Genomic DNA, 115343 nt, shown 5'->3' with positions numbered 1-115343 from the left:
GCCCGGGTGACCGGTATCGCCGGAGGTCTGTCATGAGCCATGTCGAGAGAGTCCGCGTGAAGCAGATGGCTCCGGCTCAGGTGCTGGCGGGCGGCGCGGTGTGCCTGCTGGCACTGGCGTTTTTGAGCTTGATGGTTGGGCCGATAGCGATTGCGCCATCGCAGGTGTTTGGGGCGTTGTGGCATCCGGACCCGCTGAACGTGAACCATATTCTGGTCACCTCGACGCGCCTGTCGCGCACGCTGATAGCTATCGTGGTGGGGGCCAGTCTGGCGGTGGCAGGGGCCTTGATGCAGGTGCTGACCCGTAATCCACTGGCATCGCCGGGGCTGTTTGGTATTAACGCCGGCGCGATGTTTTGCCTGATTGTCTGCGTGTCGCTGTTTCCCAAGGTGGCGATGTCGGTGTGGCTGTGGTCGGCGTTTGCTGGCGCGGCGCTGGCAGGTTGCCTGGTATGGCTGATTGGCACCATGGGCAAAGGCAGCCTGAACCCGCTGCGCATGGTGCTGGCGGGGGCGGCGATCACCGCCATGTTCGCGGCCTTTAGTCAGGGAATGCTGGTGGTCAATCAGGAAGGGCTGGATACGGTGCTGTTCTGGCTGGCCGGTTCGGTGGCCGATCGCGAGCTGGCGACGATATTGCCGTTGATGGGGTATTGTCTGGCGGCGCTGGTCGCCAGCCTGTTGCTGGCAGGGCAGGTTAACGTGCTGAACGCCGGTGAAGCTATCGCCCGAGGTCTGGGGCAACGCACCGGGCGCATCCGACTGTTGATGAGTCTGCTGGTGATTGTGCTGGCCGGTGGCGCGGTGGCGATGGCGGGCAGCATTGGCTTTATCGGTCTGATTGTGCCGCATATGGCCCGAAAACTGTTGCCTGCCGACCACCGTTGGCTGCTGCCCGGCTGCGCGCTATTAGGGGCAGCGTTATTGCTACTGGCGGATATTCTGGCGCGGGTGGTGATTGTGCCTCAGGAGGTGCCAGTCGGGGTGATGACGGCGCTGTTCGGTGCCCCGTTCTTTATTGTGCTGCTGCGGCGCGGAGGTCGGCATGGATAAGCGCGAAGGCAGAGATCCAGTGCTGGTGTGGCGACAAGGGCCGTTTTCCCGCCAGATTAACCTGACCAGCGTTGGACGCATCGCACTGGCGCTGATACTGGTGCTGGCGGTGATGGTGATATCACTTGGCATCGGCAAGCTGATGCTGTCACCGTGGGAGGTGTTGCGGGCGTTGGTCTCGTCACAGTCAGAGGGCGCGACGCTTATCGTACAGCAATTACGCTTGCCGCGGGTGCTGCTGGCGGCACTGGTTGGCGGCGCACTGGCGGTATCCGGGCTGATTTTACAGGCGATGATTCGAAACCCGCTGGCGTCACCGGATATTCTTGGCATTACCAGCGGTGCCAGCGCAGCGGCGGTGTTCTACCTGTCGTTTCTCACCGGTACGCTGGGGGCGCACTACCTGCCACTGGCGGCGATGACCGGGGCCGGCGTGGCCGCGCTGGCGGTGTATTGTCTGGCGTGGCAATCGGGTGTATCGCCGCAGCGGTTGGTGTTGACCGGTGTGGGGGTATCGGCACTGTTGGTGGCGGCGACCACCTTTATGCTGGTGTTCAGCCCGCTGACTACCACGCTCTCGGCGTATGTCTGGCTGACCGGCAGCGTCTACGGTGCCAATTGGCGTGAAACCCGTGAACTGGGTGTCTGGCTACTGCTGATGGTGCCGTGGCTGGTGTGGCTGGCGCGTCAGGTGCGGGTGCAGCAACTGGATGATGGGCTGGCGCAGGGCATCGGTGTGCGGGTGCAGGGGTTGCGCTTAGCGCTGTTGCTGCTCAGTGTGGCGCTGGCCGGTGCGGCGATCGCCTGGGGTGGGGCGATGGCGTTCGTCGGACTTATCGCTCCCCACATCGCTAAACGGTTGGTGGCACCGACCTTTGCCGGGCAGGCGACGATGGCGTTTCTGTGTGGCGCTGTACTGGTGATGGTAGCGGATCTGTGCGGGCGCACGTTGTTTTTGCCGCTGGATCTGCCCGCCGGGATTTTCGTTTCGGCGCTGGGCGCGCCGTTCTTTTTGTATTTACTGATCAAACAACGTCATTAAGGAAACGGATGATGACCGCCATTACCAGCCGGGAGCTGACCCTCGGCTATGCCAGCCAGACGATTATCGACAATCTGGATATACAGTTGCCGAAGGGCAAAGTGTCGGTACTGATAGGCAGCAACGGGTGCGGCAAAAGTACACTGCTTAAGTCTTTCGCCCGCTTGCTTAAGCCACTGAGTGGCTCGGTCATCCTCAATGGTGAGGATATTCACCGTCAGTCTACCGCCGAGGTGGCGCGTGCGTTGGCGATTTTGCCGCAGATGCCGGATGCGCCGGAAGGCATTACCGTGAAGCAGTTGGTCAGCCTGGGACGCTATCCCTACCAGAACTGGTTACAGCAGTGGTCACAGGAAGACGAGCGGATGGTAAACCGTGCGCTGGTGCAAACCGGCACCGACGGGCTGGCGGACCGACCGGTAGATGCGTTATCCGGCGGTCAACGCCAACGGGTGTGGATCGCCATGACACTGGCACAGGATACCGAGGTGGTGCTGCTGGATGAACCCACTACCTTTCTCGACCTGGCGCACCAGATTGAAGTGCTGGATTTGCTGCGTGAACTGAACCGTCAACACGGGAAAACTATCATCATGGTGCTGCACGATCTCAATCTGGCGTGCCGTTACGCCGACCATATGGTGGCGGTGCATAACCGTACCGCCTTCGCACAGGGGGCCCCGGCGGCGATTCTGGACGAAGCGCTGGTGAAAACCGTGTTTAATCTGGACTGCCGTATTATTGCTGATCCGTTTTTCCACACACCGTTATGCATTCCATTTGGCCGTGAAAAGCCACATGAAACAGTAGCGGGCAATGGCCCGTCGGATGACTGGCATGGGCAGGTGGCAGGATGAATTATCATATTCTTCCCCGCGTCTCGCCGCTTAGCGATGAACTGCTGGCAGGCTATCACCATGTCGGCACCTCCACACTGGGGCATTTGACAGAACAAGGGTATTTGCCGGGTATCCGGCCGCTCGTGGCGGATGTGCAGATGATCGGCAACGTGGTGACGGTAAAACTGTGCCCGCCGGATGGCGGTGTACTACGTGAGGCATTGTTACTGAGCCAGCCCGGCGATGTGCTGGTGATTGATGCCTCTGATGAAGAAGAACGCGCCTGCTGGGGTGAACTGCGCACGCTGGCGGCCAAAGTGAAAGGGCTGGCGGGGGTTGTCGTAGCCGGTGCCGTGACGGATTCACGTGCGCTACGCAAACTGGGCTTGCCGGTGTTCTGCAAAGGCGTCAGCGCCATTACCACCCGCACACTGGGATGTGCCGGTGCCGTCAATGTACCGGTTACGATCACTGGGGTGACGGTGCATCCCGGCGATATGGCGATAGGCGATGACGACGGTGTGTTTATCCTGAGCCCCTCCGCCGCCCGCGACTGGCTGGAGGCGGCACAGCACAAAGAACTCGCGGACGCAGAACGGCGGGAGGTGCTGTGGCAAAAATTACCGGGGGCTTTCTGATACCGATGTAAAACAAGAAACCTGCCGAAGCAGGTTTCTGAATAAAGGTCAGCGCAGGGATGACATCCGCTCTAATGCCGCCTGGGCAAGGAACCCCGATCGGCTTTTAAATTCTGGGTTACTTGCTACACAACGATCGATACGATCAATCAGTGATTTCGGCAGCGTGACGTTAATTTTTTCCACACCCCCCATCAGCCGGGTGACATCGATATCAACAACGGCCCAGGTGTAACCGATGTATTCCGGTGATTTCGCCAACGTGCCGACGGATGAAACAGCAGGAATATCCTGGCCCATTTCGATAAGCAGCTCAATGTGACCAGTGATCGCGTCTTTAGCGTTAGCGATGGCCTCATCAAGTGTATCACCTGCGGAGAAACAGCCCGGCAGATCTGGCACTGTCACGCCGTATGCATGAGCATCGTCGCCTGCTTCAATTGCAATTGGATAAAACATAATTCAGCCTCTTCGAGTAAGCAGGGATCATATCCCTGCCTGTTTCCTGATGCTTTTTACCGTGCCTATCGGTAAATCCTTCTTAGGATGCGGGATGGTCACTAACCCCGGTTTAGCTGGGTGGATGAAGTGGTGATGGCTGCCGTTAATCCTTACCAATTCCCATCCATCGGCCTTGATTTCTGCCATTAACGTCCTGCTGTCCATCCTTAAACCTCGTATCCCGGCCATCAGCCAATCATAACCCTGATAACCCTGAAAATCAATCTTATGGAGTTATTGGGGGGTTATAATAATCAGATGCAGAATATTTGAATTGTTGTTTAATTCTTCGTGTGTGGAGGGGGCTTACGTACTTGTATGCGGGAACTCCAGTTTTTGTGATGGTTTAAAGAACGCGCCAAAATTGGCGCGTAAACTTAATACAGTATAAATTTATTTTAAATGTTTTTATAAAGCTCATCAATTTTATTGGCGTTTGCAAAGAATCTTGCTGGATATGCATTTGCATACTTGCTACTCATATACTCCTCGGTGCTATCGATCAAATTAATTAACTTTGTTCCTAAATCATTTATATCTGGAGTGATATGGTCTGTTGATGACTTGAGGTTTTGAACTGAATTTAATAATACTGAGGCAAAGTATCTATTTGCGTGAGTGACAATCAAATGTCTTCTGCTATTTGAAAGCTTGTCAATGGTGGTTAGTTCCTTTCCAATTAGGTCATCAATGACTCTAAGGTGAATAACAGCATTTATTAATCTAATTCCGGGTACTTGTGGGTTAAATACCGTTTTGTATAAGCTACCATCGAAGTTGTCAAAAAATCGGCCTCTATATAACTTTAATGTCGCAACAATTGTATTGTTTTTGGTTAAGCAAGCTAAAGCATTTAGAGCTTCATCAAGATCTATTGTTTTGGCGTTTTTTTGAAATGAGTCTTCATCTGTTCTTAATAATTGGTACTGGTATCCTTCAAGAATTAATTCCTTTGCTAACCTGTGTTGCTCTGGCTGCTGAGATGCAAAATCTCGTCCGAGAACTCTATTCTGGAGGTTGTTAGCTCTGGTGATGCTATTGGCGATGGTATCACCTTTGTCATCATTTACTTTTATAAATCTTGCGGAAATTTTTATTTTTGAAAGATTTTCTCCTGCGGAATCGATCAATGATCCAATGCTGCTTACTGTCTGTGCTCCATTAATGACACTTACATCTGTAAAATTAAAAACGCCTCTTTCTGAACCTAATGCTGCATTCCTTCTATGAGGCTCTATTTCATTAACTAATAAAGTTATGCCATTATTATAGAACCAGAACATATCTGGCTTTGTTAATGCTGTTTTTTTAATTTCTTCATTGACATCTGTTTTTCCTAGCAAATTTCTAATATTTTTCGTGAATAATCTTTGTCCGTGAGATTTCCACCAGTCTGCAATCTGATCTCCACTAATTAAACCATAATAAGCTTTATGTGGATTGTCGATAAAACCATATCGTTCGATTTCAACATCTTTCAAGTCAATGCTATTCCTGGAGCCGGCCTGTAACCATTGAAGAATGTCTTCGGCAGAGATAAGATGAACTTGAAAGGCTAACTCTTCATTTGGAGTGTTTTCTGTCATTAACGCTGCTTCATTCAAATCCACTTGCCATGATTTCATGTCATCCAAAATTTGCTCTGCAGCGCCTCTTTTACCTGTATGAGTCATTGCAAAGATGAATTTATAGTCTAAAGAACTAAGTGCAATGCTGATATCTGTCTGCTTGTTTTGTAGTATCTCGTCAAATAAATTATATTGTTCGCTTTGGAGTTTTTCGCATGCATCTTTAAAAGATAAAAAATCATCTTTTATCCATGTTCCACTACCTGATTGATTAAATTTAGATTGAACGATAACTACAATTTTTTCATTGTGGTTAATACATACACCATCAATGCCGCCATCACGGCTACTATCACAAACACTTTCGCCTGCTTCCCGATCATCAACTCCACCTAATTGAAACATAGTAAAAGCAGCCAAGGCTCTACTGGCCATCTTTATATTATAGTCTGGTTGAGCAACAGAGCATTCACGTTTATGGATAAAATCCTGATATCTTTCTCTTAATGCGTGTCCAAGTCGGGTGGCTGTAACTTGTGCAGTTGCGGAGGCTGCAGTTGAATTATCTTCAAGTTTCAGATCGCTTACAAATGCCATAATTACCTCGATAATTATATATGTTGAAATTATATATTTTTATGGGTTCTTGGTTTATTGGGGGGAAAGGACTAATCATTGTCAATGAATGCATCTCATTATATTAAAAATATATCATCTGTTGTCTAGATTAGTGAAAAATAAAGTAGCTTGGCCGGTCTTTACTAAATATTTTCTCATCACGACGCTGTACTTGTGAGAAATAACATCCCGCCAGATTTGGAGCCTCGCAATGATAATCGGAGCATCAATGCGGAGGCTATTTAGTCCTTAATTTATTCTCTGGGTATATGCTTTTCATCCCCAAGATCAGCTATTCTGCATCCTGTACCGCGTTTCTGGCGATAGGTCGTGACGGTAGCGCATCAACGTCTTTCTCCCACCACATTGGTGTGGTTGTGGGTGTCCCCAGCGTGACCACTTCACCCAGCATCGGTGTCAGCATAGGTAGCTGTCGCGCTTGCGCTAACTGGCTGCTGTGTTGCACCGGGTCGGCCCAGTCGTGAAACGCCAGCGCGAACATGCCCCAATGGATGGGCATGAACTGGCGGGCTTGCACATCTTGTACCGCCTGTATGGTCTGCTCCGGGTGCATGTGTGAGTCTGGCCAGCGTTCGTTGTACTGTCCGTTTTCCATGAAGGCGAGATCAAACGGACCAAAGCGTTCACCAATCTCACGGAAATGTTCGCCGTACCCAGAGTCGCCACTAAAAAAGAGACGTTCCCGTTGGCCTTCGATCACCCAGGAAGCCCACAGCGTGGTGTTGCGATCAGACATACTGCGGCCAGAAAAATGGTGCGACGGTGTGGCGGTAAAGCGAATGCCGTTAAACGTATGAGAGTGATACCAATCCAGTTCCTGGATACGGCTGGCGTCGATCCCCCATTTTTGCAGGCGCTGACCCACTTTCAGTGGGGCGATAAACCGGGTTGTGGTGTCACGAAAGGCGCGGATGGTTTGCTCGTCGAGATGATCGTAGTGGTCGTGCGATAGCAAGATAAGGTCGATATTCGGCAGGGCTTCACGCGCCAGCACGGGGGGCTGAAAGCGGCGGAACATAAAACTGAATGGTGAGACACTGGCGGAAAAGACCGGGTCTATCAGGATGCGGGTATCATCCAGATTCAGCAGCAAGGTGGAATGCCCGAACCAGATAAATGTGAGGCGCTCATCAGCGGCGAGGAACGCCGTCAGATTGGGGGATACCGTCGGTAACCGTTTAGCCGGTACACGCCCTTTGCGCTGAAAACCCAGCCGCCACAGCAGTGACAGGCTTTGCCACAGACCCATCCTCGGGGCCACCGACGGGCGTGGATTGAAGAAATGCCCGGTTTGTCGGTTGTAGTGCGGGGTGTCGTGTGACGTGATGGTCTCTGGCATAGGTACTCCTGACGTGCTGCATAGAGGGGATGGGCCGACAATTATGGATGTGGCTATCCGTGCTGACATGACTACGGATAGCATGCCTTGCCATACCTGTCATCGCATATGGTGCGGTGCGTGAGTTGAACGGTACCACTCAGCGCGTGCCGCCCAGTCGGTGTTTACAGGTTGAATTTGCTTATCCAGGGGCTGTTTTTCTCGTTAGACCACAGATGCATCAACATATCTTTAAAGCGCTCCGCTGCTGGACTCAACGTGGAATCTTTGCGTTGCACCACCCCGAGCGTTCTGCGCACGACGGGTTCTATCAGCGGCTTACTCACTAACACATGGTGTTCGTCACGCGGCATCGCCAGACTGGGTACCGCCGCAATCCCTAAACCGGCTTCTACCATACCCAGCGAGGTGGAGAGGTGGCGTACTTCATAAAACCAGTTAGGTTTCCAGGCGCTGTTTTCCAGTGCCTGTTCAATCAATAACCGGTTGCCGCTGGAGCGTCTTACGCCAATCAGTGGGTAATCGGCCAGTTCTTCCCACATCACCAGTGACTTGTCTGCCAGCGGGTGGTCGCGTCGGCAGGCCAGTACAAAAGGCTCATTCACCAGCGGTATGAACTCCACATTAAAGTGTGTGACGTTGATCATATTAATACCAAAATCTGCGTCCCCGTTGAGCACGGCGTCCAGACAGTCGCTTGCGCTGTGTTCCAGTATACGAATGCGTATATTCGGGTAGTGTTCGTTGTAATTACGAATCACCGCGGGCAGGAAATAAAAGGCAGCGGTTGGAATACACGACAACGTGACAAAACCGGTTTGGTGTGAGGCCATCTCCTGAATATTCAGGATCGAGTTTTCATAAAAATCAATGAGGTTTCTTGCGTTAGGCAAAAAACTTTTGCCGACGGCGGTCAGGCTGACCCGGCGGGTCGAACGTTCAAACAGTGCGGTTCCAAGACTCTCTTCCAGCTTTTTTATCCGCCGCGTCAACGCCGGTTGAGAAATATGCAACAATTCTGAGGCTTTCGTAAAACAACCGGTATCCGCAATTTTTACAAATGCCTTAATGCCCTGAAGCTCATGCTGCATGGGGGTTCTCTCCTGTTGACGGGGGGGCTGACAAGATAATGTGTACCCGCCCCCTGATTAATGCAAGAAATGAATTAATCGGTATTTTTTTGACATTAGATTCATTGATAGTGCTATGGAATGCTTGTGCCATCAGAAGCAGTTACAGCGTGAGAGAACGTGATGGTAAAGATTCCCTGTGTATTAATGCGCGGTGGCACATCGAAAGGCCCGGTGATTCTGGCCAGTGATTTACCGCAAGATAACCAACAGCGTGACGAAGTGTTGCTGGCCTTGATGGGCTCCGGCCATGAGCTGGAGATCGATGGCATTGGCGGCGGTGCGCCACAAACCAGTAAAGTCGCGATTGTCAGCAAATCGACCCACCCAGAGGCGGATGTCGATTACCTGTTTGCACAGGTGATGGTCAAAGAGCGCCGGGTTGATACCACACCCAACTGCGGCAACATGCTGTGCGCGGTGGGGCCGTTTGCGATTGAGCATGGTCTGGTGACCGCACGGCATCCTACCACACGGGTACGCATTCGTAACCTGAATACCGGGACGATGGTGGATGCCGACATCCACACACCACAACAATGCGTAGAGTACGACGGCGAGACTGAAATCGACGGGGTACCCGGCAGCGCGGCACCGGTCGGCCTGACTTTTCTGAATTCCGCTGGCAGTAAAACCGGCAAACTGTTTCCCACCGGCAACGTACGCGATGTGTTTGATGGCGTCGCGGTGACCTGCATTGATATGGCGATGCCGATGGTGCTGATCGATGCCCGTTCATTAGATAAGACGGGGAGCGAATCACCGCAGGCGTTGGAAACGGATCAGGCGTTTATGCAACGACTGGAACATATCCGTTTGCAGGCCGGGCAGGCGATGGGGTTGGGTGATGTCAGTAATAAAGTGATCCCAAAACCCGTATTACTCAGCCCACCGAATGCCGGTGGCACTATTCAGGTGCGCTACTTTATGCCGCACAACTGCCATCGTTCGCTGGCGATTACCGGGTCTATTGGTATTTCCACCGCCTGTGTGGTGGAAGGCAGCGTGGCACAGGATGTGCTGTCAGAAAAAGACAGAACGACTTTCCTGGAAAACGTCAATATTGAACACCCTAGCGGAAAAATCGCCGTGTCGCTGATGAAAAATGGTGAGCGTCACGAAGATATCCGTGCTTCGGTTATTCGAACGGCAAGAAAGTTATTTGTCGGTAATGTTTATGTTCCTTCATACGCTCTGGAAACGGAAGATATTTAAGAATAATTAATGTAATAAATCGTTGTTTTATTTCCCCTGTATCCCTAAAACTATATTGTGAGGTTATTATGAGTGCAATTAAGGCGCCTACATCACAAAGTCAGGAAGCATCCGTGAATATTACGCAATATCTGCGTGTCATCTTCGCACTGGCCTTTTCCGGCCTGGCTGAACTGGCCTCTTTATTTTTTATTCAGCCATTACTCCCTGTATTGGCTAAAGATTATGACATTCCAGTCAGCCAGGTCAGTATTATTCTGTCAGCAGAAACCGCCATGCTGGCTATCGGGTTGTTGTTTACTGGTACATTGGCCGACCGTTACGGACGTAAACGTCTGATTGTGGTATCGCTGATGCTGGGCGGCCTGCTGACGCTGATTTGCCCGCTGGTTAAATCCTGGGCATTGCTGGTGATGGTCCGTGGTGTGATTGGTCTGTCATTAAGTGGTATCGCGGCAGCGGCGACGGCGTATATCAGTGAAGAAGTCGCTCCGGTAGTCGCCGGTGTGGTGACCGGGTATTTTGTGTTTGGTAACTCGATTGGCGGTATGTCTGGTCGCGTGGTTGCCAGCCAGTTGATTGGGCATGTGTCTATTGATGTCATTTTCTATGGTTTTGCCCTGACGCTGATGTTTGCCGCACTGCTGGTTGCTGTGATTTTACCTGCATCGAAAAACTTCAAAGCCAGCACCAGCCTGAATTTTTCTTACATCGTCAAAGGGGCACAGGCACATTTCAAAAATAAAAAGTTGTCACTGATGTATGTGGTGAGCTTCATTATTTTTGGTGTGTTTACCTCTCTGTACAATTATCTGGCCTTCTATCTGGCGCGTGAGCCTTTCAACGTTTCTCATGCCAATGCCGGGTTGATTTCCTTTAGTTTCATCATGAGCTTTTTTACTGCGCCGCAAGCAGGGCGTTTGTCACAAAAATACGGCGCACTGAAAGTGTTGTCCGCGTTATTCATGATTATGATCGGCGGTATGTTGCTGACGTTAACCGCTAATCTGCCTGCGTTTGTGATTGGTGCCATTCTGTTTACCGGTTGTTTCTTCGGTTGCCACTCTATCGGATTAAGCTGGGTCAGTAAAAATGCCACCCATGCGCGTGGTCAGGCAACGGCACTGTATCTGTTCTTCTATTATATGGGCGGATCCGTCGTCGGTTATTGCAATGGGCTTATCTTTTCGGCCGCAGGCTGGCTGGGTATGACCGCATTTATCATTACGTTGTTGATTGGCGGCATTTTGGTGGCGACCTACCTCAATGGTATTCAACGAGTGAATTTAGTCGCGGCGCAAAGCAATAAATAACCATCTGTAATGAATCATCGGGTAAGTCATTACCCGATAATCCACATACCAGAAAAGCCTGAGAAATAAAAAAGGGATACCGCTGCTGAAGAGTGTTTTCCAGCCGGTACAGAGTCGCTGTTGCACTAACACCAGGTGTAATTATGAAACTTGCAAGTTATCGCCATCAGGGCAAAAACAGTTACGGGATCCACACACCGGCGGGGCTGATCGATTTGGGCAGCCGCCTCGGTGACCGCTACGCCGACCTGAAAGCCCTGCTGGCCGGCCAGGCGCTCCACGAAGCCGCCGCCTTCCAGACCGACACGCCGGATGTCGCCGTCGCCGACGTCACCTTCCTGCCGGTCATCGTCGCGCCGTCCAAAATCCTCTGTGTCGGCATGAACTACGCCGACAAGCGCAAGGAGTTCAACGAGCTGAACCCCGCACCGACCCTGTTCGTGCGCTTCGCCGACTCCCAGACCGGCCACGGCACCCCGGTGCTCAAGCCCCACTACTCCAGCGAGTTCGACTATGAAGGCGAGCTGGCGGTCATCATCGGCAAAAACGGCCAGAACATCCACCGTGACGACGCGCTGTCCTTTGTCGCCGGGTACAGCTGCTACATGGACGGCTCTGCCCGCGACTGGCAGCACAGCTGGTTCACCGCCGGCAAGAACTGGCAGAAGACCGGCGCCTTCGGCCCCTATCTCACCACCCGGGATGAAATCCCCGACCCGCACGCCCTGGCCATCCGTACCTTCCTCAACGGCCGCATGGTGCAGGACGACAACACCGCCAGCATGATCCACAAGGTGGCGGACCTGATTGAATACATCAGCACCTTCACCGCGCTCAGCGCCGGTGACGTCATCATCACCGGCTCGCCGGGCGGTGTCGGCAAGAAACGCACCCCGCCGCTGTTCCTCAAGCCGGGCGACAGCATCGAGGTGGAAATCGAGAAGGTCGGCCACCTGCGCAACACCATCGGCGAGGCCGTCCGGCCGGTGACCGCCCCGCGTGCCGCGTCCGTGGCGGCCGGGCACTGAATCGTTCCCGCCGCCGGGTGACCGGCGGCGTCAGCCCCGCGGTGACGGGGCCTAGCAACAAGCAGGATAACCGTTATGTACGCCGATGACGACGAGAGTGTTACGTTTGCCACGCTGGATGCGCGCGTCCCGTCCCCTGAACTGGCGGAGATCACCGCGCTGCTGGCGCGCTGCCAGCTGGACCGGGACCAGGACGTCGAGTTTTTTGTGGCCGGCACGCATCACGGGCGGCTGGTGGCCTGTGCCGGGCTGTGCGCCAGCACCATCAAGTGCGTGGCGGTGGACCCCGACTTTCGCGAACTCAGCCTGGGGGCGAAGGTGGTGAACGAGGTGGTGCAGCTGGCGGCCGAGCGCGGCCTGTTCCACCTGTTTCTCTACACCCGTCCCTGCAACATCACGGCGTTTCGCGGCTGCGGCTTCTACCCGATTGCCTGCTATGACGACCAGGCGGTGCTGATGGAGAACACGCCGCTCGGCATCAGGCAGTACTGCCAGTCGCTGGCGGCCGAGGCCAGACCGGGGCGGGACATCGGCGCCATCGTGATGAACGCCAACCCGTTCACGCTGGGGCACCGCTACCTGGCCGAGCAGGCCGCGCAGGCCTGTGACTGGCTGCACATCTTCGTGGTGCGCGAGGACGTCTCCTTCTTCCCGTTCGCCGAGCGGCTGGAGATGGTGCGCCAGGGGGTGGCGGACATCCCCAACCTGACGGTGCACGCCGGGTCGGCATACCTGATTTCCAAGGCCACCTTTCCGGGCTATTTCCTGAAGGAAGACCAACTGATAAGTCAGGCGCACGCGGCGCTGGACCTGATTATCTTCCGCCAGTACATCGCCCCGGCGCTCGGCATCACCCGGCGCTTTGTCGGCACCGAGCCGTTCTGCCCGGTGACGCACCAGTACAACCAGGACATGCACCACTGGCTGGAGCAGGACGGGCGGGTGCCCGCCCCGGCCCTGACGGTGGTGGAAATCGAACGCACGCGCGAGCACGACGGTCAGGCGATATCCGCCTCGGCGGTCCGGCGGCTGCTGCGGCAGCGCCAGTTCGACGCCATCCGCCAGATTGTGCCGGCGACGACGTTTGCGCATTTACAACGCTATGGCGAACTCGCCTGCGCGTGACGTGTTTTTAATGTATCAGGCAGGAAAACCAACATGAAAATTATCAAGGAGGCCCTGGCGGGCACCTTTGAATCCAGCGACCTGCTGGTCAAGGTAGCGCCGGCGCAAGGCCAGCTGACCGTGGTGATAAACAGTGAAGTCATCAAACAGTTCGGCGACCAGATCACCCGGGTGGTGAACGACACGCTGAGCGCGCTGGGCGTCGAGTCCGGCACCATCGTGGTGGACGACAAGGGGGCGCTGGACTGCGTCATCCGGGCCCGGGTGCAGAGCGCCGTGCTGCGTGCCGCCGAGATTGATCAGATTGACTGGGAGACACTGTGATGAGCACCACGCAACCGAAAAAACTGCGCCGCAGCATGCTGTTCCTGCCGGGCGCCAATGCCGCCATGCTGTCCAACGCCTTCATCTACCAGCCGGACTCCATCATGTTCGACCTGGAGGATGCGGTGTCGCTGCGCGAGAAAGATACCGCGCGCCTGCTGGTCTACCATGCGCTGCAGCACCCGATGTACCGGGATATCGAGACGGTGGTGCGCATCAACCAGCTCAACACCCCGTTCGGGCTCAAGGACCTGGAAGCGGCGGTGCGTGGCGGGGTGGATGTCATCCGCCTGCCGAAGACCGACTCCACCGACGACGTCGACGAGCTGGAGCACCACCTGGCGCGCATCGAGAAGGCCTGCGGCCGTGCCGTCGGCTCCACCCGCATCATGGCGGCCATCGAGTCGGCGGTCGGGGTGATCAACGCGGTGTCCATCGCCCGCTCGTCCGAGCGCATGATTGGTATCGCGCTGGCGGCGTTCGACTACGTGATGGACATGCAGACCGAGCGCGGGGACGGCACCGAGCTGTTCTACGCCCGCTGTGCGGTGCTGCATGCCGCCCGTGCCGCCGGTATCGACGCGTTTGACGTGGTGTACTCCAACGTCAACGACGAGGACGGGTTCCTGAAGGAAGTGGAGCTGATCCGCAAACTGGGCTTCAACGGCAAGTCGCTGATCAACCCGCGCCAGATTGAACTGCTGCACAACGCCTACGCGCCGACCCAGGACGAGGTGGACTACGCCCACCTGGTGATCAGGGCGGCGGAAGAGGGCGAGCGCGCCGGGCTGGGGGTCATCTCGCTGAACGGAAAAATGATCGACGGCCCGATTATCAACCACGCCCGCCAGGTGGTGGAGCGTGCGCTGGCCTCCGGCGTGCGCCAGTAGGCCCGGACCGGTTAACCGACAGTTTCCGCACTGGCCGGCTGGCGGCGTGACAGCGCGCTGGCGGGCCTCGCAATGACAGGATTGGATCATGAGTAACTTTATTGAAGCACTGCAGAAGCAATACCCGGAAAACAGCCCGCTGCAACCGTTCGTCAGTGCCAACCACAGCACCCCCTGGCTGAATGACGTCACCGAAAAACACCAGCGCAAGCTGTGCGCCGACCTGGAGGAGGCCATTCGCAAGAGCGGGCTGCAGGACGGCATGACGATTTCGTTCCACCACGCGTTCCGTGAAGGGGACAAGGTGATCAACCACGTGGTGGACACGCTGGCCCGGCTGGGTTTTAAGGACCTGACGCTGGCGTCCAGTTCGCTGATGACCTGCAACGCGCCGCTGATCGAGCATATCCGCAACGGGGTGATCAGCCGTATCTACACCTCCGGCATGCGCGGCAAGCTGGCGGACGCGATTTCGCACGGGCTGATGAAAGAGCCGGTGCAAATCCACTCGCACGGCGGGCGGGTGCACCTGCTGCAGAGCGGCGAGCTGACGATAGACGTGGCGTTCCTCGGGGTGCCGAGCAGCGACGAATTCGGCAACGCCAACGGCACGTCGGGGAAATCGCGCTGCGGGTCGCTGGGCTACGCGATGGTGGACGCGCACTACGCGAAGACGGTGGTGCTGCTGACGGAAAGCCTGGTGCCGTTCCCGAACATGCCGGCCAGCATCGTGCAGGACCAGGTGGACTTCGTGGTGCCGGTGGAGGAAGTGGGCGACCCGGCGAAAATCAGTGTGGGGGCGGCGCGGGTGACCAGCAACCCGCGTGAACTGCTGATAGCCCGCCGGGCGGCGGACGTGATAGCCCATTCCGGCTACTTCAAACCGGGCTTTTCCATCCAGACCGGCTCCGGCGCGGCCTCGACCGCCTGTACCCGTTTTCTGGAAGACCGGATGCACAAGCAGGGGGTGACGGCGCGCTTTGCACTCGGGGGCATTACCGGCAGCATCGTCGACCTGCACGAGAAGGGGCTGATAGAGACGCTGCTGGACACCCAGTGCTTTGACGCCAATGCGGCGGCGTCGCTGGCGAAAAACCCGCAACACGTGGAAATCTCGACCAACGTGTACGCCAACCCGAGCGCCAAGGCGGCGTGCTGCGACCAGCTGGACGTGGTGATTTTGAGTGCGCTGGAAATCGACACCCAGTTCAACGTGAACGTGATAACCGGGTCGGACGGGGTGATGCGCGGGGCGTCGGGCGGGCACTGCGACGTGGCGACGGCGGCGAACCTGACCATCGTGGTGGCGCCGCTGATCCGCAGCCGTATCCCGACGGTGGTGCGTCAGGTGACCACCTGCGTGACGCCGGGCAGCGCGATAGACGTGCTGGTGACGGACCACGGTATCGCGGTGAACCCGTCGCGCCCGGACGTGGCGGAACGCCTGACCGAGGCCGGGCTGAGCGTGATGTCTATCGAAGACCTGTACCAGCGGGCGATAGCGCTGGTGGGCGAGCCGAAGGCGATTGAGTTTCACGACCGTATCGTGGGGGTGATCCGCTACCGTGACGGCAGCGTGATCGACGTGGTGCGTCAGGTGAAAGAGGACAAGGCGTGAGCGAGGCAGCGACAGGCGCCGCGGTCAGCGTTTCACTGGACAGCCTGCTGGCGGCGAAGGAGCGCCGCCATGCACGCCAGCAGCAGCTGCTGGCGTTGCACCGGTCGACGGTGGTGTCGCTGACGCTGGTGACGCCCGGTGCGGTGAAGGACTCGGCGCTGTACCGTCGGGCGATGACAGAAGCCGTGGCGGCGTTCAATGACCTGTGCCTGGCCCGGGGATGGGAGGTGCGGGAGCAGCAGCTGCACTGGCTGGAGACGGGGTCGGAGGCGTTCTGGGCGATAACCAAGGATGCGCTGAGCGTGAAGGCGGCGGCGATTGCGCTGGAAGAGCAGCATCCGCTGGGGCGGCTGTGGGATTTTGACGTGTTCTGCCCGAAGGCCGGGTCAGTCAGTCGAACGTTGCTGGCGCACGAGCCTCGTCGGTGTCTGCTGTGTGATGAACCGGCTCATCAGTGTTCCCGTAGCCAGCGCCATACGCTGACGGCGGTGGTAGGGCGCATCGACGACATGCTGCATGGCTGGTTTGACGCACGCTGATCAGAGGGTTCTTCACCGGCGGATGGTGTCGGCTTTGGTGGTAATGCTGACGCCAAAACGGTGTCTGGTTGGCTGGGTGAACCCGTAATTTGGCTGGGTGAACCCGTAATAAGGGAGCACCGCTATTTCGAGCCAGTATTGCGGCACTGACTTTCTCTGTTTGATCGTTATTTATTTTTCAGGCTTAGGGCGCATTCTCTGACTGAAAATGATATACCCGTCATACTTCAAGTTGCAGGTGTGTTGGCTGCGTTACTCGGCCCATCAATGGGCCTCGCCCTTCGGGCCGCTGCAAGCAGCGTTCAAATCGGCGCATGCCGATTTGTCGCTCACCCGAATCACTTACTTAAGTAAGCTCATCGGGATTCACTCACTTGCCGCGTTACAAGGCTCTAACGAGCCTTGCCCTAAAGGGCCAACGCGTAGCGTTGTTCAACACGCGAGCGTGTTGTCCTGCAACTCGAATTATTTGGGGTATTACCAAAAATAATTCGAATGACGGGTGTAAAAAATAATATCGCCAATTGTTATGTCAATACTCTGAACTCAAACCTGTTTTTATTTTGGCGTTAATTACGCATTAATTACCATTGCATGGTAAGAGGAGCTGTCATGTTAGAACATTATAATGCCCATATTGCAGAACGACGTGAAATGGGGATTCCGCCCAAGCCGTTAACTGCACAGCAGACGACAGAGCTGGTAGCTCAATTATCTGCCGCCGAAAATCAGTCATCTGGCGATATTCCGGCGTGGCTTGACCTGCTGACATACCATATTTCCCCCGGCGTTGATGATGCGGCACAAGTTAAAGCCGACTTTCTGGGGGAAATAGTGCGTGGCGAGCTAACTATTGCGGCAATTTCTTCGATTGCCGCTGTGCGTTTATTGGCGACGATGCAGGGTGGCTATAATATTCAGCCATTAATTGATGCGCTCGATAATAATGTGTTAGCCGAGGAAGCGGTAAAAGCGCTTAGCCATACGCTGCTGATATTTGATTATTTTGGTGAGATTGAAAAGAAAGCCGGGCAGGGGAATGCCGCTGCACGGCGGGTATTACAGTCCTGGGCCGATGCCGAATGGTTTAGCGCTCGTCCTGCACTGGCGGAAAAAATCACGCTGACGGTATTCAAAGTCGCGGGTGAAACCAATACCGATGACCTGTCTCCGGCACCGGAAGCCTGGTCACGTCCGGACATCCCGCTGCATGCTCTGTGCATGCTGAACGTGCCTCGTGATGGTGTCACTCCGGATAAACCGGGGTCTATCGGCCCGGTGGCGCAGATGCAAGCCCTGAAAGCGCAGGGGCATCCGCTGGTGTATGTCGGTGATGTAGTGGGCACCGGTTCGTCGCGTAAATCCGCCACTAACTCGATTCTGTGGCATATCGGTCAGGATATTCCGTTCGTGCCGAACAAGCGTGCTGGTGGGGTGGTACTGGCCGGGAAAATCGCGCCGATTTTCTTTAACACGCTGGAAGACTCCGGTGCGCTGCCAATCGAGATGGATGTGACCGCGCTGTCGACGGGTGATGTGATCGATGTGTATCCCTATCAGGGTGAAGTGCGTCGCCATGATGACAATACCCTGATCACCCGCTTTAGCCTGAAAACCGACGTGCTGCTGGATGAAGTGCACGCGGGCGGGCGTATTGCGCTGATCGTTGGCCGCAGCCTGACTGCACGTGCCCGTCAGTCGTTAGGGCTGGCCGCAAGCACTGCATTCCGTTTGCCTCAGGCACCAGCCGAGTCATCACGCGGCTATACGCTGGCGCAGAAAATCGTGGGTAAAGCGTGTGGCGTTGCCGGTGTTCGTCCGGGGCAGTACTGCGAGCCGCGAATGACCACGGTGGGCTCGCAGGATACCACTGGCGGCATGACACGTGATGAACTGAAAGATTTGGCCTGTCTGCAATTCTCTGCCGATCTGGTGATGCAGTCGTTCTGCCATACGTCGGCTTACCCGAAACCGGTTGACGTCAATCTGCATAAAACCCTGCCGGATTTCATCACCCAGCGTAATGGGGTGTCACTGCGTCCGGGTGATGGCATCATTCACTCCTGGCTCAACCGGATGCTGGTGCCGGATACCGTCGGTACCGGTGCTGATTCCCACACCCGCTTCCCGATTGGTCTGTCTTTCCCCGGCGGTTCCGGTCTGGTGGCGTTCGCGGCGGCAACCGGCATCATGCCGCTGGATATGCCAGAGTCAGTACTGGTGCGCTTTAAAGGGCAGATGCAGCCGGGTATTACGCTGCGTGACCTGGTCCATGCCATCCCTTATTTTGCTATCCAGCAAGGGCTGTTGACTGTGGCCAAGCAGGGTAAGAAAAACATTTTCTCTGGCCGTATTCTGGAAATTGAAGGTCTGGCCGGATTGAGCGTCGAGCAGGCGTTTGAACTGGCGGATGCCTCGGCCGAGCGCTCGGCGGCGGCCTGTACCATCAAGCTCGAACAGACGGAAGTGGAAACCTATTTGCGCTCGAACGTGGCGTTGCTGCGCACCATGATAGCAGAGGGATATCAGGATGCACAGACGCTGGCCCGGCGCGTTGAACGCATGGAACAGTGGCTGGATGACCCGCAGTTGCTGGAAGCAGATACCGATGCCGAATATGCCGCTGTCATCGAGATCGATCTGGCAACCATCAACGAGCCGATTCTGTGCGTCCCCAATGACCCGGATGATGTGAAAACCCTCTCCGACGTGGCAGGAAACCGCATTGATGAAGTGTTCATCGGTTCATGCATGACCAATATTGGGCATTTCCGTGCGGCAGGTAAACTGATGTCGCAACATCAAGGGGATATCGCCGCCCGGCTTTGGCTGGCACCGCCCACACGTATGGATGCCCACCAACTCAGCGATGAGGGCTATTTTAGCCAGTTCATTAAATCAGGCGTGCGTATTGAACCGGCTGGATGTTCGCTATGTATGGGGAATCAGGCCCGAGTGAAAGCCGGTAGCCATGTGGTTTCCACCTCGACGCGTAATTTCCCGCATCGTCTGGGGACGGACGCCAGTGTCTATCTGGCATCGGCTGAACTGAGTACGGTAGCGGCGATACTGGGTCGGTTGCCTACGGCGGCGGAGTATTTGCAGCAGGTGGCGGTTCTGTCCCAGTCTGCGTCAGATATTTACCGCTATTTGAACTTTGCTGCACCGGCAGACCCGGCGGCAGGAAAGCGTATTCCGGTACAGGCTGTTTGATCATGCTGGCCCGCATTGATGCGGGCCATTTTTAATGCTGGTGTGTCCGGCATGACCCCCCACTGTTACCTCCGCTTCCATTATCCGCCTTCATCACCTTGCTTTTATGGTGTTGCCGACATGTTGCAACACGACACCGCATCGATTTATTCGTCTGCTCGTTATTGTGTTGGGTTGTTAATGTCTCGGTAACGGCAGGTTGCCGGAATGAAATGAGGCTGACACGACGAAACCTGACAACCGGCGGATATCGCTATGTATTTACGTGCATAGCGAAAGTCTGAGCATAAATACCCATAAAGGGGGTGAATGTACTATTAAAACCGTAATTCTTGATTTTGCTCAAAATCTCCTCGTGGCGTGTTGTTAGATTCCTCGCAACAAAAAAGACACATAAAATGATAGGGAAAAACATGCAAGTTAATCGAAGGGGCTTTTTTAAAGTCTGCGCCGGGGGAATGGCAGGGACTACACTCGCTGTTTTAGGGTTTACACCCACGGAGGCGATGGCCTCGGTCCGTCAGTACAAACTGCTGCGGGCGAAAGAAACCCGCAATAACTGCACGTATTGCTCTGTGGGCTGCGGACTGCTGATGTACAGCCTGGGCGACGGGGCAAAAAACGCCAAACCCGCCATCTTTCACATCGAAGGGGACCCGGATCACCCGGTCAGCCGTGGCTCGTTGTGCCCGAAAGGCGCTGGTCTGGTGGATTACATTCACAGCGAAGGCCGCCTGAAATACCCGGAATACCGTGCGCCGGGTTCAGACAAATGGCAGCGTATCAGTTGGGATGAGGCGATCGACCGTATCGCACGGCTGATGAAAAAAGACCGTGACGCCAACTTTGAGCGTGTTAACGCTAAAGGCACACTGGTCAACCGCTGGCTGACTACCGGGATGCTGTGCTCGTCTGCCGCCAGTAATGAAACCGGTATTCTCGACCAGAAGTTTGCCCGTTCGCTGGGGATGGTGGCTATCGATTGTCAGGCGCGCCTGTGCCACGGCCCGACCGTTGCTGCGCTGGCACCGACTTTCGGCCGTGGGGCGATGACTAACAACTGGGTGGACATTAAAAACGCCAACGTGATCATCGTGATGGGTGGCAACGCGGCGGAAGCACATCCGGTTGGCTTCAAATGGGCGGTGGAAGCCAAAACCCACAATGACGCCAAACTGATTGTGGTTGACCCACGTTTTAACCGTTCTGCCGCCGTCGCCGACCTGTACGCACCGATCCGCGCCGGGTCGGATGCCGCTTTCCTGCTCGGTGTCGTCAACTACCTGATAACCCACGACAAGATTCACCATGAGTATGTGAAGTCTTACACCAACGCCAGCCTGATCGTGCGTGAGGATTTCAGCTTCGACGAGGGGCTGTTCAGTGGTTATAACAGCCAGACGCACCAGTACGACAAGAGCAGCTGGCAGTACGAGCTGGGGGCGGACGGTTTCGCCAAACGGGACATGACCTTAAGTCATCCGCGTTGCGTGTGGAACCTGCTGAAAAAACATGTTTCCCGCTATACGCCGGAGATGGTGACCTCGCTGTGCGGCACACCGGCGAAAGCCTATGAAGAGATTTGCCAGTCGCTGGCCAGCACCTGTGTGCCGAACAAAACCGCGACCTTCATGTACGCACTGGGCTGGACGCATCACACCAACGGCGCACAGATCATCCGCTCGGCGGCCATGATCCAGCTGTTGCTCGGTAACATCGGTATGGCGGGCGGCGGCATCAATGCGCTGCGTGGTCACTCCAACATTCAGGGGTATACCGACCTGGGGCTGCTGAGCCTCAACCTGCCGGGCTACATGCCGTTGCCGTCCGAAAAACAGGGTGACCTGAAAACCTACCTCAGCCAGATAACACCGGATGCGCTGTTGGCGGATCAGGTTAACTACTGGAAGAATACGCCGAAGTTTTTCATCAGCATGATGAAGAGCTTCTGGGGTGATAACGCGCAGGCCTCCAACAACTGGGGTTATGACTGGCTGCCGAAGTGGGACCGCAGCTATGACGTCATGGCCCAAACCGAACTGATGCTGGACGGCAAAATGAACGGCTACATCGTTCAGGGTTTCAACCCGCTGGCCGCGTTCTCCAACAAGAACAAGGCTACCGCCGCTTTATCGAAACTGAAATACATGGTGGTGATCGACCCGCTGGCGACCGAAACCTCCACCTTCTGGCAAAACCACGGCGAGTTTAATGACGTGAATTCGGCTGAGATTCAGACCGAAGTGTTCCGTCTGCCATCGAGCTGTTTTGCTGAAGAAAACGGTTCTATCGCCAACTCCGGGCGCTGGCTGCAATGGCATTGGGCGGCGGCCGAGCCACCGGCTGAAGCGCTGCACGACGCGAAGATCCTCGGTCGCCTGATGACGCGCCTGCGTGAACTGTACCGGGAAGAGGGCGGTGTGTGCCCGGAACCGGTGCTGAACATCAACTGGAACTATCAGGACCCGGAAGACCCGACGCCCGAAGAGATCGCCCGTGAATCCAACGGGATGGCGCTGGCGGATGTGTTCGACGATAAAGGCAATCTGCTGTTGAAAAAAGGCCAGCAACTGGCAGACTTCTCGCAACTGCGTGACGACGGCACTACCGCCAGCTTCTGCTGGATTTACGCCGGAAGCTGGACCGAAGCCGGTAACCAGATGGCGAACCGCGACAATACCGATGTGGGGCTGGGTTGTACGCCGGGCTGGGCCTGGTGTTGGCCGCAGAACCGCCGCATTTTGTATAACCGCGCCTCGGCGGATTTGCAGGGCAAACCCTGGGACAGCAAACGCAAACTGCTGGAATGGACCGGCCAGAAATGGAAAGGCATCGACGTGCCAGACTTTGCTGCCACGGTACCGCCGGGCAAAGACACCATGCCGTTCATCATGTTGCCGGAAGGCGTCGCACGGCTGTTCTCAATGGATAAGCTGGCGGATGGCCCGTTCCCGGAACACTACGAACCGATAGAAAGCCCGATCGGCACCAACCCGCTGCACCCGGCGGTGGTATCGAACCCGGCGACACGCCTGTTTGCGCGTGATGCGAAAACCATGGGCAAGGCGAGCGATTTCCCGTATGTCGCCACCACTTATTCCATTACCGAGCTGTTCCGTCACTGGACCAAGCATGCACGTATGAATGCGATCATCCAACCGGAGCAGTTTGTCGAAATCGGCGAGAACCTGGCGAAAAGCAAAGGGATTCAGGCGGGCGATATGGTGAAGGTCTCCTGCCAGCGTGGTTACATCAAAGCCAAGGCGGTGGTGACCAAGCGTATCAAAACATTGACCGTGGCCGGAAAAGCGATTGAAACCGTCGGCATTCCCTGCCACTGGGGATTCGAAGGGACGACACGCAAGGGATTCCTGGCGAATACCCTGACGCCCAGCGTCGGCGATGCCAACTCGCAAACGCCGGAATACAAAGCGTTCCTGGTCAATGTGGAAAAGGTGTAAGGGTAAAACGTTATGTCAATGCAATCTCAGGATATTATCCAGCGTTCGGCCACCAGTAGCCTGACGCCGCCGCCACAGGTTCGGGATGATAAAAGCGAAGTCGCCAAACTTATCGATGTCACCACCTGTATCGGCTGTAAAGCCTGTCAGGCGGCCTGTTCCGAGTGGAACGACATCCGTGATGACGTCGGTCACAACGTGGGGGTGTACGACAACCCTACCGATCTGAGCGCGAAATCCTGGACGGTGATGCGCTTTTCTGAAGTGGAGAGCGAAGACCGTTTGGAATGGTTGATCCGCAAGGACGGTTGTATGCACTGTGCCGAGCCGGGCTGCCTGAAAGCCTGCCCGTCAGCCGGTGCCATTATTCAGTACGCCAACGGTATCGTCGATTTTCAGTCTGAACACTGCATCGGCTGTGGGTATTGTATCGCCGGGTGTCCGTTCAATATTCCGCGCTTAAACAAGCAGGATAACCGCGTCTACAAATGTACGCTGTGTGTCGATCGCGTCAGTACCGGTCAGGAACCGGCTTGCGTGAAAACCTGCCCGACCGGTGCTATCCATTTCGGTACCAAAGAAGAAATGAAGAACGTCGCGGCCGAGCGTGTCGCACATCTGAAAAAACGCGGTTACGCCAATGCCGGCCTGTATGACCCCGAGGGTGTTGGCGGTACGCACGTGATGTATGTGTTGCATCATGCGGATAAACCGTCGCTGTACCACAACCTGCCGGATAATCCAAAAATCTCGACGCCAGTCAACCTGTGGAAAGGCATTCTCAAGCCGTTATCCACGCTGGGCTTTGTCGCCACCTTCGCCGGGTTGATGTTCCACTACATCGGCATTGGGCCGAACACGGAGGAGATAGCACATTCGGATGAATCACATTCGGATAAAGAACAGGCGCATGAAGGAGACGATAAGCATGAGTAACCCAAAAATGATTGTGCGCACTAAGTTCGCCGACCGTGTTTGCCACTGGATTGTGGTGATCAGTTTCTTTCTGGTGGCGCTGTCGGGGATCGCGCTGTTTTTCCCGACGCTGCAATGGCTGACGCAAACCTTCGGTACGCCGCAGATGGGGCGCATCATGCACCCGTTCTTCGGTATTTTGATTGTGGTGTGTCTGGTGCCGATGTTTATCCGTTTTGTCGGTCATAACATCCCGAAACGTCAGGATGTGCCGTGGTTCCTGAATATCATTGAGGTACTCAAGGGCAACGAGCATGAAGTGGCTGATGTGGGTAAATACAACCCCGGCCAGAAACTGATGTTCTGGAGCATTATGGGGTTAACGCTGGTGCTGCTGATTACCGGTGTCATCATGTGGCGGCCGTACTTCGCCCATTTGTTCCCGATAGACCTGGTGCGTTACGCCATTTTGTTGCACGCCACCGCCGCCATTGTGCTGATCCACGCCATTTTGATTCACCTGTACATGGCGTTCTGGGTGCGTGGTTCGATCAAAGGCATGATCGAAGGCAAGGTCTCGGAGAAGTGGGCGCTGAAACACCACCCGCGCTGGGCGCGCATGGTGATCGACAAAGCCAATAAAGACAAGAAATAAGGCTCTCTTCTCGTAGTGCCTTTCATGACAGGCGAAGGGTTTTCCGGCGTTAAAAACGGTGCTGAGGTGGACGACTTCGCCGGGTGAGCCGCATGGACGGGCGGCCCGAACAGCGAAGGCGAATGCCGAAGGAACCGCGAAGCGGCACAGTTTAGCCCTCAAGCCAGTGGTCAAGGAGAGGCGGCGTTTGAGCCTCTCCTTGTCGTGCGAGAGATAATGTTACAAAGGAAAGATTGGCTTTACCTCGCACGAAATCATCCACAACCCAGACAGAGATCACCGTTCACAAAACCACTTGGCTGTTTGTCAACCGCCTCTCGCATCCCCCCCTTGCCGTGATTTGTGGTAGTCTGGCCCGTAATAGAATTCAGGGTGAATGATGCGCCATGTCACTGAAACAGATTGCAAAAACGTTGGGATTATCGGTCACCACCGTTAGCCGCGCGCTCAATGGCTATGATGACGTGGCGGCTCAAACGCGCCTGCGGGTGGAAGAAGAAGCTCGGCGCTTAGGCTATCGCCCCAATACGTTTGCCCGCCGACTGAAAATGGGGCGTATTGACGCCGTGGGGCTGGTGTTTCCTATGCAGCCCGCACCGCTCAGTAACACCACTTTTATGGAGATGGTGGCGGAAATCAGCCACGAGCTGGCGAAGCAGGAGATTGATCTGCTGTTGATTGCCGACAAGGAGCAGGCCGATCACCATGCGTTTTTACGCATGATAGAAAGCCGCCGGGTGGATGCGTTGATCGTCGCGCATACGTTGCAACAAGACCCCCGACTGCAATACCTGCAATCGGTTGGCTTTCCGTTTTTGGCGCTCGGGCGCAGTGATCTGCCATTACCCTATGCCTGGTTTGATTTTGACAGTCAGGCCGGTGCGGCGCTCGCCACCCGGCATTTGATCTCGCTTGGTCACCGTCAAATCGCTTTTCTTGGCGAACATCATCCGCAATCCTTTATCGCCCAACGCCGTGCTGGCTATCTGGAGGCATTGGCGGCAGCCGGTATCGCCCCGCGTGATGCGCTGTTGCGACAGGTGGCACCATCACGCCGGGAGGGGTATCAGGCAACGTTGCAATGGCTGGCGTTGCCGCAGCCACCTACTGCTATCGTTATCGATGGCAGCACGCAAGGGGAAGGGGCAGCGCTGGCATTGCGCGACAGCGGCCGTCTGCAAGGGGAGCGTGCGGTATCGTTGATAGTCTATGATGGCCTGCCAGCCGACTCGTTGCTGGAAATACCGGTCACCGCCATCACGCAGGCGACCCGTTCGCAGGTGGGCCAGCAGATAGCCCATATGGTATCGCGTTTGTTGATGGGGGAAGACCCCTCCTCACTACAGGTGTTATGGCAACCACAGTTGCGCGCCGGACAGACGGATAACCCGCCGCCAGCAACAAAATAATCCGCTTGCGTCCGCCTGTTTCACCATTGTTTTCCACCACCGTTGCTGCGTTCGTTTTTTAACCCGATCACAAAACCGAAACGTTTCGGTTTTTATCCGAAACGTTTCGGAATACAACTAGTCTCATCAACCATTCAGGAGGATGAGGATGGAAACGACGCTAATTCGTTTGACCAGTTCGGTGACGGATGTGATTGTGCGCTGCCGACCGGCGGCAGAAATACTGTATTGGGGGCCGCATCTGGAGACGTTTTCGCCACAGGATGTGCAGAGTCTGTCACGGCCGGTGGCGAACGGCCGACTGGATGTGGACGTACCGGTGACACTGGCGGCGGAAACCGGGCGTGGTTTATTTGGCTCGCCGGGCGTTGAAGGGCATCGCAACGGTCTTGACGCCTTTGCAGTGTTGACTACCGTGGCGGTAGAACAGCCGAGTCCGCAACACCTGATCATTGAAGCAGAAGACCACGAGGCGGGCTTGCGCCTGACCAGCGAATTCAAGCTGCACGCTGACAGCGGGGTGCTGCAACTGCGTCATTGTCTGACCAACCTGCATCCGGGTGACTGGCAGGTGCAGCGGCTGGCGGTCACGCTGCCGCTGCCGGAATCGGCGGCGGAGGTGATGGCGTTTCACGGGCGCTGGGTACGGGAGTTTCAGCCGCACCGCACGCGGCTCGCGCACGGCAGTCTGGTTCAGGAAAACCGCCGTGGGCGTACCTCGCATGAGTATTTCCCGGCGATGGTGAGCGGCGAGCCGGGATTTTCCGAGCAGCAGGGACGGGTATGGGGTGCGCACCTCGGCTGGAGCGGCAACCATCGGTTGCGCGCTGAAGTGAAAACCGATGGGCGACGGCTGGTGCAGGCGGAGGCGCTGTATCTGCCCGGCGAAGTCGCGCTGGCGCAGGGTGAATCCCTGACCACGCCGTGGCTGTACGCCGCCTGCTCTGAGCAGGGGCTCAACGGTATGAGCCAACAGTTTCACCGCTTTTTGCGCCAGGAGATTATTCGATTCCCTCGTGCCTTGCCGCGCCCGGTACATCTCAATACTTGGGAAGGTATCTATTTTAAACACGACCCGGACTACATCATGCAGATGGCGACGCAGGCCGCTGCGCTGGGCGTTGAGCGTTTTATTATCGACGACGGCTGGTTTCGCGGGCGTGACCATGACCGTGCCGCCCTCGGCGACTGGTACGTGGATGCACAGAAATACCCACAAGGGCTGATGCCGGTAATAAACCATGTGCGGGCGCTGGGCATGGAGTTCGGTATCTGGGTGGAGCCGGAAATGGTCAACCCGAATTCCGATCTGTATCGCGCGCACCCGGATTGGTTGCTGGCAGTCTCTGGTTACGAGCAGCCGACCGGGCGTTATCAGTATGCGCTCGATCTGGCGAACCCTGAGGTATTCGATTATCTGTTGGCGCGCCTGAGCTGGCTGCTGGGTGAACACCCTATCGACTACGTGAAGTGGGACATGAACCGCGAGCTGGTGCAACCGGCCCACCAGGGGCGGGCGGCCGCCGATCGCCAGACGAAGGCGTTTTATCGCCTGCTCGATGTACTGGGCGAGCGTTTCCCGCAGGTGGAGTTTGAGTCCTGTGCCTCTGGCGGTGGGCGTATCGACTACGAGGTGTTGCGGCGTAGCCACCGCTTCTGGGCTTCCGACAATAACGACGCGCTGGAACGGCAGACGATTCAGCGTGGTATGAGTTACTTCTTCCCGCCTGAAGTGATGGGTGCACACATCGGTCATCACCGCTGTCACGCCACCGGGCGTCAGCACAGCATTGCCTTTCGTGGCTTGACGGCGCTGTTTGGTCACATGGGTATCGAGCTGGATCCGGTACGTGCTGACGCGCAGGAACAGGCTGGTTTTCGCCATTACGTGGCGTTGCACCGCCAGTACCGCATGCTATTACACACCGGCCGCCTGTGGCGAGTCGACATGCCGGATGCCACCACGCAGGTGCAGGGCGTCGTCAGCGAGGATAGGCGTCAGGCGCTGTTTCTGGTCGCGCAACTGGCCATGCCGGATTACGCGCTGGCCGGGGTGCTGCGTTTTCCCGGGCTGGATGCGCAGGCCCGTTATCGCTTAACCGTGGTGGACCACCCAGACCTGAAGCCGGTTATCGAAGGAGGCAGCACTATGCGCCAGTTACCGTCCTGGATGGCGGCACCGGCGCAATACAGCGGCGAATGGTTGATGAAAGCCGGGTTGCGTCTGCCTATTCTTAACCCGGAAACGGCGCTGTTACTGGAATTGGAACGTCTGTAATACAGCGGGAGAGGGCGACCTCTCCCCCGACTGGCCTTTTTTAAGGATAGATATATGGACATCAGTCAACCGACCCTACACACGACAACGCATAAACATAACCGTAATTTCTGGATTTTCGGCCTGTTCTTCTTTCTGTATTTTTTCATCATGGCAACCTGTTTCCCGTTTCTGCCGGTCTGGCTGGCGGAGGTGATCGGTCTGAACAAAACCCAGACTGGCGTGGTGTTCTCCGCCATTTCACTGTTCGCCATTCTGTTCCAGCCGTTGATAGGCGTACTGTCAGACCGGCTGGGATTGAAAAAACACCTGCTGTGGGTCATCGCCATCCTGCTGTTTTTGTTTGCGCCGTTCTTTCTGTATGTGTTTGCGCCGTTGTTAAAGGTAAATAGCCTGTTAGGGGCGGTCGCGGGCGGTGTTTACATCGGGCTGGTGTTTTCCGCAGGCTCTGCGGCGGTGGAAGCCTACATCGAGCGAGTCAGTCGCCAGAGCGGGTTTGAGTACGGTAAGGCGCGCATGTTTGGCTGCCTGGGATGGGGATTGTGTGCCTCCACCGCGGGTATCCTGTTTAACGTTAACCCGGCGCTGGTGTTTTGGATGGGGTCGGGCGCTGCGGTGCTGCTGCTCGTGTTGCTGCTGATAGCCCGACCAGAAGCTCACCCGACGGCGCAGGTGATGGACGCATTAGGTGCCAATCAGCCACAAGTCACGCTAAAAATGGCAGGCCGGGTGTTCGGCGATCGCAAACTGTGGATGTTCATCTTGTACGTGGTGGGGGTCGCCTGCGTGTACGATGTGTTTGACCAACAGTTCGCCAACTTCTTTAAATCGTTTTTCGCCACACCACAGAGGGGCAATGAAGTATTTGGTTTTGCCACCACGTTGGGCGAACTGGCAAATGCGGTCATCATGTTTTGTTCGCCGTGGATCATCAATCGCATCGGTGCTAAAAACACGCTGCTGGTGGCGGGGATTATTATGACGGTGCGTATCGTCGGGTCGGCATTTGCGACCAGCGTGGTGGAAGTGGTAACGCTGAAAATGCTGCATGCGCTGGAAGTCCCGTTCCTGCTGGTAGGGGCGTTCAAATATATCACCACCACCTTTGACACCCGGCTGTCTGCCACCATCTACCTGATTGGTTTTCAGTTCGCCAAACAATCAGCGGCGATTTTCCTGTCGGCGATGGCCGGAAATCTGTATGACCGTATTGGTTTTCAGAACACCTACCTGATTCTCGGGGCGATTGCGCTGACGGTGACGCTGATCTCTGCCTTCACGCTATCGGGTACGCGTAGCGCCCCGCAGGCGGCGTATCGAACCACGGTGTCTTAATGGCGTTCACTATCGGGTCGGCCGCCTCTGATGGCGGCCGACGTTGTCCGTACAGCTATTTGTGGCTTCGGGTAATACCGCACAGGCCGTATGGTTTATTTTTAAGAGCGCTAGCTGTTAACGGCACTAGCTTTTAACGGTATTAATAGCCCAGATATCTTGTGCCAGACGATGGTCGAGCAGATAGGCGTAGGGCATATAGAAATAGCCGTTCTCTCCCACGTTTTTCCCCCATGAATTGCGGAATTTAAAGAGCTGGGTGGCGTTGTCATACCCGACGCACAGAACGGCATGGCCGCCTTCCGGTTTATCTTTGCCGCAGGGTAGCGGTACCACCACCGGCAGGTTTTTCAGGTCCATCCAACTGGAATAGACCGTAAAACCGAACACAAATGGAAAGCCGCAGGCCAGGCAGCCTTGTAGGTGTGACAAATCCTGATGCAAGCGCTGGTAGTTGGTGATGGTGTATTTCAACGCGTCCTGATAACAGCGTTCCGGTGGCTTGGTTGCAGCCGGGGCGCCGGGAGGAAATTCACCGCCTTCTTCCTGTGCGGGGGTTGCCACATAGGGCCACTCTTCTTCCGGACAGACTCCCTGTTTATGCAGGGTTTTGATACCATCACGCAGCGTGGCACCCGCATCATACTTGACATCGCCTTCAATGGTGCGCTCGTTGTAGTAGATGAACAGCCGTGACGGTATAAAGTTAGGCCGCTCGCCAATCTTTAACCGTTCAAACTGTACCGCGCCTGCCAGCGCGTTGGCGGTACACGAGCCGATAGGACCCTGGTCGTAAACCTCAAAAGTTGGCGTCAGGTCCACTTTGGCGGGCAGCACTTTCAGCACGCTGGGGTCAGGGGTGTAGTGGTGGTCGCGAATGTCTGGGGTATCGGGAATGTAGCCCAGTCGGGATTTACGTCTTTTGCTTAACATAGTATCGCTCTCCTGATGGTAGGGTTCCTGTCCATTGTTGGCGATAGGGTTTATTCGGCTATCAGAATGGGTTGAGAGAAGATGACTGGCTGATGATCGTCTGTTGCAGGATGTGAGTGCGGCGTTATCGCGACTGGCAGCCAAGCCGCCGTCGGCGGCACAACAGGCGGTTTACGCCGGTAACGTGGTGGTGTATTTCGTTACATCCTGCCGAATGTGCATCGCCCGAGTGGACAAACCCGGTGAATACCATAACTCGCTAAATACCATAACTCGCTAAATACCATAACCCGCTAAATACCATAACCCGCTAAATACCATAACCCGGTGTTGAAGAAGTATCCGAGCAGGGGGAGGAGGGGGGATTGTGAGGCTGGCAGGCAGACAGTGACGCGGGTGCCGTTGCCGATTACGATAGGCTGCTATCAGATGTGCGATAATGTCATAAAGAAATCAGGCTATTGGTAAGCGCACTGGCGTTAGAAACACATTTCTATTCTTAGGCAATGACAGAGGAACAACATGCCTGCACCGATCAGATATGTTCAGGACAGTAGACAGTTGCCGGATCAGGCAGACGTGGTAGTGGTTGGCGCTGGTATCGCTGGCGCGGCGGCAGCCTATGAGCTGGCGAAAAAAGGCGTCAGCGTGTTGCTACTGGAAAAAGGGCTGGTGGGTGGCGAGCAATCCAGCCGCAACTGGGGATGGTGCCGACAGCAAAACCGCGATGAACGCGAATTACCACTGATCATCTACGCGTTGCGTCGCTGGGAAGAATTGCAACAGGAGACCGGTGAGGATCTGGGCTTTCACCGTTCCGGGCTGCTGTACACCACGTTGGATCAGGCGGAAATCGACGCCTGGGACAACTGGGGCAAGATGGCGAAAGCCTACGGTGTACGCAGCGATATTCTCAATGCCGAGCAGGCCAAAGCGATGACGCCAGGCAGTACCACCGCGTGGCTGGGGGGCGTGTCGTCGCCGACTGATGGTCATGCCGAACCCGCGCTGGCTTGCGCCGGGCTGGCTATCGCCGCACAACGCCTTGGCGCCAGCGTTATCCAGCAGTGCGCGGTGCGCGGGCTGGATATCAGCGGTGGACGGGTCAGCGGCGTGTGGACCGAGCGTGGCCGGGTAAAAACCTCCACAGTGATTTGTGCCGGCGGTGTCTGGAGCTCGCTGTTCTGCCGTCGTCATGGTATCGAGCTGCCGTTGGGCAACGTGATTGGTACGGCGTTTCGCACCGCACCGATCGAGCAGGTTATTAGCCTGCCGTTTTACACCGCGGGGTTTGCCTGTCGCCCGCAGTCAGACGGCAGCTATACCGTGTCGGTGTCCGGGCGCGGTCGACTGGAGCCGGGCTTCCAGAGCCTGCGTTACGCCCGACAGTTTTATCCGACTTTCCGGGCGCGGCGTAAAAATTTGTCGTTCCGTCCGGGTGTTAAACCTTTCCTGTGTGGGCCGGAATCACGGGCGGTCTGGTCATTCGACGGGGTGTCGCCGTTTGAGAAAACCCGTATTCTCGACCCGGCACCGGATATGGCGATAGTGAGCGACGGGCTGGCGGCGATGCGGCGTGAATACCCGGCGCTGGCTGCCATCCGCGCTGTACAGGCGTGGGGAGGGATGATCGACAGCACGCCGGACGCGATTCCGGTCATTTCACCGGTGGAGAGCTTGCCGGGGCTGGTGCTGTCTGCCGGGTACAGCGCGCATGGCTTCGGTATCGGGCCGGGGGCCGGTCGACTGGCGGCAGACTTGGTAACGGGAGATGCCCCGATCGTGGATCCAACCCCGTTCCGCTACGCCCGACTGGTAGACGGTTCCGGGTTAAAAGCGCCGGGCATGATGTGAGGAGCATGACATGACGATAACGTTACGCGCCATGACGGCAGCGGATGCTGACTTCGGCTGGTCGCTAACTCAGCAGACGAACTGGCCGCACCGGCTACAGGACTGGCAGGACGCGTTGCGGCTGGGGGACGGGCTGCTGGCGGAAGAAAACGGGCAACCACTGGGAACCGCAGTATGCTGGCGCTGGGGTGAGTGCTGGGCCACCATCGGCCTGGTGGTGGTGGATGAACAGCAGCAAGGGCGTGGCATCGGTCGGCGGCTGATGGAAGGGGTACTGGCTGGCCTTGAGGGATATCAGGTACGACTACACGCCACTGCGGCGGGGCAGGGGTTATATGCCCGGCTGGGATTTATGCCGGTGGGTGAAATCCATCAGTATCAATGCCCGCAGTTACCGACAATCGCTGCACCGAGTCTGGACAATGGACAGCGGCTACGAGCCGCTACACTGGCGGATGCCTCTCACCTCTCGATGCTGGATCAACAGGCTCATGGGTTGGCACGCCCGACGCTGATCACCTGGCTGTTGCGGCAGTCAACGTCGATGCAGGTGCTGGAACAGCTCGGCCGTATCGCTGGGTTTGCGGCGTTGCGACCTTTTGGCCGAGGGTATGTTATCGGCCCGGTGATTGCCGACAGCGCCGAACATGCCCGCTTGTTGATCAGTTCGTTGATGAGCGAGGTTGGCGGTGAGTTTGTTCGTATCGACACTGACGCTGCTCTCGGACTCGGGCACTGGCTGGCGGAGTGCGGGCTGCAACGGGTCGATGCGCCGGTCACTATGATCCGGGGCACACCGTGGCAGCCAGTAGCGGGTGGTATGCAGGCCTGGACACTGATGACGCAGGCGATGGCGTAATCAGGTAACGGTCCAGACACCGATGGCGCGCCACTGAGCACCCACTTTTGTACTTCCTGACGGAGCGGTTTATTTCCCCATCATGTCGGCCAGTTGCTTTTCATCGGGCAGGCCGACGACCTGTTGCAGGGCGTTGTCGGCGTTCATGTAGTAGATAGCCGGGGTAACGTTAGCACCCAGTTCTTCAAGCAACTGCTGGTTGTATTGCAGCTTTTTCACGACATCGGGCGGTGTTGCGTCCGGGAACGGTGGCACAGTTTTCCCGTTTGACAATTCAAAGTCGTGCCAGGCTTGTGCCGGGTTTTTCGCACTGAGGATGGCCGCGGCATACCGGCCGCTGTCCGGACGGATAATACCAACCAGCAATGTGCGTATCTGCACCTTGCCAGATTCTACCCAGGGTTGGGCCTTTTCCCAGAACTGCTTGCAGTAAGGGCAGAATGGGTCAGCGAATACCACGATGGTGCGTGGGGCATCGGCTTTACCTTCCGCAATCCACGGGGCGCGCTCCAGTTTTTTCCACATTTCCCGTCCGGCGGGCAGGTAGAGTTCCTTATCAATCAACTGCTCGCTCAGGTTGTTGCCTTGCGCGTCGTACATATAGCCGGAAATGGCGTGTTTACCATCTGGCGTCAGGTAAATGGTGACACCCATTTTTTGATACTCGCCCAGCCAGCCTTGTACGCCGCCGGGGGCAGAAAACGGTTTGATAATTTTAATGCCCTGCTTTTCAAGCTGTTTTACCGCGGGAGGGATGGCGGTGTCAGCCTGTGCCGATACCGCAGCGAGCAGGGCACAGAGTAGTAAATAACGGTATTTCATTGATATCTCGATGCGTTTTTTATTCGTTGAAAGCAATGTTTTGAAAACAATGTTTTGAAAGCAACCAATGCGTTGAGCGCCGTCAGGCCAAAGCGCGGCTACCGGGCGATGTCCTACCTGTGCCCTTCGGCGACGATTTTCTGGGCAGTACGGTTCTACTGGATAGTACTGTTTTACTGAATAGTACGGTTACGCCCTTCGCGTTTGGCGGTATAGAGGTTTTTATCTGCCAGCGGAAATAGCTCATGTACTGTATCCACCAGATGTTTACCCGCTACCTGCGCATGGGCAATGCCAATACTGACGGTGACCGGCACATGCTGTTGGTTGAACAGAAATACGGTGTGCTGGATGGTTTGACGCAGTTCGTCGGCCAGCCGATAAAACGCGGGTGGACTGTAGTTAAAGCACACGACGGCAAACTCTTCCCCGCCGATACGACTGACCAGCCCTTGTGCAGAAACCGTCCGTTGTATCACATTGGCGACCTGCCGCAGGATTTCATCGCCGCAGTCATGCCCGAAGCTGTCGTTGATGTTTTTGAAGTTATCGATGTCAATCAACATGATGTTGACCGCATCCTGTTGTGATTTGATGTTCTGATCGTGCGTGGACAGCGCTTCGGTAAACCCGTAGCGCGACAAGGTGTTGGTCAAAAAGTCATGGCTGGCTTGTCGCAGCAGGCGGGCGTTTAACTGGCGGATGGTTCGTGCGTTGGTTGCCATCATCAGCGGGCTGAAGATGGTGGCGGCGATGCCGATGCGCGCAATCACGACCTGATGCAGAAACATCGGGTCTTGCGGGCTATAGAGTGCGTAAACATGCTCGGCGGTCATGATTAACTCTGTCGCGCCGACGCACAAGGTGATAAGCCGAATCAACCATAGCGGGTAGACAATCGCGCACCAGGTTAATGCCGGCAAGGGAAACGCCAGGATCGCGACCGGGCCGAGCAGCGGAGCAACGCAGATAGACAGCAGCAGTAACAATAATGGCAGGGCGTCCGCCAGTTGCAGCGAAGCCGGGAGATGCAGCGGGATCCGGCTTTGCAGGGTTAACAGCAGTGGTAGAAACAGCACCGCTGTGTAGAACTGGTCGCTGAACCAATTGAGAAAATTACTGCGAAATACCGCAGCCGGAAAGGAGGGCCACGGCTGTTGCGCCAGGGCGCCGACAAAACCGCAGGCCAGTGCGGCAATCATGCAGGCGGCGAAGACATACAGTGAACTGACCATGTCGGTTTCCCGGCGTGTCAGGAACCCCGGCCAGTTGAGCAACTGGGTGAGAACGACGATAAACGCGATGTTAGCGGAGTTGATGGTCAACGCGCTCACACCCCAGCCATAGAATATCGTATCTTGCAGAATCATCGCAGCGTAGGCGACGAGGTAATACCAGGGGTTATTCAGGTATCGGCAGCGGTAAAACAAGGCCGCGATGATGATGTTAACCGGCCAGAATACCGATAAATCAATGTTGGATAACCGGGCATGTGCGCCGATATTGCAACCCACCAGCGTCACCATGAAGACATTCAAACTGTTCAGCCCAGTGCTGCCTTTTTTAAATAAAGCTACGTTCAGATGCATGCCGTCAGTCCACTTTCAGGTTTCAGAGCCTTCCCCTGGCGCTAATCGTTGTGATTCTGTCGCTATCTGGCTGCAACTGTTCACACGTAGAGCCGGTATCATACAGTGTTATTGATGATATGAAAAAAGCCCATTCAGCACTGTTTCTCTTTTATTCTATTTCTTTCAATTCGTTACGAACAAAGGTAGGCAATCAACATTGATCTGCCGTCATGGAGGTTGGCAGCTATCCAGTCGTCGCCGATTTCAGAGGGCTTAGGATAGCCTGAAACCGGCGCCAGAATAATCCATATCTGCTTATATGGCTGTCCCTTGAGTCAGCACGACGACACAAGGGACAAGCCTGATGGCGGGAAAAACGGGGTATCAGACGTAAGAATCGTCGTCGTCGTAGGAGTCGTCGGCAGAGAAATCGTCGTAGTCGTTACCCTGTGGTTCGCTGCTGACATTGCTCCACTGGTCGTTGTTGCCTGTACCGTTGAAGGTATCCAGGTTATCCGTGCTGAAATCGCGGAAATTATCGCTGGCATTGCCCAACGGATTATCGTTGATCATCGGTGTTTCATTGATGATATTGACGATCTCTTCTGGCTGTGAGCGATGGAACATGCCGGTCAGCATATCCGCCAGCACGACGCCGCCTGCCACGCCAGCCGCAGTTTGCAGCGCGCCACTCAGGAAACCACCTGCGCGGGAAGGGGCTGGCTGGGCATAACCCGGCGCTGGCTGGCCGTAACCTGCTGGCGGTGGTGTGTACCCCATCGGCTGGCCGTAACCGGCGGGTTGGCCATAGCCCGCAGGCTGCTGACCATAACCCGCCGGTTGCGAAGGCTGGGTCGGTTGCTGTGGCGCGCTGTTACGGCTGCCGCCGCCAAACAGACCGGCCAGAAAACCGCCGCTACTTTGTTGTGGGCGCGCAGCGGCTTCTTGTCTGAGCCGGCTAACCTCGGCTTCCAGTTCTTTTACGCGCTGATCCAGTTGTTTGAGCGCCGCTTCCTGAATAATCATTGCCTGCGCCATGTAGTAAGGTGCGGCAGGCTGCTGGCGAATATAGTCGTTGATTTGCTGTTCTGCCTTGAGATCCCGAGGGCCCGTGTTGGTCTCGGCTGTCTTCAGTCGGCTAAACAGACCATCAATAAGGCGTTGTTCTTCAGATTGCATAGGATTACCTCAAGAGATATTGGAGTGCAGACCGGCACACGGTGGGGCGGTTCTGCGGCTGTTTTATCACACCCTTCGCCGTCATCCTACTGTGTTCCCGCAGGCGAATACATGGATTGTCAGGTAAAGCTGCTTACAAATTTGTTACCAATTACAGCAAATCGGCGTTGATGGTTGTGCCGATTTTCGTCTTACCTTTGCCGTTATTGATATTTTACCTGCGTGGGAAAATCGGGATTAATACATTTCAGCCGTCATCTGCTATTACGGCGTGATGATGTCATGTTTGGGGTTCGTTTTACGAGCCGGTTTCCCGATTATTGACCATGAGGAATCACCATGTCCCCTTCGTCTTGTTGCGCTTGCTCCATGTTGAATGTCACGACATCTCTACATTTCATTACTGGAGTCAGCCATGAGTCACACCGAAACCTTGCCCGTACTCGATTTTTCTCTGCTTGAAGGCGATGCCCGGCAACGCGCCGATTTTCTGCAACGCCTGAATCACGCCGCACGTGAAACCGGCTTCTTTTATCTCACCCACCACGGCGTCGCGCCGGAATTGCAACAACGCGTTCAGCGCGTATCGCGTGCTTTTTTCTCTCTACCAGATGATGAAAAACAGCGTGTGGCGATGATTCGCTCTCCCCATTTTCGGGGTTACACCCTGGCTGGTGCCGAACGAACCCGCAGCGCGCCGGACTGGCGTGAGCAGTTTGATATTGGGGCAGAACGCCCGCCGCTGCGCCTGCTGTCGGGCGATCCGGCCTGGCGGCGACTGCAGGGGCCGAATCAGTGGCCTGAATCGTTACCGGCGCTGAGAAGTACACTGCTGGAATGGCAGCAAACCCTGACCCGAATTTCACTGCGGCTGTTGCGTGCTTTCGCTGAGCTTCTGGGGTTGCCGGTCACCGCGTTTGATGTGTTGTACGGCAATAAACCCAACGAGCATATCAAGTTGATTCGCTACCCCGGGCAACCGTTGGCAGATAGCCAGCAAGGGGTTGGCGCGCACAAAGACTCCGGCTTTCTGACGCTGTTGTTGCAGGATGAGCAGCCCGGTTTGCAGGTGGAACTTGAACCGGATAGTTGGGTCGACGCGCGTCCATTGCCGGGGTCGTTTGTGGTCAACATCGGCGAGTTGTTGGAACTGGCGACCGACGGCTATCTGCGCGCCACGGTGCACCGGGTAGTGTCGCCACCACCAGGTCAGGAGCGCTTATCCATCGCGTTCTTTCTTGGTGCGCAACTGGATGCGGTGGTGCCGGTATTTCCACTGTCGCCCGCGCTGGCAAAACTGGCGCGTGGACCCGCCAGCGACCCGAACAACCCGCTGCTGCGTGACGTCGGCTGGAATTACCTGAAAGGGCGCTTACGTTCCCACCCTGAGGTGGCGAAGCGCTATTACGGCGATGTATTGCAGGCACAACAGCAGGCAGAGACCGTCTGAGACGTAATAATTACCGTTAATAAGGAATAACAACATGAAAAATAATAAATTTTTTACTCTGACAGCAATGGCGTTGGCAATGGGGTTATCGGTATCGGCTCAGGCGGCTGATGCCTTGCGGGTGGCAGCGGACCCGGTGCCGCATGCAGAAATTTTGGCCCAGATTCAAAAGGCGGATCCGTCGCTGAAACTGAAGGTGGTGGAGCTCAGTGGTAACGTGAATGCCAATGAGTTACTGGCCAGCGGCGATGTTGACGCCAACTACTTCCAGCATGTGCCTTACCTGCGCGATCAGGAAAAAGCGTTGGGCAAAAAATTCGTGGTGGTAGCCACCGTGCATATCGAACCGCTGGGGATCTATTCCCGCAAATACAAATCACTTAACGAGGTGAAGGAGAATGCCACCGTGGCGGTGCCAAATAACGTCACGAACCTCAGTCGGGCACTGTACTTGCTGCAAGGGCAGGGGTTGATAAAACTTAAGGCGGGTTATAACGACCCGGCGAAAGATCAGGCGACACCGAAAGATATCGCCGACAACCCGAAAAAACTGAAGATTAAAGAGATCGAAGCGGCACAAATCCCCCGCTCGCTGGATGACGTCGACCTGGCGGTTATCAATGGTAACTACGCACTGGAAGCAGGGTTGGTTCCATCCCGTGATGCGTTGGGGTTGGAAAGCGCCAGCCATAACCCGTACGCCAACATTCTGGTGACGACACCTGCGCTGCAAGACGATCCGCGCATTAAACAACTGGCGAAGGATTTGGAGTCTAAAGCGACGGCGGATTTCATCAGCCAGCATTATAAAGGGTCGGTGATTGCGGTGGCGGGGCAATAACCCATGATTCGCATCGAACGGTTGGGAAAACGCTATCCGGGCTGTGCACAACCTGCGTTGGAGAATGTGTCGCTGACGATTCCCTCAGGGGCGGTGTACGGCATTCTCGGGCGTAGTGGTGCGGGCAAGAGTACGTTGATCCGTTGTCTCAATCTGCTGGAACGGCCCACCTCGGGCCGTATTCTGATAGATGAGTGTGATATCGCCAGTCTGTCGCCGCGTGAACTACGCCAGCAACGCCAGCGTACCGGAATGATTTTCCAGCATTTTAATTTACTGCATGCCCGCACTGTGCGGGATAACGTGGCAGTACCACTGGAAATTGCCGGGGTTGGCAAGCTCGAGCGTGAGGAACGGGTGACGGAATTGTTGGCGTTGGTGGGGTTAAGCGACAAGGCGCAGTCTTATCCATCGCAGTTGTCCGGTGGTCAGAAACAGCGGGTCGGTATTGCTCGCGCGCTGGCGGCGCGACCGCGTTATCTGCTGTGTGATGAAGCCACCAGTGCGCTTGACCCGGAGACGACCACGTCAATACTGGCATTGCTGGCGGAGATCAACCAACAACTGGGCCTGACGATAGTGCTGATTACCCATGAGTTGGAGGTGGTTAAAGCTATCTGCGACCATGCCGCGTTGCTGGAGCAAGGGCGTGTGGCGGAAAGTGGCGCGTTACGGACCTTGCTGGCGGATCCGACTTCCCGTTTGCGACATGCGCTGCTGCCGGATTTAGCCGCTGAGCGCGCGTTTCTACGGCGTCATGGCATTGAGGAGAACGGATTATGCAAAGTCGCCTGAGCTGGGACGAGTTTTTCCCGATCATGCTGAACGCGACGCTGGAAACGCTCTATATGGTAGGGTTGGCGGCGTTGTTTACCGTGCTGGTCGGTTTGCCGACCGGGGTGTTGCTGTTTATCAGTCGACGGTCCGGTGTTCTGCCGCTGCCGCGTGTCAACGCGGTGCTGGGAAGCGTAATCAACGTTGGACGCTCGCTGCCATTTGTCGTGTTGTTGATTGCCCTGATCCCGTTTACCCGCTGGGTGGTAGGCACCACGTTGGGCAGTACTGCGGCGGTAGTACCCATTGCCGTCGGCGCGTTTCCGTTCTTCGCCCGCATTGTGGAAAATGCGCTGGCCGAGGTGGATAGCGGCCGGATCGAGGCCATTGAATCGATGGGGGGCACCGTCTGGCATGTGATCACCAAAGCGCTATTGCCGGAAGCGCTGCCGTCGATTCTGGCAGGCGTAACGTTGACGGTAGTGATGCTCATCGGTTTTTCGTCAATGGCGGGGGTGATTGGCGGCGGCGGGCTGGGGGATCTGGCTATCCGCTACGGTTATCAGCGTTTTAATCAACAGGTGATGGCGGGTACGGTGATCGTACTGGTGTTGCTGGTGCAACTGGTGCAGTCGCTGGGCGACAGGCTGGTGCGTCGGCTGGCCTACCGGCGGTAATCTTTTTACCTTATCCACGATATTGTCGGCATCTAATCGATTGGCTATGAATAACCCTGAGTTCGGTAGCCGGTTTATCCACTGCGTGAGAGCAGGCATCGCATAAAACAAACAAAGCACACGGTATTTATTCTGGTGGGGAGGAGAATATAAAATAATCAGGTCGGATGAGTCAGGTAATTTCTAGGAGTATTCCATATTCTTTTTATTTCCAGCTTTGCTTTAATCACTCACGAGGCGGTTACCTGAACGCTTCGGTTATTAACCAGAATATAAAACGTTATGTCTGGTTAATCGCAAATGACTTGTTAAAGGAAATTCATAATGAATATGAAACCTCTGTTTTTAGGCGTTATCCTGGCTGCTTCTTACGCTCACGCTGCATCCACTGAAGTGAGCGCCAAACCGGTAACCGGAACGGCCACCAGCGCGGAAGTGAAAACCACACCCGTCGCAGACGCTACAGCGAGTCAGGAGGCGAACAACAAAACGCTAACGGCGCAGCAAACGGCTACGGATAAATCGCTCAATAAGCATAGCGATAAAAAAGTGATGCATAAAAAAGTCACGACAGAGGAAAAAGAAAAGACGGCGGCAGAAAAAGCGGAAAAAGAAAAAACAGCGGAACATAAAATAACCGCAGAGAAAAAGAAAAATACCACAGATGAGAAAAAAGAAACGACACCGACAATATCAAGCCCGGCTAAAACAGAATAGTTTTTATTAATTATATACCCAAAATAATTCGAGTTGCGGGAAGGCGGCAATCGAGCGAATCCCCAGGAGCTTACACAAGTAAGTGACTGGGGTGAGTGACAAATTGGCGAAGCCGATTTGAACGCTGCTGGCAGCGGCCCCGAAGGGGCGAGGCCCATAAAATGGGCCGAGTAACGCAGCCAACGCACCTGCAACTTGAAGTATGAGGGGTATAAAAGCATTATGCCAGCCACTGAAGGGAGTCAGTTATAGCTTAAACGGATAGCGTAAACGGTATTATCGGGCTGGCCCCCTTATTCCCCCGGCTGGTCATCGTCTGTTTTTTGCCTGATGCAGAGAACAGGTGCGATGCCCGGCCGGGATTTATTACTTCCACATTCAGGTCACGGATGCTTTTTTGCGCTTATCCCACCGCTCATCGTTCAATCCTCTAGCGGGATACTTCCCGGTATGACACCGGGAGGTGGGCGCGATTAGTGCAGGATGGCACCTAACCACTGTCGCAACGTGTCTGCGCTTTGCGCACCAGTGAGCCTGGCCTGTTCCTGACCGTCTTTCAGCCACAATAGTGTGGGCAGCGAGCGTACCTGTAGCTGTGAGACCTGTGTCAGGTGATGGTCGGCGTCCAGATAGTAGCTGGGTAACCCGCTGAACGCGGTGTCAGCGATGACCGTTTCCAACTGGCGATACAGGCTCTTACAGTGCACACAGCGTTCTGCGCCCACCAGCAGCAATTGGTCACCGGCGGGCAGCGACAGCGCGTCATCCTGCGCCAGCGATAAGGCAGTAAAGCGATGATGGTTGACGGAAAACAGCTTCGGGCTGCGTTTCAGGTCTTCACTGTCGGTGGCGACGCACAGCGCATCGCCGCCGCGTTTGTACGGACGGGTATCGTTAACGGCAATGACGCTGGCGAAACCGGCTGGCGCGGCGCCGGGCTGACGCAGACGGGTGTTGTCCGGTGCCTGTACCAGCGTTTCCTGTGGGCGCGGCAACTGCGGCACCCAGTCATACGGTACCCGGTAGGCGCGGTACAACATATTGGTGTTGACGCTTTTGCCCCAGAACGGCGAGATGTATTCCCAGACGATCTCGTGGTCCGCCGTCACTTCAAACAGGCGGCCGTTGGCGCCTTCGTTGATCAACGTGTTGCCGTTCGGCAGGCGTTGGATATTGCTGATATACGGGCTGTAGAACCGGAACGCGTCGGTTGGGTGCGGAATACCGGCTTCGTACGGGGAATAGCGCCAGACGATATCCAGCGTCACCGGGTTGATTTCCAGTACGCGCGAGTAGTCGCGCCAGGCGTTTTTCACCCCGTCGGCGGATGCCGGGTTGGGCGCGCCGTAACCGGCCCAGCCACCGTTGTCAAACACCAGAATATTGCCTGCACCCGGTAACCCGGCCGGGATCATGTGTGCGTGATGCTGACCGATTATCCAGCCCAGGTGTTTCAGCTCTGGTGTGCTGTAGTCCGGGCCGAGTCGCCACACAATTTCACCACTTTGTTTGTCGATGATGGCGATGATATTGGATTCGCGCGCATCCCAGATGATGTTGTCTGGATGGAAGCGGGCATCGCCCTGATCGAACCATTTGTTGGGACCAAGGGTGGACATGGAGTTGATGTGCATCCAGTCGCCCATGCCGCCGCCGCTACTGCGCATGTTGGGGTTGCGGTACAGCGCGGTTTTGGCGGCGTCGTCAAAACCCAGCTCGTCGAAATGGTCGCTGCAACGCCATTCCCACAAGATGTTGCCCTGCCAGTCCACTTCAATAATGGTGTCGTCGAGCAGCAACTTGTCGCTGATTTTCGGGTTGTGCAGGTTTTGGTGTGCCAGAATCAGCGTATTGCCGCCGAGTGCTTGCGGCTCCAGCCCCGGTGCGTAGTAGCCTACCGGGTTGCCGCTGCGTTGATAGTCGTGATGGGCACGCGCCATCCATTCCGGTGGTAGCGCCGGGTCGCTGATGTGTTCATAGCGGTTAAACTGCCAGACTCGGTTGCCGTCCCAATCCAGTTGCACCAGGTCCACCATATCCTGCATGCCATAGCGAGCATCGCGCTGGCCGCTGTGACCGAGGATATAACCACCCGGCAGAATCTTGTTGGGAAAGCCGTGCAAGCCTTCCCACAGACGCAGCGCCGCCCCGTTCATATCGATTAAGACTGCACCGGTCTCCAGCGCCTGAAAGACGGTATAACCACCCCAGGCTTTGTCTGGGTGATATATCGTGGTACCGGTCGGGTAAACGGAAGGGTGTCCCATGTGCTACTCCATATTAGTCAGTGATGAGGGTGGCGTCGGGCAAGGCCGACGCATCGCAGTGTGTCAGTAGCGCGAGCAGTTCGCTGCACTGCTGGTGAAAAGCCTGGCTGTCGCGTTGTCGCGGATGCGGCAATGTCACTGTGGCTATCTGTTTCAGGCGACCGGGGCGTGGTGCCAGCACCACCACCCGGTCAGCCAGATAGACGGCTTCTTCGACGTCATGAGTGACCAGCAGAGTCGTGGTGCCTTCCTGCTGATGAATCCGTCTTAGTTCCTGCTGCATCTGTTGCCGGGTTAGCGCGTCCAGCGCGCCGAACGGCTCGTCGAGCATCAGAATGCGCGGGTTACCCACCAGCCCGCGGGCGATCGCCACCCGCTGTGCCATGCCACCGGATAGCTGGGCAGGCAGGACGTCGGCAAAATCGTCCAAATGCACCAGCCGGATGAAATGGTCGACCCGACGGGTAAGTTCGGCCCGACCGATCTTTTCACTCGCCAGCCCCAATTCAATGTTCTGGCGTACCGTCAGCCATGGAAATAATCGCGCTTCCTGAAACACGATGCCACGTTCGCCTCCGATACCGTTAATCGGTGTGCCGTCCACCAGAATGCGGCCCTGATAGTCATCATCCAGCCCGACCAACAGCCGCAGGAGCGTGGATTTACCGCAGCCACTGCTGCCGACAATCGCCACCAATTCACCGGGATAAATTGCCAACGAGAAGTCATCGATGACCGTCAGCGGGCTGCCGCCGACGCGAAACTGTTTTTTCAGGTGGTCGAAGGCGACCACCGGTTGGGGGAACGATGATGTCATAGAGAGGCTCCTGGGGTGCGCCAGCGGGTCGTGCGCTGTTCCAACTGCTGACCGAGGTAGTCGATCAATACGCCGGTGACGCCAATCAGTAACATGCCACTGAGAATGATCGGCATGTCTAACAGTTGCTGGGCGTTGATCATCAGGCTGCCGATGCCAGCGCCGGACGACATGAAATATTCCGCGCCGATGGTGCCGAGCCAGGCGTAGATCATCGCCAGCCGTAGTCCCGTGAACAGCGCGGGTGCCGCGCCGGGTAGGATCAGGACACGCAGGCGATGGAGCCACGGCAAGCGCAGTACTTGTGCTACTTCCTGCAAGGCCAGAGAGCGCTGGCGCACGCCGCGATGAGTGGCAACCAACATTGGAAAGAATGCCACCAGCGCGATGAAGGTGACCTTGCCGCCGTCGTCGTTGCCGACCCAGGCGGTAATCAGTGGCAGCCAGGCGAACAGCGCCACCTGACGCAACCACGTCAACGTTGGGGTAAACAGCGCCTCGGCACGTTCACTCAGGCCTAGCGTCAGCCCGGCTAGCAGACCGGCGCTTATGCCGATGATACCGCCTGCGAGTGCCCGCCACAGGCTGTGGCGCATGGCATCGGGTAATGAGCCATCGCTCACCCCATGCCAGATAGCGCGCAGGACTTCGCCGGGCGGTGGCAGCAGTAGTGTGTCGACCCAGCCGTGATGACTGGCCAGTTGCCATAGTGCCAACAATAACAGCGGTACCACCAACCCAATGGCCTGACCGACAGGTGCGGCATGTAACCTACCGATCGGTGGATGTGGCCAGGTGATCAGCCGGTGGTCCAACTGGTTGATGCCCCATTCCATCAATAAGCCGGTTAGCCCGATGACAGCGATACACACTAAGACAATATCCAGTTGGAATAGCTGACGTCCCCAGACCATCAGATAGCCGATGCCTTGTGACGAGGCGAGCAACTCCACCACAATCAACGATACCCAGGCTTGTGACAACGCCAGCCGCAGACCGGTAAACCACACTGGCAACGCGGCGGGCAAAATCAGCCGGGTCAGACGGGTAAGGTGTGGCAGGCGCAGGGTGCAAGCCACGTCGAGTAATGCTGGCGGAACATCGCGCACGCCACGCTGGCTGTGCAGCGTGACCGGCACGATCACCGCTTTGATCAGCACGGCCAGCTTGAGGCCATCATCAATGCCGAATAGCACCATAAACAGTGGGATCCATCCGAGCGTGGGGATTTGGGCTAGCGCGTAGACAGTGGGATAAAGTAGCCGCTCTGCTCGGACTGATGCACCCATCAGCGCGCCCAGCACTGTGCCGGCCAGTACACCGACGGTGAGCCCGTTGATCAGGCGGTGCAGGCTGATCACTAACTGACTGAGCAGATCGCCCTGCAACAGGGTGACGGCAGTGGCCACGACCTGTGAGGGGGCGGGCAGGATTTGTAGCGGCATCCATCCCTGCTGGCTGCTGAGGGTCCACAGTAATAATACGCTCAGCGGTAGCAGCAACGGCGCGATGATGCGCTGAGTACGATACGCAACACGTGGGGGTGTTGGCTGTGGGCTTTTCACTATCCAGCGTTTATGCATGACCAAAGACTTATTCATTTTTCTTTGCAAACTTAGCCAAAATGAATCGATAGGGTATAAAAACCTGATTTTCTTACGGTACGCCAATGCAATAAACCGATAGCGCACGTGCAAGAAATGCATATGACCTGCTATCCGGCATCAGTGCTGATTTATGCTTTTTTTTGCTGAGAAATCATGGAAATGTTATTTACGGTGCAGTGGTCGCGTTCGCTAGTTTTTCGCCATTGAAAATGCCTGCAATGAGTGGAGAAAACATGCAACAACAACGAGATCGCCATCGTTATCGTGGCTGGGGTGGCCTGTTTAAAAGCGTGGGGCTGGCACTGTTGACGGTCGCGGCGCTAGGGAATTCAGCACGAGCGCAGGAGGACAAACCGGCGGAAATTCGCATCGGGTTGCCGGATCAGAGCGCAGGCAGCAAACCGTTTATTGGCGGGCCGCTGGGGCTGGCCTATATTCGCCACAGCCTGGAACAGGCGTTTGAGCCGCAAGGCATCAAAGTGCGCTGGTCGTTTTTTAAAGGCGCGGGGCCGGCAGTGAACGAAGCACTGGCAAACCAGCAGTTGGATGTGGCGTACCTCGGCGATCTGGCGGCGATCATCGGCCGCTCCGGCGGCCTTCCTACTCGGGTGCTCTTGGGGTCGCGTGGCTCCAGTTCGTATCTGGCGGCAACGCCGGAGTCTGGTATTGCACGTATTGAGGACCTGCGCGGCAAGCGGGTAGCGGTCTACAAAGGCACCGCCGACCAGTTATCGTTTGAACGGGCGTTGAAAAGTGCCGGGCTGAACGAGCGGGATATCCGGGTTATCAACCTTGACTGGACCGCGGGTAAAGCGGCACTGGCAGCCCGACGCGTCGATGCGGTATGGGGCGGTGTGTCGCTGCTGGCGTTGCGCCCACAGGGGATTCGCATCATTACTTCCAGCCGCGATCTGGGTTGGGCCAATACCACGCAGGCGGTGGTGTTGGCGACGCAGGATTTTATCCAGCGCTATCCGCATGTCACCCGGCAGTTGGTGGCGATTCTGGTGCAGGAAGCCCAGTGGGTCAGCGACCCGGCACATCTGGCGGACTATATCAAACTGATGGCGGAGCAAAGCCAGATTCCGGCGCCTTTATTTGAGGAACAGTTTCGCCCGGACTCGCTTAACCTGCAAAGCTCTCCACGTCTTGACCCATTCCTGCGCAGTAACCTGCAAGATAGCGTGCAGCGCGCCCACGCCGCCGGGTTAATTCGCTCCACTTTCTCGGTGGATGAATGGCTGGATAGCCGCATCGTCGATCAGGCATTGTCCGATCTTAAGCTGGAGCCGCAGTGGCCAGCGTATGATGCCAGCGGTAAACCGCAGTAGCGCATCATACGGTGGAGGGCGAGCGTAGCCGGTCCTGTTCCAGAATGGTGTCGAGCATCAGTTGCGCCAGGGGAGGCAGCGTTTTTTGCAGGCTGGAGATAATCCCGAACCGGGTCTGCATCTGCGCCCATTCTGGCGGTTGCTCTGCGAGGATGATCTCCACTAACTGATGACTGTCGCGGCCGAGCGCAAATCCGTCCTCGCTGGAAAAGCTGATCGCTTGCGTGTGGCGCAGCACGCTGAATACCGAATAGATATGGTCGCATTGAATCTGCGGCCGATAGTCTGGCTGGCCGGTGAGTGCGGCGAGTACCTTGCGCATGCCGACCGGTAAATACGGTGAAGCGAGAGGGAAGCGCAGCAGGTCGTCGGGGGTGACTCGTGTCTGTTGTGCCAGCGGATGGTCGCGATGGCAAATGAAAAAGCAGCGGCGCGGGTTGAGCGGCTGCACCCGTAACTGTGGGTCGAGCTCAGCTTGCCAGGTGTCGGCTACAAAAAATGGCCACTCTTCAGTTTGTAGCCGCTGGTGCAGTGCGTGCCAGTTATCGATGCAGTAGGTGATACGCGTCCGTGGGCGTAATAGGTGGAAAGCGGATATCGCCTGCGGGATTAATGCCGCGGCGGGTGCCGGGCCGCAGCCAAAGGTCAGCTCTCCGGCATCATCTTCACCGAGCTGTTGCATGTCCTGAATCAGTTCCCATGACAAATTCTGCATGCGCAGAGCGAACGGCAGCAGCTTTTTGCCCTGCCAGGTGAGGGCAAACTGCTTACTGTGCCGATCCACCAGTGGGTGACCAAGGGTATGTTCTAGAGTCTGAATGCTGCGGCTGAATGCGGATTGTGACAGGCAAACCGCTTCTGCTGCCTGCACAAAACTGCGGTGTTCCACCAGCGCCAAAAAGTTGCGTAGTTGTCGTAAATCCAGATGCATGGGCGTCTCGCTCGGCGGATATGGGTATATTCCGGGCAGCTTGGGCTGGCGAGCAGGGAGAGCGCAATAAACAAAAAGGCATAACTTATAACAGGTTAACCGCTATGAGTCGCGGAGCCATTAACGCAGGACGATAGCCTTGCACATGGCACACGATGTCGACAGTATGTTCAGCATCGTGTTTATGACCAACATCGTGTTGCGCGTCAGCAGCACTGCTGCATACCCAAGGCGGTTACTGCGCCAGCGCGCAGCTCACATCCAGAATTTCTTCTGCGGAACCACGATTGAACATACCGATGAAATCACGCCGCACTGCCAGCAGGATCAGTTCGCCCCGCGCGTTGGCGGTGAGTGTCAGACCGTAATTTTCCATGTTGTCCCCGCGAGCCTGTACATATTGATTGAGCAGCTTGAACGGGTCGGAACGCGTCAGGTCGCTGCCGTTGAGCCTGATAGCCAGATAGTCGTGCTCCAGCAGTGGCTGACCAAGGTCGACCCAGTCGTAGCCGATGTGTGCATTTTGGGCACGCAGCGTTTGGTAGACCTCGGGTTTCAGGCAGGAAATATGAATATGCAACTGGCCTTGTGTGCGGCCATACAGCGAATTGATCGCCAGTCCCAGCTTATCGTCGCTGATCGGTTTACCCATCTGGCTCGATAGTCTGTCGCGGTAACTCCAGGCGGCGGCAAAATAGGCGGGTGTGCCGGGTTGCAACAGCAACGGGCTTTCAATACCGCTGATACGGTCGGTTGGGATCAGCAGATTGTGATACGGGCCGCGCCGGTCTTTGAACAGGGCGTAATGACCTTGCAGATTGACATCCAGACAGGGGGCGGGCGAGTGGTTGTTCTGCTGGTTGGGAACGCACTGTTGGCTGACGAACTGCCACAAGGCATTACCGTTACCGCGCCGGGCGAAAGGTTGCCAGAAATAGAGCAGCAGGGCGACCAACAATAACGTAACGATCAAACCGATAAGGTACTTTTTGCGTATAATAACGTTGTGTGTCATAGCGCGATTCCATCAAAGGAGGCTGTCGAGGTATGGGTGACAGTGCCATTGTCGCAAGGCGAGCGTTTTCACGGCTATCCGTTATCAAGATAAATCGTTTCAAGATAAGTCGTTGCCAGGTGGTTCATCGAGTGACGGCTGGTCACATCGTGCCGCGTACAGATGGCGCTATGATGACAACCGCTATAGGGGCGACATGGCTTATGCGCTCTCGTTGATCAAGGTGCGGATAGCGCCAACGACCTCCTCAACCAGCATGCTGCGGGCATGCTGGGGCGGGAAAATCGCCATATAGGCAACGTCGATTTTGGGTTCAAACGGTTTGATCAAAAGCCTGGCTTCGCTGGTGCGGGCGGTAATGGCATCGACAATGCCGACCCCCAACCCGGTGCCTGCCATGACACAACAGTGGCGCAGCGAGGTTTCAATTGGGCTTTGCAATACGATATCTTGCGCGGTGATAGCCTGCGCCAGTTGCTCTCGTAACACGGTTTTGCGCCCCGGCAGTATCGAACGGTGGTAGTTCAGGTCGTCCAGAATAATGCCGGTACGTTCCGCCAGTGGGTGGCCGGGGGCGACAACGGCAACCGCCTGCGCAACGCCCAGCAGTTCAGCCTGCAACCCTTTGATGGCCGGTGTACTGTTAATAAAGCCAATGTCGTATTGATTACTGAGCACCATTTCGGTGATCGATAATGTACTTTCCACGTCCATCGACAGCGCCACGTCCGGGTATTTTTTCAGCATCGAAGGGAAAATACGTTCGGTACACAGATTGGCAAGCGCGGACACCGCACCGATGCGCAGGACACTGCCTTTGGCGTGCCGGATATCGTCCGCCACCCGCAGAATGTGGTCCAGTCCCAGATAGAGCCGTTCTATTTCACGGAAAAGCTTAAGCGCCTCTTCTCGGGGCTCCAACCCCCGGCCATCCCTGTCAAACAGTTTTAGTTTAACCGCGTATTCAAAATCCTTGATCAGGCGGCTGACCGCCGGTTGGGTAATATTCATGATGTTGGCGGCTTGTGTGATGCCACCCGTCAAAATCACTTTATGGAATGCTTCAACCTGCCTTAAGTTGATACGGCTCATAGATGTTACCAATCATAATGTTTATTTATGTATTCGGTACAAAATGCGATTTTTAATTATTTTAATCAACACGTAGACTCCATCTACAAGGTTACAGTTTGTCATAAGTTTGAGCAAAACGTGATAAATACGAATGCGAGATGGATCTGAATCTAAAGGAGTAACCATGAAAGGAATGTTGTTTGCTGCCGGTTTGATGACGCTGATGCCCATCGCGCAGGCAGCAGATTTGACGATTGGACTGGCGTCATCCACGACCTCGATGGATCCGCAGTTTTATGTCGGCGGTGCGAACAGCGCCATGGCCCGTAATCTATTTGATGGGCTGGTTAACCAAAACGAAAAACAACAGATTGTTCCTGCTCTGGCGCTATCGTGGAAAGCCATTGACGATACCACCTGGCAGTTTGCACTGCGACCTAACGTCAAATTTCATGATGGCACCGATTTTAGCGCCCGGGATGTGGTTGCCAGTGTGAAACGCGTCGCGTTAGCGGCGAAAAATAGCCCCAGCGCCTATACGCCTTACGTGGCGGATATCAGCGAGATCCGTGAAATCAATCCGCTGACGGTAGAAATCAAAACCAAAGGCCCGGCGGCGCTGTTGCTTAACAATTTAAGCCGTATCGCTATTCTACCGGCCCGTCTGGCTGACCAGCCGACAGAGGTATTGAACAGCGGTAAAGACGTGATTGGTACCGGCCCGTTCAAATTTGTCTCCTATACCCCGGATGACAAGGTGGTGTTGAGCCGAAACGATCATTACTGGGGTGGCAAAGCCGAGTGGGACACCGTTACGCTGCGCGTCATCAAAAACAGCAGTGCCCGTATCGCCGCGTTGCTCTCCGGTGATGTGGACATGATAGAAAGCGTACCAACGGCGGATCGCGCCACGATTGCCCGTCAACAGGCGTTTGTGACCGAGTCGGTACCGGGTAACCGTATTTTGTATTTGCATCCGGATCAGGACAGGGAGGTATCGCCGTTCGCTAAAGGCGATGACGGTAAAAACCCGCTGCGAAACGTGGCAGTACGTCAGGCGATGTCGCTGGCTATCAACCGTGACGCATTGGTAGAGCGCATTCTCGACGGTCAGGGGCTGGCGTCGTCACAGTTGGTGCCGAAAGGGTATCCGGGTTATTCCGCCCACATACCCGCACCGGTTTATGACCTGAAACAGGCAAAACAAAAACTGGCGGCGGCAGGCTACCCGAACGGGTTTACCCTGACGTTCCATGCTTCAAACGATCGTTACCCCAACGACGCCAAAATTGCACAGGCGTTAGGGCAGATGTTCACGCAGGCGGGTATCAAGACCGAGGTGGTCACCATGCCCGGCAACGTCTACTTCGCCAAGGCGGCGCAGCGTGAATTCAGCCTGGTGATGGGCGGAGCGGCGATCGAAACCGGTGAGGCTTCCGGTGTGTTGGGGCCGTTGCTGGAAACCTTTGGCCCGAATGCCGGGCAAGGGAATCGGGGGCGGTATTCCAATCCTGAATTTGACAAGCTGCTGAGTCAGGCACGCGCCACGCTGAATGAACAGCAACGCGATGCACTGTTGCAGCAGGCAAGCGAATTGGCGATGAAAGAGCAAGGGGTGATCCCACTGCTGTTTCTTTCCAATACCTGGGCAATGAAAAAAGGCTATAGCTACGTGGGCCGCACAGACGGCTACACATTGCCCTATTTTGTTCACAAGCAGTAAACGGTGAGTGTTTCACCCGATACTGGTGGTGGATAGAAAATGTATACCCCAAATAATTCGGGTTGCAGGACAACACGTTCGCGTGTTGAACAACGCGGCGCGTTGGCCCTTTAGGGCAAGGCTCATTTGAGCCTTGTAACGCGGCAACCGAGTGAATCCCCAGGAGCTTACATAAGTAAGTGACTGGGGTGAGTGAGGGCAGCCAACGCACCTGCAACTCGAAGTATGACGGGGTAGTGCGATTTTTACGTTAACACCAGGGTTCTCCCATCAGGCCGTGTCCCGCTGCATTCAGTGGCGGGACACCCAGCCTGCAACCTTCAGGATCACTCCATGAGCGGATTCTTCGGCGTATTTCCCTATCTGGTTTCACCGATAAAAGCGAATGGCGAGGTGGACCGCATCGTCCTCGCTGAACTGGTCGAACACCTTATCAGTAGTGGTGTACACGGTCTGACGCCGCTTGGCAGCACCGGTGAGTTCGCGTATCTGACGGAAAAGCAACGCGTTGATGTTGTGAGTACCGTGATGGACGCCACGCGCGGCCGGGTGCCGGTGATAGCCGGTGTGGCGGCGACAACGATTCAGGATGCGGTCGCGCAGACGCGTACCTACCTGGGGCTGGGCGTTGACGGTATTCTGGCAATACTGGAAGCCTATTTCCCGCTGACCGATGTCGGGGTAGAGAGTTACTTCCGTGCTATTGCCGCCGCCGCGCATCCCACGCCGGTGGTGTTGTACACCAACCCACAATTTCAACGCACCGATCTGAGCCTTCCCGTGATTGAGCGCTTAAGCCATGTGGATAACATTCGCTACATTAAGGATGCCTCCACCAATACTGGCCGGTTGTTATCGATCATTGAGCGCACCGGTGGTCGCATGCAGGTGTTCTCCGCCTCAGCCCATATTCCCGCTTGTGTGATGCTGATTGGTGGTGTTGGCTGGATGGCGGGGCCGGCCTGTATCGTTCCGCGACAAAGCCTGGCCTTGTATGACGCGGCTAAACAAGGTGACTGGTCGCGGGCGATGGAATTGCAACGTCCGTTGTGGCGGGTAAACGAAATTTTTGCCAAATACTCCGTGGCCGCCTGTATCAAGGCGGCGCTGGAAATGCAAGGTTTTGCCGTTGGCAATCCGATTGCGCCGCAACAGCCGTTAACGCATCACGCCCGCGATGAGATAGCCAGCGTGTTAAAAGAGGTGGGCGCATTGTGAGGTCCATTCCCGTTATTATCGATTGTGATCCCGGTATTGACGATGCGCTGGCACTACTGAGCGCATTCGCCGCTCCACAACTGGCGATTCAGGGCATTACCGTTGTGAATGGCAATCAGCCATTACCCAACACACTACGCAATGCGTTGCAGATAGTTGAACTGGGCGGGCGTACCGATATTCCGGTGTTTGCCGGTTGCTGGCAGCCGCTGTTACGTGAACCTATCCACGGCCAGTTTCATGGTCCGCATGGGCTGGGTGACAGTGATTTTCCCGCGCCGCGTAAAGCCGAGGAACCGCAGCATGCGGTTAACTTTCTCATCGCCCGTTGCCGTGCGGCGGCGCAGTGTGGTGAACCAATCACGCTGTGTTCGCTGGGGCCGATGACGAATCTGGCCAGCGCGTTCAGCATCGCGCCCGATATCGCCGCAGGTATTGAACGGATTGTCTCGATGGGTGGTGCCTGCCGTGAGTTGGGTAACCGTACCATGACGTCGGAATTTAACCTGTTGGCTGACCCACACGCGGCACACATCGTTTTTTCTCAAGGTGTACCGATGACGCTGTTACCACTGGATGCCACCCATCAGGTGATCCTGACGCCGGAACGCGTTCATGAACTGGTTGCCCATGCCGGGCGATTACGCGCCCCGCTGAGTCAACTGATGGCCTTCTGGGATCGTAATGACATCAAACGTTACGGCTCTCGTGGCGGACCGTTGCATGACCCACTGGTGATTGCCTGGTTACTGCGCCCCGAGCTGTTTCGGACTGAACGGGCGCGAATACTGGTGGAGCATCAGAGCGAACTGTGCATGGGGCAGAGCGTGATGGATCTTTACGGTAAATCTGGCCTGACACCGAATGTTGACGTGGTGACAGGCGTGGAGGTTGACGAGGTCATCCGCTTGTTCTGCCAGTTGTTTTCAGCGTATGACACGTCTGCAACGTATGATGTATCTTCAATCAATAACAGACTTTCAACCGATAACATGCCTTCAGCTCATGGAACCGCACGATGACACGTCAGCGAATCATCATTGATACCGACCCCGGCGTCGATGACGCGATTGCGTTATGGCTGGCGTTGGCCTCGCCGGAGCTGGAAGTCCTGGGTATTACCGTAGTGGCTGGCAATGTGGCATTGCAACATGCGCTGGTGAACGCCCGGCGGATCGTGGCGTTGTCTGGCCGTGTCGACGTGCCGGTCTTCGCCGGCGCGGAAAAGCCGCTGGTTGGCCCACAGCGTTATGGCAAGTATGTTCATATCGGCGCGTTCAACGATGCGCTGGTGCCGAGGAGCGAGTGTCAGGTCATGATGCAAGAACACGCGGTAGAGTTTATCGTGCGTACTGCGCGTCAGGCGGCACAGGAACACAACCCGATCACCTTTTGCGCCATCGGGCCGATGACCAATCTGGCGCTGGCGTTGATCCAACATCCGGATGTGGCGCGGGGTATCCGCCAGGTGGTGACCATGAGCTGTGCGTTTAGCGTACTCGGTCATCGCATGCCGTGGGCTGAATTCAATGTGTATGCCGATCCCCACGCCGCCAGCCGGGTATTTAGTAGTGGTATACCGTTGGTTATTATGCCGTTGGATATGACCTTTCAGGCGCTGATCACCCAGCAGGAAATCGCCCAATTGCAACGTGATGCCGGGTTACCGGGTCAGGCTATCGCGCGTCTGCTGGAAGCGTTTGACCGCAGTGATGTGGCGCGCTTCGGGCGCGAAGGCGGCCCGGTACATGATGCGACGACGGTGGCATGGTTACTGCAACCGTCACTGTTCGCCGGTCGTGACGCTCGGGTTGGGGTGACGGTTTCCGGTGAAACCGCCGGACACACCTGGGTGGATTTTTATGGCAAGCTGCCGCAGGCACCCAATGCGCAGGTCATGCAGTCGGTAGATGAACCCGGCTTTTTGTCGTTGCTGGTGCGAGTGCTCAGTCGTTATGGCCGGGCGGATACCCGGTAGCTTCCTGTGTAATCGTCACTGCTAACCACAAGGACTTGTCATGGCCCGCTTTTTACTCAGCCGTTTTTTGCAAACCCTGATAACGCTGGCGGTCATGTCAGTGTTGGTGTTCGCTGGTGTGTATCTGGTTGGCAACCCGGTGGATTTGCTGCTGGGCAGCAATGCGACACCCGCCGAGCGCGATGCGGTGATCCGTGCCTTCGGACTGGATAAAACCCTGTGGCAGCAGTACCTGCTGTTTGTTACCCATGCCTTGCAGGGCGATTTGGGTAACTCCTTTATTTTTAACCAACCCGCATTACACCTGATTTTGCAACGGATGCCCGCCACGCTGGAGCTGGCGCTGGTGGCGTTTTTGCTGTCGCTGCTGGTGGGTATTCCATTGGGGGTATTCGCCGGTCTGCGGCCGGACAGTCTGGCGGCAAAATCGGTGATGACGGTTTCCATTCTGGGGTTTAGCCTGCCAACATTTTGGATCGGCATGATGATGATCATGCTGTTCAGCGTGAAGCTGGGCTGGCTGCCGTCGTCAGGACGGGGGGAGACGGTAACAGTAGCAGGCGTTCCCCTGAGTCTGCTGACGCTGGATGGCTGGCAACATCTGCTGTTGCCAGCGCTGAATCTGGCGCTATTCAAGATTTCACTGATTATTCGCCTGACCCGCGCAGGCGTGCGGGAATGCCTGCAACAGGATTATGTGCGTTTTGCCCGCGCTAAAGGGCTGTCAGAAAGCCGCATCCTGTTTGTGCATGTGCTGAAAAATACGCTGATACCGCTGATTACGGTAATTGGTCTGGAATTGGGGTCGTTGATTGCCTTTGCGGTCGTGACCGAAACGATTTACGCCTGGCCGGGGATGGGCAAGCTGATTATCGACGCCATCGCCGTGTTGGATCGCCCGGTCATTCTGGCTTACCTGATGATGACGGTGGTGATGTTTAGCCTGATCAACCTGCTGGTGGATGTGCTGTACGCGGTGGTGGATCCGCGTATCCGCTTAGGGGGTGGGCAATGAGTATGCCACAACAACGTTCAGTGCATACGCCGTCCACCCTGCCGGTATCACGCTCGGCACTGAGCCACGTGCTATTGATGCTGTGGCAAGACCGGCTGGCGCGGTTGGGGCTGTTTATGCTGGTGTTGATTGTGACGCTGGCGCTGCTCGCCCCGTGGATTGCGCCGCAGAATCCGTATGATTTATCCCAGTTGATGATCATGGATAACCGCCTGCCGCCGGGTTCCAGTGGTATGAGCGGGTTGACGTATTGGCTTGGCAGCGACGATCAGGGGCGTGATTTACTCAGCGCCATTCTCTATGGCACCCGCACCAGCCTGATAGTGGGCGTCAGCAGTGCACTGGTGGCGTTGTGTATCGGTATGGTCGCCGGTCTGTTGAGCGCCTGGCTGGGGGGCAAAACCGATGCGTTGTTGATGCGTATCGTTGATATCCAGCTTAGCTTCCCACCGATACTGATAGCCCTGATCCTGTTGGCGGTGCTCGGCCAGGGGGTGGATAAAATTATTCTGGCGCTGGTGATCACCCAGTGGGCCTATTACGCCCGTACTCTTCGTGCCTCTGCGCTACTGGAAAATCGCCGTAACTATGTGGATGCAGCGCGTGGCATGGCCTTTTCCACCCCGCGGATTCTGTTTCGCCATGTGCTGCCCAACTGCCTGCCACCGCTGATCGTGGTCGCCACGATGCGTATTGCTTACGCCATCATGCTGGAAGCGACGCTGTCGTTTCTCGGCATCGGCCTGCCGATTACCGAACCGTCGCTGGGGTTATTGATAGCCAACGGTTTTGACTATCTGCTGTCCGGTGATTACTGGATCAGCCTGTTTCCCGGCGTGATGCTGTTGTTGCTGATTGTGGCCATCAATCTGATAGGCGACGCCTTGCGTGATGCGCTCAATACCAGACAGGAGGAGTGAGGGGTGAATCAGCCGGTACTGCGCGTTGAACAACTGAATACCGCTTTTCGGGTGAACGGTGAGTGGCTGAAGGTGGTGCAGGATTTGTCGTTTGAGATTGGCGAGCGGGAAACCGTGGCGCTGGTGGGGGAATCCGGCTCTGGCAAAAGTGTCACCGCGCTGTCCATCATGCGTTTGCTGGCAGGACCACAGGTGCAAACCCGTGGGCGGGTGCTGTTCGAGGGGCGCGATTTACTGGCGTTGCCCCCCCGTGAGATGCAGCACATTCGCGGCAACCGCATCGGCATGGTGTTTCAGGAGCCGATGACCAGCCTCAATCCGGTACTGAAAATCGGCACCCAGATAATGGAAGTGCTGCAACGTCACCGGGGGATGGATCACACCAGTGCCCGGGCAGAAGCGGTACGTCTGTTGGAAAAAGTGCGTATTCCCGCGGCACAGGCCCGGCTGAATGAGTATCCCCTGAGCTTTTCCGGCGGTATGCGGCAGCGGGTGGTGATCGCCATCGCGCTGGCCTGCAACCCGACATTGTTGATTGTCGATGAGCCGACGACGGCGCTGGATGTCACCATTCAGGCGCAAATTCTGTCATTGATCCAGACGTTGCAGGACGAAGAGGGCATGTCGATCCTGTTCATCACCCACGATATGGGGGTGGTGGCGGAGGTCGCTGATCGCACCATCGTGATGTATCGCGGTGAAGGGGTGGAAATGGCTGATACCCGTCAGCTATTTCAGGCACCGCAGCATCCTTACAGCAAAACGTTATTTTCCGCCGTACCGCGACTGGGTGACATGGCAAACAGCCCATTGCCGCAACGCTTCGCGTTATTCGGGCAACCGGGCGCGGGCGAGCCGCTGCAAGACACGGTAATTGCGGGCACACCGGTGCTGGCGGTGCGTGATCTGGTCAAGCGTTTTGAGGTGAAAAGCGGGTGGCTGCGGCGGGTAACCGGCCGGGTACACGCAGTCGAAAACGTGTCTTTTAGCCTGCAAGCAGGGGAAACGCTGTCGCTGGTGGGCGAGTCCGGCTGTGGCAAATCCACCACCGGGCGCGCTATCTTGCGATTGCTGGAACCGAATGGCGGTACGGTATCGCTGTGCGGTGAAAACATGTTGAGCGCCGATAAGTCGGCGCTAGCCGGGTTACGGATGCGGGCACAGATGATTTTTCAGGACCCGTATGACAGCCTCAACCCACGGATGACCATCGGGCGCGCGATTGCCGAACCTATGGTCAGTCACGGTCTGGCATCCGCCCGGCAGGCACCGCAGAAAGTCGCGGAATTGCTGGAGAGGGTCGGGTTACAGGCCGACATGGCGGAGCGCTATCCGCACCAGTTCTCTGGCGGGCAGCGCCAACGGCTGTGTATTGCACGGGCGCTGGCGCTCAATCCGCAATTGATCATCGCCGATGAGGCGGTGTCGGCGCTGGACATGACGGTCAAAGCGCAAATCGTCAATCTGTTGCTCGATTTGCAGCAACAACTGGGGCTGGCCTATCTGTTCATTTCTCACGATATGGCGGTGGTGGAGCGCATCAGCCATCGTGTGGCGGTGATGTATCAAGGAGAAATTGTGGAGATTGGCCCGCGTCAGGCGGTATTCAACAACCCCCAACATCCGTATACCCGACGCCTGCTGGCTGCCGTGCCGGTACCTGACCCGCAAAGGCGAGTATACCGCTCACTGCTGGCGGATGAACTGCATAGCCCGCTGCGCCCACTGGGTTACCAGCCGCCGGTGCGACGTTACCAGCAGGTGGGCGACGACCATCTGGTGTTGTTATCTTGAAGAAACCGTTCACCCATGCTGTGATGGTATCGCTCAGGTCGTAAAGATACGGCCCCGCCATTCCCGCGAGTAAAGAGGTCGGCCAGTGATGAATCGCAGAAGATTTCTTACCGCTCTCTCAACAGTTACTGTGCTCCTGACCGCAGGCCGGGTCTTGGGCGTGTCCTTACCGACGCCACACCCGCGTATCAACCTGTGGGACCACACCCCGCCGGGCGGCGGTGGCCCGGCTGACCTGCCGCACTTGAGTGCCCGGGGAGCGCTTAGCCACATTGCTACGCCTTATCTTGAGGTGTTTACGCCGGAAAAACCCAATGGTCAGGCTATCCTGGTGGCGGCGGGGGGCGGTTATCAGCGTATCGAAATGGGCAAAGAGGCCTGGCCTGCCGCCGCCTGGCTGGTGGCGCAGGGGTATACGGCCTATGTTCTGGCGTATCGTTTGCCCGGTGAAGGCTGGCATGACGGCAACCGGGTGGCATTGCAGGACGCGCAGCGCGCATTACGGTTGATTCGCCATCGGGAGCGCCGGGTGGGCGTATTGGGGTTTTCAGCCGGTGGGCACTTGTTAGGGATGGCCGCACTCAGGCAAGACGCGCTCTATCCCCCGCAGGATGCGCTGGACGCATTACCGATTCAGGCTGACCATGCTGCGCTGATTTATCCCGTCATTACGCTGGAAAAACCTTATCAGCATACGGCGACGCACCGGGTCCTGGTGGGGCGGGATGCCAGTGCCGCGATGGAGGCTGAGTGGTCGGTGCAATCCTATGTCTCTCGGCGTTCGCCACCCTTTTTTCTGGTGCAGGCAGAGGATGATTCGGTGTCCGATCCGCATAATACGATGATCATGGCACAGGCCTGCCAGCGCGCTAACGTGCCGGTAGTGATGCAACGCTATCCTGTCGGTGGGCACGGTTTTGGACTGGGGGAACCGGGCTCGCCGGTCGCGGCCTGGCCGTCGGCATACCTGAACTGGCTGCGTCATCAGCATCCCGTCACGCTATTTTAGAAGGAATATTACGCATGAGTATCGTGATGCCGAAGAGCATGATCCGATGGGCCGTGGGCGTACTTGCTGCCGGTGTGATGGCTTCAGTACAGGCGGGAACCACGCAGGCTGACAGCCGGTTGTGTCTGGCGGCGACCGCACCCTCGGCATCCGCACTGCTGTCGACCGTTTCCCATCCGCCATCAGCGCAGCCGCAGGCTATCCCGGTTATGCATACCGAAGGAACGCTTCCCCATCAGGGGATTTATGATATCTCGAACACCGCCCGACGCGATTTTAGCTATATGCGCGATATGGCGCTGGCGTGGCATATGGCCGGGGATGCGACATCGCTATCCCGATTGGCAACCTATCTCGATGCCTGGACGACCACGTATCGTCTGAGCTTTAACCCTATCGATGAAACCAGTCTGGATGGATTGATTGACGCTTATCAGCTCACTCACGATGCATTGCCGGCAGCCACACAGGCGCGTACCCGACGTTTTCTGAGCGAGCTGACCACCGGTTACTTGCAACAGATGCTGGCGCATCAGCAGGATAAGCGTGGGACCTGGACGAATAACTGGCAAAGCCACCGCGTTAAGCTGGTGACGATGGGCGCGGCCGCACTGGGGGATGCCCACCTGATGGCGGCGGCGCAAGAGGCGTTTATTCGCCAGTTGAACGCCAACATCCATCCTGATGGCGAAGTGCTGGATTTCAGCCAGCGTGACGCGCTGCATTATGTGGTATACGACCTGGAACCGCTGGTACGTGCTGCCCTGTCAGCGCGAACGCAAGGGCGTGACTGGCTTGATCTGAAAGGCGCGGAGGGGCAGAGCCTGCGTGGCGCGTTGGCGTGGCTCAGCCCGTATGCGGAGGGGGTGAAGACCCATCAGGAGTTTGCTCGTACCACGGTGAAATTTGACATCGTACGGCGACAAGCGGGTGTGCCTGGGTTTGATGGTATCTGGCCTGCTAAAACCGCCTCGGCCCTGTACTGGTCAGCCAGTTTGCTGGATGCCCGTTATCTGGAGACGGCCCGCAAACTGAACGCCACGCCGCCCCGATGGTTATGGGCGGCAGTGTCGTGCCGGTAAGCGGTACCTGGCGGTTTACCCCGCCAGTAACTGGCCGTAGCGGGCCAGATCAACGTTGCCGCCACTGACGATAATACCGACGCGTTTCCCCCGCAGTTGGTGCTGGCTGGCACGGGCTGCGGCGAAGCCGAGACAGCCGGTCGGCTCGACCACCATCTTCATCCGCTCGGCGAAAAAACGCATCGCGGTGACCAACTCATCATCACTGACGGTTAAAATGTCATCCACATGCTTGCGAATCAACGCAAAGGTGTACTGACCCAGATGCTGCGTCTGAGCACCGTCGGCAAGGGTGTTGGGCGTATCGATATGTACGATGTGGCCGCAACGAAAAGACTGCTGACCATCGTTACCGGCTTCAGGCTCGACGCCGTATACCCGACAGCTGGGTGACAGCTGACGTGCCGACAGCGCTGAACCGGATAGCAGCCCGCCGCCGCCCATACAAACGAACAGAGCATCCAGCTCGCCTACCTCCTCGAACAGCTCTTTAGCCGCCGTTCCTTGCCCGGCGATAATATGTGGATGGTCAAAGGGGGGAATCAACGTCATACCATGCTGTTGCGCCAGTTCACGCCCGATGGCTTCACGGTCTTGCGTGTAACGATCGAAGGTCACCACCTGTGCGCCGTACCCTTTGGTGGCGGCTATCTTGGCCGCCGGGGCATCCTGTGGCATGACGATGGTGGCGGGGATTCCCAGCAGTGTTGCCGACATGGCGATCGCCTGCGCGTGGTTACCGGAGGAGAACGCCACCACACCGGCTGCCTTTTGCTCTGGGGTGAATTGCAACAGCGCGTTCATCGCGCCGCGAAATTTGAACGCCCCCATGCGCTGGAAGTTTTCACATTTGAAGTAAAGCTCTGCGCCGAGTGCGTCGTTGGCGGTACGGGAGGTGAGGACCGGCGTGCGATGGGCGTATCCGGCAATTCGCTCACTGGCGGCGGCGACGTCGTCATAAGAAGGCAGAACAATCTGGCTCATGGCGGTTCCTTTATGTAAACTATTTATCCAGTTTTAAACAAAATGTCTTGTTTTTATAGCCGGTATTTTAGCCATTGCCAACCGTTTTTCGCGGGCAGGCACGCTTTTTTGCTGGAATACAGTACTGGTCTGGTTTGACATAACGTCTATTTATAAATAATTTATCCAGTAATAAAGGGTGAAGGAGAAACAGGGTGACGCATCTGCCGGATTCGATACTGCTTGAACAGCTCAACACCATTGCAGAAGGACTGGGGGAGACCTTCGCACCGTTTTGCGAAGTGGTGATCCATGATCTGAAAAACCCGGATCACTCGATTCTGGCGATTTACAACAATTTGTCCGGGCGGGAAGTCGGTCAGTCAGCTACCGAGCTGGGGTTGGCGCGTATCGCATCGCCGGAATTTCCCGGTATCGTGGCTAATTATGCCAATCAGTTTGCTGATGGCCGTCCGGTGAAAAGCACCTCAATAGGCATTAAGGACGCCAGTGGCGAATATGTCGCGTCTTTGTGCCTGAATGTGGATATGACACTGTTTCGCGGCATCCAGCACGCCTTCGCGCATTTTAATCAGGTCAATAGCGGCGTGCTTAACGAAAGTCTGGAACCGTCCGGTGCCGAAGCGATCCGTCAGCGTATTGATCAGTTTGCGGCGCGTCTGGCGACCACACCGCGCGCACTGAAAGCACCGGAGCGGCGTCTGCTGATGCAGGAACTGCGGGAAAGCGGTTTACTTGACGTGAAAAAATCCATGGAGACGATTGCGCAGCATCTGGGTATTTCACGCGCTTCCGTCTACAGCTATGCCCGCTAGCCTTGGCTGGAAAGGGTCATCGTAGCGGCAGCCGTGAACCTGCGTCATGCGGCTCGAATAATTTAGGGTACAGCGAGCTAATCCTCATCAGAAGAAAGATCATTTTCTTATGATCTTATTATCCTACACCCAAAATAATTCGAGTTGCAGGACGGCGGCAAGTGAGTGAATCCCGATGAGCTTACTGAGGTAAGTGATTCGGGTGAACGACAAATCTGCCGGGAGCAGATTTGAACGCAGCTCGCTGCGGCCCTAAAAGGGCGAGGCCCAGGGATGGGCCGAGTAATAAAGCCAACACACCTGCAACTTGAAGTATGAAGGGGTATATTGATTATTTCTGTTAATTCTCACGCCCAGGTCATTTTAAGTCGGTGCCTATTTATATAGGCAGGTAATAACAACACACATAATCAAATCTGCCATTCATCACAGGATGCAGAACATTTGCCGCGGGAATATGGTGGAGAAATGACCGGTGGTCTATGCTTTTCAAAACAGGAAGATGCAGCAGATGACGTGAGACACATATTTTTCTTTTTAATGGTGTATAAGAAGTAAGAGTTATTTGAAGCGCGTCAGCAATCGCGTAGAGTGGGGTAAGGCCACCGGCCTGATTTACCTGCATGACTGATGTTGCCTTGTAACCATACATTAATAATTATTTGCATTGAGGACAGAATGGATAAATTTCAAAAAGAGATTGAGGAGAGAACTAATCTTACCTCGTCCAACAAGTTTGAATTGTTATTGTTCCGTTTGGGATCGGCCACCGGTGAAGGGCCATCCGAGCTGTTCGGTATCAATGTGTTCAAGCTTCGTGAAATCGTTCCGATGCCAACCTTGACCAAGGCTGCGGGTATGACACCACCGATGCTTGGTATGATTAATATTCGCGGGCAGATTATTCCCGTTATCGATCTTCCGGCGGTGGTGGGGTGTGCGGCGAGTACCGGGCGCAACATCCTGCTGGTGACGGAATATGCACGCAGCACCCAGGCTTTTGCGGTCGAATCGGTTGACGATATTGTCCGCCTTGACTGGAGTCAGGTAAATACCGCTGAGGCGGGAGTCAGCAATAGTTATATCACCAGTATCGCGCGTCTGGACAGTGATCCGGCGAGCAACCGTCTGGCGCTGGTATTGGATGTGGAACAGATTCTGCACGACATTATTCCCACCGAACGTGAAATCAAGATTGAAAGCGTGGAAGAGAAAACGTTCCACCTGAAACCCGGTGCGGTAGCGATTGTGGCCGAAGACTCCAAAGTCGCACGCACAATGCTCGAAACGGGGCTGAAGGTGATGAATATTCCTTACATCATGCATATCACCGGATTGGAAGCCTGGAACAAGATCAAATCCATGGCGCAGGAAGCACAAGCGGAAGGTCGGCCCATTTCAGATAAGATTGCCTTTGTGTTGACTGACCTGGAAATGCCAGAGATGGATGGATTTACGCTGACACGTAATATCAAACGTGATGAGGCGCTTAAGCACATTCCCGTTATCATCCACTCGTCGTTGTCCGGCTCAGCCAACGAAGATCACGTACGCAATGTTGGTGCTGATTCGTATGTGGCGAAATTTGAAATCAATGAACTGGCCGCGGCCATCCACAAGGTTGTGGATCGTGTCAAACCGGCATAAGGCAAAGGGCATTAACTCAGTCGTGTTTTAACCGAATAGTGTCTTAACCAAATAGCGTCTTAACCGATTAGTAATAATATCCATGATTCCGTTCGGCCCCGTGTTGCTTATCCAGCATGGGGCCGATGCGTATACGGCACCGGGCTTGTGCCGCTATTCCTGTCTTCCCGCAACGATGTTCCCGTTCTCACCCCATTGCTATTAATGATACCGATGTGCAAAGCGCCGGGCTGATCACAATTTGCTCGATGTAAGGGGAGTGATGGAAACCCGCACTCCACGCGGGCTGGCACGGTAATCATTGCTGGCGTGCCAGTTATCTTTACTCTAAAGCTAATGATCGTGACGGCTGCTTGATTGAAGCCGCTTCAGCCAGAGAACATACTTTCCCCAGACCAAGGCAAATCAAAATGATGAGCTGAATCAGGAGGTTAACAATGTTGTCTGGGCAAACGTCACCGCGGGTCTGGAATACGCGCCGCAGTGAAAAACAACGGCGCAAAGCGTCGATACCCGTTTCGGGCAAGGTGCTACCTACGGAACATCTGGCCGCGATGCTGGAAAAACTGATCGCTCCCGGCGATAAGGTCGTGCTGGAAGGTAATAACCAAAAGCAGGCCGATTTCCTTTCCCGCACCCTGGCGGAAGTCAACCCACAGGTGGTGCATGACCTGCACATGATCATGCCAAGCGTCGGGCGTAGCGAGCATCTGGATATCTTCGAGAAAGGCATCGCCCATAAACTCGATTTCTCCTTCTCGGGTACGCAAAGTCTGCGCATTTCTCAGCTGCTGGAAGACGGCGTGCTGGAAGTGGGCGCGATTCATACCTATATCGAACTCTATTCCCGTCTGTATGTTGATTTGATCCCGAATGTGGCACTGGTTGCAGGGTATAAAGCCGACCGTAAAGGCAACCTGTACACCGGCCCCAGCACCGAAGACACCCCGGCGCTGGTTGAAGCCGCGGCATTCCATGACGGCATCGTCATCGCGCAGGTGAATGAACTGGTGGATGACGAAACCGATTTACCACGCGTCGATATTCCCGGCTCCTGGATTGATTATGTCGTTGTCGCAGATAAGCCGTTCTTTATCGAACCGCTGTTTACCCGTGATCCGCGTCTGATCAAACAAGAACACATTCTGATGGCGATGATGGCTATCAAGGGCATCTATGCCGAGCATCAGGTGCAGTCGCTCAACCACGGTATCGGTTTTAACACCGCCGCGATTGAGCTGTTGCTGCCGACCTACGGCGAGCGTCTGGGGCTGAAAGGCAAGATCTGTAAACACTGGACACTGAACCCGCATCCCACGTTGATCCCGGCGATCGAAAGCGGCTGGGTCGAGAGTATCCACTGCTTCGGTGGTGAACTGGGGATGGAGGCCTATATCGCCGCGCGGCCGGATGTGTTTTTCACCGGCGCTGATGGGTCGATGCGCTCTAACCGCGCATTTTGCCAGCTGGCGGGACAATACGCTGTCGATATGTTTATCGGTTCGACCTTGCAGGTCGACGGGCTGGGTAACTCATCTACCGTGACCAAAGGCCGTCTTGCCGGGTTCGGCGGTGCGCCCAATATGGGGCACGACCCACATGGTCGTCGTCACGCCACCCCGGCCTGGCTCGCCATGATCAACGAACCCGATCCGATGCAACGCGGGCGCAAGCTGGTGGTGCAAATGGTGGAGACCTTCCAGGCCGGCGTTAAACCGACGTTTGTGGAAAAACTCGATGCGGTGGATGTGGCGAAAGCCACCGGTATGCCGCTGGCACCGGTGATGATTTATGGCGACGACGTGACCCACGTGCTGACCGAAGAGGGGATTGCCTATCTCTATCGCACCAACAGTCTGGAAGAACGGCGGGCGATGGTCGCAGCGGTAGCCGGGATCACCGATATCGGGCTGGGTGTGGACGCTCAACGCGTGGCGGAGTTCCGCCGCAGCGGCAAGGTGGCCTACCCGGAAGATTTGGGGATCCGCCGTACCGAAGCGACCCGTTCCTTGTTAGCGGCGGGTAGCGTGGCCGACCTGGTGGAATGGTCAGGCGGCTTATACAACCCGCCAGCCAAATTCCGGAGCTGGTAAATGAAAACGCAGCGACAGTCTGATGCCCACGGTTATGCCCATTGGCTGGCCGACACCGCAACACATTGCCTGATTGAGGAAGCGCGACTGAGCCCCAAACCGGGTCTGGTCGATAGCCGCGGCAGCGGTGCGCATCAGGATTTGACGCTCGCGCTGATGGAACGCTCCGCTTACAGCCTGACCGCGACCTTTCATGCACTGGCGCTTCAGAGCTGGCAACGCCCGGCGGATGCCGCATTACGGCAGACAGTGGGGCGGGTGGGGCGTGAAGGCGAACAGCAGATGATGCTGGCGACAGGCGGTGTGAATACGCACCGCGGAGCCATCTGGGCATTGGGGCTGTTGGTGAGCGCCGCAGCGATGCTCGGCGGTTTTGGCAGCGAGCAGACTATCACCGAGACGGCAGCACGGCTGGCTCGCCTGCCGGATAGCGCCGCGCCGACCGTGTTCAGCAAAGGGCGGCTGGCGACGCAGCGTTATCAGGTATCGGGGGCGCGTGAAGAAGCGCAGCAGGGCTTTCCACATATTACCCGGCTGGCGCTGCCGCAACTGCGACGCAGTCGGCGTCAGGGCGCGAGCGAGAACGACGCGCGGCTGGATGCACTGATGGCGGTCATGACGTCGCTGAGCGATACCTGTGTGTTGTCGCGCGCCGGGCTTGATGGGTTACAGGCGATGCAGCAGGGTGCACAGGCAGTACTGGCGGCGGGTGGCGTGTCTTGCCCCGCGGGCCGACAGGCGCTGGCGCAACTGGATACGCGCATGCTGGCGCTGAACGCCTCGCCTGGCGGTGCGGCCGACCTGCTGGCTGCCACGTTATTGCTTGATGGTATCGCACAACCATCTTTATACGATTAAGAGGGTGTTATGGAACACATTACATTGTCATTCCCGGCTACCCGCACGGCCAGCGGCAACGCGCTGGCGGGCGTGGTGGGATCCGGTGATATGGAAGTGCTGTTGACGGCGGATGCCGGACAGACGCTCACCATCGACATCACCACGTCGGTGGATAACAGCCGGGCACGCTGGCAGGCGCTGTTTTCCCGGTTAAGTACGCTTGGCAGCCTGACGGCCGGCACCATGACCATCCATGATTTTGGCGCCACGCCCGGTGTGGCACGCATCCGTATCGAACAGGTTTTTGAAGGGGTGAGTTATGCGTGACGACCGCAGTTTTATCGAACTTAAAGCGCGGGAACGCGCCCACGCGCTGTTGGATGAAGGCAGCTACCGCGAGCTGCTCGGCCCGTTTGACGGCATGGTTTCGCCGTGGCTGAGTCAGCAAGGGATCGTGGTGCAGTCTGACGACGGCATGGTGGTCGCGAAAGGTACGTTGCAGGGCAAACCGACGGTGGTCATCGCGATTGAAGGGGCATTTCAGGGCGGCAGCATGGGGGAAGTCTCCGGGGCCAAGATGGCCGCTGCGCTGGAACTGGCGGCTGAGGACCAGCGGAACGGTATTCCGACGCAGGCGATTCTGTGCCTGGAAACGGGCGGGGTACGGTTGCAGGAAGCCAATCTGGGCCTGGCGGCGATCGCTGATATCCATGCCGCGATTGTCGACTTGCGTCGTTATACACCGGTTATCGGCATCATCGCCGGGACGGTAGGGTGCTTTGGCGGCATGTCGATTGCCGCGGCACTGTGCAGCCACCTGATTGTTACCCGCGAGGCACGTCTGGGCCTCAATGGCCCGCAGGTGATTGAACAGGAAGCTGGCGTCGCCGAGTACGACTCGCGTGATCGCCCGTTCATCTGGAGTATGACCGGCGGTGAGATTCGTCACCACAGCGGTCTGGCCGACAGTCTGGTGGCTGATGGCGTTAACGCCGTCAAACACGCGGTGAATGATGCCCTTGCCCACGGTGTAGCGGCACAGCACCGGTCGGATAAGTATGCGTGGTATCTGACACGTCTGACTGATGCCGATACACGCATGCAGGCCGACACGCAGCAGATCCAACAGCTTTTCGGGGAGGTAAAACCATGAGTCAGGTAGCACATCGCGGCGCGCTATGGTTAGACGCGCTGGCACCTGGGAAACCACGCCTGAGCGGGCTGTGCCCGTCGGTACAGGTGGCGGACGGCGACATCGCCGGTGAGTCGGTACGTTTTATCGCTGTGGTTCCCGACGCGAATAACCACTACCCGCGTGCGGTAAAAGGTGAGGTCGGGTTGCTGGAAGGCTGGACGCTGGCGAAGGTGGTGCATGAAACGATTGCAGCCGATCGCAATAGCGAGAAGAAACGCCCGATCGTAGCGGTAATTGATGTACCCAGTCAGGCGTATGGTCGCCGGGAAGAAGCCTTCGGTATTCATCAGGCGCTGGCGGCGTCGGCAGGGGCTTACGCCGAGGCACGTCTTGCTGGTCACCCGGTCATTGGGTTGATCGTCGGCAAAGCGATGTCCGGGGCGTTTCTGGCTCACGGCTATCAGGCCAACCGACTGATCGCCTTTAATGACCCGGAAGTCCAAATTCATGCCATGGGCAAAGCCTCAGCGGCGCGTATCACGCTCAGAAGTGTCGAAGACCTGGAGAAGCTGGCCGCGACCATCCCGCCGATGGCGTATGACATCCGCAATTACGCCACGCTGGGGTTGTTATCCACGCTGCTGGATATCGCCAACCCGGATGCGCCGTCCGCTGACGATTTGTCGCAGGTGATCGCGGCACTGCAACAGGCGGTGGCCGATGCCCGCCGTGACCCATCGCTGAAAACGCGACTGGGTGCGGACAACCGGCGCAGTTCTTCCCTCGTTCGTGAGCGGATGAGGGCGCAGTGGTAAGCGCGCTTAACCACGCTTACAGCTAAGTCACACACCGGTGGCTGGTTCGTGTTGAACCACGACGGCCACCTATCGGTAAGCCAATAAAGAGACCTGCCAGATAACAGGGGCAAGGTGCCATTCGGCGCCTGCAGGATCCCTTTTGTCTGAAAAAAACGGCCGTCTGAACATCGACAGACATTGCGCCCGCCACTGTGCGGACACAAGCCAAACCATCGCGCTGGAACTGATACTCTTTTTATTACAGGTGAATACGATATGACTTATGTAATTGTTCATGCCCTCGCGCCCATTTTTATCATCATGCTGCTGGGGTTCTGGGCGGGCAAAGCCAAGCTGGTGGATAACAAGAACGTCGCGCTGCTCAATATTTTCGTGATGGATTTTGCTTTGCCAGCGGCATTGTTTAGCGCCACCGTGCAAACGCCCTGGTCCGGCATTGTCCAACAGTCTCCGCTGATCGTGGTGTTGACGCTGGCGATGTGGATAACCTACGCCGCTATCTACTTTCTGGCCGTCAAGGTATTCCATAAAACGCCGCAGGATGCAGCGGTGCTGACGCTGACCGTCGCGCTGCCCAACTACGCGGCACTCGGTTTGCCGATCCTCGGCAGTGTGCTGGGTGATGGGTCATCGACATCACTCTCCGTGGCGGTCTCTATTGCCTGTGGTTCGGTATTAATGACGCCGTTCTGCCTGCTGATTCTGGAGCGTGAAAAGGCGCGGGCGTCCGGCGGCAGCGAGACCTCTACGCTGTCGATGCTGCCAGTGTTGATGTGGCGATCGCTGAAAAAACCGATTGTGTTAGGGCCGCTGTTGGGTGTCGTGTTATCCGCCATCGGTATCCGTATGCCAGAACTGCTGTTATCGGCAATCAAACCGCTGGGCTTATCCGCGACCGCGACCGCACTCTTCCTGACCGGGGTTATTCTGTCAGCACGTCAGTTAAAACTGAATTCGATGGTCACCACCGCGGTATTGACCAAGTTGCTGATTCAACCGGCGTTGGCATGGGGTATCGTGCTGGTACTGGGATTACACGGCTCGGTGGCGATCACCGCGATTCTGATGATTGCGCTGTCCGCCGGGTTTTTCGGGGTGGTGTTCGGTAACCGTTTTGGCGTGCAATCGCCGGATGCTGAAGCCGTGCTGCTGTTAAGCTCCGTTCTCTGTATCCTGTCGCTGCCGCTGTTTATCACGTTAACGTCAGGTATTTGAACGACATCAGGAGTCTGAATCATGGTAACGACACGACCGCACGACCTGTTATGGCTTGCCTCCCGCGACGCATTGGAGGGGATTGATGCTCCCTGGGTGGCGAGCCAGTGGCAACCGGCGCTGCCGGTGGTGGTGCGGCGTGACGTTGACCCGGCCGGGCGCATTCCGGTGGGGGTGCGCGGCCTGCGCCGCGACCAGCGTGCTGCCGGGTGGGTAGCGCCAGAGCAGATTGTTCGGGTGGTCACGCCGGAGAGTCTGAGCAACCTGTCATCGCTATTGCATTCATCGTTTGTCTCTCAGCCGCCGGTACAGCTTGCGATTCAACTGGCGCAACAGCACTGGCCGTGGCAATGGGGCATCACCGGTGCCACGGCCTACGCGCTGGCAACGCAAGTGCCGGTACTGCATGCCGCCAGCGACCTGGATCTGCTGATTCGCGCACCACAGGCGCTGGAGCGTGACACGTTGGTAAACTGGCAACGGCTGCTTTTCGCATCGCCGTTATGCCGAGCTGATACGCAAATTGAAACGCCCAACGGCGGTTTCGCGCTGGCTGAATGGTTACGTGATGGACAGGTGCTGTTAAAAACCAACCACGGCCCGCGGCGGGTCAGCGACCCGTGGGCAATGGAGCTGTAAAATGAAAATTCTGTTTACCTTCCCCGGACAGGGCGCACAGCACGCCGGCATGTTGCAGCAATTGCCTGTTGATACGAGCGTGCTGGATGAGGCGGTTGCCGTGTTGGGGGATGAGGTTTACCAGCTGGATACCCCGCAGTCATTACGACACACCCGTGCGGTACAACTGTGCCTGTTGATAACCGGGGTGGCCTGGGCCAGAGCGCTGATGGCGCGTGACCTGATGCCAGATATGGTCAGCGGTTTATCGATTGGCGCGTTTCCGGCGGCGGTGATAGCTGGGGTGCTGCGTTTTGATGATGCGTTACGGCTGGTGGCGTTGCGCGGTGATCTGATGGAACAGGCATACCCGCAAGGCTACGGACTGACCGCGATTATGGGCTTAAGCCAGTCGGAGGTGGAGGCCTTGCTGCCCGGCAGCGGGGCGTATATCGCCAACCTGAATGCTGAACGGCAAATTGTGATTGCCGGTAGCGATGAAAGCATGGCACAGGTGGCGGAACAGGCACTGCAACGCGGTGCCAGCCGGGCGCAACGCCTGCATGTTAGCGTGCCGTCACACTGTGCGCTGCTCGATGCGCCCGCCGGGCAACTGGCGGCGGCGATGGCGTCGGTGTCCTTTTCTCCTCCCCGCTGCTGTTACCTCAGCGGCAGCTCCGCCCGTGCTATCTGGCAACCGGAGCGTATTGCAGACGATCTGGCGATGAACATGGCGCGCACTGTGCGTTGGCATGAGGCGATGGTGGCAGCGGAAGAGCGTGATGTCGGGCTGGCGATTGAGATGCCGCCGGGTGGCGTGCTGACTTGTCTGGCGAAACAGGCGTTTAGTCGCAGCGAGGCATTTTCACTGGAGCGTAGCGGTAGCGATGTGATTATCCACCGCACCGCGCAACTCAGGGCGCAGGGGTAGTATTCAGGCTGCGGGCGTACATACGGCCTTCGGCGACCAGCGCCAGCAGATTCGGGTCGTGCTCGCGGTTGCGAGCGAAGACGATGGCGATAAGCTGGCGCATCTGATAAGGCGCTGCCAGCGGTAGCAGTTGCACATCGTTCTCGTAGACTTTTTTCATCCGCTCGGGGATCAGGGTAAAGCCGACACCAGCCTGCACCAGACTCAGCATGGAAAAGATATCACCCACCCGCGTGACGATCTCCGGTTCAAAGCCTGCAATATGAAACGCCTCCTGAAAACCGGCATAGGTGGCAAACCCTTCAGACAGTGAGACGAACCGTTGGTGATGAAAATCCCGCAGGTCGGCCGGTTGACTGGTATTGAGCTTTGCGCTGGCGGGTGCCGCCAGACAAATATTATCCTCAAACAACGGCAGACACTCCAACCGGTTACGATCAATCGTGTCGTCGGACAGCGAGATAAGGATCGCGTCAAGCTGTTGGTCATCCAGCATGGCGAGCAGACGCTGATTCGACCCCATGGTCAAATCCAGTTCCAGATCGGGACGGCGCAGTTTGACGCCCATGATCAGGCGTGGCACCGTTTCCAGCGTCAGCGAATACAGTGTGCCGATACGCAGTCGCCCCTGACCGACGCCTGCGGTCTTGCGCGTCTCTTCCAGCCCTCGCTCCATCAGCGACATCGCTTCCTGGCTGTATTCCAGTAGCGTATGTGCCGCTGGCAATGCCACCAGATTGCGACCTTTATGGATAAACAGCGGGCAGCGCACGCCTTCTTCCAGCGTATGTAACGCCCGGTGCACGCTGACACCGCTCAACCCAAGGCGTTCCGCAGTACGGGTGATGGTGCCGGTTTCCATGAAGGTCTTGAAAATCTCAAGTTTACGGAAGGTGATGTCGCTGTCTGTTAGCATGTCGGGCTCATTGCGTGATAGCGCTGTGGATGGGAAAAACGTAAGAGAATTGTACCTGCAATATGCAGTAAAAGGGGAGTTAGACGGCGCTTCGCGTGATGTGTGGCAATATTCAGGCGTGGAGTAATCGTAATGGGTGTGATGCCTTTGCTGACGACAACGGAAGGCACGTCCTGACTATTTTCAAAAAAACGGTTGAACCCGCGCTCCAGATTAAGGCGTTCTACTAAGGTCAGGTTTGCCGACCGTGTTTGGCTATATCCCGCTGCGTGGGCTGGTCGCACCGGAATATAGTCAAACCCCGAATAGCCACCGCGGCTCCGTGTGGCTACGTATCTTTTATTATATCGATTCGATCACATCGGGACGCTATCGAGACATGACGTGATTTCATCCAGCGTGACTATCCGGCGCTCGCGCCATGCCCGGGTCGCGGCTTCCGCGATACATTGCGCCCACAGACCATCGAGGACGCCGGGCACGCGGCTGGTCGATGGGATACTGGTGTCACGCACGAAATCGACAAAGGCGTATAGAGCCGCCTGATAGCTGGGCGCCATTCGGATCATCGGGTCTTTGGGCAAACCTTCTGTCAGTACCTTGTCGTCATAAATGCGCATCACGCTACCTTCGGTAATACGTGAGGATTCGGCTAACCCTCTGGTACCAAATACCTCGATGCGATCGTCATAACCGTAGACCGCACGTCGGGCATTATCGATTTGACACAGCGCGCCGCTGGTGGTGCGTAGTGTTACCAGCGCGGTATCCACGTCATTCGCTTGTGAAAACAGCGGGTCTGCTATGACGGAGCCGAAGGCGGATAATTCGGTTATTTCCTCACCCGTCAACCATCGGGCCATGCAGAAGCACGCTTTTCGCAAAATGCCGTTGCCATCTTTGATATCGAAGACGGTGCCGTCCAGTTTTCACTGTTGCCGATTGATTTGGGGATGAACCGTTCACGGCCGCTGGATCGGGGGTTGCCACAGCGCGTGTCTCATCAGGAAGGGCATGCCATTGACGCCTCACTGACCACACTAAGTGAGCGTTATGGCACTGTATTAGAGTATAGCGAAGCGAGTGGATTGATCTCGGTTGTAAGTTGATCATACGTTATCGCTGAACGATGTCAGCCCAAATATCGCGCTGATCGAGAGCGGTTTTCTGTGTGATGTGCACCAGCTTGGATTTTCTTCTGTTCGAATTCATCTCTCCCGCCCTTCAACATCGCCGGGTGATTGTACCCGGCGATGCCCGCCATAGCCGATGTCATGCGTCCTGGCAGGCTACGCCTTTAGTTCGATAGCGACAGACTCTTGCAATATAGCGTGGGGTTACTTCTGAAATAGGGCGGCATTGGTTTTTAAGCGGGGGAATACGCTTTTTCCGAGCGGAGATCAAAACTAGCGACGCAACCTGAAACCTGACCGCCAATTAAAAGGAGCGTTTCCTTTTCTGGTGTATCAGCGCTATTGTTTTAAGCATTAGAGGGTTGCATCAGGAATGACGACGATGAATGAGCGGTTCACTATTGGTGATGACCATGTGCGTTTCACCTCTCCCGATGTTGTTTTACCGCTGGGATATCAGGCCATCGCGCATCGTTTTTTTCGCCACACTATTCCGTCCGCGTATGACGTCGAGATGGCAATCGCCACCATCGAAGATGTGATTCAGGCGACATCGGTACTACGTCAGGTCGCGCAGCAGGCTTCATGCGCCGACCCATATCTTAAAGAGATTGCCCGCATCACAGGCAGCCATGACATGCTGACTCAGCAGCAGATCGAGGATGTATTCAACCGTGTGGCGGATGTGATTTCCGGCAGCCCCAAACGTGACGGTGAATTTCCAGATGAAATCGGGTTTATCAGCTACCTGGTTATCGTGCGTGAACTGTCGCATCATCTTAATATTCAGCAGATTATGTTGGTATAGCAGAGTGCTCTGCGAGAGGTATATGCGATTGCTCGGTTATCTCTTGCTTCAGTCTGATTATGGTCAGGGGCTGTTTGTATAGGATGTTGGACCCAAAGAGGTTTGGCCGTCTGCTCATGCCAGAAGCCGATAGTTACTGAAAATACGGTGTTAGGGGAATTCCAGGCCTTTGCCATCAATAAAGGCTGAGTCCACATTACGTGGGTAGGATCAAAATTCGTTCCCAACAAATTTGTCCCTTGCTTGCCGTGTGACGATGCTCATGACTGAGCATCGTCCTAAAGGGTTAACGCTTTGCGTTATTTAAAACGAGAATGCGAATGATTTGGGTTTAAATGATTAAGATTTCGCTTTCTCTAACGCCTGTTTTGCCGCCGCCAGTACACCTGTGCTGGACATGGTCGCGCCCGTCACCGCATCAATTCCCTCTACTGTTTGTTTTTCAATAATTTCTGGCAAGATGTTATCAATTACCCCTAGCATCATTGCTTCAGTATCTTCGTGTTTTACCACTTCAACATTGGCAATTTTGCCCGCGTTAACTTTCACTGAAACTTCGATCTCCCCCTCTTTGCCTTGCGCTTTTCCGGTGTATGTCCCGTCTTTATACGTTTGAGCAGCCTGAACGCTGGCCGAGGTCACAAACAACAAGGCGGCGGCAACAGCCAACGATGGAATGATCTTTTTCATAATTCTCCCACTTCTCTCTGGTATTGAGATGAATGCAACGCCGCTACTCACGAAGCGGCGTCCCGTGAATAATGTGGCTTATTGACCTGCTTTAATTTCTTTTACCGCCTCATCGGCACCAATACGACCAAAGGTAATGATATCCGCCAGAGAGTTACCCCCCAGTCGGTTGGCACCATGCACCCCACCAGCAGCTTCACCTGCCGCAAACAGGTTCGGGATCACCTTGCCTTGGTTATCGATAACTTGTGCTTTGGTGTTGATGGCGATACCACCCATCGTATGATGGATACCTGGCGTCACTTCGATAGCGTAATATTTGCCTGTATCCAGTGCTTGTTTAAAACTTTCGCGACCGAACTCGGTGTCTTTGTTCGCTTTTGCGTAGCCTGTGTAGTCAGACAGCGTTTTAGATAACTGCTTGGGATCCATCTTGATGGCAGTCGCAAGCGCTTCTACCGAATCCCCTTCGAACACCAGTTTCTGTTTAAAATAAGTATCAATGGTTTTATTCTGCTTGACGAGTGCGTCATTAAAGATCACATAAGCATGGGCGTTAGGTTGTTTTAAAATGTTTTGCGAAACCACATCGCGTGTTAGTAATTCATTAACAAACCGCTTGCCTTGTTCGTTAACTAAAATAGCACCGTCACCACGCACACCTTCCGTAATCAGAATCCCTTTTCCGGGTACGGTTGAGGGGTGAATTTGGATATATTCCATATCCACTAGCTTGGCGTTAATATTTTCCGCCATTTTTACACCTTCTCCTAATGAACCAGGAGCATTCGTCGTTTTAAAACCAACCAATTTGGGATCGTAGTGTTTAATCATGTCAAAATTTGCACCAAATCCACCGGAGGTAATCATCACTTTCTTAGCATCGATGGTGTAAACGTTACCATCTTTACCTTTAGCCTTAATACCAGTCACTACACCTTTATCATTTTTGATAATTTCTGTTGCAGAAGTGCGTGTACGCATATCAATATTAAGTGCTTTGATTTTTTTGATCAGCGCAGTAGCAATAAAACTGCCCGCGGGTTCGCCCCCAATAGGGCGGTGAATACGATCGACACTCGCCCCTCCGGCTCGAGACACATCCGCTAACTCAGCGCCATTTTCTTTCAAAAATTGAATGGAATCTTTTGCTTGCTCTGTAAGGATGTGCACCAAATCAGGATTATTGATGTTTCGTCCTCCTTTCATTGTATCTTTAAAGAACAACTCAGGGCTATCTTCAATGCCCTTGGCCTTTTGATAAGGCGTTCCCGCCGCGTTTAGGCCTCCCTCTGCGCGTGCTGTATTCCCTCCGGCAAACGGCATCTTTTCCAATAGGATGACTTTAGCTCCCTGATTATGTGCTTCAATGGCGGCAGTCATACCTGCGCCCCCCGCGCCAATGATCACCAGATCGGTAGATTCCCGGGTCTCACTTTGCGCCATAGAAGAAAAAGCGAGTGCGAGCATACTGAATAACAGAGCTTTTTTTTTCATAATAAATTTCCTTTATTTTATTCTTGGATGAAGCAAGCAAAGACTATTTTTTGAATTAAAAACGGAGGTGTGGCCGTCTCTGTCAATTTTCATATCAACATAACTCAAAAATAAACCTGCGCAGAACATCCCCCATACAAGGTATTAATATTTTTATAACATACTCACAGTGCATTGCATCATCACGGTTTTTAATCATGATGCACTAAGTGCAATAGCATTGCTTTTTCAAATAGTACGCTGATAACAGAATAATTATTTTAACCCGATCATAAAATGACACATTCAGAAACAGGTGTGTTTGAGTGTGAAATAGGTTCTGTTGAATAAGTAATATTTTGGTCAAGGGCTCTTGGCAAAAGAGCGATTCTCAGGCAATACGCATAATTTCTGGCATATCTACCTTCGTCATGCTGTTTAGTGAAAGCACGATGACCAGAGCCTCTGCAACCTGACCATCGTAGTCCCGCTGTGTCAGTGAATCACCGAACAACGGTGGTAGTCCGTTGCCCATTTCCTACGGGTATTGTTGCCTTAACCCTCGGATTCGCAACAGTAGGGTGCAATCTGCATACACCTCATGTCAGTTTTCTGAACCCTCGCGGCGAGGGATAAGAGCGTTGATTTTCTTTCGTCGCAGTTCATCATGGTATGGCTGAGTATCATACGCATCGGCTGAAATCAGATGAAACTCCACAACGCGTGCAAATATTTTGGCGTAATATCCATCCCTTCTTTTTTCAGGCTGTACCGACATTTTACAATTCAGTAACCTTGCCCATTTTTCCCGAAATTGAACATTCAGTCGCGTTGCCTCCATTAGCATCTGATACTCTCACATCACGGTTTTATGATTATTTTTAGGCTGATAATATTGCCCCATGTAAATAAATAATGATTCCCAGCTGACTCTCCATTATTATTTTCTTTTTATTAACACTTGCTCATTTACTTAATCGTTTCCGCTATTCTCCTTTCTGGGATTTTATAATGAACCCAGATGATGTTTATATTAAACTTCAAAGCTGAAAATGTGATTTACTGCACGATATATCCACTAAGTGGTATGGTCAAATAAAACACATAGGAAGATCATGGTTTATGTGAATCTTCTATTTTTTATAGATAAAAAATTTATGATGCCTGCTGGGCATCGATATAAAAAAGTTTTTTTCGCTGTCTCAGGGCAGGCCTTCTACACTGCGTATAACAAATCAGACACAGCAAGCGCCTACCACCTGAATATTTTTGGGTATATTCAATACTGAAGGTAATGTTATGGAAGATCATTCCCGCCGCCGATTTCTTGCCTACATGGGGAGTGCCTTTTTTATGACTGGCAGTTCCTCACTGGCGTTAGCAAATGAGGCTGCACCGCAAAACGCAACACCCGCGACTGGCGCTTCGAAAGGAGTACGTTATGGCATGTTGCACAACGAATCACTGTGTATCGGCTGTAAAGCCTGTATCGGTGCCTGTAAAGAGACCAACCATGTCCCCGATGGGGTGACCCGCCTCGAGATCCTGACCTCGGTTAATATTCCGCGCACCTCGACCAGTCGTGCTGTACGCCAATATTTCCGTAAATCCTGCCAGCATTGCGAAAACCCGCCGTGCGTTTCCGTGTGCCCGACCGGCGCTTCTTTTAAGGATGCGCTCACCGGCATCGTTGACGTCAACGATAAGCGCTGCGTGGGCTGTCGCTATTGCATCGCGGCCTGCCCTTACCACGTGCGCTTTATCAACCCAGTAACCAATACCGCCGATAAGTGCAATTTTTGCCGTGAAACCAATCTGGCCGCAGGCAAAAAACCGGCCTGCGTCGAGATCTGTCCGACCCACGCCCTGGTGTTTGGCGATTTGAACGATCCGGCCAGCGATATCTCCCAGATGATCCTTGCGAATCCAACTTATCGCTCCAAAGTATATCTGGGCACAGAACCGAAGCTCTATCGCATTCCAGGCAAGCGCGGGGTAATCGACAATGTTTAATGCTTTCCACTTCAACACGCTAGTGTGGGATTGGCCCATTGCCATCTATCTGCTTTTGGTAGGTATTTCCGCCGGCATGGTCACCCTCACGATGTTGCTGAAGTATTATGTGCCTGCTGAGTACAGCGGCAAAAATCCTATCGTTATAGCAACGGCTGTCGTGGCACCGCTGTCGGTGATGGTCGGTCTGATTATTCTGATCTTCCACCTGACTCGGCCGATGACTTTTTGGTACCTGATGGTCTTCTACAATCCTGGTTCCATCATGTCGCTCGGTGTGATGCTGTTTCAGGTCTACTTCGTGTTTATCATCCTGTGGCTGGTCAGCCTGTATCGAGATGCGTTGCTGAAGCTGGTGAGTAAATTCAACACTGGTGGTCTGTTCTCTCTGGTGAGTAATCTGAGTGCTATTGTCCAGAAACGTATCAGCTGGTTTGAGAATACGCTGTTAGTGTTGGCAATCCTGTTGGGGTGCTATACCGGTTTCCTGCTGTCAGCCCTCAAATCCTTCCCGATGCTGAACAATCCAGTGTTGCCAGTACTATTCCTCGCCTCGGGCACCACGTCAGGCATTGCGGTTGCATTATTGGCTGGTGCCATGAATCGCCGGTTTATTAGCGAACATAAGGGTACGCTGTATTTCATCCATAAGATTGAAAATCCGGTGGTATTCGCAGAACTCTTCTTGTTGTTCGCCTTCTTTGTCGGGCTGTTATTGGGGGGCGGTCAGAAAACCCTGTCGGCGCACAATGCACTTACCGGTTTCTGGGGCGGCGTGTTCTGGATTGGTGTTATCGGTGTAGGTATCGTGGTTCCGCTTATCGCCGGATTCCTGAAGAGCCACGACAGTGCGCCAGGCCGTAAGCAGATGGTATTTATGGCGGGTCTCAGTCTGCTCGGTGTGTTCTTGCTGCGTATGTTTGTACTGTACGCCGGCCAGATGACCGTGGCGTAAATGATGAAGACGTCGTGGACGCTGTTCTGGATTGCATCCATCACTTTTTTTATGCAATCCGTCGACACGACGATGCTGTATATCGCACTGCCAGCTATTGCGGAGGTGTTTCACCAACCGGTGCTGCATATGGAGCTGATTGTTATCTCCTATGTTGTCACCGTGGTGGCCTTCACCCCCGTCAATGGCTGGATGGCAGAGCGACTGGGTGAACGTAACACCTACCTTGTCGCGGTCGCTATTTTTATGACCGGCTCGCTATTGTGCGCGACTGCGACGTCTATCGTCAGTCTGAGCGCATTTCGTTTTATGCAAGGGATCGGCGGTGCGTTAATGCTGCCGATAATCAGAACCATTATTTTGAGGACCACGCCAGATGCCATGAAACTCTTATTCCTCAACCGCATTACCCTGCTGGGGTTACTGGGTACCATGATTGGTCCGGTGCTGGGGAGTTTGATGGTCAATATGGTGTCGTGGCGTCTGATTTTTGTGCTTAACATTCCCTTATGCCTGGTCTGTCTTATATTGGCGAGAAAACATATCCCTGCCAATATGCAGGTCCCACACATTCGGGGAGACACCTATAAACTGATGCTGCTGGTAGGCATCTTATTTCTCGGCGCATTTCTGCTCACTGCGATACCAAAAAATATCATCAGCCTACCGCTGAGTACCTCGCTGGCTATTGCCGGGTTTGGCTTGGTATTCCTCTATTTCAGACGGAATCTGCTGACAGATAGATCTAAATCGCGCGAAAACCTGTTCGCCATTAAAACATTTTCTATTGGCGTGACCAGTGGTATTGTCACGCGAATTTTGCTCTCCTCGATCCCAGTGGTGCTGTCGCTGATGCTGCAAACCAAACTAGCGTGTGACCCTATCACCGTTAGCCTGATTTTATTATTATTCTCCAGCGGTGCTCTGCTCTCTAAAATTGGCTTTGAGCCGCTGATAAAACGGATTGGTTATCGCAAGCTGCTCCTACACACCACGGCCTTTACTTCTCTGTGTATTCTTGCAATGGGTGCCGCAGTGCAGGAGAACGCAACGATATTCATCGGCATTATTGCTGTGCTGCTCGGCATTCTGATCTCAACATTGCATTCCGCAGAGAATACACTGGCCTTCAGCAGTTTGAGTCACCACACCTATAATAACGGCAATAACATTATGACGGTGACTCAGTTACTTTCCATTATGGCAAGTATGGCATTAACCTTTCCTATGCTGCGTTTTCTTACCCGAGTGGAGAGTGCTATTAATTTAAATAGTTTTAGCCTGTTATTTATTTTGCTCGGTATCGGGTTACCTATTTGCTGTTTTATATTCATGCATCTCAATGAAGATGACGGCCATAATTTTATTCATGGAAGATAAAGTAAGGGAGAGTGCGAGGGGGTTGTCTTGCTTAGCGAAGAAAAACGTCGAGTGAAATATTCATATGTACGGAGAAGCAGTCAGCAGTATATCTACTGCTGACTTAGTAAGTATTCACGGTAAATTATTTATAGAGCGGAAGGTTTTCCGTCATTTTAGTGAATTTCTTTTTAGAACCAATAAGTCCAATTGCTACCAGTTCAATATCGTTACTCTTTACTGAAGATATTCTTTCTCCATACTCAGCATACGTCTTGCATGACTGTGCCAATGCACTGAATGGCATAATATAAGTATCATTATCACTTTCTGCATTAGCCTGTATTTCGGGAAGGTATTCACCTGACGCCAGCAGAACAGGAAGTGGGCTGTAAATAACACCAGGATAATTGACGTTGTCAAGGCTTTGCATATCAGGACCAACCAGGTTCTCAACCATACGTCCGAAACTGATTCCAATGACGCTGGCCGTATTCATAGCAAGACCCGCTGGCAGATCTTTATCAAGAATAATCGTACAGCGATGTTGGCTGGCATCAAATTTCATTTCTAATCCTCAATGATATCGGAATGACTTCAGCGGGGGCTGGTAATATCATTTAGTACAGATAGCAAACCACTGTTCAGTGTAAAATCACTGGGTATCTCAATATCAATGACCTTCCAGTCTGCAATCGATTTCCATTTTATAACCCCTTTTTGGTGATCAGGGTGAATAATATAGGAATTAAGATCTTCACGGTTTTCAAACAGACCAATCACCACGAAATCTGCTGCAATATCTCGGTTTGTGGTATTCCTGCCACAGGTCCATCCTTTTATTTCGCTAATGTGATTGGGGTGATCATGCGTTGCTCTTTCGGCATCAATAGCTTCCAGGGATGACCAGTTCCATGGACTCCTGAACGTAAACATCACGATATGCATTAACATATGACTCAGCTCCTTCCTTATGCTGTGTGTAATCATTTATCGAAAAGCACACATATTATGCAGCAGATGAATGGGAATGTGTTACCTATATCATTTACCGGGTAGGGGTTTTGGGGGTAAAAATTACCTGTTTTTCCCTTAAAGATGAAAGCGTTTTCTATCATGGTGCCTGGCCCGATAGGTATGAAAATCCTCAGCAATAGTGACACGCAACGCAGTGCGTAAAACGGCCTCTCTTTTGCCGGGCGACATAACGCATAATGACAGCAGCGTACTGTTTTACCTGTATGACAATTTTACCCGCATGACAATGTCCAGATAGCTCAGTATTTCTATCTTTTTGATGATCTGAGCGCAGATATCGGGTGTCATTCGGTGCCAACCTCAGATGGCATTATCACCAATGCAACCCAGGCCCCGTAATGTCATGCGAACCGCTTCATCGAGAGGAGTATGTGGCTCGGCGCCTAAAAACTGAACGAGTTTTGTATTGTTCAAGCGTACTGGCTGACACCACAGGTAGCGCATTTCTAAAAGCTCACGCAAAGTGACATTAAATGGGGCCGCCATATAAATGAGCCACCAGGGAAACGACTGTATTTTGGCTACGCCACCATAACTGGCGATGACTCGCTGAATAGCTTTTGCCATTTCGGTGCCGTCAGGATCCCAATGACCTTGCATGTGGAAGCAGGCAAACGGTTCAAGCTCCGCCCGGCGAGCCACTAGCGCAGCAATTGTCTCGGCAATATCAGGTAAATAGGCCCACTGATGACCAACTCCGGCTGAACCGGGATTACTAATCACCTCTGGACGTTTACCTGGCTTGATCAGCCCTTGCGAAAACCAGTTATTACCGGCACGCGGGCCAAAAAAGTCTCCCGCACGGACGATTAACACCCGGCCACCTCGCTGTGAGTAGGCAAGAAGCTCTTTCTCCATTTGGACTCGGATGGCACCTTTTCTTGTCACCGGCATCTGGCTGGCGTCTTCGCGTAATGGCGCAAAGTCCGGCTTATAGTTGTAAACGGAGCCGGGAAGCACAATTAAGGCTCCATTCTGTTCTGCTGCGTTTATCGTATTACGCAGCATGGGCAACACCAGTTTTTTCCAGTTGCGGTAGCCGGGCGGGTTGACCGCATGAACGATCACACTGCATCCCGCAGCGGCTGTTTCGACCTGTTGTGCATCGAGAGCATCCCCTTCCACCCACTGGATGCCATCATTTTGCGTGCTGACTGGTAACCCACGTTTCAGTGCCCGTACGTTCCACTTTTCCCGAACGAGCCGCCGCGTCACTTCACCGCCAATGCCGCCAGTTGCCCCAAGTATGAGCACGTTGCCTTTGGTTTCCATGTTATTTACCTCTGCGTTGTTAATGCTTGACAGCGTACGCCAGATTCATGTGCAATAAAATTGCACATCATTATCGATCGGCTATACATTTTTGTATGAAAACATCTATTCCATGGGAGTGGTACCGAACGTTTCTGGCCGTAGTGAGGGAAGGATCGTTATCAGGAGCATCACGTACGCTGGATATTACGCAGCCAACGGCGGGGCGTCATATTGCCGGGCTAGAGTCTGCTCTGGGCCAGGTGTTATTCACTCGCTCCCAGACGGGCTTGCTGGCGACGGATGCTGCGCTGGCGCTACAGGCGCATGCAGAAACCATGGAGAGCACCGCTAACGCCCTGAAGCGGACCGCTGCCAACTTCAGTATGGACAGTGCAGCCATCCGTGGGGTGGTGCGTGTATCCGCTAGCGAGGTCATGGGGGCAGAGGTACTGCCGCCACTCATTACCTGGATCAGGCAGACCTACCCGAAAATAGTGATTGAATTAGTACTGTCAAACCGGTTTCAGGATGTCCTTCACCGGGAAGCCGATATTGCTGTACGCATGGTGCCACCATTACAGGAGCAACTTGTCGCACGCCGCCTTGGCAGGATAGAACTCGGTCTGCACGCGTCTGACGTATATCTTGCACGACAGGGTGTACCCAAGCGTGTCGATGATTTGTTGACGCATGCATTGATTGGTTTTGATCAGAATACGCCCCTTATTCGCAAGGCATTAAGACAGTACCCTCAGTTTCAGCGCGATGTCTTTTCCATGCGGACAGATAGCGACCTGGCACAACTGAATTTGATTCGTGCTGGTGCAGGTATCGGCATCTGTCAGGTGCAACTTGCCGATGGGAATATTCCACTTCAGCGGGTACTCGCGGATTTTTTCTCGCTGCACCTGGATACATGGGTAGTCATGCACGAAGACCTGCGCCATAGCCCGTGCTGCAAGCTGGTTTTCGATATGCTGGCAGAGGGATTACAGCAATACATCCACCGGGCGCATAAACGGTAAACTTTTCGTTTAACGGGCAGTGCGCGATAAATCGCGCGCGCTGTCAGAAACGAGTAAATCGATACGGCTTCGGGTCAATCAACGGTGTATGGCCTGATACCAGGTCAGCAGCCAGCTGCCCAGCGGCAGGCGAGGTACCGAAACCGTGGCCGGAGAAACCGGTTGCCAGCGTCAGGCCTTTCAGTGCCGCGACTTCCCCTATCACCGGGTTGGAATCTGGCGTTACATCGATGACGCCAGCCCATGCTTGCGCCAGCTCCGCCTGCTCAAATACCGGCCAGGCTGCACGCAGGTTACGCATCGCTTCCTGATTCAGCGCTGGATTCGCGGCAGGATCAAGCGTGCGAATGTGCTCAAACGGCGAGCGGTGATCACTGCGCCAGCGGCGCGCCAGCGCCAAGTCTTTAACAAAATAGTTGCCAAGTGAAATACGCAGGTTGTCACGCGCCTGGCGCAGTTGCGGTAGATAGCGCATACCAATCAGCAGATGATCAAGCGTCAGCGGTGCATCCAGTGCGCCACGCTGAGTAATGATAAAACCGCCATCCTGATGTTTACGAAATGAGAAGTCTGGTGCACCGACTGCAATAGAGGTCGGCCCTTCCAGCGGCTTGGTGCGCATCACCGAACAAATCAGCGGCAGTGTGGGTAACGTAATACCCAGATTACCAAGAAAACGCCGCGACCAGACACCTGCCGCCAGTAGCACGTGCTCGCAGCGAATTTCACCTCGTTCGGTGACCACACCACTTACCTTACCACCACTCGTCTCCAGCGTGCGCACGGCACACTGCTCGACGATGATCGCGCCTTTGGCGATAGCCGCGCGAGCAATCGCGCTGGCTGCCAGTGTCGGCTCCGCACGACCATCGGAAGCGGTAAAAATCCCCCCAGCCCATGTGCCTTTTCCACCCGGTACTCGCTCGGCAATGTCTGCTTTACTCAGCAGTAGGGTATCCAGCGCAAGCGGCGCGACCGCGTTATACCAACTTTCATGTAGCGCCATCTGTGCTTCGCTGCGGGCAATAAACATAATGCCTGCCTGCCGATAACCCACATCGCAGCCAACGCGGGCTGCCATTTCAGCCCACAGGCGATCAGCCGCCTGCGCCAGTGGGATGTCATCGACAGCACGACTGGTTTTACGAATCCAACCCAGATTGCGCGATGACTGTTCGCCCGCTATACGTCCTTTCTCCAGCACTACCACCGGAATATTGCGCTCTGCCAGCGTCAGGGCTGCGGTTAAACCGACAATGCCACCGCCAATAATGACGACGGTGGTGGACTCAGGAACGTCAGATGACGTGGTAACGGGGGTAATTTCTGGTGACATAGTGCGCCTCCTGGTTCGCCTTACCGCGCAACGGTGATTTCCTGAACGTCAGCCTTGGCGGCCCCGCGATACGCCGTGACCTCCAATTCCACTTTGTAAACCGTCGAACCCAACGGCGGGCAGGTCACCGTGGTGGCCGGATTGATGCCCCGAAACTTATCCCCGATGATGGCCATGACTGTTGGCACATCGTCTGGATCCTGAATAAACACCCGCGAGAACACGACATCTTTCAGCGAGGCATCAATGGCGGCGAGTGCTGCTTCAATATTGGCGAACACTTGCCACGTCTGTTCACTCACATCAGCCGGGATTTCCTGGCTGACCGGATTGCGACCCGCGGTATTCGAGACATAAATCCAGTTATCCACCGCGACAAGGCGTGAGTAGCTGCCCATTTCTTCAAATTTCGAGCCAGTTTTTACTTTAATGATAGTTGTCATGCTGGTTGCCCTTAATTAGCTCAGTACTGGGGTTTCCCACAGGTTTAATTTCACGCCGATGTCTTTAGCCAGCGCGTTGCGATATATCACGGTTCCCCAGGCAACATCTTCCACTGGCATGCCGCCCACCGACATGATGATAATTTCGTCGTCGTTCTGACGCCCCGGCGCGTCACCGGCCACGATCTTACCGATATCTTCCAGTTGCTCTGTCGTCAGTTTCCCTTCGGCAATCATGTCCATAAAGCGCACGCCAATCACTGGAATCGTTTTATGTGCAGGTTTAGGGACTTCTTCAAACCACGCCTGATAGAGACCGGTGTTATCGAGTACTTTACGCACGTCACTCTGTTCCATTCCGGCGTCGATGTTGCACAGCGCAGGCATGGCAAGGAACGCACCGGGTTTTACCCATTCTCGTTTCACCAGCGGATAGCGCTCAGGCTCGCCGACTTCGCCAGAGCTGCAATACGTGACAATATCTGAATCCCGCACCACGGCCTCCAGCGTGTCGACGACATCGACATGCTTGATTTGCGGGTAAGTGGTTTGTACCCAGGTGATGAAATGATCGAGGCTACGCTGACCGCGTCCCTTCACTTTGATGGTGTCAATCTGCGGGCAGACGGCAATAAACGCTGACACGGAGGTTTTCCCCATCACGCCTGGCCCCAGCAAGCCAATCACCCGTGAATCTTTGCGTGCCAGATGACGAGCCCCAACGCCGGGTACCGCACCGGTACGATAAGCAGAGAGCAAGTTGGCAGACATATGCGCCAGCGGTGCGCCGGTATCGGCATCGCTGAGCGTGAACATCAGAATGGAGCGTGGTAGCCCCTTTTCGCGGTTGGCGATATTCGAGCCATACCATTTCACCCCAGCGGTGCAAAAACTGCCGCCAAGATAGGCGGGCATCGCCATTAAACGGCGATCGGCCGTTGGCTTCGGCATGGTGGGAAACGGCGAGTTTTCCGGGAACGTCACCATCGCGCCATGTGAATCGTTATTCGCGCCAGCCATGCGGTAGTCACCCCGATAAAGCAAACCAAACATCTCCTCCATGGTGTCGACGCAAGCGGGCATGTCGGTAACCCCCGCACGGATCATGTCCTGCTCCGATAAGTAGATAAAATCAATCCGGGTTGAATCAGTCATGGTCTGGCCCCTTTCTGTTTTATTTTCAGTATTGCCGTCGACACAGTGCGACCGGCATGCAGGTGAATGACCATAGAAATACGTGACGGCAGTCGGCCTGTATTGAATATTTGCGACATCGGCGTGGCACAGGGTTTGCATTATTCCGCGATAGGCTTAGTCGATATCGGAGCGTGTCATGTCTGAAAATTCCCTTTGTCGCCCTGCGGGAAGTTTTCTCCCGGAACAGCCGTGGTTTGTGCTCAATGCCGCGCAGCATTACTCGGTGACCGCCTCAGGAAACCCGGCAATTTCACATTTTTACAGCTTCGATGTGGCGCAAACGGCAGGGATGACGCTGGCGGTGCCTGACGGTTGTGTTGATATCGTTTTTGATTGCGATCCGCTGAATCCCAAAGGTCGTGTGTGCGGTACCACGCTAGAAGCTCGTGGTGCAGACATGCTGCACAACCATCATTATTTCGGCGTGCGTTTCGCGCCGGGCGTTATTCCTGATTTTCTTGATGTGATGGCCGAAGAGATCGCCAACCGTGAATTCAGCTTTCTTGAGGTGGTGCCAGATGCCCGGTTGGCGTTTGAACGAATTGTGCAACAGCGCGATTTTTCACGGCAAATTTCATTATTTAATGCCCATTTCACGCCAAGACTGGTGCGCAAGTCTTCCCCCGTCACCACCTCAATTATTCGGGCAATGGTGCAGCAGAAGGGGAATATCCGTATCGATCAACTGGAAACGTTGACCGGCTATACGTGTCGGACTATTCAGCGGCAGTTCCGCCAGGACACCGGGTTATCACCGAAAGCATTTAGCCGTATTCTGCGCGGCCAGTCCGCACTGCACCGTATTCATTTACAAGAAGATATTTCCTTTAGCAACCTGGCGTTTGACCTTGGTTTTAGCGACCAGTCGCACTTTCTGCGTGAATTTAAGAAGTTCGTCAGTATCACACCGTGCGATTATCAACGGCACATTGCAGACGATGCGCTACTCCATCGCCTGCGCTACCACTAAGCACTACAACGGTGCAAGCCTGCACCGTTGCCCTGTCCGATTTTTTCTATCCGCGTACACGGGGAAATGATTCAGTGAAGTTACCTGCTTCAGGCGACGCAGATTGTCTGAAAAATTTCACTCTCTTTCACGGAGACGCTAACGATGAACAACGATAATGGGTTACGCAAAAACACGTTGGGCTTATTTTCCCTGGTCTTTTTTGTGGTCGCGGCCGCATCGCCTTTGACTGGCGTGGTCGGTGGCCTGCCGATAGCGATTATTTCCGGCAACGGCGGCGGCATTCCGGTGTTTTATATTCTGTCGTGCATTATTTTGATGACGTTTGCGGTGGGTTTTATCGCCATGAGCCGTTACGTCAATAATGCCGGTGCTTTCTATACCTACATCTCCAAAGGGTTGGGTGACCACTGGGGAGCATCAGCCTCTGTACTGGCGCTGATGGCCTATGCTTCCATTCAGGTGGCGATTGTTGCCATGCTCGGTTTTTTTACTCAGCTGTTTTTGGAGGAGCATGTCGGTTTGCATCTTCCCTGGTGGACGCTGAGCATGGTATTTACGGTGATTGCCTGGGTGCTGGGCATCAAGCGGGTTGAGGTGGGGGGTAAGCTGCTGGGCGTGCTGATGCTGGCTGAAGTTGCCATCGTACTGTTGACTGACGTCATGCTACTGATAAAGAAAGCCGGTTCCTACACTGTCGAATCGTTTGAACCTTCGGTATTTATGCACGGTAACCTCGGTATCGCCTTTATTTTTACTATCGCCTCTTTTATCGGTTTTGAATCAACAGCCATTTACGCTGAAGAGTGCCGTGACCCGCAGAAAACCGTACCACGCGCCACCCTCTGCGCCTTGCTGCTGATCACCGCCTTTTTCTGTTTCACCAGTTGGTCACTGGTGCAGGCGTATGGCTTCGATGACATTGTCGCCATTGCCAGCAAAGACCCCGGTAATTTTGTCTTCAATATTACTCGCCAGTATGTCGGACAGTGGGCAGTCGATAGTATGTCGGTTCTGTTGATCACCAGCCTGTTCGCTGCCTCTCTGGCCTTTCACAACAACATTTCGCGTTACATCTTTAGCATCAGCCGTGATGGCCTGATCTGGAAAGCGCTGAGCAAAACCCACCTGACCAACGGCACCCCGCATAATGCCAGCCATTTGCACAGCGTTATCCTGTTGATATTACTGCTTGGAATAGGAAGCGCGGGCCTGGATCCGATGGTGCATATCTTTGCTATCGGTTCAGCCGTCGCGACCCTGTGCATTCTCATTTTGCAATTGGGCGTATCGGCTGCGGTGGTGATGTTCTTCCGTCGCATGTCCACCGACGATAGCCGTCTGCAGGTCTTCTGGGCACCACTGCTGTCGGTGATTTTCATGTCGATCACCATTATTCTGGTCGTCAACAATCTGCAATCCTTGAGCGGCAGCGATTCCATCGTGGTGAAGACGATACCGTGGTTTATTGCGGCCTGTGCGCTGGCAGGGTACTACATGTCATCGCTGCGTACCGTGAGAATCTAAGACAGAAGACGTGTTTTGCCTTCTACTGCCTCAGTTTTATCTTTCCAACGGTCGCGACATACTGTACGACGCGCCTGATGAACGATGTCGACGGTTGTAACAGCCATCAACTGCTGTGTTCGTTCGCAGACGCGTCCTCGGGGTTTGCTGTGTCCAGTGATGCGAGGATCTTGTCGCGGCAAACCGCCAGGATTTCATCGGCCAGTGGTGAGTCGTCCGGGCAGGCGCGTGACATGACGATGGCGCCAATTGCATGCGCCAGTATGTCAAGGTTACGGGATCGCGTAGCGTTAGCGTCTGTTGCGTCAGGTGTGGTGTTGGTTTTACTCAGTGCGGCCAGCACACTCTCGATACCGGCTGCAAACGTCGCCCGAACGGCTTCCGGCTGGCGTGCGGCATCCCCACTTAGCGCCGCTATCGTGCAGCCTGTTGAGCGGGCGTCGCGATGCTCGCGGGAGAGATAACCCCGTACGAGCGCCGATATGTCCGAGCCAACCGACAGTTCTGCTGTCCGAGCGAGGCCGCACGCGGCCGATTCCACCATCAGGTCAGCCTTAGAGCGGAAATGTTTGTAGAAGCCACCGTGGGTAAAGCCTGCCTCCGCCATGAGATCGGCAACACCAATCCCATCGTAACCGCGTTCCCGAAACAGGGTAGATGCCGTTTCAACAATGTGCGCCCGGTTTGCCTGCGCCTGTACCTTGGTGACCTTCATATCCGTTCCATTGTGAGTTCATGCCTTAAGGAATAGCTTTACTATACATTGATTATAACCGTAATCAAAATATTGACAGTTTAGATTATGGTTGTCATCATTGTCTCTGATTACAACGCCAGAAGCTGAAATGAGACAACCGAGAAAACGTTTTTCGGCGTGTGCGGCGGCTGAAGGTGACAACTCAAATGACTCATTCAAAGGAATAAAATGATGACCAAGCCTGCAACAGTCCTCATCACGGGGGCGTCCAGTGGCATTGGTGCCACCTATGCCGCGCGTTTCGCCCGTCGTGGTCACGATCTTGTACTTGTCGCCCGCGATGAAACGCGGCTGAACACATTGGCTGCACGTCTGAAAGAGGAGTTCGATATCGCCGTCGAGGTATTGCAGGCTGACCTGACGCAGTCTGCCGATCTTGCCGCCCTCGAAGCTCGTCTGCGTGATGACAGCCGTATCAGCATTCTGATCAACAACGCGGGGATGGCTCAGTCGGGCAGTTTTGTGCAGCAGACAGCTGTGAGTATCGAAAACCTGATTGCGCTCAACACCACGGCATTGACACGACTCGCCGCTGCGGTTGCCCCGCGATTCGTGCAGTCTGGCGGTGGTACCATCGTCAATATTGGCTCTGTCGTCGGTTTTGCTCCTGAGTTTGGTGCTTCAATCTACGGTGCCACCAAAGCCTTCGTACTCTTTCTGTCGCAGGGCCTGCATCTGGAGCTTTCACCCCATGGTGTCTATGTACAAGCCGTCTTACCCGCAGCGACCCGCACGAAAATCTGGGAGCGCGCCGGTATTGACATCAATACGCTGCCTGAAGTGATGGAAGTGGATGAACTGGTCGATGCGGCGCTGGTGGGCTTCGATCGCCGTGAATTGGTCACCATTCCACCGCTTCATGTCGCTGAACGCTGGGATGCGTTGGACGCGGCGCGCCAAAGTTTGATGTCGGATCTCCGGCAGGCGCATGCCGCAGAACGCTATCGCCCCCAATAAGTATCGAAAGCAACGCATTGACTAGCCCCACACGTCTGTTGCGTCGCGCGGCACACCCCGCTACCCAGAGGTCGGACAGCAATGTGTAAGAATGATCAGGAGCATTGAATGAAAAGAGAGAGACGTGTAGCCCTCGTTACCGGGGCCTCATCAGGTATCGGGAGAGCCACTGCCGACAAGCTTGCAACGGCTGGCTATCAGGTCTATGGCACTAGCAGACAAGGCACTCAGGCAGGTCTGTGCACATTTTCTCTGCTGGCGATGGATGTGACAGATGATGAGTCTGTCGACGCTGCTGTCGGTGAACTGCTGCGCCTGGAAGGGCGCATCGACCCGCTGGTCAATAATGCGGGCTTCGGCCTTGGCCCTGCGGCAGCGGAAGAGAGTTCTATTGCACAGGTACGTGCGCTGTTTGAAACCAACGTGCTTGGGGTTGTCAGGGTGACCAATGCCGTTTTACCCACTATGCGTAAGCAAGGCAGTGGTCGCATCTTGAATGTGGGGTCGGGGTTGGGGATTATTCCCGCACCTTACAATGTGCATTACTCGGCGACTAAGCATGCGATTGAAGGGTATTCCGAATCTCTTGACCACGAAGTGCGCGAGTTTGGTGTACGCGTTGCGGTTATCGAACCTGGCGTCACACGGACGTCATTTAACTCAAGTGTTACCCCATCTGATAAGCCTATGCCTGCCTATGATTGGAGCCGCCAGAAATACCTTGTCGCCTACGAGAGCGCAATGTCCGTAGCGGATAGCGCCGATAGTGTGGCCGAAACCATCATGTTGGCGGCAAACGATAAGACACCGCGTCTACGTTATCCCTCGGGCAAGGTCGCACGTCAAGGGGCTTTTGCCCGGCGATTTCTTCCTCGTGGTGTCTTCGACAAAATGCTGCACAAGCAATTTGGTCTGGGTTAACTCATGCCAATAAATGGGCCGAGATTCGGGCATCGTGGTCGGTGACGCAGCCCTGTCCGAGCAGAACAAAGGTCTCTACCCATACAACGAATTGGGTATCTATAGCACTTTTTTGCCCTTCAACATGGCGACTTATCCGCGAAATTATCACCACAGAGTAAGAATGAGCATAACTTTCAATGCGCTGCTGACCACCAAGGCGGGGGATGCAATTTCAACAACGCTCGTCGATTTATTTTCAAAGCTGCCAGCGCCGCGTCGAAAGCGCATTATTCTCTGATGGATACGGTTTGAGTTGAAGCGCAAGAAGCTGCAAAGGAAGGTAGCGTTAACCTGACATCAGGACAGGTAGCGTGGCGGCGTTTTTGCACTGCTGATTGCTGTAAACGACGGCTCAGTATGACGACTGACTGTGAAATTTGCAGGATAGCAACGGTAGCAGGTCTTGTTCTTGGTGTCATGATAAGTGCATTGTGCCGTGTAATGCATACGTATTTCATACAGGAGAGCCATCATGACCGTGAAACAACGCAACACGCAGAGCGTGACCATGACGGTAGAGCGTGCCTTACTGCTCCGGGCGCGTGAAGCGGGCATTAACCTGAGTGCTACCCTGACCGCCGCTCTGGATGCGGAACTTCGCCGTCATGAAGCGAAAAAATGGCAGGAAGAGAACAGGGAGGCTATCGACGCATTAAATCATTTTCATGATGAAAACGGCTGTTTCAGCGATGAATACAGGACGTTTTAACCATGCAATCCACCGTATACGGTAATACCGGGAAAAGCACCATTTACCCGCTGTTGCTCGATGTGACGAGCGATATTATTGGGCAGTTAAATCGTCGGATAGTGATCCCGTTGCTCCCTGTTGAAAAGTACCCGGCAGGCCGCCGACCTGAGCGCCTTGTCCCCGTCGTCAGGCTGACGGACGGCAAACATCTGTTTCAGACGCCGGTTTTCGTCCTCCAGATCTTTCATCTTTTTGATATCAGAGTCTTCCATACCGCCAAACTTCGCTTTCCAGTTGTAATAGCTGGCTTCAGAAATACCGGCTTCACGGCAGACATCCTTAACGGTACGTCCGGCTTCCACGGACTTGAGAACGGTAATGATCTGGTGTTCGGTGAATCGGGCTTTACGCATGCTCAAAAAGTGAATGGTTCGGTTTGTAGGGATACTTACATGGGGATAGGCAGGTGTTGATGAATATGACTAAAAGAGGCGATAAACACTTACGAACGTTTTTAATACACGGAGCCCGCGCAGTTGTCCGGGTAGCAACAAATAACGATGATGGTTCGCTAAATAGTACGCAATCTTTTTGCCTCTCTGTTTTTACGGTGACTATATTAATCCTGCTACGGATATCCGTTCCCTCAGAAAAAACTGCTATTCTGACTGAAAATTCTGGCAGGATTTATCTTTCTAGATTGAGACGTAATGATGTGATTTTAAAAAAATCTAATTTAAGTGCGTACTTTTCGTCACTGAAGAGAGTATGTTTATAGCATTCTCCAGAAATCCAGGTGCTGAATTATATGAGGTGTGAATGAGGTGAATAGCATCGTTTATTGTCGCAACACCAATTGTTTGTTCATCCTGAGTGCCAACTAAAACATTAGGCCCCCATAGTGACTCCAGAGTGAGTTCACCATATCTTTGAGAGAAAGGGAGCACACCAAGATTCGATATCAGAATATCGGGAGCACAGATTTCTCTGTCGAACTGTATCATTCCATTAAGGCCATTACTTTTCATGGCTGGTCCAACAAGATTAATCCACTCCACCACGCCATGTTTTTCTCTATAACGATTCAGGTCCTCAGTCACTTTCCGGGCAATACTCCAGAAATCTTCGGCATTGCTGGCATCATAGCTATACGTTGGGAACAGTGCCTGAAAACTGAGACTATAATCTGACGCCGAATATTTTCTTGCATCAATGGGTGTACATATACGTACCGGCCTACCATGCCATGCAGATGACTGATACAAGGCTAATGTGAAAGCGGCTGAAAGTGCACCATGAACGGTTGTATTTTCTTTTTTCGCACGCTGTCGGATTCTGCCTGAAAGCTCAGGTGACAGACGTTGTCTGAAGATCTGAAGGTTAGCTAAACTTCTTTCGGTATATGGCACCGGTTCCTCTGAGAAGTCTGGTGTTTTTATGTTACCAACTGACTCTTCATCAAGTTTACATAAGTCTTCAATAGGGGGCAATAAAGGCAGTTCGGGCAGATTTTTTCCCGCTAATGTCTCCAGTAAATCATGGATAAAATGAGCCAAAGATCGGCCATCAGCAATTGCATGATGTGCAGTCATGATAATAACGCAACATTCCTCACTGTAAAGAAGAGTGGCTTTTAGCAAAGCCATATCTCCTGTCCAAATTGGTGCGGAGAATTCTCTTTTTATCTCATTCTCTATCGAGGAAATTTTATTGAGACGAGAAACTCGCAGCGAAATTTCCACTGTCCGGTCATGGAAAAAGTACAGATGGTTATCACTAGTGGCGTCAATACGGGAATTAATTAATGGGTGGCGTGACTGGACTTTTTTAAGTGCTGAGGACCAGTCCTCTATACGAGTGAAGCCATTTATCTCTGCACTTACAGTGAAATGTTTCGGACAAGTGGCATCGATCTGCCATGAGTAACTCTCCAGTGCACCAAGCGGGCGAAGAGTTGTTTCATTTAGAGATTTGTTTTCCATTTATCTGTCCTCAATTAATGTTTATGAAAAAAATACGGCAACTGCTGATTCTGAATAAATGACATCTGATTGGTATATTCCTCCTTATCGACGCCTTGGACTGTTAAGAAAGATTAATATATCAATACGTGATCCGCAACATACTTTTTACAAATAATTAACACGAAAGGCGTGGCATTATTTCCTGATAAGTTAGCAAGAGTTATTATTATTATTGGAATTCGTTTCATCCAGATGTAGTCACTAAGAAGGCAATACGGGCATTGTTATCAAATAACATGCTAAATCGAGCCGCTTGCGGGAAATATCGATTCCAGAATTCATCCAGATTTCAGGGGATTGGCTAATTATCTGATTTATAATCGGTGCTTTTTATTATGTGACCCTGACCCAAAATCCTGCTCCATTCAGAAACAGAATTCCGGCATGATAATGACTCCCTGAACGGAGGTTGTGCCGATGAAAAAGTCGCGATTCACCGAAGAACAGATTGTGTTTGCCCTGAAGCAGGCTGAATTGGGTACGCCGGTGCCGGAAGTCTGCCGAAAGCTGGGGATTTCCGATGCCACTTTTTATACGTGGCGTAAAAAATACGGTGGGATTTCACCGTCAGAACTCAAGCATATGCGACAGCTTGAAGAAGAAAATCTGCGGTTGAAGAAGCTGGTTGCCGATCTGAGCCTCGATAAAGCGATGTTGCAGGATGTCCTCGCAAAAAAGAGCTGACGCTGGCACGTCTGCGCGAATGGGTCAGGGATTTACAAGCGCGCTACGGTGCCAGTGAGAGACAGGTCTGTTTTGCATTGCGGATCAGTCGTAGTTCGTTTCGATACCGTTCTGTTGCCGCTGATGACAGTGCGCTGCGCCTGCGCATTCGTGAGATCACCGAAACCCGGGTGCATTACGGCTACCGACGGGTACATGTGATGCTCAGGCGCGAAGGCTGGCGTGATAATCACATGCTGTAATCTTAATACGATCCCAGTCTGTGATATCCGAGGTGATTGCCATGAAAACCTTCGTTGGACTTGATGTTTCTCAGAAGAAAACAAGCATCTGCGTTATAGACCCTGACGGTAACAAGATTCGGATGGTGAACGTCGAGACACATCCTGCCGTTATAGCTAATTATCTTTTTTCTGAAGGATTTGATAAATCAAAAGTGGCACTTGAAACCGGACCGCTTTCAGTCTGGCTGTACCATTCTCTCAAAAGCTATGGCCTGGACGTTGACTGTATTCATGCCCGGCACGTACATGCTGCTTTGTCTATGCAGTTGAACAAAACCGACCCAAATGATGCTTTTGGCATTGCACGGCTGGTCCTTTCCGGCTGGTATAAACCAGTGCATGTTAAAAGTCTTGAATGCCATCAGCAACGGCTCATTCTTACCAGTCGGGAAAAACTCGTCCAACTTCGTGTTGTTGTCACTAATCAGATACGCGGACTCCTGAAAACATTTGGTGTTGTACTTCCACCCGGTAAAAATAGCGTCTTTGAACGTGCGGTTATTGAGTCATCGCCTTCACTCGAAACTGTTAAACCGGTAATTCTGATGCTGCTGGATAGCTGGGAACATCTCTCAGGGCAGATAAGGAAGTTCAACTACATGCTGGAAAAAATCGCTCGAAAAGATCCTGTATGCCAGATATTACAGTCTGTTCCGGGTGTTGGGACTCTGACCGCATTGAGTTTTAAAACATCAATTGATGATCCATCACGCTTCAGACGTGTCAGTGATGCCGGTGCTTTTCTCGGATTAACGCCCAGGAAATATCAATCCGGTGAGATAGACAGGAATGGCGGGATATCAAAGCAGGGCAACCGAATGGCACGTACACTTATCTACGAAGCCGCATCATGCCTGCTAACCCGCTACGGCACTGATTCAGGTCTGGCAATATGGGCAAATGAACTCAGGCGCAGAATGAGCTACAAAAAGGTTGTTGTTGCATTGGCCAGAAAGTTGACGTTATTGATGTTAAGCATGTGGAAATCAGGGACTTATTATCAGGAAAGAGTTATTGCAGTAAATTAGCGGACAGAGAATCATAATCAAATCAGACTGAGTTCGTCATTCGCTTCAATTCCGAAACTCGCTTTGCAGGGTGAAAGCCCTGCGGTAATCACATAGGAATGAAGACGATGTCTTGCAACATGTTGTAGCGTCAACAGATGACTACGAAGACGACAAAGACCCATCTGATCCTGATATTGATTGATTAGACGACAAGCGGATCTACCGTTTTTACAGCCAGCAGGGGCTATCGTCACGTCTCAAGCGGCCACACCGCAACAAATCTGCCCAGCGGCGTCAACCGCAAGCTCAGGGGTTATATCCGAACCCTGTGTGGGGTATGGATTTTGTCTCTGATGCCTTGTTTGACGGACGTCGATTGCGCCTGCTGACCGTTATCGATCTCTACACGCGCGAGTGTCTTGGGATCTGTGTGGGACAGAACCTTCGTTCAACAGAAGTCGCTGAGATGCTGAACCATATCGCCAGTCATCGCCCGTTGCCTCAGTTGCTGAAAACCGACAATGGCTCTGAATTTGCAGGAAAAATGCTGGATAAATGGGTTTACGAACGGGGTATCCGCATTGATTTTTCCCGGCCGGGAACACCGACGGACAATGCCACGGTGGAATCCTTCAACGGCAGGTTGCGGCAGGAATGCCTGAACGAGAACGGGTTCATGTCTCTGGAGGATGCACGGTGCAAAATCGAAGCCTGGCGCATACACTATAATCAGAGACGTCCCCATTCTGCGCTGGGCTGGATGACGCCATCCGAATTTGCTCAAAAATCTGTCGGTTGCCAGAATATGCAGCCATCCTGAAGTCGAGAATTTCTGATTATGGGTGGATCAGATTCGGGGTCAGGGTCAAGATTCGGGGTCAGGGTCAAGGCCTAATTTGTCAGAGTGATGGTCGGGCAGGTTTTGGCGTAGTCGAGTCAGCTGATGGGTTTGTTTCTTGGTCTGTTTTGCCTTTGCGTCTTACCGCAGCAGGCCATGATTTTATCGATGCATTAAGAAATAGAGAGGTTTGGGCTACGTTAAAAGCAAGTTTCAAAGATGCCAGTATGGGTACCCTCATGACTGTATCAAAAGAGCTGTTTAACAGAGCATTAAATAAGCAACCGAATAAGTATTTCAACTAACCGCCCAGGCGGTTTTTTGTTTTCATCGATATCAATCCAAATAGCGCTCATGGCCGGAGTGACGCTTTTCTGTGAGAGAGTCAGGCCTGATTTTTATGCAGTATGCGAGATGGGTATTCTGAAATGGTTTTCTGAAAGCACTCTGAAGTGCAAAGGGCTGCATATGCAACCCTTTGATAAATTTGGCTCCTCTGACTGGACTCGAACCAGTGACATACGGATTAACAGTCCGCCGTTCTACCGACTGAACTACAGAGGAATCGTTTGAACGGGGCGAATCTTATCTGTGGTACCTTGCGCTGTCAACGGGCAAAACCGACATTCCGTACTGACTGCTTGGCTTATGTACAATCCGCAGAGTTCATCATCATTATGGTGATAAATCAGTCGTCTGGCTGTATTGCCTGCCAGCGTTGCAAGCGCGCCAACGGGTCCTGACGATAAAAGCTGCAAAAATTCCGGTATACCTCCGGGAAACGCTCCACCAGCAAGTCAGGCGCGCTGAAGAAATATTCAGACAGCACCGCGAAGCACTCGGCCGGGTCGGTGGCGGCGTAAGGATCCATGCTGGCGGCATCTTCTCCCACCAGTTCGATTTCTTCGCGCAATGCCTCCATGGCGGCGTGCAGGGTTTGTTCCCAATGCGCGATGTCGCGTAGTGGCATCGCCGGTACGCCAGAAGGGCGTTCATTACCACGCTTATCTAGCTTATGCGCAACTTCATGGATAATCAGATTGAACCCGGAAAGATCAAATGAGTCTTGAATCTCCAGCCAGTTCAGTACGACTGGTCCCTGATCCCAGCTTTGGCCGGACTGAACGTTAGGGCCGCTATGCACCAGACCGAACTCATCCATCCATTCGCCGTCTACCGTGAAAGGTTCGGGGTGAATCAGTACATCATGAAAGCCATCAAGCCATTCAATACCCAGCTCCAGCACCGGCAGGGAAAATAATAATGCGATGCGTTGTGCCATCAGTTCGGTGAGTGCCAGCCCCTGTAACGGTACCAGGCGTTTTTGGCGTAAAAATTGTCTTGCTACCATTACCGCCTGTTGCCGTTCAGGTTCGTCCAGTGGCGTTAACAGCGGGATTGACAGTGCCTGCTGCCAGTCTAAAAACGCATCGGGTGTAGGGGATTTCCATTGCCACTTCATCATGGTGTTGCTCGCTAAGTCATCACTTGAATTCAAAGGCGTCGGTTTGTTCTTGTTAACATGCCATAAAACAGGGCATTATAAGCACCAATTTCGTGGAGAGATGCCGGAGCGGCTGAACGGACCGGTCTCGAAAACCGGAGTAGGGGCAACTCTACCGGGGGTTCAAATCCCCCTCTCTCCGCCACTCACTTCTTTTGCTGTTTATCCCATTCTGTATTTTTTCGTTGATTTTCCCGTATGAGTGCATGGCGTAGCCTAACATCCAATCATGGCTGTTTCTGGCAGCGCCGTCATGAAATCACCATTCTTATACCATAGGTTCTCGCCATTGATATCCTGGTTCAGGGCTGGTGGGGATACTGCATGCTGTTTCATTTTATTGCTTGTTAATAATACTGGTGCAGCATCCGGCGTTGTTGTTTCTGGTTGATGGCACAACAGTGGCCGCGAGAAGTGTGGTGTCCAATACATTTATGATAATGACCGAAGCGATACGTTTGCGAAAGAACCTATTTTCTATTGAGCTGATGAAAATAGATTTTATTCATTATCTAAATAAGGCTGATTGAAATGACTGAAGAAGATATCTATCCACTGTTGGGTAAATTGGCTTATGGCCGTGTTTATGCCTATGCCGTTCCCTGTTGTGATTATCATGCCCCACATCAGAAATATCCATTTATTCTTTTTTCACTGAGTCAGGAAAATAACTATAACGCCTCTCAGCAGTTGGCCAACCAGAAAGTGACTATTAGTGCAGATTGTTATGCGCACACCGTAGTTGAAGCCCGTGCGTTGCGTGAACAGGTGCGAACGGCGCTGTCAGTATTGCAGCCGAATAAAACCGTCGAATATAACGACTTTGATGTGGAGTACGAAAAATTCCGTATGACACTGGAGGTTGATATTTCTCGTTAATCATTCGAATTTAGATTTCTCGTCAACACCCATCTGGTATTGGGGTGGCCTGTTTTTGACCGTTTCATGCAATAAAGGAATGATGTTATGTGGTATAAGTCAGGTAGTTTGTCTTTATTTTCTGGCAGCAAAGTTGTATTGGGTGAAAATACCCTGTGGGCAGATAAGAATAATGGTGTTATTGCTGGTGGCATGTTGCTGATTTTTGCGGATTGCAGCATTAAGATTTATGAAATTGCCTCCGTCGTGTCGGACACCGAGCTGATGCTGGCCAGCGAATATAGCGGTTGTACCGCTAATGGTGTGCATTATGCTATTCCCGTGTTTGGCAGTAACGATACCTTTGATCACGCTGCCTATGTAGCACAGATTGCAGCGATGCTGGCAGGTTACCAGTCCCAACTGATTCAGTGGAAACACGTGTTGACCGAGCGCGGCCAGGTGACGCTGACGGATAATAGCGGCCAGAACGTGGTGGTGAAAACGCTGCCAGATTTGACTGATGCTGTGAGCCGCATGATGGATAAAACCCTCAATGGTGCGGATATTCCGGATAAAGCGCAGTTTGTCGCTAATCTGGGATTAAGCGATGTAATGCATAAGTCCGATCTGGCAAACCACACCCATACCGCCTCGCAAATTACCGATTTCACTGATGCAGTGCGTAAAGTTCTGGTGGCGACTCTGGCAGCAGGGCAAGGGGTTTCACTGAACTACGATACAAGCAGCAATCAGTTGGTTGTCAGTGCGACAGGTAGCAATAGTGGCGGCGGAAACAATGGTGGCCGTGGTTATACGGTAGTCGCACGTAGTGGTGCGACGGCGAATCAGGTGTTTACCTTCCCAATTAATCCAAATGGACAGATGGATTACAGTTTTGAGGCGTTTGCGCTGAAGGAAGAGGCAGGGCTGACGAATCAAAATGCCATTCAGTATAGTTTTGATGATTCAAAAAAAACCAGTTATAGACAAACTTCTGCATTACTATGGGACGGGGAATTACATCCTTACACTGGCAATAACTATTCATTATCATCAAATGGGAATAATTACTCCGAAGAAATAAAGGCTGATGGTAAAAACATTTCAATTTCTGTTATTGATAACATCAATGTTGTCCCGGTAATGACATCAAATAGTATTCCGAGTGGTTACTCTGTATCTGCGTCTAGTATTTATCCTGGAAATTATGCTTATTTTGCTTTTCAGCAGAAAAGCGGTCCATCATCATCCAGTTGGGCTTCTGCTGTTAATAATTTACCTGCATGGTTGCGCATTGATTTACCATCAATAAAGACTGTTAGTGGCTATCAATTGGCAGGTAGAGACAATCCTGTCGGTGACTACAAACAGCAACCTACAGAATTTGAACTGCAGGGCTCCAATGATGGCAATTCATGGTCAACAATTGATAGTCAAAAAGATCTTGTTTGGAACAGTGCATCTGAAGTAAAAAAATTTAATTTGTCATCACCAGTAAAATATTCAAAATATCGTATTTATATTATGGCGACAAATAGTAGTCCTGATGTAAACACATGCATTTCAATGTTTAATCTTGTCAATGAGAGTGTTAAGTCTAAAGTATTGCTGCAGTCATCTGATGGACATTACTATTCCGCTTCAAATGGTATTTTGAATTTGGTTTCATCAGTGTCAACTGCATCGGATTTTGATAGTTATGGTTTCTATTCTTCTGGGGGAATATCTGAAAATGAGTTAACCAATAAGTTGCCTGTACGAGTAGTGGCGGCAGAACCTATTTCAGTCTCAACTATATATTGGCCACATAGCCAAGTTGCCATACCTAACTCGTTGATGTCATTAAGCTCATATGCGAAGTTGAATAATGTGAATGTTTCTTCAACTAAGAATGCTAATGGTATAATGAGAATGGCGGTTAGCCGAGATTTAGCGAGTTGGTATGTATGGAATGGCAATTCGTGGAGTAATATTTTGCCACTTACAGCGGATGATGCGGGGGCCTCAGCATTGCTAACCAATGGGATGACATCTGCAACTGTAAATAGCTTAACTTCACTGGAGTGGGATAAGTTTTTTAATGGTAATATGGATGGCATTGCATTTGCCTACGTATTAGATATACCAGACCCCAATAATGACACTGTGTCTGTGGATGCTATTACGCTCAATCTGGATTATGCATCAGCCTGGAAAAAACAAACTGAAGCCGAAGTGGAAATCCGTTGGTATCCCGATAAAGTAACATTTAAAACCGTTGCGGCAGGTAACTACAAGCTGGCCTATCAGCAACCGTAATCTCTAACCTATACGCATCAATAGACCGGTGGGCTGATACTCTCAGTCCGCCTTTTTATCTATAGAAACGTCCAGACAAGAGGGCTATAGACAAAAAAATGCCCGGTTAGACCGGGCATGTGAATATCTGAAGGACGCGGTATTAACCGTGCAGACGGCGGGTAATTTCAGCAACACGTGCGCCGTACAGTTTAGCGGTTTCCAGGTCGCCTGCCGGGATGGCATCCGCACCAGCGTCAGATGGAGACTGAATCAGTGCACCGGCGGAACCACCGAGGTTGTTGGCATCGTTACGGGTGGAAGCCAGCGCGTTAGCCGGAGCTTGTCCCAGGCTAACCCAGATACCGCCGTGCTGTGCTGCCAGCGTCTGCAGATAAATCAGGGTAACTTGCTTGTCGCCGTTCAGGCTGGCGCTGTTGGCGAAGCCGCCAAATACTTTGTCCTGCCAGCCACGGGTAAACCAGATTTTGGAGCTGGCATCAGCAAATTTTTTGAACTGCCACGGTACGTTGCCCATGTAGGTCGGCGCACCAAAAATGATACCGTTTGCGGCGTTCAGTGTTTCCCAGTCGGCGTCGGTGATATCGCCGTTGCTATCAATAGCGATCAGACTTGCCTGTGCGCTTTCTGCAACCAGTTCGGCAATATGTTTGGTGTGGCCGTAGCCGGAATAGTAGACAACCGCGAGCTTGCTCATAGTATTTCCTCATTTATGGACGCATAAAGGCGTTTATGGATGGATAAAACGTTGGTAAAACCATAAACCATGTTCAGGGATGTCGGCATATTATCGCGTCCCATTTTCATAAACAATGAATTACCCGAAAGTACCTAGGTTACCCTGTGGTAACCCAAGGTTGATAATTTGAATGAAAATAATCAAATACGAACTAATAGCGTATTTCTTTTCTATGATATGAATAAAATGAATAAGACAGATATCCACCAGAAATGCTGGGGATATCTGTCCCGAGGCTTTAGTGAACCAGCCGCTGGATGCCGTCACGCGCCAACGCGTAACTACCGCATTTTTGGTAAAATTCCAGAGCCTGCTGCTTCATGCCGACACATTCCAAAATAACGCCGATATTGTAGTTGGCTTTATAAGAGTTGACGCCTTCTTTATTTCCTATCGGCATGTTTGTACATTGCACGAATAAATCTACTGCATTCTGTAATTGACCATTATTCATCAGAATGAGGGCTTTCAAAAATATAAAGTCAGTGGATGAGAAGTAGGATTCATATTGGATAATATCCATCGCTTCTGCATATTTCCCAGCATTGATTAGTGCATAGCCATAAGTTTCAATCAGGTCTTCGGTGTATTCGTAAGTAAAGTTGGCTTCGAAGCGCAGCGCCTGTTGAAAATAGTGAATGGCTGTCGGGTAGTCGCGTTTCAGATAATAACTTTTACCTAGCTGGAACAGCAGGTATGGATCGTTAGCCTGTGCTTCCAATGCCTGCTGTAGCAAGTTGATATTCCTGGCAATTTTATCTTTTTCTTGCAGGATCTCTTTTTTATACCCGACATGATGCAGACGTATTGGTGCAATAAATGGGCGGAGAGGTGAAACACTCGGACCCCGTGGTGTAACCTGTTCATGAATGATGCCTCTATAATGATAGAGATCTTTGCGGAATAAGCGAGTTAGCAACTCCTTAACTGTAGTAGTCTCACTGCCTTCATCGAGATAATTGATGAGTTCTACACGACCGGGTGCTTGCGGATGCGCTTTTATCAGGGCATGCAATGCCTCAATATCAACGAAGTCGACTTCTTCATCGGCATCAACCACCAATACCCAATCGTAACGCGCATAATTCAAAGACGCATTGCGTGCCGCAGAGAAATCGGCGACCCAGGCGAAGTCATAAACATGAGGGGTGAATTGGCGGGCGATGGCTTTGGAATCATCAGTAGAACCCGTATCGACAACGATAATATCGTCAAAATGCGCCGCGATAGAGGCCAGCGTACTGGCAAGATGCCGGGCTTCGTTTTTCATTATCATGCAGACGGAAATCATTATATTTACCCGCCAGAGGAAAAGAGTTCGACGATATCCTGTCACCAGCAGACATCATTGGCGCAATTATCGTGCACTATGCATCGCAACACCGATGCGTCCGCCATCAGAATAGCGGAATTGGGCGTCCTTCGTCATTGACTGCCACAAAATTGAACTGACCGGTAATCACTTTGGTGCGGCCTTCGGCGTACATCTGCTCCAGATAGACCGACACATCTACGGTCAGGCTGGTACGTCCGACCCGGCTGACCTGCCCGACCAGCTCCACAATTGTGCCTGATGGGATAGGGGTTGTGAAATTGATCTTTTCAGTAGAAACGGTGACCAGGGGTTTATGGCAAAAACGGGTGGCAGTAATAAAAGAGATCTCGTCCATCCAGGCCAGTGCGGTGCCGCCAAACAACGTGGAATGGTGGTTGATATTGGTAGGGAAGACGACTTTGGCGACCCGGGTGATGGATTGCTGGATGCGCTCTTCCTCAGTTAATGCTTGTGTCATGATACGACGACCTTATGGAGTAACAGGAACGCGGTTATCTTACACCAATTCTGTTACAGCGGTCTGGCCGTTGGTCGATTAAGGTCGTCTAACGGTCAGTCTGGGGAAGATGGCTTAAGGTGGTGGCCGTGTTAGCGTTCTTGTCGCCAGGCCGCGCGCACGCCAGCCGTTCTGTCGGGGCAGGGCGTCAGGTCGCCTGCCCACAGGTGTCACAGTCCGGATTCTTCGATAAGCGCATTTCGCGAAATTGCATCGTCATCGCATCAAATAGCAGCAATTTACCCGCCAACGGCTGGCCATAGTGCGCCAGCAACTTGATGGTTTCCAACGCCTGCAATGAGCCTATCACGCCAACCAGAGGCGCCATCACACCCGCTTCGACACAGGTGAGCGCACTGTCGCCAAACAAACGGCTGAGGCAGCGGTAGCAAGGCTCCTGTGGTTGATAGGTAAAAACGCTGATTTGCCCTTCCATTCGGATCGCCGCACCAGAAACCAACGGTATTTTCTGCAGAAAACAGAGATGGTTAAGCCGCTCACGAATGGAAACATTATCAGTGCAATCCACCACGACATCGTGTTGCGTCACGACAGCCTGCAGTGCGTCATCGTCCAGATTATCCTGAATCGGTGTTATCTGAACGTGTGGGTTGATGTGCTGCAAGGTCTGACGGGCAGACTCGACTTTCGGCATGCCGATGCGATCGTCACGATGTAACACCTGACGTTGCAGGTTGGACAGTGACACGGTATCAAAATCCAGCAGGGTAAGTTGGCCGACACCGGCTGATGCCAGATACTGCGAGGCGGCACAACCCAGCCCACCTAACCCGACAATCAATACCCGAGCGGCTTTCAATCGCTCCTGTGCATCAAAATCAAACCCGCGCAGGACGATTTGCCGGTTATAACGCAGGGTTTCTTCATCAGTCAGTTCAGGCAGCATCAGTAGTGGCTCTGTAGCAGTGAGTTGAAGGGCTCGACGTCCACCCATTCGCCCGTGTCAACACGGCCGCGTTCCGCTTCCAGTACGATGAAGCAGTTGCCGAGACTGAAAGAACTGAACACATGAGAGCCTTGATGCCCGGTGGTCCGCACTTCCAGGTCGCCCTGTGGGTTACGGGTTAACACGCCGCGTTGGAAATCCAGTCGGCCGGGCGATTTTTTCAGCGGCGTTGCTGTTTTTACCCGGAAACGGGCCGGTAACAACCACCCGCTATGGCCGGACAACTGTGCCAGCAGCGGTTGTACGAGCTGGTAAAACGTCACCGCGGCGGAGACCGGATTACCCGGCAGTCCGCAGAACCAGGCGTGGCTCAGCTTGCCGAAGGCAAATGGTTTACCGGGTTTGATGGCCAGCTTCCAAAAGCGGATATCCCCCAGCGCTTCCAGCATCTGTTTGGTGTAATCCGCTTCTCCTACTGATACGCCACCGCTGCTGATCACCACATCGGCAGCCTGATCCGCCTGCTGAAAGGCCTCACGCAGCGCGGTGGGATCATCACGCACGATGCCAAGGTCTATGACGTCATGGCCCAATTGTTCGAGCATCAGCCGTACCGCAAAGCGGTTGGTATCGTAAATTTGCCCTGGTTGCAACGGCTCGCCGACAGGTTGTAGCTCATCGCCGGTGGAAAATAGCGCCACCCGCAGACGGCGTACTACCGATATGCTGGCAATACCCAGTGATGCCAGCAACGGCAATTCGGCCGCCCCCAGCCGCGTACCCGCGGGCAGAACCTGCGCCTGCTGCTGGATATCCTCACCAGTACGGCGGATATTCTGGCCCGGTTTCACCGCATGGGTAAACCGAATCCGGCCATCGGCATCACTTTGTGTTTCCTCCTGCATGACCACCGCGTCGGCACCGGCGGGAATCGCCGCACCGGTCATAATGCGAATACAGCTGCCCTCAGGCCAGTCTGCGTCAAACGGCGCGCCGGCAAATGCTTTACCTGCTACTGGTAACGGCTGACCGGTGAGCTCATGACACCGCACGGCATAGCCGTCCATCGCCGAATTGTCGAATGGCGGCACATTGATAGGCGAGGTCACCGCCGTGGCGGTAATACGACCGGCAGCCTGATAGATAGAAACGGTTTCCGTGGCGGTAAGTGCGGAAACTTGCGTCAGCATGGCGTGCCGCGCCTGTTCCAGAGAGAGTAAACCCGAAGTATCCATGGCAGCTCCACACACCCGTTCGTTGCATGGCAGAGCAGGCAAAACAGGCATGATATTGATGTATCGATAGCGTGCCATTATGGCAGAAATCGCCGGGGGGGAGAATGACGTGTATCAGAAGGGAAAGGGATAAAAAAACGCGGCCGAAGCCGCGTCTGAAACCGTGATCGCCCTGCAATCCGGGCGATCGGCACGCACAATCAGAACGAGGTGCGTTTGTAGGTGCGGTACTGCGGATGCCAGAAGTTATGAGCAATCGCTTTGACCAGCGCATCTTCAGATGTCACTTCCGCCACACCCTGCAACTGGGCGGCTTTGGCCACTTCCAGCGCGATGTGTTTGGATACTTCCTGAATGGTGCCGACATCTGGCAGCAGTGCGCCTTCACCCTGATTCGCCAGCGGAGAACAGTCAGCCAGCGCACGGCTGGATGCCATCAGCATGCCATCAGTGATACGTTTCGCGCCACTGGCCAACACACCCAGACCAATACCCGGGAAAATGTAGGAGTTGTTGCACTGCGCGATCGGGTAAACTTTGTCTTTGTGCTGTACCGGGGAGAACGGGCTACCGGTCGCGACCAGTGCGGCACCGTCGGTCCAGCGGATGATATCTTCCGGACGAGCTTCCACACGGGATGTCGGGTTAGACAACGGCATTACGATCGGGCGAGCGCAATTGCGGTGCATTTCACGGATGATTTCTTCTGTGAACAGGCCCGGCTGACCAGATACACCGATCAGAATGGTCGGCTTGGCGTTACGCATGACATCCATCAAAGAGATGGCGTCACGGGTGACATCCCACTGAGCCAGTTTGTCGCTTTTCTGCACCAGCTTGCTCTGGAAGTCGAGCAGGTTCGGCAGTTTGTCGGTCAACAGGCCAAAACGGTCTACCATGAATACGCGGGAGCGGGCTTCTTCGTCGCTCAGGCCTTCGGACTTCATCTGTGCGATGATCTGCTCGGCGATACCGCAACCGGCGGAACCGGCACCCAGGAAAGCCACGGTCTGATCACGCAACTGGCTGCCTGCTGCACGGCTGGCGGCGATCAGGCTGCCCAGTGCTACGGCGGCGGTGCCTTGAATGTCGTCGTTGAAGCTACAGATTTCATCACGGTAGCGGTTCAGCAACGGCATGGCGTTGTTCTGTGCGAAGTCTTCGAACTGCAGCAGGACGTTTGGCCAGCGGCGTTTCACGGCCTGAATGAATTCGTTCACGAACTCATAGTATTCGTCACCGGTAATACGCGGGTGACGCCAGCCCATGTACAGCGGGTCGTTGAGCAACTGCGGGTTGTTGGTACCGACATCCAGTACCACCGGCAGGGTATATGCCGGGCTGATGCCGCCGCACGCGGTATACAATGACAGTTTACCGATCGGAATCCCCATACCGCCGATACCCTGGTCACCCAGACCCAGAATACGCTCGCCATCCGTCACCACGATGACTTTTACGTTCTGTTTGGTGGCGTTTTGCAGCATATCGTCGATATGCTCACGGTTAGGATAGGAGATGAACAGACCACGGGCACGACGATAAATGTCGGAGAAGTGTTCACAAGCGGCACCAACCGTCGGCGTGTAAATGATCGGCATCATTTCGCTCAGGTGGTTTTCCAGCAGGCGGTAGAACAGGGTTTCGTTCGTGTCCTGGATATTACGCAGGTACACGTGTTTTTCCATGTCGTTCTTGAATTCCTGATATTGTCGCCAGGCGCGTTCTGCTTGCTCTTCAATGGTTTCTACCGCTTCAGGCAGCAGACCGTGCAGGTTGAAATGATCACGTTCTTCTTCGGTAAAGGCGCTGCCTTTGTTCAGAAGGGGGAACTCGAGCAGGAGGGGACCAGCATAAGGGATGTAGAGCGGACGTTTACTTTCGTATTCCAATTCCATGACTTTTTCGACTCTTTGGTAGCTGAAATCGGTTCGGAGAACCAGCGGGAAGTGATCGATACCGGCGATCTTAAAGTACCCAGCAAATATGTACAGGGATTGTTAATTAAAATAATTACAGATGACTTGCATATAAAAAATTATGTGGGGTAAGTCACATAGTGGCGGCTTTTAGCGATAACGAAGACCACAGAAGGGTAGGGATGCCATCATCTCATTATTTCTACAATGAATAAGACGACGGCGTGATGTCTTAATCGGCCAGCGCGTGGTGCAGCGCAGTGCACCCCAACGAGGCCAGCAACGGTTGGGCCAGGCTCCACTGACTGAGTGCGGCATGGCTTGATTCCACCAGAACCGCCCGCTGAATATCGCTGAATGCCTCGCCAGCCAGATTGACCAGATTCAGTGCCGCCTGCAAAGGAGGCAGGCTGGGGTTGAACGCAGCGTTTTCCGCATAACGTCCGGTGTAGCGATGGCCTTGCCGCGTCTCCAGCGCGATACCGCTAAACGCCTTACTGTACGGTGCGTGGCTGCGGTTGGCGGCGGCCAGCGCTAACTGACACAGCGTGTCGTCCGTTGCCAGTGTTAATCCATTATCGATGGTATCCATCAACAGGGTGTTGATCGCTAAATCACGCGGGCCAAAGGCATCCGGCAGGTAATGGCTGAGCGCCGCCGCTTCTCGTCCCGGCAGACAAATACGCAAGTCAGGCGCACTGTTCAGTTCATTCATGAACTGGCGGCAGTGACCACAGGGCGTGTAATTGACGGTTACCGCGCGCAACGCAGGCTCATCGCGCAACCAGGCGTGGCTAATCGCGCTTTGTTCGGCATGGACGGTCTGCTGTAACGGCAGGCCGTCAAATTCCATATTAGCGCCCCAGTAGAATGCGCCGCTAATCCCTTGTGCGATGGCACCAACGTGAAAATCAGAAACCGGCGTCAGTGCACAGGCGGCGGCCAGCGGTAGCAAGGCAAAAGCCAGCGCATCGGCGTCGAGCTGACAGTGGGCGCAAATCTGGCGGACGTCGTCGGCGGTTAGCATGGCGGCGAAATCATCACGCGCCAGTATGGGGGCCAACGCGGTTTGTAGCGTCACAGGCAGTTGCGTGAAGGCGTCATGAAAGCGTGCTTGCATGGTGGTTTCTCTTTCCCGGTTTACAAGGCGTACTGACCCAAGTGTGGACAGTGATACAGCTAATATTTGTGATTATTATCACTTTTAGAATGAAATGAATGAAAAAGAAATCACAAATGCGAGATATCTCGCAGGTTTCAGGCCGGTTGCAAGCAGAAAAAACAGGTGGAAGGGGGCGTTATGCCCCCATCAGGCGGACGATCACCGGAAATAGAAATGGCGCTATCAACGAGGTAATGATGCCGCAGATAACGAGCGCCAGCGAGCTGAAGGCACCTTCCTGAAAATCGACTTCCGCGCAACGGGCAGTACCCAGTGCGTGTGACGCCGTTCCCATCGCCAGTCCCCGGGCGGATTTGGCGCGAATATTCAGCCGATTAAGCAGCGTGTGGCCCATCACCGCGCCGACAATACCAACAAGGATCACACACAGGGCGCTGATAGCGGGAATGCCGCCGATAGCGCTGGCAACGGCCATAGCGATTGGTGTGGTGACCGATTTTGGCAGCACGGAGGCGGCGATTTCCCGCGAGGCACCGAGCCACAAGGCAATCACGGTGCCAGAAATAATGGCAGTAACACTGCCGATAAAACAAACGCTGATGATGGATTTCCAGCGCGCGCGGATTTGGTGTAGCTGTTCATACAACGGGAAGGCCAGCGCCACCACCGCAGGTTGCAGCAGACTGTTGAGGATGGCGCTACCGCTAAAATAATGATTGTAAGGGATATCCAAAACCAGCAGCAGCGGGATGATCACCAGCATTGAGACCAGCAGCGGGTTCAGTAACGGCATTTTCAACGTTAACGCCACTTTGCGGGCACCAAAGAAAACCACCAGTGTTAGCGGTAGCGACCACCACAGATAATTCAGCATTATTTCTCTTCCTTCGTGTCTGCGGTGTTGCGGCCTGGCGGTACCCGGTCACGATGCATCATCTGGGTGGTGTAACCCACAACTGTCATGACCACAAATGTGCTGACCAGACAGGAGACGACGATTGGGCCGAACTGGTCGCGCACAACGCCATAATAGTTCATCACCCCCACGCCGATAGGCACGAACAGTAGTGCCATGTAGCGGATCAGCAACTGGCAACCCGGTTTGACCCAGCGCGACGGCAGAATTTGCGATGCCAGCAAGGCAAACAGCACCAACATGCCGAGAATGCTGCCGGGAATGGTAATTGGGAGTAACGCGGATATCGCATTGCCAATAAACAGACACAGATAAATCAATGCGAAGGCGCGTAAATACTGCCAGCACAGTGTGATGGTATTGCGCATAGGGGAAAATCCTGGAGAACCGTTAAGGTGATGATAACGCTAATGTCGTCAGTGTGCTACGAATCACAAAAATGAGGGGGCGTTTCGCCTCAGTTGTGCGGCTTTTCATGAATTGCAGCTGATTGAGTGGGGGACAGGGGCAGACTGGATAGGGCAAGGGGAGAACGTCGCCCCATAACTCCGGGGCGATTTTTATGCCATTACACCATTACGTTTGTTACGTTCGCTCCATCACATTGCTTCCATGCCATTGGCTAAATGGCATGGATTACATGATATTGAACCGTGACGCTGGCTTAGTGAGGCAGGCCATAACCGAATGGGAACAGCGGTTTTGCGCTGTCATAAGGTAGATCGGGCTGCTGGTTGCGCACCGCCGACATAGAAGACGGCAGCTCAAACGGCAATTTTGCCGTATAAGCCGCGCCTGACATCAGCCGGTTGAGCAATACACTATCGCTAACGCCAAAGTTGGCGACCAGTGCGCGGGTTTTATCCACCACATTGGTCAGAATGGCGGGCCGCTCCATATAGACGGTGACCAGAGTTGGCACCCTGGCGCTGGCACGCACGATAGCCTGATAGTCCGGGTTGTCGTTGCGAAATGCCAGCGACCCTTCATGATGGCGGCTGCCAAAGAAAAAGTTCTTGTGTGGCTGTTCGTATGGCGTGTGGGTGCGGATCAGCGCCACATCTGCCTGCTCTGGCGTATTCACGACGATAAAGCCAGCCTCCTGCGCGGCGTTTGCCGCAATGCCATGCAGCCAGACCCGGCTGCCTTTACGCAGCGGTAACAGATTATTGTTTTGCAACAGGACCAGCGAGCGAGCCTGGGTATCATCTGCCAGTTGTTGCCAGTCTGCCCGGCCGACGATGTCGTTAGCTTGCGCGGCATTAACGTAGGGACGCTCGAATAATCCGGTCTGGAATTTCTGTTTCAGAATGCGGTTGACGGAGGTATCAAGGCGAGCTTCACTCAGTTTGCCGTCCTGCACCGCTTGCACCAGCAGCGCTGAGTCGGTTACGCCGCCGAACTGATCGACCCCAGCATTCACGGCTTTGACGAAGCGTTCGGCGGGTGTCAGTTTCTCCACACCCCACGGCATACCGCGCGGCACCGGTTTTTCACCCGGCTTCACGCCGGTGAGGCAATCGCCTTTGCAGTCGTTGGTGATAAGCCAGTCACTAAGGATGACGCCATCAAAACCATACTGGCCACGCAGCAGGTCAGTGAGCAGAAAACGGTTGAACCCGGCACCGACCTGTTCGATGGGTTTGCCGTGCCAGCTCGCGTTTCGCAAAATGGAGTAAGTCGGCATGATGCCCGCGGCATGGGCTTCAAACGCTCCGGTAAACGGGTCGATGTGCCATTGCAGGTTGTTTTGCCGGAATTGCGCGTATTTGCCGTAAACATTGTGACTGTCCCAGCCGTCTTTCGCTGCACCATACCCGACCCAGTGTTTTACTATCGAGATGACGCTTTGTGCATTAAGGCCATTTTTACCGTTCTGCATACCGGTGACATAACCGCGCACCATTTTTTTCGTCAGGTCAGGGTCTTCGCCAAAGGTGCCATCAATACGCGGCCAGCGTGGTTCGGTGGCGAGGTCTGCCTGCGGTGATAACGCTTCGGTGATGCCGACGGCGCGATATTCCTGGCGCACAATATCGGCAAAACGCCTGACCAGTTCTTCGTCGCCAATCGCCGCCAGCCCAAGCGTTTCCGGCCATTTGCTGAATTTACCGACCGATACGCTGACACCGACTAGCGACTGGAACGAACTGCGCGGGTCGGTGCTGATAGTGATAGGGATCCCCAGCCGGGTGGCTTCCGCCAGTTGCTGTAATTTATTGTTTTCTTCGGCCATCTGCGCCGGGTTATCGCCAGAAAGCCGGGTAATAAAGTTGTTGACGTAGCGATCGGCAATCATGGTTTTTGCCGCGTTGAGGTCATATTGCGTACCAGCACCGGTGACGCTGCCTGCCGTTGGCGCGGAACCGTGCATCATCACCCCGGCTTTTTCTGCCAGCGTCATGCGTGAGACCAGGTCCGCCGCCCGCTCTGCCGCAGGCAGGCGCCAGTCTTCATAAGGGTTGAGTTTTCCGTCGTGGTTCAGGTCTTTAAATGTCAGCCCGTTGACCTTGATCAACGGTGCGCCACGGGTATCGAGCACGGCCTGTTGTACTGCGCTTGCCAGAGGGGAAAACAGTAAGGGTAGCGCGATGAGAAGCGCCTTTTGTCGTATCGCACTTTTTTCCATGTGTAGATTTCTCGTTATTTGAGGTGGTACAGCGGTTGCAGACAACAGCAACACCACTCCACAGCGCATGTGGGAGAGTGCGTGCCGTTGTTCTGCCAGAGAGGTCGTTCAAGTATCAATTCACATTAATAGTTCACATCAATAGTTCACATCAACACTAGTGCAGCCTTCAGGTGGCCTTCAAGTCAGCGGGGTAAAATTCTGGATAGACTTCAAAGAAATAGTGGTGAACTGTGCGCCCCCACCGGGGGGGGGGGCAGCAGTCATTGCGCGGTGCGTCATTGTGCGTAATAAAGGTGGTGAATGAATCAGGTCAGGTTTAGTGGAAAAACGAGGTATGGGCACCACTCACGGCATCCGCGATAGCGTGAGTTAATTGTGCTAATGCCTGCGGTTCAATGATAAATGG

The 115343-nt window shown here is 54.2% G+C and carries 104 protein-coding genes, 2 tRNA genes and 6 pseudogenes (2 of these 112 running past the window's edge); 69 read left to right on the top strand and 43 right to left on the bottom strand.

All coding sequences use genetic code 11. The features are described 5' to 3' along the window. The 5 genes in view from FGI04_RS10970 to FGI04_RS10950 are tightly spaced (at most 11 nt apart) and all read left to right on the top strand, a layout consistent with a single transcriptional unit that may run on beyond the window. Positions 1–36 carry the end of an ABC transporter substrate-binding protein gene (locus FGI04_RS10970; protein WP_407321223.1) on the top strand. 882 nt of this gene lie to the left of the window's left edge, so 36 of the gene's 918 nt are visible here — the last part of the coding sequence; its start codon lies off the left edge, out of view; its stop codon occupies positions 34–36. After that, on the top strand, positions 33–1055 hold the full coding sequence (locus FGI04_RS10965; RefSeq protein ID WP_407336712.1) for a FecCD family ABC transporter permease: 1023 nt from the start codon (positions 33–35) through the stop codon (positions 1053–1055). The genes FGI04_RS10970 and FGI04_RS10965 overlap by 4 nt, the downstream gene beginning before the upstream one ends. Continuing rightward, positions 1048–2097, top strand: a complete 1050-nt coding sequence (locus FGI04_RS10960; protein ID WP_342701338.1) for a FecCD family ABC transporter permease — start codon at positions 1048–1050, stop codon at positions 2095–2097. The genes FGI04_RS10965 and FGI04_RS10960 overlap by 8 nt, the downstream gene beginning before the upstream one ends. 11 nt (positions 2098–2108) lie before the next feature. Further along, positions 2109–2954, top strand: coding sequence for an ABC transporter ATP-binding protein (locus FGI04_RS10955; RefSeq protein ID WP_407322229.1), 846 nt, complete (start codon positions 2109–2111; stop codon positions 2952–2954). After that, a complete protein-coding gene (locus FGI04_RS10950) occupies positions 2951–3574 on the top strand; it encodes an RraA family protein (RefSeq protein ID WP_407321224.1) in 624 nt (207 codons plus the stop codon). The genes FGI04_RS10955 and FGI04_RS10950 overlap by 4 nt, the downstream gene beginning before the upstream one ends. A 48-nt stretch (positions 3575–3622) precedes the next feature. Here the strand turns inward: FGI04_RS10950 and FGI04_RS10945 are convergent, their stop codons facing one another. The 5 genes from FGI04_RS10945 to FGI04_RS10925 form a co-directional block, all read right to left on the bottom strand. Then, positions 3623–4033 carry a type II toxin-antitoxin system HicB family antitoxin gene (locus FGI04_RS10945; protein WP_023639453.1) on the bottom strand — a complete coding sequence of 137 codons (411 nt, stop codon included), beginning with the start codon at positions 4031–4033 and terminating at the stop codon, positions 3623–3625. Between the two features lie 27 nt (positions 4034–4060). Then, positions 4061–4240 carry a type II toxin-antitoxin system HicA family toxin gene (locus FGI04_RS10940; RefSeq protein ID WP_023639454.1) on the bottom strand — a complete coding sequence of 60 codons (180 nt, stop codon included), beginning with the start codon at positions 4238–4240 and terminating at the stop codon, positions 4061–4063. Between the two features lie 233 nt (positions 4241–4473). After that, positions 4474–6240: an AIPR family protein gene (locus FGI04_RS10935; RefSeq protein WP_040000524.1), complete on the bottom strand. Its 1767-nt coding sequence runs from the start codon at positions 6238–6240 to the stop codon at positions 4474–4476. A gap of 313 nt (positions 6241–6553) precedes the next feature. Further along, positions 6554–7621, bottom strand: a complete 1068-nt coding sequence (locus tag FGI04_RS10930; protein WP_407321225.1) for an MBL fold metallo-hydrolase — start codon at positions 7619–7621, stop codon at positions 6554–6556. Positions 7622–7785: 164 nt separating this feature from the next. Then, positions 7786–8712: a LysR family transcriptional regulator gene (locus FGI04_RS10925; RefSeq protein WP_342701334.1), complete on the bottom strand. Its 927-nt coding sequence runs from the start codon at positions 8710–8712 to the stop codon at positions 7786–7788. Positions 8713–8874: 162 nt separating this feature from the next. On the opposite strand from FGI04_RS10925, the gene FGI04_RS10920 reads away from it, so the two are divergent. The 15 genes from FGI04_RS10920 (at position 8875) to FGI04_RS10850 (ending at position 30069) form a co-directional block, all read left to right on the top strand. After that, on the top strand, positions 8875–9966 hold the full coding sequence (locus FGI04_RS10920) for a 4-oxalomesaconate tautomerase (RefSeq protein ID WP_342701333.1): 1092 nt from the start codon (positions 8875–8877) through the stop codon (positions 9964–9966). Between the two features lie 68 nt (positions 9967–10034). Next, positions 10035–11279, top strand: coding sequence for an MFS transporter (locus FGI04_RS10915; protein WP_342701332.1), 1245 nt, complete (start codon positions 10035–10037; stop codon positions 11277–11279). A gap of 143 nt (positions 11280–11422) precedes the next feature. Continuing rightward, entirely contained in the window at positions 11423–12307 is an 885-nt protein-coding gene (locus FGI04_RS10910) for a fumarylacetoacetate hydrolase family protein (protein ID WP_012885224.1), read from the top strand. Between the two features lie 75 nt (positions 12308–12382). Continuing rightward, positions 12383–13432, top strand: a complete 1050-nt coding sequence (citC, locus tag FGI04_RS10905; RefSeq protein WP_407273534.1) for a [citrate (pro-3S)-lyase] ligase — start codon at positions 12383–12385, stop codon at positions 13430–13432. A 33-nt stretch (positions 13433–13465) separates the two neighbouring features. Continuing rightward, on the top strand, positions 13466–13756 hold the full coding sequence (gene citD, locus FGI04_RS10900) for a citrate lyase acyl carrier protein (RefSeq protein ID WP_342701320.1): 291 nt from the start codon (positions 13466–13468) through the stop codon (positions 13754–13756). Further along, positions 13756–14646 carry a citrate (pro-3S)-lyase subunit beta gene (gene citE / locus FGI04_RS10895; RefSeq protein ID WP_407273533.1) on the top strand — a complete coding sequence of 297 codons (891 nt, stop codon included), beginning with the start codon at positions 13756–13758 and terminating at the stop codon, positions 14644–14646. Before citD ends, citE begins: the two co-directional genes overlap by 1 nt. Positions 14647–14734: 88 nt before the next feature. Further along, entirely contained in the window at positions 14735–16264 is a 1530-nt protein-coding gene (gene citF, locus FGI04_RS10890) for a citrate lyase subunit alpha (protein WP_407321226.1), read from the top strand. Then, complete coding sequence (gene citX / locus FGI04_RS10885) at positions 16261–16803, top strand: citrate lyase holo-[acyl-carrier protein] synthase (RefSeq protein WP_407321227.1); 543 nt, start codon at positions 16261–16263, stop codon at positions 16801–16803. Before citF ends, citX begins: the two co-directional genes overlap by 4 nt. Positions 16804–17415: 612 nt before the next feature. Further along, positions 17416–20016: a bifunctional aconitate hydratase 2/2-methylisocitrate dehydratase gene (locus tag FGI04_RS10880; protein ID WP_407321228.1), complete on the top strand. Its 2601-nt coding sequence runs from the start codon at positions 17416–17418 to the stop codon at positions 20014–20016. Positions 20017–20429: 413 nt separating this feature from the next. After that, positions 20430–23477 (top strand): formate dehydrogenase-N subunit alpha, encoded by a 3048-nt coding sequence (fdnG, locus tag FGI04_RS10875; protein WP_407274939.1) that lies wholly within the window; start codon positions 20430–20432, stop codon positions 23475–23477. Between the two features lie 12 nt (positions 23478–23489). Further along, complete coding sequence (fdxH, locus tag FGI04_RS10870) at positions 23490–24413, top strand: formate dehydrogenase subunit beta (protein ID WP_342701488.1); 924 nt, start codon at positions 23490–23492, stop codon at positions 24411–24413. After that, a complete protein-coding gene (gene fdnI, locus FGI04_RS10865; protein ID WP_019846009.1) occupies positions 24406–25047 on the top strand; it encodes a formate dehydrogenase-N subunit gamma in 642 nt (213 codons plus the stop codon). The genes fdxH and fdnI overlap by 8 nt, the downstream gene beginning before the upstream one ends. 386 nt (positions 25048–25433) lie before the next feature. Next, positions 25434–26456, top strand: coding sequence for a LacI family DNA-binding transcriptional regulator (locus FGI04_RS10860; protein ID WP_407336710.1), 1023 nt, complete (start codon positions 25434–25436; stop codon positions 26454–26456). A gap of 148 nt (positions 26457–26604) precedes the next feature. After that, entirely contained in the window at positions 26605–28734 is a 2130-nt protein-coding gene (locus tag FGI04_RS10855; RefSeq protein ID WP_407340133.1) for an alpha-galactosidase, read from the top strand. Between the two features lie 54 nt (positions 28735–28788). Next, the gene (locus FGI04_RS10850) at positions 28789–30069 is read left to right on the top strand and encodes an MFS transporter (RefSeq protein WP_407336709.1); all 1281 of its coding nucleotides are present in this window, start codon (positions 28789–28791) and stop codon (positions 30067–30069) included. Positions 30070–30195: 126 nt separating this feature from the next. Here FGI04_RS10850 and FGI04_RS10845 read toward each other — a convergent pair whose 3' ends face one another. Next, positions 30196–31002: a C1 family peptidase gene (locus tag FGI04_RS10845; RefSeq protein ID WP_342701484.1), complete on the bottom strand. Its 807-nt coding sequence runs from the start codon at positions 31000–31002 to the stop codon at positions 30196–30198. A gap of 103 nt (positions 31003–31105) precedes the next feature. On the opposite strand from FGI04_RS10845, the gene FGI04_RS10840 reads away from it, so the two are divergent. The 3 genes from FGI04_RS10840 (at position 31106) to FGI04_RS10830 (ending at position 33715) form a co-directional block, all read left to right on the top strand. After that, entirely contained in the window at positions 31106–31282 is a 177-nt protein-coding gene (locus FGI04_RS10840) for a hypothetical protein (RefSeq protein ID WP_407336708.1), read from the top strand. Positions 31283–31524: 242 nt separating this feature from the next. Next, positions 31525–32856 carry an NAD(P)/FAD-dependent oxidoreductase gene (locus FGI04_RS10835; RefSeq protein WP_342701482.1) on the top strand — a complete coding sequence of 444 codons (1332 nt, stop codon included), beginning with the start codon at positions 31525–31527 and terminating at the stop codon, positions 32854–32856. Between the two features lie 10 nt (positions 32857–32866). Beyond that, positions 32867–33715, top strand: coding sequence for a GNAT family N-acetyltransferase (locus FGI04_RS10830; RefSeq protein ID WP_407340135.1), 849 nt, complete (start codon positions 32867–32869; stop codon positions 33713–33715). 69 nt (positions 33716–33784) lie between these two features. Here FGI04_RS10830 and dsbG read toward each other — a convergent pair whose 3' ends face one another. From dsbG to FGI04_RS10815, 3 genes are all read right to left on the bottom strand, one after another. After that, positions 33785–34537 carry a thiol:disulfide interchange protein DsbG gene (gene dsbG / locus FGI04_RS10825; protein ID WP_407321233.1) on the bottom strand — a complete coding sequence of 251 codons (753 nt, stop codon included), beginning with the start codon at positions 34535–34537 and terminating at the stop codon, positions 33785–33787. Between the two features lie 173 nt (positions 34538–34710). Then, a complete protein-coding gene (locus tag FGI04_RS10820) occupies positions 34711–36126 on the bottom strand; it encodes a GGDEF domain-containing protein (protein ID WP_407321234.1) in 1416 nt (471 codons plus the stop codon). A gap of 366 nt (positions 36127–36492) precedes the next feature. Then, positions 36493–37287, bottom strand: coding sequence for a DUF2076 domain-containing protein (locus FGI04_RS10815; RefSeq protein WP_407273656.1), 795 nt, complete (start codon positions 37285–37287; stop codon positions 36493–36495). Positions 37288–37702: 415 nt separating this feature from the next. On the opposite strand from FGI04_RS10815, the gene FGI04_RS10810 reads away from it, so the two are divergent. The 5 genes from FGI04_RS10810 (at position 37703) to FGI04_RS10790 (ending at position 41746) form a co-directional block, all read left to right on the top strand. Further along, positions 37703–38737 carry an isopenicillin N synthase family dioxygenase gene (locus FGI04_RS10810; protein WP_407336707.1) on the top strand — a complete coding sequence of 345 codons (1035 nt, stop codon included), beginning with the start codon at positions 37703–37705 and terminating at the stop codon, positions 38735–38737. A gap of 34 nt (positions 38738–38771) precedes the next feature. Continuing rightward, entirely contained in the window at positions 38772–39578 is an 807-nt protein-coding gene (locus FGI04_RS10805; RefSeq protein WP_407321236.1) for a MetQ/NlpA family ABC transporter substrate-binding protein, read from the top strand. A gap of 3 nt (positions 39579–39581) precedes the next feature. Continuing rightward, positions 39582–40373: a methionine ABC transporter ATP-binding protein gene (locus tag FGI04_RS10800; protein WP_342701475.1), complete on the top strand. Its 792-nt coding sequence runs from the start codon at positions 39582–39584 to the stop codon at positions 40371–40373. Then, on the top strand, positions 40358–41029 hold the full coding sequence (locus FGI04_RS10795; RefSeq protein ID WP_342701474.1) for a methionine ABC transporter permease: 672 nt from the start codon (positions 40358–40360) through the stop codon (positions 41027–41029). The genes FGI04_RS10800 and FGI04_RS10795 overlap by 16 nt, the downstream gene beginning before the upstream one ends. 324 nt (positions 41030–41353) lie before the next feature. Beyond that, a complete protein-coding gene (locus FGI04_RS10790; protein ID WP_342701473.1) occupies positions 41354–41746 on the top strand; it encodes a hypothetical protein in 393 nt (130 codons plus the stop codon). A 473-nt stretch (positions 41747–42219) separates the two neighbouring features. On the opposite strand, the gene FGI04_RS10785 is transcribed toward FGI04_RS10790, so the two are convergent. Genes FGI04_RS10785 through FGI04_RS10775 form a run of 3 tightly spaced genes read right to left on the bottom strand, consistent with a single transcriptional unit; the run spans position 42220 to position 46431 of the window. After that, the gene (locus FGI04_RS10785) at positions 42220–44013 is read right to left on the bottom strand and encodes an aryl-sulfate sulfotransferase (RefSeq protein ID WP_407336706.1); all 1794 of its coding nucleotides are present in this window, start codon (positions 44011–44013) and stop codon (positions 42220–42222) included. 13 nt (positions 44014–44026) lie between these two features. Next, on the bottom strand, positions 44027–44830 hold the full coding sequence (locus tag FGI04_RS10780) for an ABC transporter ATP-binding protein (RefSeq protein WP_342701471.1): 804 nt from the start codon (positions 44828–44830) through the stop codon (positions 44027–44029). Further along, positions 44827–46431 (bottom strand): ABC transporter permease subunit, encoded by a 1605-nt coding sequence (locus tag FGI04_RS10775; RefSeq protein ID WP_496111670.1) that lies wholly within the window; start codon positions 46429–46431, stop codon positions 44827–44829. The genes FGI04_RS10780 and FGI04_RS10775 overlap by 4 nt, the downstream gene beginning before the upstream one ends. 239 nt (positions 46432–46670) lie before the next feature. On the opposite strand from FGI04_RS10775, the gene FGI04_RS10770 reads away from it, so the two are divergent. Continuing rightward, the gene (locus FGI04_RS10770; RefSeq protein WP_342701470.1) at positions 46671–47768 is read left to right on the top strand and encodes an ABC transporter substrate-binding protein; all 1098 of its coding nucleotides are present in this window, start codon (positions 46671–46673) and stop codon (positions 47766–47768) included. Positions 47769–47772: 4 nt separating this feature from the next. On the opposite strand, the gene FGI04_RS10765 is transcribed toward FGI04_RS10770, so the two are convergent. From FGI04_RS10765 to FGI04_RS10755, 3 genes are all read right to left on the bottom strand, one after another. Further along, positions 47773–48699, bottom strand: coding sequence for a LysR family transcriptional regulator (locus tag FGI04_RS10765; protein ID WP_342701469.1), 927 nt, complete (start codon positions 48697–48699; stop codon positions 47773–47775). Positions 48700–48934: 235 nt separating this feature from the next. Further along, positions 48935–49714: a CDP-diacylglycerol diphosphatase gene (locus FGI04_RS10760; RefSeq protein WP_407336705.1), complete on the bottom strand. Its 780-nt coding sequence runs from the start codon at positions 49712–49714 to the stop codon at positions 48935–48937. Between the two features lie 201 nt (positions 49715–49915). Further along, a complete protein-coding gene (locus FGI04_RS10755; protein ID WP_407273651.1) occupies positions 49916–50806 on the bottom strand; it encodes a LysR substrate-binding domain-containing protein in 891 nt (296 codons plus the stop codon). Between the two features lie 166 nt (positions 50807–50972). On the opposite strand from FGI04_RS10755, the gene FGI04_RS10750 reads away from it, so the two are divergent. The 9 genes from FGI04_RS10750 to FGI04_RS10710 all read left to right on the top strand — a co-directional run bounded on the left by FGI04_RS10750 (position 50973) and on the right by FGI04_RS10710 (position 61527). Next, on the top strand, positions 50973–52511 hold the full coding sequence (locus tag FGI04_RS10750) for an ABC transporter substrate-binding protein (protein ID WP_342701466.1): 1539 nt from the start codon (positions 50973–50975) through the stop codon (positions 52509–52511). 333 nt (positions 52512–52844) lie between these two features. Further along, entirely contained in the window at positions 52845–53729 is an 885-nt protein-coding gene (locus FGI04_RS10745; protein WP_342701465.1) for a dihydrodipicolinate synthase family protein, read from the top strand. Beyond that, positions 53726–54751, top strand: a complete 1026-nt coding sequence (locus FGI04_RS10740; RefSeq protein WP_407336704.1) for a nucleoside hydrolase — start codon at positions 53726–53728, stop codon at positions 54749–54751. Before FGI04_RS10745 ends, FGI04_RS10740 begins: the two co-directional genes overlap by 4 nt. Next, positions 54748–55707, top strand: coding sequence for a nucleoside hydrolase (locus tag FGI04_RS10735; protein WP_407340137.1), 960 nt, complete (start codon positions 54748–54750; stop codon positions 55705–55707). The genes FGI04_RS10740 and FGI04_RS10735 overlap by 4 nt, the downstream gene beginning before the upstream one ends. A gap of 40 nt (positions 55708–55747) precedes the next feature. Beyond that, positions 55748–56722, top strand: a complete 975-nt coding sequence (locus FGI04_RS10730) for an ABC transporter permease (RefSeq protein WP_253001088.1) — start codon at positions 55748–55750, stop codon at positions 56720–56722. Further along, the gene (locus FGI04_RS10725) at positions 56719–57642 is read left to right on the top strand and encodes an ABC transporter permease (protein WP_407273647.1); all 924 of its coding nucleotides are present in this window, start codon (positions 56719–56721) and stop codon (positions 57640–57642) included. Before FGI04_RS10730 ends, FGI04_RS10725 begins: the two co-directional genes overlap by 4 nt. A 3-nt stretch (positions 57643–57645) precedes the next feature. Then, positions 57646–59436, top strand: a complete 1791-nt coding sequence (locus FGI04_RS10720; protein WP_407321245.1) for an ABC transporter ATP-binding protein — start codon at positions 57646–57648, stop codon at positions 59434–59436. An 88-nt stretch (positions 59437–59524) separates the two neighbouring features. Then, the gene (locus FGI04_RS10715; RefSeq protein ID WP_407321246.1) at positions 59525–60445 is read left to right on the top strand and encodes an alpha/beta hydrolase; all 921 of its coding nucleotides are present in this window, start codon (positions 59525–59527) and stop codon (positions 60443–60445) included. 14 nt (positions 60446–60459) lie between these two features. Then, the gene (locus tag FGI04_RS10710) at positions 60460–61527 is read left to right on the top strand and encodes an alginate lyase family protein (RefSeq protein WP_407321247.1); all 1068 of its coding nucleotides are present in this window, start codon (positions 60460–60462) and stop codon (positions 61525–61527) included. Between the two features lie 15 nt (positions 61528–61542). Here the strand turns inward: FGI04_RS10710 and FGI04_RS10705 are convergent, their stop codons facing one another. Then, on the bottom strand, positions 61543–62511 hold the full coding sequence (locus FGI04_RS10705) for a threo-3-hydroxy-L-aspartate ammonia-lyase (RefSeq protein WP_342701458.1): 969 nt from the start codon (positions 62509–62511) through the stop codon (positions 61543–61545). Between the two features lie 194 nt (positions 62512–62705). Between FGI04_RS10705 and FGI04_RS10700 the strand changes: the two genes are divergently transcribed. The 10 genes from FGI04_RS10700 to mdcH all read left to right on the top strand — a co-directional run bounded on the left by FGI04_RS10700 (position 62706) and on the right by mdcH (position 72623). Beyond that, positions 62706–63326, top strand: a complete 621-nt coding sequence (locus tag FGI04_RS10700) for a helix-turn-helix transcriptional regulator (RefSeq protein ID WP_342701457.1) — start codon at positions 62706–62708, stop codon at positions 63324–63326. Between the two features lie 678 nt (positions 63327–64004). Continuing rightward, on the top strand, positions 64005–64973 hold the full coding sequence (locus FGI04_RS10695; RefSeq protein WP_342701456.1) for a chemotaxis protein: 969 nt from the start codon (positions 64005–64007) through the stop codon (positions 64971–64973). Between the two features lie 437 nt (positions 64974–65410). Beyond that, positions 65411–67066 (top strand): malonate decarboxylase subunit alpha, encoded by a 1656-nt coding sequence (gene mdcA / locus FGI04_RS10690; RefSeq protein ID WP_407321248.1) that lies wholly within the window; start codon positions 65411–65413, stop codon positions 67064–67066. Continuing rightward, a complete protein-coding gene (locus FGI04_RS10685) occupies positions 67067–67924 on the top strand; it encodes a triphosphoribosyl-dephospho-CoA synthase (protein WP_342701454.1) in 858 nt (285 codons plus the stop codon). A 9-nt stretch (positions 67925–67933) separates the two neighbouring features. After that, positions 67934–68233, top strand: a complete 300-nt coding sequence (mdcC, locus tag FGI04_RS10680) for a malonate decarboxylase acyl carrier protein (RefSeq protein WP_038904776.1) — start codon at positions 67934–67936, stop codon at positions 68231–68233. After that, entirely contained in the window at positions 68226–69059 is an 834-nt protein-coding gene (locus FGI04_RS10675; RefSeq protein WP_407321249.1) for a biotin-independent malonate decarboxylase subunit beta, read from the top strand. Before mdcC ends, FGI04_RS10675 begins: the two co-directional genes overlap by 8 nt. Beyond that, a complete protein-coding gene (gene mdcE / locus FGI04_RS10670; RefSeq protein WP_407321250.1) occupies positions 69056–69856 on the top strand; it encodes a biotin-independent malonate decarboxylase subunit gamma in 801 nt (266 codons plus the stop codon). Before FGI04_RS10675 ends, mdcE begins: the two co-directional genes overlap by 4 nt. A gap of 258 nt (positions 69857–70114) precedes the next feature. Further along, a complete protein-coding gene (locus FGI04_RS10665) occupies positions 70115–71074 on the top strand; it encodes an AEC family transporter (protein ID WP_038904772.1) in 960 nt (319 codons plus the stop codon). A gap of 21 nt (positions 71075–71095) precedes the next feature. Next, a complete protein-coding gene (locus tag FGI04_RS10660; RefSeq protein WP_407321251.1) occupies positions 71096–71713 on the top strand; it encodes a malonate decarboxylase holo-ACP synthase in 618 nt (205 codons plus the stop codon). A gap of 1 nt (position 71714) precedes the next feature. Continuing rightward, positions 71715–72623, top strand: coding sequence for a malonate decarboxylase subunit epsilon (gene mdcH, locus FGI04_RS10655; protein ID WP_407336703.1), 909 nt, complete (start codon positions 71715–71717; stop codon positions 72621–72623). Here mdcH and FGI04_RS10650 read toward each other — a convergent pair. Further along, on the bottom strand, positions 72607–73539 hold the full coding sequence (locus FGI04_RS10650; protein WP_342701449.1) for a LysR family transcriptional regulator: 933 nt from the start codon (positions 73537–73539) through the stop codon (positions 72607–72609). The two genes, mdcH and FGI04_RS10650, sit on opposite strands and share 17 nt — an antisense overlap. Before the next feature lie 356 nt (positions 73540–73895). Next, the gene (locus tag FGI04_RS10645; protein ID WP_407336702.1) at positions 73896–74402 is read right to left on the bottom strand and encodes a Gfo/Idh/MocA family protein; all 507 of its coding nucleotides are present in this window, start codon (positions 74400–74402) and stop codon (positions 73896–73898) included. Positions 74403–74492: 90 nt separating this feature from the next. On the opposite strand from FGI04_RS10645, the gene FGI04_RS10640 reads away from it, so the two are divergent. After that, a complete protein-coding gene (locus FGI04_RS10640; RefSeq protein ID WP_407336701.1) occupies positions 74493–74648 on the top strand; it encodes a hypothetical protein in 156 nt (51 codons plus the stop codon). Between the two features lie 406 nt (positions 74649–75054). Further along, positions 75055–75480, top strand: coding sequence for a hypothetical protein (locus tag FGI04_RS10635; protein ID WP_407321253.1), 426 nt, complete (start codon positions 75055–75057; stop codon positions 75478–75480). A gap of 339 nt (positions 75481–75819) precedes the next feature. Here the strand turns inward: FGI04_RS10635 and FGI04_RS10630 are convergent, their stop codons facing one another. From FGI04_RS10630 to FGI04_RS10620, 3 genes and pseudogenes are all read right to left on the bottom strand, one after another. Further along, the gene (locus FGI04_RS10630; protein ID WP_342701446.1) at positions 75820–76170 is read right to left on the bottom strand and encodes an FMN-binding protein; all 351 of its coding nucleotides are present in this window, start codon (positions 76168–76170) and stop codon (positions 75820–75822) included. 78 nt (positions 76171–76248) lie between these two features. Further along, positions 76249–77667, bottom strand: a complete 1419-nt coding sequence (locus FGI04_RS10625) for a flavocytochrome c (protein WP_342701445.1) — start codon at positions 77665–77667, stop codon at positions 76249–76251. Between the two features lie 370 nt (positions 77668–78037). Further along, positions 78038–78346: pseudogene (locus tag FGI04_RS10620) on the bottom strand (IS5/IS1182 family transposase); the annotation flags it as partial. A gap of 599 nt (positions 78347–78945) precedes the next feature. Between FGI04_RS10620 and FGI04_RS10615 the strand changes: the two are divergent. The 3 genes from FGI04_RS10615 to FGI04_RS10605 are packed head-to-tail and all read left to right on the top strand — an operon-like array spanning position 78946 to position 81994. Beyond that, the gene (locus tag FGI04_RS10615) at positions 78946–79659 is read left to right on the top strand and encodes a 4Fe-4S dicluster domain-containing protein (RefSeq protein ID WP_407336700.1); all 714 of its coding nucleotides are present in this window, start codon (positions 78946–78948) and stop codon (positions 79657–79659) included. Next, positions 79652–80614 carry a cytochrome c nitrite reductase subunit NrfD gene (gene nrfD / locus FGI04_RS10610; RefSeq protein ID WP_342701443.1) on the top strand — a complete coding sequence of 321 codons (963 nt, stop codon included), beginning with the start codon at positions 79652–79654 and terminating at the stop codon, positions 80612–80614. Before FGI04_RS10615 ends, nrfD begins: the two co-directional genes overlap by 8 nt. Further along, a complete protein-coding gene (locus FGI04_RS10605; RefSeq protein WP_428845673.1) occupies positions 80615–81994 on the top strand; it encodes an MFS transporter in 1380 nt (459 codons plus the stop codon). A gap of 124 nt (positions 81995–82118) precedes the next feature. Here FGI04_RS10605 and FGI04_RS10600 read toward each other — a convergent pair whose 3' ends face one another. The 3 genes from FGI04_RS10600 to FGI04_RS10590 all read right to left on the bottom strand — a co-directional run bounded on the left by FGI04_RS10600 (position 82119) and on the right by FGI04_RS10590 (position 84283). Beyond that, on the bottom strand, positions 82119–82541 hold the full coding sequence (locus FGI04_RS10600; protein WP_407273631.1) for a PTH2-like family protein: 423 nt from the start codon (positions 82539–82541) through the stop codon (positions 82119–82121). Between the two features lie 29 nt (positions 82542–82570). Beyond that, entirely contained in the window at positions 82571–82927 is a 357-nt protein-coding gene (locus FGI04_RS10595) for a Dabb family protein (protein WP_407273630.1), read from the bottom strand. 384 nt (positions 82928–83311) lie between these two features. Beyond that, on the bottom strand, positions 83312–84283 hold the full coding sequence (locus FGI04_RS10590) for an NAD(P)H-binding protein (protein WP_407273629.1): 972 nt from the start codon (positions 84281–84283) through the stop codon (positions 83312–83314). A gap of 95 nt (positions 84284–84378) precedes the next feature. Between FGI04_RS10590 and FGI04_RS10585 the strand changes: the two genes are divergently transcribed. Next, complete coding sequence (locus FGI04_RS10585) at positions 84379–85290, top strand: LysR family transcriptional regulator (RefSeq protein WP_407321260.1); 912 nt, start codon at positions 84379–84381, stop codon at positions 85288–85290. 43 nt (positions 85291–85333) lie between these two features. On the opposite strand, the gene FGI04_RS10580 is transcribed toward FGI04_RS10585, so the two are convergent. Genes FGI04_RS10580 through FGI04_RS10570 form a run of 3 tightly spaced genes read right to left on the bottom strand, consistent with a single transcriptional unit; the run spans position 85334 to position 88224 of the window. Beyond that, complete coding sequence (locus FGI04_RS10580) at positions 85334–86626, bottom strand: NAD(P)/FAD-dependent oxidoreductase (RefSeq protein ID WP_342701438.1); 1293 nt, start codon at positions 86624–86626, stop codon at positions 85334–85336. Positions 86627–86646: 20 nt separating this feature from the next. Beyond that, a complete protein-coding gene (locus FGI04_RS10575; RefSeq protein WP_342701437.1) occupies positions 86647–87069 on the bottom strand; it encodes a RidA family protein in 423 nt (140 codons plus the stop codon). 15 nt (positions 87070–87084) lie between these two features. Continuing rightward, the gene (locus FGI04_RS10570) at positions 87085–88224 is read right to left on the bottom strand and encodes an ornithine cyclodeaminase family protein (RefSeq protein ID WP_342701436.1); all 1140 of its coding nucleotides are present in this window, start codon (positions 88222–88224) and stop codon (positions 87085–87087) included. 178 nt (positions 88225–88402) lie between these two features. Here FGI04_RS10570 and FGI04_RS10565 point away from each other — a divergent pair, with 178 nt between their 5' ends. Continuing rightward, complete coding sequence (locus FGI04_RS10565) at positions 88403–89236, top strand: helix-turn-helix domain-containing protein (RefSeq protein WP_407273627.1); 834 nt, start codon at positions 88403–88405, stop codon at positions 89234–89236. 144 nt (positions 89237–89380) lie between these two features. Then, the gene (locus tag FGI04_RS10560; protein ID WP_342701434.1) at positions 89381–90763 is read left to right on the top strand and encodes an APC family permease; all 1383 of its coding nucleotides are present in this window, start codon (positions 89381–89383) and stop codon (positions 90761–90763) included. Between the two features lie 106 nt (positions 90764–90869). On the opposite strand, the gene FGI04_RS10555 is transcribed toward FGI04_RS10560, so the two are convergent. After that, complete coding sequence (locus tag FGI04_RS10555) at positions 90870–91478, bottom strand: TetR/AcrR family transcriptional regulator (protein ID WP_407336699.1); 609 nt, start codon at positions 91476–91478, stop codon at positions 90870–90872. A gap of 213 nt (positions 91479–91691) precedes the next feature. On the opposite strand from FGI04_RS10555, the gene FGI04_RS10550 reads away from it, so the two are divergent. The 5 genes and pseudogenes from FGI04_RS10550 to FGI04_RS10530 form a co-directional block, all read left to right on the top strand. After that, positions 91692–92477: an SDR family NAD(P)-dependent oxidoreductase gene (locus FGI04_RS10550; protein WP_342701493.1), complete on the top strand. Its 786-nt coding sequence runs from the start codon at positions 91692–91694 to the stop codon at positions 92475–92477. Positions 92478–92585: 108 nt separating this feature from the next. Then, a complete protein-coding gene (locus FGI04_RS10545) occupies positions 92586–93398 on the top strand; it encodes an oxidoreductase (RefSeq protein ID WP_407336698.1) in 813 nt (270 codons plus the stop codon). Between the two features lie 13 nt (positions 93399–93411). After that, the gene (locus tag FGI04_RS10540) at positions 93412–93678 is read left to right on the top strand and encodes a hypothetical protein (protein ID WP_342701431.1); all 267 of its coding nucleotides are present in this window, start codon (positions 93412–93414) and stop codon (positions 93676–93678) included. Between the two features lie 234 nt (positions 93679–93912). Then, positions 93913–94149 carry a type II toxin-antitoxin system CcdA family antitoxin gene (locus tag FGI04_RS10535; protein ID WP_342701430.1) on the top strand — a complete coding sequence of 79 codons (237 nt, stop codon included), beginning with the start codon at positions 93913–93915 and terminating at the stop codon, positions 94147–94149. Positions 94150–94151: 2 nt separating this feature from the next. Next, a pseudogene (locus FGI04_RS10530) lies at positions 94152–94337 on the top strand (CcdB family protein); the annotation flags it as partial. Here FGI04_RS10530 and FGI04_RS10525 read toward each other — a convergent pair. Continuing rightward, a pseudogene (locus tag FGI04_RS10525) lies at positions 94332–94544 on the bottom strand (transposase); the annotation flags it as partial. The pseudogenes FGI04_RS10530 and FGI04_RS10525 overlap by 6 nt on opposite strands. 41 nt (positions 94545–94585) lie before the next feature. Here FGI04_RS10525 and FGI04_RS10520 point away from each other — a divergent pair. Next, positions 94586–94708: pseudogene (locus FGI04_RS10520) on the top strand (transposase); the annotation flags it as partial. A gap of 154 nt (positions 94709–94862) precedes the next feature. Here FGI04_RS10520 and FGI04_RS10515 read toward each other — a convergent pair. Then, entirely contained in the window at positions 94863–96113 is a 1251-nt protein-coding gene (locus FGI04_RS10515; RefSeq protein ID WP_407336697.1) for a condensation domain-containing protein, read from the bottom strand. 459 nt (positions 96114–96572) lie between these two features. On the opposite strand from FGI04_RS10515, the pseudogene FGI04_RS10510 reads away from it, so the two are divergent. From FGI04_RS10510 to FGI04_RS10495, 4 genes and pseudogenes are all read left to right on the top strand, one after another. Next, positions 96573–97072: pseudogene (locus FGI04_RS10510) on the top strand (transposase); the annotation flags it as partial. A gap of 50 nt (positions 97073–97122) precedes the next feature. Then, the gene (locus tag FGI04_RS10505; protein ID WP_407336696.1) at positions 97123–98151 is read left to right on the top strand and encodes an IS110 family RNA-guided transposase; all 1029 of its coding nucleotides are present in this window, start codon (positions 97123–97125) and stop codon (positions 98149–98151) included. Positions 98152–98344: 193 nt separating this feature from the next. Continuing rightward, positions 98345–98953, top strand: a pseudogene (locus FGI04_RS10500) (IS3 family transposase); the annotation flags it as partial. Further along, the gene (locus tag FGI04_RS10495) at positions 98929–99276 is read left to right on the top strand and encodes a DUF2513 domain-containing protein (RefSeq protein ID WP_434964886.1); all 348 of its coding nucleotides are present in this window, start codon (positions 98929–98931) and stop codon (positions 99274–99276) included. The pseudogene FGI04_RS10500 and the gene FGI04_RS10495, both read left to right, overlap by 25 nt. 183 nt (positions 99277–99459) lie before the next feature. On the opposite strand, the gene FGI04_RS10490 is transcribed toward FGI04_RS10495, so the two are convergent. Together FGI04_RS10490 and mtfA are read right to left on the bottom strand one after the other, a co-directional pair. Then, a tRNA-Asn gene (locus FGI04_RS10490) sits at positions 99460–99535 on the bottom strand. A gap of 124 nt (positions 99536–99659) precedes the next feature. After that, positions 99660–100436 carry a DgsA anti-repressor MtfA gene (gene mtfA / locus FGI04_RS10485; protein ID WP_342700507.1) on the bottom strand — a complete coding sequence of 259 codons (777 nt, stop codon included), beginning with the start codon at positions 100434–100436 and terminating at the stop codon, positions 99660–99662. Positions 100437–100530: 94 nt separating this feature from the next. Between mtfA and FGI04_RS10480 the strand changes: the two genes are divergently transcribed. The 3 genes from FGI04_RS10480 (at position 100531) to FGI04_RS10470 (ending at position 103634) form a co-directional block, all read left to right on the top strand. Then, positions 100531–100620: transfer RNA gene (locus FGI04_RS10480), tRNA-Ser, on the top strand. A gap of 386 nt (positions 100621–101006) precedes the next feature. Continuing rightward, a complete protein-coding gene (locus FGI04_RS10475; RefSeq protein ID WP_407321267.1) occupies positions 101007–101354 on the top strand; it encodes a hypothetical protein in 348 nt (115 codons plus the stop codon). Positions 101355–101441: 87 nt separating this feature from the next. Then, positions 101442–103634, top strand: a complete 2193-nt coding sequence (locus tag FGI04_RS10470; protein ID WP_407336694.1) for a discoidin domain-containing protein — start codon at positions 101442–101444, stop codon at positions 103632–103634. Between the two features lie 142 nt (positions 103635–103776). Here the strand turns inward: FGI04_RS10470 and FGI04_RS10465 are convergent, their stop codons facing one another. The 11 genes from FGI04_RS10465 to bioA all read right to left on the bottom strand — a co-directional run. Continuing rightward, positions 103777–104331, bottom strand: coding sequence for a flavodoxin family protein (locus tag FGI04_RS10465; protein WP_012885163.1), 555 nt, complete (start codon positions 104329–104331; stop codon positions 103777–103779). A 280-nt stretch (positions 104332–104611) separates the two neighbouring features. Continuing rightward, positions 104612–105664, bottom strand: a complete 1053-nt coding sequence (locus FGI04_RS10460) for a glycosyltransferase family 2 protein (RefSeq protein ID WP_407273617.1) — start codon at positions 105662–105664, stop codon at positions 104612–104614. Between the two features lie 106 nt (positions 105665–105770). Then, positions 105771–106166: an acyl-CoA thioesterase gene (locus FGI04_RS10455; RefSeq protein ID WP_342700511.1), complete on the bottom strand. Its 396-nt coding sequence runs from the start codon at positions 106164–106166 to the stop codon at positions 105771–105773. Between the two features lie 187 nt (positions 106167–106353). Next, the gene (gene moeB, locus FGI04_RS10450) at positions 106354–107112 is read right to left on the bottom strand and encodes a molybdopterin-synthase adenylyltransferase MoeB (protein ID WP_342700512.1); all 759 of its coding nucleotides are present in this window, start codon (positions 107110–107112) and stop codon (positions 106354–106356) included. Next, positions 107112–108347, bottom strand: a complete 1236-nt coding sequence (moeA, locus tag FGI04_RS10445) for a molybdopterin molybdotransferase MoeA (protein WP_407273616.1) — start codon at positions 108345–108347, stop codon at positions 107112–107114. Before moeA ends, moeB begins: the two co-directional genes overlap by 1 nt. Positions 108348–108547: 200 nt before the next feature. Continuing rightward, positions 108548–110245, bottom strand: coding sequence for an NAD-dependent malic enzyme (locus FGI04_RS10440; RefSeq protein WP_342700514.1), 1698 nt, complete (start codon positions 110243–110245; stop codon positions 108548–108550). A gap of 253 nt (positions 110246–110498) precedes the next feature. Next, positions 110499–111386, bottom strand: a complete 888-nt coding sequence (gene cdd / locus FGI04_RS10435; RefSeq protein ID WP_407336693.1) for a cytidine deaminase — start codon at positions 111384–111386, stop codon at positions 110499–110501. A 178-nt stretch (positions 111387–111564) separates the two neighbouring features. Next, entirely contained in the window at positions 111565–112263 is a 699-nt protein-coding gene (locus FGI04_RS10430) for a CidB/LrgB family autolysis modulator (protein WP_210193424.1), read from the bottom strand. Continuing rightward, the gene (locus FGI04_RS10425) at positions 112263–112673 is read right to left on the bottom strand and encodes a CidA/LrgA family protein (RefSeq protein WP_342700516.1); all 411 of its coding nucleotides are present in this window, start codon (positions 112671–112673) and stop codon (positions 112263–112265) included. The genes FGI04_RS10430 and FGI04_RS10425 overlap by 1 nt, the downstream gene beginning before the upstream one ends. Before the next feature lie 296 nt (positions 112674–112969). Beyond that, a complete protein-coding gene (locus tag FGI04_RS10420; RefSeq protein ID WP_407336692.1) occupies positions 112970–114934 on the bottom strand; it encodes a glycoside hydrolase family 3 protein in 1965 nt (654 codons plus the stop codon). Positions 114935–115253: 319 nt separating this feature from the next. Continuing rightward, positions 115254–115343 carry the final stretch of an adenosylmethionine--8-amino-7-oxononanoate transaminase gene (gene bioA / locus FGI04_RS10415; protein ID WP_407336691.1) on the bottom strand. 1203 nt of this gene lie beyond the right edge of the window, so 90 of the gene's 1293 nt are visible here — the last part of the coding sequence; the start codon falls outside the window, past its right edge — the gene reads right to left on this strand; it ends in the stop codon at positions 115254–115256.

This window comes from Dickeya ananatis (assembly GCF_019464615.1).
In the GTDB taxonomy this organism is placed as follows: domain Bacteria; phylum Pseudomonadota; class Gammaproteobacteria; order Enterobacterales; family Enterobacteriaceae; genus Dickeya; species Dickeya oryzae.
Note: the sequence above shows the minus strand (reverse complement) of the source record. Positions and strands in the feature narration are given on the sequence as shown.

Coding starts and splice junctions, on each gene's coding strand:
- FGI04_RS10455 (WP_342700511.1), bottom strand. CDS start 106,166: ATGACACAAGCATTAACTGAGGAAGAGCGCATCCAGCAATCCATCACC.
- citF (WP_407321226.1), top strand. CDS start 14,735: ATGAGTAACTTTATTGAAGCACTGCAGAAGCAATACCCGGAAAACAGC.
- FGI04_RS10570 (WP_342701436.1), bottom strand. CDS start 88,224: ATGACTGATTCAACCCGGATTGATTTTATCTACTTATCGGAGCAGGAC.
- fdxH (WP_342701488.1), top strand. CDS start 23,490: ATGTCAATGCAATCTCAGGATATTATCCAGCGTTCGGCCACCAGTAGC.
- FGI04_RS10785 (WP_407336706.1), bottom strand. CDS start 44,013: ATGGGACACCCTTCCGTTTACCCGACCGGTACCACGATATATCACCCA.
- FGI04_RS10820 (WP_407321234.1), bottom strand. CDS start 36,126: ATGCATCTGAACGTAGCTTTATTTAAAAAAGGCAGCACTGGGCTGAAC.
- FGI04_RS10920 (WP_342701333.1), top strand. CDS start 8,875: ATGGTAAAGATTCCCTGTGTATTAATGCGCGGTGGCACATCGAAAGGC.
- citD (WP_342701320.1), top strand. CDS start 13,466: ATGAAAATTATCAAGGAGGCCCTGGCGGGCACCTTTGAATCCAGCGAC.
- citC (WP_407273534.1), top strand. CDS start 12,383: ATGTACGCCGATGACGACGAGAGTGTTACGTTTGCCACGCTGGATGCG.
- FGI04_RS10725 (WP_407273647.1), top strand. CDS start 56,719: ATGAGTATGCCACAACAACGTTCAGTGCATACGCCGTCCACCCTGCCG.
- FGI04_RS10685 (WP_342701454.1), top strand. CDS start 67,067: ATGAAAACGCAGCGACAGTCTGATGCCCACGGTTATGCCCATTGGCTG.
- FGI04_RS10465 (WP_012885163.1), bottom strand. CDS start 104,331: ATGAGCAAGCTCGCGGTTGTCTACTATTCCGGCTACGGCCACACCAAA.
- FGI04_RS10800 (WP_342701475.1), top strand. CDS start 39,582: ATGATTCGCATCGAACGGTTGGGAAAACGCTATCCGGGCTGTGCACAA.
- FGI04_RS10565 (WP_407273627.1), top strand. CDS start 88,403: ATGTCTGAAAATTCCCTTTGTCGCCCTGCGGGAAGTTTTCTCCCGGAA.
- cdd (WP_407336693.1), bottom strand. CDS start 111,386: ATGCAAGCACGCTTTCATGACGCCTTCACGCAACTGCCTGTGACGCTA.
- FGI04_RS10475 (WP_407321267.1), top strand. CDS start 101,007: ATGACTGAAGAAGATATCTATCCACTGTTGGGTAAATTGGCTTATGGC.
- FGI04_RS10705 (WP_342701458.1), bottom strand. CDS start 62,511: ATGAGCCAGATTGTTCTGCCTTCTTATGACGACGTCGCCGCCGCCAGT.
- nrfD (WP_342701443.1), top strand. CDS start 79,652: ATGTTTAATGCTTTCCACTTCAACACGCTAGTGTGGGATTGGCCCATT.
- FGI04_RS10755 (WP_407273651.1), bottom strand. CDS start 50,806: ATGAGCCGTATCAACTTAAGGCAGGTTGAAGCATTCCATAAAGTGATT.
- FGI04_RS10660 (WP_407321251.1), top strand. CDS start 71,096: ATGGTAACGACACGACCGCACGACCTGTTATGGCTTGCCTCCCGCGAC.
- FGI04_RS10425 (WP_342700516.1), bottom strand. CDS start 112,673: ATGCGCAATACCATCACACTGTGCTGGCAGTATTTACGCGCCTTCGCA.
- FGI04_RS10560 (WP_342701434.1), top strand. CDS start 89,381: ATGAACAACGATAATGGGTTACGCAAAAACACGTTGGGCTTATTTTCC.
- FGI04_RS10770 (WP_342701470.1), top strand. CDS start 46,671: ATGCAACAACAACGAGATCGCCATCGTTATCGTGGCTGGGGTGGCCTG.
- FGI04_RS10430 (WP_210193424.1), bottom strand. CDS start 112,263: ATGCTGAATTATCTGTGGTGGTCGCTACCGCTAACACTGGTGGTTTTC.
- FGI04_RS10750 (WP_342701466.1), top strand. CDS start 50,973: ATGAAAGGAATGTTGTTTGCTGCCGGTTTGATGACGCTGATGCCCATC.
- FGI04_RS10470 (WP_407336694.1), top strand. CDS start 101,442: ATGTGGTATAAGTCAGGTAGTTTGTCTTTATTTTCTGGCAGCAAAGTT.
- FGI04_RS10600 (WP_407273631.1), bottom strand. CDS start 82,541: ATGAAATTTGATGCCAGCCAACATCGCTGTACGATTATTCTTGATAAA.
- FGI04_RS10550 (WP_342701493.1), top strand. CDS start 91,692: ATGACCAAGCCTGCAACAGTCCTCATCACGGGGGCGTCCAGTGGCATT.
- FGI04_RS10965 (WP_407336712.1), top strand. CDS start 33: ATGAGCCATGTCGAGAGAGTCCGCGTGAAGCAGATGGCTCCGGCTCAG.
- moeA (WP_407273616.1), bottom strand. CDS start 108,347: ATGGATACTTCGGGTTTACTCTCTCTGGAACAGGCGCGGCACGCCATG.
- FGI04_RS10850 (WP_407336709.1), top strand. CDS start 28,789: ATGGACATCAGTCAACCGACCCTACACACGACAACGCATAAACATAAC.
- FGI04_RS10950 (WP_407321224.1), top strand. CDS start 2,951: ATGAATTATCATATTCTTCCCCGCGTCTCGCCGCTTAGCGATGAACTG.
- FGI04_RS10695 (WP_342701456.1), top strand. CDS start 64,005: ATGGATAAATTTCAAAAAGAGATTGAGGAGAGAACTAATCTTACCTCG.
- FGI04_RS10780 (WP_342701471.1), bottom strand. CDS start 44,830: ATGACATCATCGTTCCCCCAACCGGTGGTCGCCTTCGACCACCTGAAA.
- FGI04_RS10835 (WP_342701482.1), top strand. CDS start 31,525: ATGCCTGCACCGATCAGATATGTTCAGGACAGTAGACAGTTGCCGGAT.
- mdcE (WP_407321250.1), top strand. CDS start 69,056: ATGAGTCAGGTAGCACATCGCGGCGCGCTATGGTTAGACGCGCTGGCA.
- FGI04_RS10440 (WP_342700514.1), bottom strand. CDS start 110,245: ATGGAATTGGAATACGAAAGTAAACGTCCGCTCTACATCCCTTATGCT.
- FGI04_RS10640 (WP_407336701.1), top strand. CDS start 74,493: ATGAACCGTTCACGGCCGCTGGATCGGGGGTTGCCACAGCGCGTGTCT.
- dsbG (WP_407321233.1), bottom strand. CDS start 34,537: ATGAAATACCGTTATTTACTACTCTGTGCCCTGCTCGCTGCGGTATCG.
- FGI04_RS10585 (WP_407321260.1), top strand. CDS start 84,379: ATGAAAACATCTATTCCATGGGAGTGGTACCGAACGTTTCTGGCCGTA.
- FGI04_RS10910 (WP_012885224.1), top strand. CDS start 11,423: ATGAAACTTGCAAGTTATCGCCATCAGGGCAAAAACAGTTACGGGATC.
- FGI04_RS10810 (WP_407336707.1), top strand. CDS start 37,703: ATGAGTCACACCGAAACCTTGCCCGTACTCGATTTTTCTCTGCTTGAA.
- FGI04_RS10575 (WP_342701437.1), bottom strand. CDS start 87,069: ATGACAACTATCATTAAAGTAAAAACTGGCTCGAAATTTGAAGAAATG.
- FGI04_RS10580 (WP_342701438.1), bottom strand. CDS start 86,626: ATGTCACCAGAAATTACCCCCGTTACCACGTCATCTGACGTTCCTGAG.
- FGI04_RS10775 (WP_496111670.1), bottom strand. CDS start 46,431: ATGAATAAGTCTTTGGTCATGCATAAACGCTGGATAGTGAAAAGCCCA.
- mtfA (WP_342700507.1), bottom strand. CDS start 100,436: ATGATGAAGTGGCAATGGAAATCCCCTACACCCGATGCGTTTTTAGAC.
- FGI04_RS10650 (WP_342701449.1), bottom strand. CDS start 73,539: ATGCTAACAGACAGCGACATCACCTTCCGTAAACTTGAGATTTTCAAG.
- FGI04_RS10735 (WP_407340137.1), top strand. CDS start 54,748: ATGACACGTCAGCGAATCATCATTGATACCGACCCCGGCGTCGATGAC.
- FGI04_RS10460 (WP_407273617.1), bottom strand. CDS start 105,664: ATGATTTCCGTCTGCATGATAATGAAAAACGAAGCCCGGCATCTTGCC.
- FGI04_RS10625 (WP_342701445.1), bottom strand. CDS start 77,667: ATGAAAAAAAAAGCTCTGTTATTCAGTATGCTCGCACTCGCTTTTTCT.
- FGI04_RS10630 (WP_342701446.1), bottom strand. CDS start 76,170: ATGAAAAAGATCATTCCATCGTTGGCTGTTGCCGCCGCCTTGTTGTTT.
- FGI04_RS10795 (WP_342701474.1), top strand. CDS start 40,358: ATGCAAAGTCGCCTGAGCTGGGACGAGTTTTTCCCGATCATGCTGAAC.
- FGI04_RS10860 (WP_407336710.1), top strand. CDS start 25,434: ATGTCACTGAAACAGATTGCAAAAACGTTGGGATTATCGGTCACCACC.
- fdnI (WP_019846009.1), top strand. CDS start 24,406: ATGAGTAACCCAAAAATGATTGTGCGCACTAAGTTCGCCGACCGTGTT.
- FGI04_RS10675 (WP_407321249.1), top strand. CDS start 68,226: ATGCGTGACGACCGCAGTTTTATCGAACTTAAAGCGCGGGAACGCGCC.
- FGI04_RS10590 (WP_407273629.1), bottom strand. CDS start 84,283: ATGGAAACCAAAGGCAACGTGCTCATACTTGGGGCAACTGGCGGCATT.
- FGI04_RS10715 (WP_407321246.1), top strand. CDS start 59,525: ATGAATCGCAGAAGATTTCTTACCGCTCTCTCAACAGTTACTGTGCTC.
- FGI04_RS10555 (WP_407336699.1), bottom strand. CDS start 91,478: ATGAAGGTCACCAAGGTACAGGCGCAGGCAAACCGGGCGCACATTGTT.
- FGI04_RS10605 (WP_428845673.1), top strand. CDS start 80,615: ATGATGAAGACGTCGTGGACGCTGTTCTGGATTGCATCCATCACTTTT.
- FGI04_RS10545 (WP_407336698.1), top strand. CDS start 92,586: ATGAAAAGAGAGAGACGTGTAGCCCTCGTTACCGGGGCCTCATCAGGT.
- citE (WP_407273533.1), top strand. CDS start 13,756: ATGAGCACCACGCAACCGAAAAAACTGCGCCGCAGCATGCTGTTCCTG.
- FGI04_RS10790 (WP_342701473.1), top strand. CDS start 41,354: ATGAATATGAAACCTCTGTTTTTAGGCGTTATCCTGGCTGCTTCTTAC.
- FGI04_RS10540 (WP_342701431.1), top strand. CDS start 93,412: ATGGGCCGAGATTCGGGCATCGTGGTCGGTGACGCAGCCCTGTCCGAG.
- FGI04_RS10515 (WP_407336697.1), bottom strand. CDS start 96,113: ATGGAAAACAAATCTCTAAATGAAACAACTCTTCGCCCGCTTGGTGCA.
- mdcH (WP_407336703.1), top strand. CDS start 71,715: ATGAAAATTCTGTTTACCTTCCCCGGACAGGGCGCACAGCACGCCGGC.
- FGI04_RS10615 (WP_407336700.1), top strand. CDS start 78,946: ATGGAAGATCATTCCCGCCGCCGATTTCTTGCCTACATGGGGAGTGCC.
- FGI04_RS10915 (WP_342701332.1), top strand. CDS start 10,035: ATGAGTGCAATTAAGGCGCCTACATCACAAAGTCAGGAAGCATCCGTG.
- FGI04_RS10925 (WP_342701334.1), bottom strand. CDS start 8,712: ATGCAGCATGAGCTTCAGGGCATTAAGGCATTTGTAAAAATTGCGGAT.
- FGI04_RS10805 (WP_407321236.1), top strand. CDS start 38,772: ATGAAAAATAATAAATTTTTTACTCTGACAGCAATGGCGTTGGCAATG.
- moeB (WP_342700512.1), bottom strand. CDS start 107,112: ATGCTGCCTGAACTGACTGATGAAGAAACCCTGCGTTATAACCGGCAA.
- FGI04_RS10505 (WP_407336696.1), top strand. CDS start 97,123: ATGAAAACCTTCGTTGGACTTGATGTTTCTCAGAAGAAAACAAGCATC.
- FGI04_RS10830 (WP_407340135.1), top strand. CDS start 32,867: ATGACGATAACGTTACGCGCCATGACGGCAGCGGATGCTGACTTCGGC.
- FGI04_RS10595 (WP_407273630.1), bottom strand. CDS start 82,927: ATGTTAATGCATATCGTGATGTTTACGTTCAGGAGTCCATGGAACTGG.
- FGI04_RS10880 (WP_407321228.1), top strand. CDS start 17,416: ATGTTAGAACATTATAATGCCCATATTGCAGAACGACGTGAAATGGGG.
- FGI04_RS10710 (WP_407321247.1), top strand. CDS start 60,460: ATGAGTATCGTGATGCCGAAGAGCATGATCCGATGGGCCGTGGGCGTA.
- FGI04_RS10665 (WP_038904772.1), top strand. CDS start 70,115: ATGACTTATGTAATTGTTCATGCCCTCGCGCCCATTTTTATCATCATG.
- FGI04_RS10645 (WP_407336702.1), bottom strand. CDS start 74,402: ATGGCCCGATGGTTGACGGGTGAGGAAATAACCGAATTATCCGCCTTC.
- FGI04_RS10845 (WP_342701484.1), bottom strand. CDS start 31,002: ATGTTAAGCAAAAGACGTAAATCCCGACTGGGCTACATTCCCGATACC.
- FGI04_RS10535 (WP_342701430.1), top strand. CDS start 93,913: ATGACCGTGAAACAACGCAACACGCAGAGCGTGACCATGACGGTAGAG.
- FGI04_RS10930 (WP_407321225.1), bottom strand. CDS start 7,621: ATGCCAGAGACCATCACGTCACACGACACCCCGCACTACAACCGACAA.
- mdcA (WP_407321248.1), top strand. CDS start 65,411: ATGTTGTCTGGGCAAACGTCACCGCGGGTCTGGAATACGCGCCGCAGT.
- fdnG (WP_407274939.1), top strand. CDS start 20,430: ATGCAAGTTAATCGAAGGGGCTTTTTTAAAGTCTGCGCCGGGGGAATG.
- FGI04_RS10730 (WP_253001088.1), top strand. CDS start 55,748: ATGGCCCGCTTTTTACTCAGCCGTTTTTTGCAAACCCTGATAACGCTG.
- FGI04_RS10420 (WP_407336692.1), bottom strand. CDS start 114,934: ATGGAAAAAAGTGCGATACGACAAAAGGCGCTTCTCATCGCGCTACCC.
- FGI04_RS10955 (WP_407322229.1), top strand. CDS start 2,109: ATGACCGCCATTACCAGCCGGGAGCTGACCCTCGGCTATGCCAGCCAG.
- FGI04_RS10855 (WP_407340133.1), top strand. CDS start 26,605: ATGGAAACGACGCTAATTCGTTTGACCAGTTCGGTGACGGATGTGATT.
- FGI04_RS10760 (WP_407336705.1), bottom strand. CDS start 49,714: ATGACACACAACGTTATTATACGCAAAAAGTACCTTATCGGTTTGATC.
- FGI04_RS10960 (WP_342701338.1), top strand. CDS start 1,048: ATGGATAAGCGCGAAGGCAGAGATCCAGTGCTGGTGTGGCGACAAGGG.
- FGI04_RS10765 (WP_342701469.1), bottom strand. CDS start 48,699: ATGCATCTGGATTTACGACAACTACGCAACTTTTTGGCGCTGGTGGAA.
- FGI04_RS10940 (WP_023639454.1), bottom strand. CDS start 4,240: ATGGACAGCAGGACGTTAATGGCAGAAATCAAGGCCGATGGATGGGAA.
- FGI04_RS10745 (WP_342701465.1), top strand. CDS start 52,845: ATGAGCGGATTCTTCGGCGTATTTCCCTATCTGGTTTCACCGATAAAA.
- FGI04_RS10935 (WP_040000524.1), bottom strand. CDS start 6,240: ATGGCATTTGTAAGCGATCTGAAACTTGAAGATAATTCAACTGCAGCC.
- FGI04_RS10635 (WP_407321253.1), top strand. CDS start 75,055: ATGAATGAGCGGTTCACTATTGGTGATGACCATGTGCGTTTCACCTCT.
- FGI04_RS10945 (WP_023639453.1), bottom strand. CDS start 4,033: ATGTTTTATCCAATTGCAATTGAAGCAGGCGACGATGCTCATGCATAC.
- FGI04_RS10815 (WP_407273656.1), bottom strand. CDS start 37,287: ATGCAATCTGAAGAACAACGCCTTATTGATGGTCTGTTTAGCCGACTG.
- mdcC (WP_038904776.1), top strand. CDS start 67,934: ATGGAACACATTACATTGTCATTCCCGGCTACCCGCACGGCCAGCGGC.